We start from the raw sequence: 112,497 nt of genomic DNA, 5'->3' as shown, positions 1-112,497 counted from the left end.
TCGCTCGCCGCGACCTCGTCCTCGACGTACATGGTGTACGAGAGCCCCGAGCAGCCACCGGGCTTCACCCCGATGCGCAGCGCCTTGTCCCGGGCGTCGGCTCCGAGGGACGCGGCGATCCTGCCGACGGCGGCGTCCGTCACCCGCAGTGCGTCCGCGCCGGTCCGCGAGGGGATGCGGACCGGGACCCGGTGTGTCGTCTCCGTCATGACTGCCTCCTTGAGTTCAGTTCAGATAGGTGCGGGGGTCGGTGATCCGGCCTTCGATCGCCGATGCCACGACGGTCGCGGGCGAGCCGAGGTAGATCTCGGCCTGCGAACTGCCCATCCGGCCGATGAAGTTGCGGTTGTTGCTGCTGATGATCCGTTCGCCGGCGTCCATCAGGCCGCCGCTGCGGCCGCAGCACAGGCTGCACCCCGGCTGGTTCACCACGGCCCCGGCGGCGATCAGCGTCTCGACGTAGCCGGCCGCCACCGCCGCCCGGAAGATCTCGCGGCTGGCGGGGACGACGTAGAAGCGCAGGCCCGGAGCGACCTTGCGGCCGGCGAGCATCCGGGCCGCGATCTCGAAGTCCTCCAGCCGCCCGTTGGTGCAGGAGCCGAGGAAGGCCTGCTGCACCTCCGTGCCCGCGGCCTCGCCGACCGGTTTGACGTTCTCGACCGTGCTGGGGCAGGCCACCACGGGGCCGAGGTCGGCGGCGCGGTAGTCGAGGACCCGTTCGTACACTGCGCCGGCGTCCGGTGCGAGACATTCCTTCCCGGTGATGTCGCCGTGCCGGGAGACGTACGCGAGGGTGGTGTCGTCCGCCGCGATCAGCCCCGTCTTCGCGCCGGCCTCGACGCTCATGTTGGACAGCGTCAGCCGGCTGTCCATGGTCATGGCGTCGATCGTGCCGCCGCCGAACTCCAGCGCCTTGTAGGTCGCCCCGTCGCCGCCGATGTCGGCGATGACCCGCAGGATGATGTCCTTGGAGTACACCCCGGGGCCCAGGTCGCCCTCGACGTTCACCCGGATCGTGGGGACCACCTTCAGCCAGGTGCGCCCCGTGCCGAGCACCGCGGCCATCTCGGTGTAGCCGACGCCCGTGGCCACGGCTCCGAGGCCGCCGTACATCACCGTATGCGAGTCGGTGCCCACCGACACGTCGCCCGGGGTGATGTACCCCTGCTCGCACATGATCTGGTGGCTGATGCCGTCGGACCGGTGCACGTTGGCGATGCCCTGTTCCTTGATGAACTCCTCGGTCACCCGGTGATAGGCGGAGTCCTCGGGAAAGCTGGTGGGGACGAGGTGGTCGTAGATGATGACCACCGAGTCGGGGTTCTTGAGCCGGGTGAACCCCATCTCCCGGAATTTGCGGATCACGAATGGCGTGAAGAAATCGTGGATCATCGCACGGTCGACATCGATCTCGACGATCTCGCCCACCGTTACGGGGCGCCCGACCTTCTGTGCAAGGATCTTCTCGTAAAGGGTTGCGGGCACTGTTTCTCTCTCACTTTCCGCGCGCACGATCGCGCGTCTGCCTACACCAGTCCGGCGAGCCGGCCGATTCCTTCTTCGATCTCCGTGGGTTCCAGGCGCGCGCAGCTCAGCCGCAGCTCGGCCCGTTTCCCGCCGTCCGGTTTCCCGCCCTCCGGCTGCACGCCTTCCGGCTCCCCGCCCCGGCGGAAGCGGGAGCCCGGCAGGAAGACGACGCCCGAGCGGGCCGCGGCCTTCAGCAGCTCCTCCGCGTCGGTCGCCGTGTCGAGGGTGACCCAGGTGAAGAAGCCGCCCCGGGCCGTCGTCCAGTGCGCCCGGCCGGCCAGATGGCGCTCCAGCGAGGCGAGCAGGGCGTCCCGGCGGGTGCGGTACCGGGCGCAGAGCCGGGGCAGCAGCCGGTGGTACGCGCCGCTGCGCAGCAGCTCACCCGCCACGGCGTGGGCCAGCGTGTTGGGGCATACGTCCGTGTTCTCCCGCAGCGCCAGCGCCTTGCCGATCACGTCGGCGGGCGCGGCGAGCACGCCGGTGCGCAGGCCGGGGGAGAGCCCCTTGGAGAAGCTGGTCACGTACGAGACCCGGTCGGGCGCCCACCGCTGGATCGGGGGCGCGGGCGGTTCGAAGGCGATGTCCCCGAAGACGTCGTCCTCGATGAGATGGCACGCGTGGCGCCGCATCAGGTCGGCGATGAGCGGGCGCTGCTCGGCCGGCAGGCTGATGCCGGTCGGGTTCTGGTGGTCGGTGATGAGGTAGCAGACCTTGGCCCGGGGGTCGCCGAGCGCGGCGTCCAGCCGGTCGAGGTCCAGGCCCCGTTCGTCGAGCGGGACCGTCACGATCTCGGCGCCCGCCGCCTCGAAGAGTTCGAGGGCCGCGAAGTAGGTGGGCGACGTGGTGACGACGACGTCGCCCGGGTCCACGTACAGCCGGGTCACGAGGTCGATCGCCTGCTGGGCGCCGCTGGTCAGCAGCATGGTCCGCGGCGAGGTGAGCACGCCGCGCCGCTCCAGGTGGCCGGCTACGGCCTCGCGCACCCACTCGGCCCCCTGCGCGGAGCCGTACTGGAGGGCCTGCGAGCCGTGCCGCGCCAGGACGTCGTCCAGCGCGTCCTGTACGTGCCACATCGGGAACAGCCGTTCGTCCGGGAACCCGCCGGCGAAGTTGACGGAACCGCCCGCGCCCCAGCGCAGGACGTCGCCCATGGTCGACTCGCCGAGCCGGCCGGCCACCGTGGACCAGGCGGCCGTCGGGCGGTCGTGCGGTGATAACAGTCCCTGTGCTGAATTCATAAGCCCTTGGAAACTCTCTGTGCGGCGGACGGTCCCGGCGGACGGACCCGGCAGGCGGTTCCGGCACGGACCCGGGAACGGACCCGGCGGACGGACCTGGTGAACGGGCCCGGGGGAGGGCGGGCCCGGGGGAGTGCGGGCGCCGGAGCACGCCCCGGCGCCCGCACGTCCGGTCAGCCGGTGCAGATCACTTCCTCCGCCTTCTGCTGCTCCTGCATCTTCTGCGTCAGCTGCACATACAGGCGGTCCTTGATCGGGCACGGGTTGTCCCAGTCCGTGCCCTTGACCTTCTCCTTCAGGAGCTGGGAGAGGGACTTCTCACGCACGTTGCCGAACGTGGCCTCGGTCGAGGTGTAGCACTCGACGTAGTAGCCCTCCTCCGTGATCACCGGACCGAGGTGCCAGGCCAGGCAGGTCATGCACTTGTCCCCGTCGAGCACGATGGGGGTGAGCGTCTCCCGCTTGTCGGTGTAGCTGTCGATCAGGGTGCGGACCGACTCGACCTCGGCCGGCGGGAACAGCTTGGTGGCCGCCTGATCGAGGGCGCCGCCGATCGGCGACGGCACCTTGCAGATGAACTGGGCGTTGTGGTCCCGAGCCCACTGCTTCATCGCCGGAACGCTGTCGACGTTCTCCTTGGTGGCGATGCCGGTGAAGGACATCCGGGTGTAGGTGCCGTCCGGCTGCTCCCAGGTGTCGCCGAAGCCGGCCTCCATCATCCGGTCGACGCCCGCCTCGAACTTCTCCCACGCGCCCCGTACGTTCACGATGCTCTCGTACAGCTTGGGGTCCAGGGTTTCCAGCTTGACGAGCAGGGAGGCGCCGGAGTCGCTGAGGAACTGGGTCAGCTCCCGGCCGTCGAGCCCGTGCAGGTGCTTGGAGACCCGGTCGTTGCCCATGATCGTGCCGTTGGTGACGATGACCGGCATGAGCTCGCGGGAGACGGCGTGCTTGACGATGTCGGTGAGCGCCGGGTCGTACGTGGGCTCACCGTCACCGCAGACGATCATGGTGCGGGCGCCGAGGTCGACTGCCTGGTCGATGAGGTCGCGGTACTCGTCGACGGTCAACTGACCCGGGTTGCGCTTCTTGTTGCCGAGTGCGTAGCAGTACCAACAGCGAATGTTGCACGCCGAGGTGGTGCTGACGCATATGGACAGGATGGCGTCGGGATTTCCGCTCTCGCGCACCTCCTTGAGGAGGTCGAGATCGTCGCGGTTGTAGTTGTCGATCCCGTGCAGAAGAAGGACGTCCTTCTTCGAGAACGTGTGGTCGTTGAAGAGATTGGCCGTTTGCACTGCTAGTTCCTCCATGGTTCCGGTCGGTTCCAATGGGGTTTCTCCGGCAACGCCGCACCGTTGCAGTCAGCACTGCGCGCGGTGGGGTCAGGAGGCGGTGCCGGAAGCCTCGGCGTTGACACGGCTCCAGTAGGCGACGAGGCCGCCCTCGGCCACCATGTTCATGAGCTCGTGCGGGATGCTCCCGAAGGGAACCTCGCGCCGAGGAGATCCCTCCTGCTCGTCGGCGACCTCGAACACGCACCGCTCCAGGTCGACGCCGACCCTCGATCCGGTGTCGACCAGCGGTGGCAGGTCCGACGACTCGATGACCAGCAGGCCGTTGTTGAGGGCGTTGCGGTAGAAGAGCCGGGAGAAGCTGACCGCGATCACGCAGCGGATTCCCAGCTCCTTGATGATCTCCGGCGCCTGCTCCCGCGACGAGCCGCTGCCGAAGTTGCGGCCCGCGACGATGACGTCCCCCGGCCGTACGAAATCGGCGAAGTCCGGCCAGATCGGGGAGAAGGCGTACCGGGCCATGTCCCGGACGCTCGGCAGGGTCATGTACTGGGTGGGGATGACGATGTCGGTGTCGATGTTGTCGCCGAGGCGGATGACCCGCGAGGCGTCCGCGCCGCTCATCAGACGAACTCCCGGGGGTCGGTGATGTAGCCCCCGACGCAGGTGGCGGCGACCGTGGCGGGCGAGGCCAGGAAGATCTCGCCCTTCTGGCTGCCGGACCGGCCGGGGAAGTTGCGGGTGCCGGTGGAGATCAGCACATCGCCTTCGCCGATGGCGCCCTGGTTGCCGAAGCAGACGGAGCAGTTCGAGTTGACGACCATCGCGCCGCTTTCGAGGAAGACGTCCATGAGGCCCTCCTTGAGAGCCTGCATGTAGACGCTCTTCGACGCCGGCGCGACGATGAGCTTGACCTCGGGCAGCACCTTGCGCCCGCGCAGCACCCCCGCCGCGATCCGCAGGTCCTCGATCCGGCCGCTGTTGCACGAGCCGAGGAACCCGGTGGTGACCGCCGTGCCTTCGTAGGCGGTGACGGGGGCGATGTTGTCGACGTTGTGCGGATAGGCGACGACCGGTTCCAGCGTGGACAGGTCGTAGGTGAGCCGGCGCTCGTAGACGCAGTCGGGGTCGGAGGCGAACAGCTCCCCGGTGTCCGCGTCGCTGCCGCGCTTCTCCCGCAGGTAGCGGAGGGTCTCCTCGTCGGGCTCCACGACGGAGGACTTGGCGCCGGCCTCGACGCCCATATTGACGAGGGTGGCCCGCTGCTCGGTGTTGAGCGCCTGGACGCCGGGTCCGCCCCACTCGATGGCCTTGTAGGTCGCGCCGTCCGCCCCGAGGTCGCCGATCATGTGCAGCACGACGTCCTTGGCGAACACGCCTTCGGGCAGGGCGCCTTCGACGTCGATGCGGATGGTGGGCGGCACCATGACCCAGGTCTGCCCGGTGACCATCGCGGCGACGAAGTCGGTGGAGCCGACCCCGGCGGCGAACGCTCCGACGGCCCCGGCGGTCAGGGTGTGCGAGTCCGCGCCGAAGACCACGTCGCCGGGTTTGGCGTACTCCTCCAGGATCAGCTGGTGGCAGACGCCCTCGCCGTCGTGGAGCGGGATGCCGTGCTCGCGGGCGAACGCCCGCATCTTGTTCTGGGTGGCCGTGGTGGTCGGGCTCTCCGACGGCACGTTGTGGTCGATCACGAACACGGTCCGCTCGGGCGCGTGGATACCGCGCTCCTTGAGGCGGGCGTTGAACATGTCGATGCTGATGTGCGTGGTGGCGTCGTTCGTCATGCACCACGACACATCGACCGTGAGGATCTCTCCTGGCCGCGCCTGCGGAACTCCCGCGGCGCGGGCGAGGAGCTTCTCGGTGATGGTCATGCCCAAGGCGATTCGGACCTTTCGCATAGTGCTCATGTGGGGAAGTCGGGGGAGGACGGAGGCGCTGTGCTGCGCGCTACGTCGTGGCGAGCAGGTGCTCGATGAGCCCGCCCGCGCGCACGATGTCGAGCACGTGGTCCGGGTAGCGGGGGAACGCGAATTCGGCCCCGGCGGTGGTGATCGTGCCCTTCTCCAGGTCCACCTCGATCGCCTCGCCCTCGACCGCGGCGGCGGACGCCTCGGCGGACATCACCACCGGCAGGCCGATGTTGATCGAGTTCCGGTAGAAGATCCGCGCGAAGGTGGGGGCGATGACCGCCGCCGCGCCCAGCGCCTTGATGACCCGGGGGGCCTGCTCGCGGGAGGAACCGCAGCCGAAGTTCTTGCCGGCCACGATGATGTCGCCGGGCGTGAATCCCCCCGCGAACTCGGGGCGCAGCCCCTCGAAGGTGTGGTCCTTCATGTCGTCGACGCCCGGCAGCAGCAGATACCGCGTCGCGATGATCTGATCGGTGTCCACATCGTCGCCGAACTTCCAGATTTTGCCCATGCTCTCACTTGCTCTCTTGTGATGCCGCGACCGTTACGTCGCGGAAGATCTGCAGCAGTTCCTCTTCCGGCACACCGAGGCCGGCCAGATGCGCGTAATACGCCTCCCGATAGGCCGCGAAGTCGGCTTCCGACGCACGGCGCTCGCGCCGGGACTTCACCTCGTCGAGCACCGCGTCGGCCACCTTGTCCAGGACGTCGGCGGGCATATCCGCCGAGAGCCCGTGTTCGTCCAGGGCGTGCAGGACGCCCGCCTTTCCGCTGTGCTTTCCGAGGACGAAGCGGTGCTCGCCGCCGACCACGTCCTGATCGATGGTCTGGTAGATCGCGGGGTGAATGGCGATGCCCGCGGTGTGCATTCCCGATTCGTGCGCGAAGACGTTGTGGCCGATGATCGGCTCGTGTGGCTGGATGGGAATTCCGGAGAACCGCTCGACCGCCCGCCGCAGATCCCACAGCCGGTCGTAGGCGAAGCCCGGCAGCTCGACGCCGTAGAGGTCCCGCAGCACCATGACGACCTGGTGGATGGAGGTGTTGCCGGCGCGTTCCCCGATGCCGCAGGCGGAAATGCTGGCGTGGGTCGCGCCGTGCCCCAGCGCCCGTACGGTGTTGATCGCGCCCAGCCCGAAGTCGTTGTGGAAGTGCGCGGTGACGGGGAAGCCGGGGAGCGCCCGCACCAGCGGCGGGATGTACGCGTCCACGGCCTCTGGGGTGAACACGCCGCAGGTGTCGGAGAAACACAGCCGGGTGCCGCCGGCGTCGCGGCAGGCCCTGGCCCATTCGAGGAGGTAGTCCGTGCTGGCGCGGCTGGCGTCCTCGCTGGCGAACTCCACGGTGCCGAAGCCGAGTTGGGCGGCGTAGGCCAGGTGGTCGGCGATGAGGTCGAGGTTCGCCCGCCGGTACCATTCGACGGGCCGGCTGAGCCAGTCGTCCTCGGGTGCGCCCTTGTACTTCAGCAGGGTGCGCCCCAGCTTGTACTTCAGGTGCAGGTCGGAGGCGGTGGAGAGGACCAGCACGCCCACCGAGCCGAGGTCCGCGCCCGCCTGGCGGGCCGTCTCCGCCGCGACGGAGATGTCGTGCCGGGAGGCCCGCGCGATCGTCATGATCTCCAGGTCGGCGCGGAGCCGCCCGCTGTGCCGGGCCGCCAGGATGCGGCGCAGGGCCTCGCGGTCGGACTCGCTCGACGCGGGGAAGGCGGCCATGAGGACGTCCACGCCCATGTCGCTGAGCAGTCCGGCGAGTTCGAGCTTCTGGTCGGGGCTGAAGGCGACGCCCGGCATCTGCTCGCCGTCACGGAGTGTCTCGTCGTAGATGTGGATGCGCTGCGGGAAGTTCTTGCCCTGAGTGAACTCGACGGGCTGCCGTACCAGGTGGTGGAGGGGTTCCCTCAACTCGATCATGCTGTGTCCTCCGCTCGTCGCTGTCGAGGCTGTTCACGCACTTCGGCCGGGTCCGCGGGACCGGCCGAGAAGCCAGACCGTCCGCGGGAACGAGTCGTTGTTGTCGATGACCCCCGGCGGGTAGTCCAGCCTTTTGAGCACGGTCAGGCCCGCGTGGCCGTACCAGCGCTCCCACAGCCCGGCCGGGACGATGCTGTTCTTGTACGGGGTCGAGTCCAGCTCGCGCAGGGCGCTGAGCCCCGGCCGGTCCGCCGCCTCGACGGTGGGTTCCATGACGAGGGCGACCCCGCCCGTGCGCAGCGCGCGGACGGCCGACCACAGCAGCCACTGCGGCTGCCGCATGTGGTGCAGTGCGTCCTTGAGTATCAGCAGGTCGAGGTCGTCGCCCAGCGGCCGGTAGGCCTCCAGCGGGGTGATCCGCCGCTGGCGCAGTCCGTGCGGGCGGCGGCTCGGCGCGGTGTCGATGTCGATGTCGATGTCGACGCACAGCGCCCGCGCGGCGGTCTCCCGCACCAGGGTGCCCTCGAACTCGCCGAGGCCCGCGCCGATGCTGACGACGCCGGGGCGCTTGGGCAGCAGCGACCGGAGGAGCTCGCCGAACCGTAACCAGCAGGCCAGTGCGGTCTGCCGGGCGCGCAGCAGGGCCAGTTCCGCGAGGACGAGCCGCACGCCGCCGGCCGGCGGTCCCGCCAGGCGGGCCATGGCGTCGAGCTCCTGGGTGAGCACTTCCTCCTGGACCGCCCGGTACCCGGCGTCGACGGAGCCGTGCAAGTACGCGCCGACGCACGGGGCTTGGTTCGCCGCGCGGAGTTCCTCCAGCAGCGGCCGCAGGCGGATGGCCGACGGCGCGGTGCCGGGGACCAGTGCGGCCAGCCGGGGGCTTCCGGTGTGCCGTACGACGTCCAGCAGGAGGCCGGACATCCGGCGGGCGACGGCGTTACCGCTCCCGGCTCGGACGCCGAATTCCCAGGGACGCACTCCGCCGGCTTTCAGAACGGATCGGATTTGCGCTATGTCGCACAAAATTCGCCAGCGAGCGGCAGAATCGTTCAGAGTGGATGCGAGTCGCGTCGTGAGAGTGGAGTACTGCTCCTGCAATGCGCTCGCGGGAAGCGGTCCTGCGGTCCGTCCTCCCGGTGGGCGCGGCAGGGGCGCCGGACGCCAACCGGAGCTGCGACAGTCGCCGACGTCCGCCTCCGCCATCGTGGCACTGGCCGACAAGATCCCTCCCCGTTCGGTCACTTGGCACTTGAAGGGCACCACTCGGCGGCCGGTGAAGACTGCTCGCGTCGCCCGGAACGAGCACATGCCCGTAGTCCTGCGGGCACGTGCGGAAGATGGCCTTCCCCCAAGCCGTCGGGGTCCGCCGGAACGAGAGATTAAGCGTTAGGTGTTACGTAGGTCTACATCGTGGATGAATACATCTCAATTATTGAGACATGTGGGAGGGATTCCCGAAATCCCGAAGGTCCGTTCGGGAGATGTTCGCCCGCTCCGACGTTCCGTTTGCCGCACGGTGCCGCACGGTGCCGCACGGTGCCGCACGGTGCCGCACGGTGCCGCACGGTGCGGCATCGCGGACGGCGGACGACCGGATCGCGGACAAAGGCCCCACGCACGACGCGCGGTCGACTAAGATCGCGCCCTGTCCCCAAGCCGCAACGGTCCGCCTCGCCCTGACACTTCACTCACGCGAGGCAGCCCTTCATGCAGACTCCAGCCGCACCCCCGTCGGTCGAGGCGACCGGCCATCCCCGCCGCGGACTCGTACTCACCACCATGTGCGCCGCGGTGATCCTCGTGGTGGCGATGGTCTCGGCGGTCAACCTGGCCGTACCGAAGCTCGCCGACAGCGACCTTCACCCCTCGCCCACCCAACTGCTGTGGTTCGTCGACGCGTACGTCATCGTCTTCGCCTGCCTGCTCATCCCCGCCGGCGTCGTCGGCGACCGCTGGGGCCGCAAGCGCGCGCTGCTGTGGGGACTCGGCGTCTTCGCCGTCGGCTGCCTGATCTGCGCCCTGGCGAACGGCATCCCGGTGCTGCTCGCCGGACGCATCATCACCGGAGCGGGCGCGGCCCTCGTCATGCCCGCCACGCTGTCGCTGGCCCTGATCGCCTTCCCGCCCGCGGAGCGCCCCCAGGCCATCGCCACCTGGACCGGGGCGTCCGGCATCGGCGGCGTCGTCGGCTATCTCGTCGGCGGCGGACTGCTCCAATTCCTGCCCTGGCAGGGCCTGTTCGCCGCCATGGTCCCGGTGACGGCGGCCGTCATGTACGCCGTCCGGTTCGCCCCCGCCGCCCCGCGCAACGACACCCCGCTGGACCCGGCCGGCACCGGACTCCTGGTCCTCGGCTTCGTGGCCCTGCTGTACGGCATCATCGAGGGCCCGGCCACCGGCTGGTCGTCGGCCCCCATCGTGAGCGCGTTCGTCCTGGGGCTGCTCGTCCTCACCGGCTTCGCCCTCCAGCAGGCGCGCAGCCGACAGCCCATGCTCGAACCCCAGTTGTTCCGCACACCGCGGCTGCGGGCCGGCGCGCTCGGCGTGACGGCCGCGTTCTTCGCGATGTTCGCGCTCTTCTTCACCAACGCCCAGTACCTGCAGTACGTCAAGGGCATGAGCCCGCTCACCGCCGGCGTGGCGTTCCTGCCGCTGGCGGTGTGCATGATGCTGGTCTCCCGGCGCGCCTCGCGGCTGACCGCCCGGTTCGGCGCGCGCCCGGTGATGGCCGTCGGGATGCTGCTCATCGCGGCGTCCCTGCTGTGCGTCTCATGGTCCGACGCCGGGACCCCGTACGCGCTGTACGCGGTCTACCTGGTGGCCGCGGGGGGCGGCATGGGCCTCACGCTACCGCCGCTGACCATGGGGATCATGGGCGCCGTGCCGTCGCATCGCGCGGGCCTCGGGTCGGGGCTGAACAGCGCCGCGCGCGAGATCGGCAGCGCCCTGGGAGTGGCCGTCATCGGCACCGTCACCACCAGCCGGTTCGCCGCCGCCGCGGACCCCGCGACGGGCGCCGGGCACCACTCGGCCTCCGGCATCCTGGCCGCGGCCGCCCGGCTCGGGGCCGGGGAGCACGCGCGGGCGGTCACCGCCTTCAGCGACGCGGCGGGCACCGGGTACCGGGTCGTCGCCGCGACCCTGGTGATCGCGGCGCTCTTCGTCCTGCGGTGGCACCGAGCCCCGGAGTCCGGCTGACGTGCCGTCACCCCGGCCAGGTGCCCCGCACTTCGTCCTCCAGTGACTTGGCGGCCTTCCGCAGCTCCGTCCGCAGCCGGGCCGCATCCTTGCGCAGCCTCGCCGGCCCCGACAGGCTCAGCGCGGCGACCACCCTGTGCGAGGTCGCGCGGACCGGTACCGACAGTACGGTGCGCGAGTCCGCCGCCTCGGTCAGGGCCCAGCCCCGGCTCCGTACCTGCCGCAACGTCTCTCCCAGCCCGCTCGCCGAATCCAGCCGGTCGTCCCAGGCCGTCAGGATCTGACTGGTCGCGTCCCCGCAGAGCGGGGCGACCGCCCCGGTCTCCACCACGTCCCGCAGCCCGTCCAGCGGGCTGGCCGCGGCCAGGCACTCGACGCTGTCGCCGCGGCGCTGATAGATCTGAACGCTCAACCTGGTGCTCTCGCAGAGCAGTTCGACGACTCCGGGCGCGACCCGCGCGAGGGCCCCGCCGTGCGCGATGGCCCCGAGCTGGTGCACCCGCGAGCCGACGACGAGCCCCAGCTCCTCGACCTCGTCGACCAGTCTGTGCGCTCTCAGCGAGCGCAGTAAGCGGTGCGCTGTCGAACGCGGCACCCCAGTGGCCGCGGCGATACCGGACGCATGGCGCTCCCCCTCGGCTACGGCTGCCAGCACAGCGACGGCCCGGTCCAAGGCCTTCATGTCCACTCCTCCAACGCCTTTGTTCGATGAGTCGGCGAGGTGCCGGCGTGACACGGGTTCCGGTACGGCGCCGAGGCACAGTACATACATCCAATGACCAATCTGCAAGATGAAAAATCCCAGGATTTGGACATTCGGTACCGGGGGCCGCGCCCCGCGCCCCCTGCCGCCCACCGCGAAGGAGCGCGCCATGGCTCAGGAATCCGCCCCTCCGGGCCTGTCCGCCGATGTGGCGGCCCGCCTGGACCGACTCCCCGTCACCCGGCGGCACCGCTCGCTGGTGATCACCATCGGGATGGGTCTCTTCTTCGACATGTACGAGATCTTCATGTCGGGCGTGCTGGGCCCGGTCCTGTCCGACCGGTTCGAGCTGGGCGCCACCGCTACCTCGGCCGTGCTCGCCTCCGCCTTCGTCGGCATGTTCCTCGGCGTCGTGACCATGGGACGACTGGCCGACCGGTACGGACGACGGCGGTTCCTCATCGCCTCGGTGGCGCTCTACACACTCTTCTCCGCCGTGGGCGCACTGAGCGCCAACGCCCCGATGCTCATCGCCGCACGCTTCCTCGCCGGTATCGGAATCGGCCCGCAACTGCCGCTTGCCGACGCCTATTTGAGCGACCTGCTGCCCGCGCGCGTACGGGGCCGCTACACCGCCTGGGCGTACACCATCGCGTTCTTCGGCGTACCGACGGTCGGTTTGCTCGCGCACTGGCTGGTGCGCCTGAGCCCCCTGGGCGTGGCCGGGTGGCGCTGGCTGTTCCTCATCGGCACGCTCGGCGGCGTCGCCGCGCTGCTGCGCTACCGCCGCCTGGTGGAGTCGCCCCGGTGGCTCGACTCGGTGGGCCGTACCGCCGAGGCCGAACGGATCGTGGCGGATCTGGAGGCGGGCACCCCGTATGCCTCCGCCAAGCCGGTCTCGGTAGCTGTTGGCCCATCAGCTCGCCTGTCTGTAAAGGCTGTTCGCGCGAGAACCTCACGCCGGATGCCTCTCGTCTACCGGCGCCGGGCGGCGATGATGGCCGTCTTCCACCTCCTGCAGAGCGTGGGCTTCTACGGGTTCGGCACCATGGCCCCGCTGGTCCTCGACGCCAAAGGGTTCTCCATCGTCCACTCGCTGCTGTTCAGCGCGCTGACCTACTTCGGATACCCGCTTGGCTCGCTGATCTCCCTGCCCGTGATCGAGCGCTTCGAGCGGAAGCACCTGATCGTCGCTGCCGCCTTGGCCATGGCCGCGTTCGGCGTCGCCTTCGGGCAGGCCACGGACGAGATCGCCATCGTCGTCGCGGGGGTGGGATACACGGCGGTCAGCAACGTCTTCTCCAACGCCTACCACGTCTATCAGGCCGAGATCTTCCCCACCGAGCTGCGCGCCACCGCGACCAGCTGGACGTACGCGATGTCGCGCGTCTCGACCGCCGCCATGCCCTTCGCCCTGGTGCCGGTCCTGCACGCGTTCGGCGCGGCGAGACTCTTCGCCGCGGTGGCGGCCGTGATGACGGTCATCGCCCTGGAGATCGGCCTGCTGGGACCGACGGCGAACGGGCGCTCAGCGTATGAACGCTCGGTGGAGGGGCGTCGGGAGGAGGGCCGTCGGGCGGAGGGGCACCTGATGAGGAGGCGCCTGGCTACGAGGCATCGGGCGAAGGGGCGTCTGGCGAAGGGGAACCCGGAGAAGGGGCGTCCGGCGGAGGGGGCGGACGCGACCTGACGCCAGGCCCTGCCGCCGCTCAGCAGTAGCTCAGCAGTAGCTCAGCAGTAGCTCAGCAGCAGGTCAGTAGTAGTTCCGCATGAGCTCCGTCGCCCACTGCGGCTGCTGAGCGGCGCCACGCGGCCCGTACTCCGCCATGTACGGCTTGATGTCCAGTACGGGGGTTCCGTCGACGGCGTCGAGCCCCTCCACGCGCAGCTCGTACCCGTCCACCCCGACCAGCCGGCAGCGCGAGACGCCGATCCGGTTGGGGCGGTTCTTGCCGCGCTGCGCGAAGATGCCCACCAGCGGCCACTCTTTGTTCCCGCGCGGATGGCGGGCGCTCTTCTCGATCTTCTCGACCGGCACCCGGTCGAAGTGGAAGACGACCTCCAGATGGGAGAAGGCCGCGATCCCGGCCAGCGCCTCCGCCGGGAACTGTCCGGCGTCCAGGCGGATCACCGAGGAAACCTTCGCCCAGTCGTCGTCGCGTACCTCGTCCCGGCCCCCGACGACCGTGGCGATGGGGCGCGAGACGACGAGTGAAGGTTCCAACACCTGTGGTTCTAGGGCCAGTTGAATATCGATCCCCTCCACTCCGAGCGCTCGCCCCAACTCCTCGCCCAGCAGCTTGGGGAGACGTGCCTGGCGGTCGGCATCCGGGAAGTCCGCCTCGTCGACCGTCAGCAGGCAGGCGACGTTCACGGCGGGGCCGGGCCCGCCCTCGGCATCGGTGACCCACTGCCGCCAGGTCACGCCGCAGCTCCCCTCGGGCAGCCCCAAGGCACGTTCGACCACCGGTCCGACGCCGGTGAGGCGCTCCGTCCCAGGGGCCGCGGCCTTCGACAACAGCGTGAGCACCGCCATATTCCGACTCCTTCAGCGTCGATGGAACTGACTGGCCATCATCCAGTTGATCATTATCACGAACGCCGGTGCCGGGAAGGCCGCTTCGAGTGATTCACTCCGTGGCCGGGCCGGGCCGGGCCGGGCCGGGCCCGGCAGATCTCCCGCGAGCGGGTGTGCGCGCACCAGCGCGCGGAGCCTGCGATCCCGTTCGCCCGCCCGCCCGCCTGCCCGCCTGCCCGCCTGCCCGCCCGCCCCGGCGGGCAGGCGACGGTCCGGTCCGGGCCGCGCTATGCGGCGGCCCGGTCCCACACCTCGGTGCTCCGCGCCTCGACGACTGCGCCGAGCCGGGCGAGAACGTCCCCGCTCGGCAGCGGCTCCAGCCGTCGTCCGTCTCGCAGCCGCAGCGCGATCCGGTCGTCGGCGGCCTCCTTGGCGCCGATGACGGCCTGATAGGGGACGAGGCGCGCCTCCCGGATACGGGCGCCGAGGGTGCCGCCCTCCGGGCCGCGAACTTCGGCGCGCAGCCCCAGTTCGGCGCAGCGCCGGGCGACGGCATCGGCGTTCGGCAGCTCCGCGTCGGAGACCGGGAGGATCGCCACCTGGGTGGGGGCGAGCCAGGCGGGGAAGGCGCCGCCGTGCTCCTCGATGAGGTGGGCGACGGCCCGCTCCACGCTGCCGATGATGCTGCGGTGGATCATGACCGGCCGGTGTTTCGCGCCGTCCGCCCCGATGTAGTGCAGGCCGAACCGTTCGGGCTGGTGGAAGTCGACCTGGACGGTGGACAGGGTGGACTCCCGGCCCGCGCCGTCGGCGACCTGGACGTCGATCTTGGGCCCGTAGAACGCGGCTTCCCCCTCGGCCGCCTCGTAGGGGAGCCCCGAGCGGTCGAGCACCTCGGTCAGCAGGGCGGTGGACCGTTCCCAATTCTCGGGCGCGGATGCGTACTTGCCGCCGGGGCCGGGGAGGGAGAGGCGGTAGCGGGCCGGGGCGATGCCGAGCGCCTCGTACGCGCGGCGGATCATCTCCAGCGCGCTCCGCGCCTCCTCGGCGACCTGGTCCAGGGTGCAGAAGATATGGGCGTCGTTGAGCTGGATGGCGCGGACCCGGGTGAGCCCGCCGAGGACGCCGGAGAGTTCCGAGCGGTACATGCCGCCGAGTTCGGCCATGCGCAGCGGAAGTTCGCGGTAACTGTGCGCCCGTGAGCGGTAGATGACCGCGTGGTGCGGGCACAGGCTCGGCCGCAGGACGACCTGCTCACCGCCCAGCTCCATGGGCGGGAACATGTCGTTGCTGTAGTGTTCCCAGTGCCCGGAGATCTCGTACAGCTCCCGCTTGCCGAGCACCGGCGAGTAGACGTGTCGGTACCCAGCGCGCCGCTCGGCGGAACGGATGTACTCCTCCAAGGCGTGCCGGACGGTCGCGCCATCGGGCAGCCAGTACGGAAGTCCCGCGCCGATGAGCGGGTCGGTGTCGAACAGGCCGAGTTCGCGGCCGAGCCGGCGGTGGTCGTGCATGGGGGTCTCCTCGCGTTGGCCGGGCGAGTGACCGCAAGACGAAGCCCCGGGGTACTCGCCCCGGGGCTTCGGACTCAGAACATCTGTCAGCGCGCCAGGACACTCTCCGTCGTCGTCATGCTTATCGCAGCGCGCTTCATGCCGGGCACGCTAACAGGCCGCGGCAGCGTGCGCACCGGATATTCCGGCGCGGCGATCAGCCCGTCCCGCACCGCCGCCCCCTCGCTCGCCGACGAAGGGGCGTGATTCCACGGCCTGTTACGGCACGCGCGCCGTCCACTCCTCGGTGCCGAACTTCGTGCGCGCCAGCTCCTGAGCCCGCGTCAGTTCGGCGTCGCTCACCTTCCCCTCCGCCAGCCCGTAGCGGTTGCGGAAGGAGTCGATCATCCTGTCGATGACGGTCTCACGGGGGAGCCCGGTCTGCCGGCGCAGCGGGTCGACGCGCTTCTTGGCGCTCTTGGTGCCCTTGTCGGAGAGCTTCTCCTTGCCGATGCGCAGCACCTCCAGCATCTTGTCGGCGTCGATGTCGTAGGACATCGTCACGTGGTGCAGGACCGCGCCCGCGCCGCCGTTCGGACCGACCATCCGCTTCTGCGCGGCCCCCGCCACCTTGCCGGCCTCCGTCGCGATGTCGTTGAGGGGCTGATACCACGCCTTGATGCCCATGTCGCCCAGGGCGGCGAGCACCCAGTCGTCGAGGTAGGCGTAGCTGTCGGCGAAGGAGAGGCCGGACACGAGCGAATCCGGTACGGAGAGGGAGTACGTGATGGTGCTCCGGGGCTCCACGAACATCGCTCCGCCGCCGGAGATCCGCCGCACCACGCCGACGCCGTGCCGTGCCGCCCCGTCGAGGTCGACCTCGTTGCGCAGCGACTGGAAGCTGCCGATGATCACGGACGGCGAGGCCCACTCCCAGACCCGCAGCGTCGGCGGCCGCCGCCCGGCCGCCACCTCCTCCGTGATCACCTGGTCCAGCGCCATGTGCAGGGCGGGCGACTGCGGCGCCTCGTGGATGAGCTGCCAGTCGTAGTCGCTCCACTCCGTGGCATGCGCGAGAGCCCGGCGCACGGCGATGGCCACGCCCTCCGCCGTCAGACCGAACATCACGGTCGACTCGGGCAGGGCGGCGGTGATCCGGGCGGCGAGCCCCGCCGTCTCCATGGAGGCCGGCGCGCCCTCCAGCGCGGAGTCGATGGCGGCCAGCGCCTCGTCGGGTTCGAGGAAGAAGTCCCCGGCCACCCGCACCTGGCGCAGCAGCCCGTCCTCGACCTCCAGATCCACGACGACGAGCTTTCCACCGGGGACCTTGTACTCACCGTGCACCGCGTATTCCTCCGCCTCTTCCGGGACCGGCTCTCGAACATCTGCCGATTCGCCGCCCACGTTACTGGGGTTTCCGGTTCGCGGTGATGTCACGGAAAGAGGGCGGTAGGGGAGGTATGCCCGATGCGTGCTGTAGGTCGGGTGGGCCGGCTGGGGCTGGTCGGCTGTGGATGGTGGCGGCCGGTGCCGCACGCCGTACGGGCTCCCGGTCCCGTACGGCGTGCGAGATTTCCGTATGCCCGTATGCCCGTATGCCCGTATGCCCATATGCCCGTACGTACGGGGCCGGGCCCCCGTCCTTCGGGCCCCGGCCCACGGCCCGGTCAGGCGCCGGTGCGCTCCACGGGAATCCACAGCTCCGCGTCGGCCCGCGCCGCGTCGGGGGAGAGGCGGGTGCGCAGGATCTCCGGCCCCGGGCGGCTCCGGTACGGGTTGGAGGGGAACCACTGAGTGAAGACGTCCCGCCATATGAGCTGGAGCGTCAGCGGGAACTCACCGGAGCTCTCGAAGACCGCCCACGTCCCCGCCGGCACGGTCAGCGCCGCGAAGTCCGCCGGGGCGTCCGCGCCGGTCACGACCCCGTGGTAGTAGTCGAGTTCCGTGCCCTCCGCTCGGTTTTCGGCGAGGTCGTCGCTCACCGAGACGATCCCGCGCGGCTCCTGGTCGCTCAGCTCCTCCAGACGCCGGAGTGTCTCGGGGGCGATGCCCCGGACGAACTCCACGATCGCCGGATTCATCCCCGCGTGCACCAAGGGGACGCGGGCCTTCGCCCCCACCACCTGGAATTCGTCCTTCTCCACGATCCGGTATTCCATGCTGCTGTTCCCTTCGATGATGAGGCGGAAGGACATCCGGGGCTGGGAACGCAGTGCCGCACCCGTGCGGCGGGCCTCGCCCGGGCCGATGCCGTGCACGGCCCGGAACGCTCGCGCGAACGCCTCGCCCGAGCTGTAGCCGTAGCGCACCGCGATATCGAGCAGCGTGTGCCGGCCCGCGAGTACATCGGCGCCCGCGACGGTGAGCCGGCGGCGGCGGATGTACTCCGACAGCGGCAGGCCGGCCAGCGCGGAGAACATCCGGCGGAAGTGGTACTCCGACGTGACGGCGATCCGCGCGAGTTCGGTCATCTCGATCTGCTGATCCAGATGACCCTCGATGTGCTCCAGGGCCTCGTTCAGCCGCTCCAGCATTTTCCTGGTCCTTCTTTCTCGGCCTTCTCGGCTTTCTCGGTCCTTTGACCGAGACTCACGCTAGGGATCACCCAAGACGCCCGACCCGACATTCCATGCCCGGCTCGGTCTGCTCCTGCGCGGAGGAACGGGGCGGGCCGGTGATCAGGCGGCCCCGCGGGCGGCCCGGTCCGATCTCGTCGTACACTCTGCGCACCCCACGAATTTTCCCCCCACGCCCCCCACACCGCTCTCCCGGCCGGCCGGGCGTCGGTTCGCGACCGGGCGGCGGAGCCATGCGCGGACGCTCCGCGCAACAGAGCGTCAGGGGGGACCTGATCGTGAGCAACATATTCACCGCCTTCACCGCGCGCAGACCGGGGCGGGCGTGGGTGTCCGCAGCGGCCGTGCTGGCCTTCGGGCTCGGCGTCGCCGGCTGCGACGGTTCGGCGGACGGCGGTACGGACAAGAGCGCGTCTCCCGAGGTCACGGCGACGGCATCGGTCACGCCCAGCGAGTCGCCGACACCCACGCCGACCCCGACCCCGACTCCGACGCCCACTCCCACTCCCACGCCGACGCCTTCGCCGACCCAGGAGCCCACGCCCGACCCCGAGCCGCCGACGAGCGCACCCGCGCCGAAGCCTCCGGTCCACCACGGGGGCGGGGGCGGCGGTTCCGCTTCCGGCGGCTCGTCTTCCGGTGACTCGTCGTCCGGCGGCAGCGACTCCGCCTCCGGCGGTTCGAGCACCGGAGGTTCGAGCACCGGAGGTTCGAGCACTGGCGGTTCCCACAGCGGTGCCACCGCCATCTGCAATGACGGCAGCTACTCCTACTCCGCGCACCGCCGCGGCACCTGCTCCCACCACGGGGGAGTGGCCACCTGGCTGTAGGACCTCCCGGCGTAGAGTGCGCGGCACTTGGCGGGTACAGCCAGTACGTCCCGTACCGCACGGGCAGTACGTCCTGTACCCGCCGAAAGTGCCGTCCGTACCACCGCCGCCCACCGTCATCCGCCGTCACCCGGCGACACAGCCCGAGGAGTCCGACGATGTTCACGACCCGGCCGACCCTCCAAGGAACCTTCGGAATGGTGTCCTCCACGCACTGGCTCGCCTCGCAGTCCGCGATGGCGGTCCTGGAGGACGGCGGCAACGCCTTTGACGCGGCCGTCGCGGCCGGCTTCGTCCTGCACGTCGTCGAGCCGCACCTGTGCGGGCCGGCGGGCGAGGTGCCGATGATCCTCGCGCCCGCCGGCGGCCCGGTACGCGTGCTGTGCGGGCAGGGGCCCGCCCCCGCCGGGGCGAGCATCGAGCACTACACGGGGCTCGGCCTCGAACTCGTCCCCGGCACCGGCCCCCTGGCGGCGGCCGTGCCGGGCGCGTTCGACGCGTGGATGACGCTGCTGCGCGACCACGGCACCAAGCGCCTCGCCGACGTGCTGAAGTACGCCATCGGGTACGCCGAGGACGGCCACGCCCCCGTCGAACGGGTCGGCGAGACCGTGGAGAGCGTGCGCGAACTCTTCGAGACGGAGTGGACGGACTCGGCCGCCCTCTATCTGCCCGGCGGCGAGCCCCCGGCCCCGGGGCGGCTCTTCAAGAACCCGGCGCTCGCGGCGACCTGGCGGCGGCTGATATCCGAGGCGGAAGCGGCCGCCGGCGCGGACCGGGCCGCGCAGATCGACGCGGCCCGGAAGGCGTGGCGGGAGGGGTTCGTCGCCGAGGCGCTCGTGGCCGCCGCCGCCCGGCCCACCATGGACACCTCGGGGAAGCGCCACACCGGCACGCTCACCGCCGCCGACCTCGCCGCCTACGAGGCGACGTACGAGGACCCGGTCACGTACGACTGGAACGGCTGGACGCTCTGCAAGGCCGGCCCGTGGTCGCAGGGGCCCGTCTTCCTCCAGCAGCTCGCGCTGCTGCCCGACGACCTCGCCTACGGCACCCCCGAGTACGTGCACACGCTCATCGAAGGCAGCAAGCTCGCGATGGCCGACCGCGAGGCCTGGTACGGCGACGCGGCGGACGTACCGCTCGACACCCTCCTGTCGGACGGCTACAACGCCGGCCGCCGTGCCCTGATCGGCGAGGGGGCCTCGTACGAACTGCGCCCCGGCAGCCCCGACGGCCGCACGCCGCGGCTCAGCGAGCACACCACCACCGTCGCGGCGGGCGGCGCGGGGTTCGACGCGCTCGGGCTCGCCGGTACGGGCGCGGGGGAGCCGACCGTGGCCAAGGACGGCACGACCCGCGGCGACACCTGCCACCTCGACATCGTCGACCGCTGGGGCAACATGGCGGCCGCGACCCCGAGCGGCGGCTGGCTCCAGTCCAACCCCGTCATCCCGGAGCTGGGCTTCCCGCTCGGCACCCGCCTCCAGATGGCCTGGCTCGACGAGGGGCTGCCGAACTCGCTCACGCCCGGCCGCCGCCCCCGTACGACCCTCACCCCCTCGCTCGCGCTGCGCGACGGCGTACCGGTGCTGGCCTTCGGCACCCCCGGCGGGGACCAGCAGGACCAGTGGTCGGTGCACTTCTTCCTCGCGGTGGCGCTGCGCGAGCGGGTACGGGGCGGGCTCGACCTGCAAGGGGCGATCGACGCGCCGAACTGGCACCAGGACAGCTTCCCCGGCTCCTTCTACCCGCGCGCGATGCTGCCCGGCAGCGTGACCGTCGAGGCCCGGATCGGCGCGGAGGTGATCGAGGAGCTGCGCCGCAGGGGGCACGAGGTGAGCGTGGGGGAGCCCTGGTCGGAGGGGCGGCTGTGCGCGGTGGCGCGCGACCCGCAGACGGGCGTGCTGTCGGCGGCGGCCAACCCACGCGGAATGCAGGGGTACGCGGTCGGGCGTTAACCCCATGTACGACTGACGTCACCCTGCTGTACATCGCCACTGTCAGTGACGCGTGGTTCGATGGACACATGATCGAAGATCTGCTGAAAAAGTTCGAGGTGTCCGATGTCGAAGAGGCGATCCGCAAGGCAGCCGCGGCCGAGATCATGCCGAGATTCCGGCAGCTCGCCGCCCACGAGATCGTCGAGAAGAACGGGCCGCACGACCTGGTGACGGTCGCCGACCGGCTCGCCGAGGAACACCTCACCGCCTCGCTCACGGAGCTGCTCCCCGGCTCCGTCGTGGTCGGCGAGGAGGCCGTGCACGCCGACCCGTCCGTGCTGGCCGCCCTGCGCGGCGACGCCCCGGTCTGGATCGTCGACCCGGTCGACGGCACCCGGCTGTTCGTCCACGGCGACCCCGGCTTCTCGACGCTCGTCACCCTCGCCCAGGGCGGCGAGCCGCTGGCCTCCTTCACCTACGGGCCCGCGCTGGACCTGATGGCCGTCGCGGTGCGCGGGCAGGGGGCCGTGCTCAACGGCGAGCCGATCCGGTCCGGCTCGCCCGAGTCCGGCAAGACCCTCGAAGTGGCCACCTCCCACCACGACTTCACCGACGACGACCAGAAGCGGGTGCTCGCCGCGCTCGCCGTCCACGGGGTCGCGCCACGGCCCTGCGGCTCCGCGGGCCTCGAATACCTGCACGTGGCGCAGGGCTCCCTCGACGGCCTCGCCTTCTCCTGGGAGAACGCGTGGGACCACGCGGCCGGGCTGCTGCTGGTCGCCGAGGCGGGCGGCACGAGCGCCACGGTCGCGGGCGAACCCTTCCGGATCACCGGGGGCAACGCCCTGCCGTTCGCCGCGGCGCGGGACGCCGAGACGGCTCGGCTTATCCTGGGGCTGCTGGCGTCCGCCGCCTGACGCCGACGCCGGTGCCGGCGCTTCAGGCTGTCTGGCCTCAGAGCGGCCGCAACGACGAGGGGAGCCCATCCGGTGCCATCCATGCTCGACGCGGTCGTGGTAGGTGCCGGGCCCAACGGACTGACCGCAGCCGTCGAACTCGCCCGGCGCGGCCTGGCCGTCGCGGTGTTCGAGGCCGCGGAGACCATCGGCGGCGGAGCGCGCACCGAGGAACTCACCCTCCCCGGCTTCCGCCACGACCCCTGTTCCGCCGTGCACCCGCTCGGCGCGGGGTCGCCCGCCTTCAACGCCATGCCGCTCGCCCGCCACGGCCTGACCTGGCTCCACCCCGACCTGCCGATGGCGCACCCCTTCCCCGACGGGACCGCCGCGGTGCTCTCCCACTCGGTGGGCGAGACCGCGATGTCGCTGGGACCGCGCGACGCGGGCGCGTACCGCCGGCTGCTCACCCCCTTCCTCGGCAAGTGGGACGCCATCGCCGTCGACTTCCTGCGCACCCAGTGGGACGGCCCGCCGCGCGATCCGCTCACCTACGCGCGCTTCGGCCCGGTCGCGGCACAGCCCGCGGCCCTGCTGGCACGCCGGTTCCGCGACCAGAAGGCGCGCGGCCTGCTCGCCGGGCTCGCCGCGCACGGCATCGCGCCGCTCGGCGCGATCGGGACCGGCGGAATGGCGCTGGTCTTCGCGCTCGCCGCGCACTCGGCGGGCTGGCCGGTCCCGCGCGGCGGCTCACAGGCCATCTCCGACGCGCTCGGCTCGTACCTGCGCGAACAAGGAGGCCAGATCCACACCGGCTTCCAGGTCAAACGCCTCGACGACCTGCCGCCCGCCCGCGCCTACGTCTTCGACACCTCGCCGACCGCCCTCGCCCGCATCGCCGGGCTCGGCAACGCCTACCGCGACTACCGCTACGGCGCGAGCGTGTTCAAGGTCGACTACGCGCTGGACGGCCCCATGCCCTGGACCGCCGAGGCGGCGCGCCGCGCGGGCACGGTGCACATCGGCCCCACCTACGGCGAGATCTCCGCGGCCCTGCACGCCGCCGTCGACGGCCGCGACCCGTCCGTACCGTTCCTCATCACCGCCCAGCCCAGCGTCGTCGACCCGACCCGCGCCCCGGAGGGCAAGCACACGTTCTGGGCGTACGGGCACGTGCCCAACGGCTGGGAGGGCGACGCGCTGGAGGCCGTCGAGCGCCAACTCGACCGCTTCGCACCGGGCTTCCGCGACCTGGTACTGGCCCGGGCCACAGCGGGCCCCCCGCAACTGGCCGCCCGCAACGCCAATTACGTCGGCGGCGACATCGCCACCGGCTCCGTGGAAGGCCTGCGACTCCTCCTGCGCCCCAAGCTGACGCGCGTCCCGTACGAGACCGCGCACCCCTCCGTCTTCATCTGCTCGTCCGCGACACCGCCGGGACCGGGCGTGCACGGCATGTCGGGCCATCACGCGGCGCGGGCGGTGTGGCGGCGGCTGCGGGGGAGGGAGAGCGGGGGAGTGCCGCTGACCGGCTGAGGGAGCGTCAGCCCGGCTCGCCGCCCGCCGCCCGCTCGGGCATCTTCCACGTAGCGGAAATGGTGAGACTCGCCTGCCCGTTGGCCCCGACGATGCCCAGCTTGAGGTCCTGCCCGAGCTGTACCCCGAACTCCACACTCAACTCCTGCGGCGGATCGTCCGCGGCCCCCACCGCGTCGTGCACCTCCTGAAGCAGCAGCCCGACCGGCCGCAGGACGGTGCGCAGCGTGCCGACGGCGAGCGCGGCAGCCGCCTGCGCGCCGCGCCCTACGGGCGTCACCCCGCCGAGCCGGGCGTCCCCGCCGCTGCCGCTGCCGCTGCCCGGTGGAGCCCCGACGGGCGCGAGCGCCAGGCGCACGGTGGTGTCATCGGCCAGGAGGATCTCGGCGTAGTCCGTCACCTGGCCCATGATGCAGTCCGAGGCCCATCGGGTCGCCGGATTCCGGGGAATCCCCCCGCACGTGAGGTGCGTGGCCGCGCGGTGCGCCGTGTGAGGGGTTCGCTATTCGGTTTCCTGTTCCCTCGACTGTGGTCCCTTGACCCCCTTGTCACCGGACCGGAAGGATCGGATGGGACACCAACTGACAGGGGGTCAGCCATTGAAGCTCAGGCAGGTTGCGAGCGACTGGGACGACGGTCCATGCCCGACCGTAAGGACCGTCGAGGGCGCCGAGCACATTCTGGTCCAGGACTTCAAGGTGGAAGACGCGGAAACGCTGGCCACCATGGAACTGCCGGACAACGAGACGGCCGTGAGTATCCCCCACAGCGCTTCTGAGGAAGGTCGCCCGTGAATATCTCGCCTGAAGAATTCGGGAAACTCTTCGATGATTTCCAGCGGGAAGCATTCCGGCTGGAAACACGCGACGACTACAGTAGATCCGGCGGCGTAGCGGCCTATAAGGCGTTCCTGGCTGGCGAGCCCCAGCCGGAAGAATATAAAACGGCGGGGTGGGTGGCGACCGTACAAGACGCCGTTCAGGCCGGGAAGCGTATGTACCGCGTGCACATTCTCAGCCGCCCGCTGAGCGACTACCTGCGGTTCGAACTCGCCTGGGGGTATCAGCGGAATCAAGCCGCCGGCGAGGAGTTCTTCATCCTGGACACCACCGAGCAGGAGAACCCGCTGGAAGGTGTGCCGGACTTCTGGGCATTCGACGAGCGCTCCATCGTACCCATGCGGTACAGCGATGATGGGGAGTTTCTAGGAGCTGAGGTGATGACGGGCGACCAGGCCGCCAAGTGGCTGGAATACCGGGATACGGCCATGAGCCACGCGATGCCGTTCCCCGAGTGGTGGGACCGGTACGCGCCGGAGTGAACGGGCTCAACGTCGGACGGGACTACCTCGGACGGGAATACCACTGCGGGCGCGCTTCTTGTGCTGTACGACGAGGGCGACGGAATGGCGGGAGTTGGAATTGTGCGCATTCCTGAACGGTGAGGAGTGGCGGCTGAGGTTCCAGACCTTTCAAGCGGAAGCCTGGCGACTTGAGACGCTCCCGCGGTACCTCATGCCACAGGAAGAGAAAGAGATCCAGGAATTCAAGGACGGTAAGCGAATCGACCCCCGGTCCTACTCGTCCAGCTACACCGACCGGATCAAGCGGCAGTGTGCCGAGGGCAAGGTGAATGGGCGTGTGCGCATCCTCACCCGGCCGCTCTCCGAATACTTGCGGTTCGAGTTCTCGCGGTACTACGAGCCGCATGCTCTGGCCGGCGAGGATATTCGCATCCTTGATGTGACCGGCCGGGAAAACCCATTGGCGGGCATCCAGGATTTCTGGATGTTCGACAGCTCTGCGGTCGTGCTCATGCACTATGAGCCGGACGGCAAGCAGATCGGCCGTGAAGTCTACGAAGGCGACCCCGCGCCGTTCATCGAATATCAGCGGATCGCGGTGGCCGAGTCCGTGCCTCTCGGGGAGTACGTGCGCGGGTGACGTTCGAGCCCGAGCCCCGGCATCCGCTCACATCCGCTCATGCCCGACCCCCATGTCGGATTTCCGCGAGCCCGCGGCCCCGGCGGGCGGCATGCTGGTGCGTATGCACACCGACTTCGACCGCTGCGTGCGGGCCGTGCAGTCCAAGGACGCCCGCTTCGACGGCTGGTTCTTCACCGCTGTCCTGACCACTCGGATCTACTGCCGGCCCAGCTGCCCGGTGGTGCCGCCGAAGGTCGCGAACATGTCCTTCTATCCCAGTGCGGCAGCCGCTCAGCAGGCCGGGTTCCGGGCGTGCAAGCGGTGTCGGCCGGATGCCAGTCCGGGGTCGCCGGAGTGGAATGAGCGGGCGGACCTGGTGGCGCGGGCCATGCGGCTCATCGGGGACGGCGTCGTGGACCGGGAAGGGGTGCCGGGGCTCGCGGCGAGGCTCGGGTACTCCACGCGGCAGATCGAGCGGCAGCTGCTCGCCGAGCTCGGCGCGGGGCCGCAGGCGCTGGCCCGGGCGCAGCGGGCGCAGACGGGGCGGCTGCTCATCGAGACCACCGAACTGCCGATGAGCGACGTGGCCTTCGCCGCCGGTTTCGCCTCCATCCGCACCTTCAACGAGACCGTACGAGAGGTCTTCGCCCTCTCCCCGAGCGAACTGCGCGGCCGGGCCGCCCGCGGCCGGCGGCCGTCCCCGTCCGGGGTGCTCGCGCTGCGGCTGCCCTTCCGGGCGCCGCTGTGCCCCGACAACCTCTTCGGGCACCTCGCCGCCACGGCCGTGCCCGGTGTGGAGGAGTGGCGCGACGGCGCGTACCGGCGCACGCTGCGCCTCCCGTACGGGCACGGCACCGTCGAACTGCGCCCGCAGCCCGGCCACATCGGCTGCCGGCTCGCCCTCACCGACCAGCGCGACCTGACCGGGGCGATCAGCCGCTGCCGGCGGCTGCTGGACCTCGACGCCGACCCCGAAGCCGTCGACGACCTGCTGCGCTCCGACGAACGCCTCGCGCCCCTCGTCGACAAGGCGCCCGGGCGGCGGGTGCCGCGCACCGTGGACGCGGACGAGTTCGCCGTACGGGCCGTGCTCGGCCAGCAGGTGTCGACCGCCGCCGCCCGTACGCTCGCGGGCCGCCTCGTCACCGCGCACGGCGAGGCCGTCGAGGACCCGGCGGGCGGCCTCACCCACCTCTTCCCCTCGGCCGACGCGCTGGCCGCCCTCGACCCCGCCGCCCTCGCCATGCCGGCCGGCCGCCGTGCCACCGTCGTCGCCATGGTCTCCGCCCTCGCCTCCGGCGAACTCGCCCTCGGCGTCGGCAGCGACTGGCCGAAAGCCCGTGAATTCCTCGATGCCATGCCCGGCATCGGGCCGTGGACCACCGAGATCATCGCCATGCGCGCGCTCGGCGACCCCGACGCCTTCGTACCGACGGACCTCGGCATCCGCCGCGCGGCGGGGGAGTTGGGCCTCCCGGCGACCCCCGCCGCCCTCACCCGGCACGCGGCCTCCTGGCGGCCTTGGCGCGCGTACGCCGTCCAGTACCTCTGGTCCGCGGACGATCACGCCATCAACCGCATCCCAGCTGGTTGATCCTGTCAACTCGATTGTTTAATTGGTCAGTTGGACGCATCGGTCGGGTCTTCTTCTCGGCCGGTGCGCCGCCGCCCCCCATCGCCCTCCATCCGCCCCGACCGGAAGACCGCACCAATGCGCGTACACACCCAGCTCGACAGCCCCTACGGCACACTCACCCTCGTCGCCGCCGACGGCGTCCTCTGCGGCCTCTACATGACCGAGCAGCGCCACCGCCCGTCCGAGGAGACCTTCGGCGAACCCGACGACACGCCTTTCACCGAGGCCGCACGCCAGTTGGCCGCCTATTTCGCGGGTGAGATCACCGAGTTCGACCTGCCGCTGCATCTGGACGGCACGCCGTTCCAGCGGCGCGTCTGGAGCGAACTCCAGCGCATCCCGTACGGCGAGACGGTCTCGTACGGGCAGCTCGCCGACCGTATGGACGCGCCCGGCGCCTCCCGCGCGGTCGGTCTCGCCAACGGCAAGAACCCCATCGGCATCATCGTCCCCTGTCACCGCGTCGTCGGCTCCACCGGCAGCCTCACCGGCTACGGCGGCGGCCTCGACCGCAAGCGGCGGCTGCTCGACTTCGAACGCGGCGTCAGCGGGACGACGGAGCAGAACGCGCTGTTCTGAGCGCCCCCGACTGGCAGGCGTCCTTGCAGGTCGCCCTCGCCACGTTCGTCAGCCGCTGGGACGTCCGCTGCGAACCCGGCGCCGACTCGCGGCCCGTACCGCTCGCCGCCTTCCACCGGCCGCGCCGCCTGTCACTGCGGCTGGCCCGGCGCACGGGGCCCGGCGGTTCCGGCACGCCGAGGTGAACGCAGCGGCACCAGCAACCGCAGCCGCACCAATAACCACCCCCGACCGCCGGAGCCGATGAGCCCCTACGTGCTCGGCCCGCCCCCACCCCCGCCCGTACCGTCCTCCCGGTCCCGGGTGCTCTCCACCACCCGGCGCAGCCGCGCGTGCCGTACCGGCCCCTGCTCGGAGACGACATCGCCGACCATGGCCCGTACCGCGTCGCGCATTCCGTGCAGCGCGTGGTGGCGGGCCGGGCCCGCGCCCGGGTCGTCGCGGAGCTCCTTGATGAGCGACCAGCACAGCGCGAGCATCACCAGCACGAAGGGGAGGGCGACCAGGATCGTCGCCGACTGGAGCGAGTTCAGGCCGCCCGCCACCAGCAGTACGGCCGCCACCGCGGCCATCAGCACGCCCCAGCCGACCACCAGCCAGGTGCGCGGGTGCAGCGCGCCGCGGCTGGTGAGCGAGCCCATCACCAGCGAGGCGGAGTCGGCGCTGGTGATGAAGTACGTCATGACCAGCGCCATCGCGATCCACGAGGTGACCGTGCCGATGGGCAGCGCCTCCAGCAGCCCGAACATCGACGCCTCCGCGCCCTCCTTGACGGTCCCGGTCAGATCGGCCGCGCCCGTCATGTCCAGGCGCACCGCGCTGCCGCCCATCACGCAGAACCAGATCACCGTCGCCCCGCTGGGCACCAGAAGCACGCCGACCAGGAACTCGCGGATCGTACGGCCGTGGGAGATCCGGGCGATGAAGGTGCCCACGAACGGGGCCCAGGACAGCCACCACGCCCAGTAGAAGATCGTCCAGGTGCCGAGCCACTTCGGGTCCGTGAACGCGCCGGTGCGGGTCGCCATCGTCAGCAGGTCGTGCAGATAGCCGCCGGCGCTCGCCGGGATGGTGTTCAGGATGAAGACGGTGGGGCCGAGCACGAAGACGAACAGCATCAGGCACGCGGCGAGCACGATGTTGATCGTGGAGAGCCACTTGACGCCCTTGTGCAGCCCGGAGAAGGCGGAGAGGACGAAGGCCGCCGACAGCGAGCCGATGATGATGAGTTCGAGGGTCTTGGAGTCCTCGACGCCGGTGGTGATGTTCAGGCCCTTGGACACCTGGAGGGCGCCCAGGCCCAGGCTGGTCGCCGTGCCGAAGACGGTGGCGAAGACGGCGAGGAGGTCGATGACGCGGCCCGGCCAGCCGGCCGCGCGCCGCTCGCCGAGCAGCGGTACGAACGCGGCGCTGACCCGGTTGCCCCGGCCCTTGCGGAAGCCCGCGTAGGCGAGGGCGAGCCCGGCCATGCCGTAGATCGCCCAGGGGTGCAGGGTCCAGTGGAAGAACGAGTACTCCAGTGCCGTACGGGCCGACGCGCCCGTGCCCGCGGAGACGCCGCTGCCGGGCGGCGGGGCGGCGAAGTGCTGGAGCGGCTCGCCGACTCCGTAGAACATCAGGCCGATGCCCATGCCCGCGCTGAACATCATCGCGATCCAGGCGAGGTTGCCGAACTCCGGCCGGTCCTCGTCCTGGCCCAGCCGAATCCGGCCGAACCGGCTCAGCGAGATCAGCACGGCCAGTACGAGGAACACATCGGCCGCGATCACGAACAGCCACGCGAAGTTCGACAGCACCCAGCCCAGGGCGGACGACGACGCGCGGTCGAAGGAGTCCTTGCCGAACGCCGCCCAGGCGACCACCCCCAGCACCGCGGCGCCGCCGATGACGACGACCAACAGGTCCGGACGCTGATCGTGCGGCGGTCCGGGCGGGGACCCGGAGGAGGCTCCGGGCGGCGGACCGGGCGGGGTGGCCGGATCGGTCGACTGAGGAGTGTCGGTGCTCATGACGCCCCACTATGGCCGGATTGAGCGGTTTTTTCGGGGCTGGCACGCCGCCGGGGGGCCATGGGCAACGCCGGACCATGGCGGGTAGGGTCGCTGCGGCGCGAGCGCCTGTGCGAGAGCCGGGCCGAAAAGCAAGGGGAGCAAGGTGGCCGACGTTTCCACTACAGAGCCGACGCGCGTGCTGATCGCCGCGGACAAGTTCAAAGGCTCGCTGACGGCCGTTCAGGTCGCCGAGCATGTCGCGGCGGGGCTGCGCCGGGCCGCGCCCGGCGTCGGCGTCGAGGCCCTGCCGGTCGCCGACGGCGGCGACGGCACCGTGGACGCCGCGCTGGCGGCCGGGTTCGAGGCCCATGAGGCGGAGGTGACCGGCCCGCTGGGGGCGCCCGTCACGGCCACGTTCGCGCTGGGGCCCGACGGCACCGCCGTGGTGGAGATGGCCGAGGCGTCGGGGCTGCGGCACCTGCCGGCCGGCGTCTTCACGCCGCTCACCGCCACCACGTACGGGACCGGCGAGCTGCTGCGCGCGGCCCTCGACGCGGGCGCGCGCACCATCGTCTTCGGTGTCGGCGGCAGCGCGACCACGGACGGCGGGGCCGGGATGCTGGCAGCCCTCGGCGCGAGCTTCCTCGACGATGACGGCGACCCCGTCCCGCACGGCGGCGGGCCGCTGACCGAGCTGACCTCGGCGGACCTCTCCGGGCTCGACCCGCGCCTCGCGGACGTCCCGATCGTCCTCGCGAGCGACGTCGACAACCCGCTGACCGGCCCGAAGGGCGCCGCCGCGGTGTACGGCCCGCAGAAGGGCGCCAGCGACGAGGACGTCACGACGCTGGACAACGCGCTTACGCACTACGTCGGCGTGCTGGAGCAGGCGATCGGCCCGCGGGCCGCCGAGTACGCGCAGTCGCCGGGGGCCGGGGCCGCGGGCGGGATCGGCTACGGCGCGCTCATCGGCCTCGACGCCACGTTCCGGCCGGGCATCGAGGTGATGCTCGACGTGCTGGGCTTCGACGCGGCGCTGGCGCGGGCCGGGCTCGTCATCACGGGGGAGGGGTCGCTGGACCAGCAGACCCTGCACGGCAAGGCCCCCGCCGGGGTCGCCGCGGCGGCCCGCGCGGCCGGGGTCGAGACCGTGGCCGTCTGCGGCCGCCTGGAGCTCCCGCGGGAGGCGCTCGCCGCGGCGGGCATCAGCCGTGCGTACCCCCTCACCGAGCTGGAGCCGGACCTGTACCGCTGCATGACGGAAGCGGGCCCCCTGCTGGAGCGCGCGGCCGAGGCGATCGCCCGCGACTGCCTGGGCTGAGGCCGGCCGGGCCGGGGGCGAGCGGAGCCTCGCCCCCGCTGAGCTGCGGCGGAGTACGGCTGGGGCGGGAGTTTCCGCTATACACCACAGTTATAGGTGTTCTGTATAGTCCCTCGTATGATCTCCAGCCACCCCCACTTCGGCATGCCCGAAAACGGCTCGTCCTTCACATCCGCCCCCCGGTCCGGCCGCGATGAAACGTTTCTCCTGGACCGCGGTCGCGCGGCGCACCAGGAGGCCGCGCTCTGATGGCGGAGACGATCCGGAAGCGGCCGTCGGGCATCGGCGCCGCGCCCGACCCGTCGCGCCCCGGCCGGCGGTGGGACTGGCCGCTGCTGCTGCTGAGCGCGGTCGTGGCGCTCGCGGTGGGGCTCTCGTCGCCCCCGCACACCTCGCAGCGGGTATGGGGCATCGCCGCCGCGGCCGGGTACGGCTGCGCTGCCGTGGTCGCGGCGCTGTCGGCCAAGCGCTGGGGGCGCAACGCCGCCATCGTGGCGCTGATCGGCGCGGCCGTCGTGCCGCTCGTGTACCTGACGGCGATCGGCCGGGCGCAGATGGAGGTCGGGGTGGTCGAGCGCGGCGCCGACCTGCTGCTCTCCTCCGGAACCCCGTACAACTCGGACCCGCACTCCGTACCGGACTTCAACCCCTACCTGCCGGGCATGGCGATCTTCGGCATACCGCGCGTGCTGTTCGGCGACACCTTCCTGGGCAGCGCCCGGCTGTGGTTCCTCGTCGGCTTCCTCGCGGCCGTGATCGGCGCCCTGCGCGTATCGCTGAAGGGCACCGGCGGTACGGGCAGCACCCCGGCCGGCACCTCCGGCCCCACCGGGCTCCTGTGGCTGATCGCCTGCCCCGTCGTCGCGCTGCCCCTGACCATCGGCGGCGTGGACCCGCCGGTCATCGCCCTGGTCTGCCTGGCCCTGGCCTTCACCCACCGGGGCCGGCCGGGACTCGCGGGCCTGGCACTCGGCGTGGCGGCTGCCCTGAAGTGGACCGCCTGGCCGGCCGTACCCGTGGTGGTCGCCCTGCTGTGGGTCTGCCGCGGCAAGCGCGACGCGATCCGGTGCGCCGTAGGAGCCGCGGGCATCGCCGTGCTCACCGTCGTACCGGTGGCGCTGGTGGACACCGGGGCGTTCTACAAGAACGTCGTCCTCTACCCGCTGGGCCTCGGCCCCACCCAGTCGTCCGCCGAGAGCCCGCTGCTCGGCCACCTGATCGTCTCGGCGGTGCCGCAGGGCAAGGCCGTCGCCGTGGCACTCATCCTGATCAGCGCCCTGGCCGTGGGGGCGTCGCTCCTGCTCCGGCCGGTGCGCGACGTCGTGGCCGCCGCCGATCGCTTGGCGCTCGGCCTGATCCTGGCCATCGTGCTGTCGCCCGCCACGCGCATCGGCTACGCCATCTACCCCGTCGTCCTCCTGCTGTGGCCCCGCTTCGCGGTCAGCATCTCGCGCGGACGCGACGGGACGGCCGCCGATCACGAAGCGCCGGCGGCCGCCGAGCGCACTCCGGTCACCACCGCCGCAGCGGCCGACTGACCGCTCCGCGGGCATCTTGCCCCGGCCCCTGATCCGGTGCCGCCCTGCCCCACCAGGGCGGTACCGGATACCGGCCTCCAACGCCGGAGCGGCGGGCCAGGCCCGTAGAGGCACAGCGCGTACACCGGCTCCGCAGCGCGGGGCGCCGGGCTCACGATGCCGGAGTACGGGCACCAGCCCCACAACGCCGGCCGGGCCGAAGGCCCCAGCACCGCGCGAGTGCCAGGCTCGCAGTGCCGAGTAACCGGGCACGAGTCCCGCGCGTCGAGTAACGGACACCCATCCCGCAGCGCTGGGGCGCAGGTCCCAGACCTGTAGCACCGCAGCGCGGATACGGGGCCCAATCATGCCCAGCCGGGGCCACCGGGCCGCAGGCCCCGGCTCACCGCGCCGCAGCGCGGATACGAGCCCCCACAATGCCAAGGCGCGGACACCGGGCCACTGCGCCGGAGCACGGGCCCTCGGCCCCACGGCACCGGCGCGGCCACCGGCCCGCAGTTCCGGAGTACGGGCCACCGGCCCACTGCACCGGCATGGGTCCCCGGCCCGCAGTACCGAAGTACGGGCACCCACCCCCACAGCACTGGCGCGGTCACCGGCCCGCAGTTCCGAGTACGGGCCCCCGGCCTCACTGCACCGGCACGGGCCCCCGGCCCGCAGCACCGAAGTACAGGCACCCGCCCCCACAGCACACCCAGCCCGGACACTGAGCCCAAAGCACCAGGGCACAAGCACCCGCCCCCGGGCACCGGGGCACAAGCACTCGCCCCCGCACACCGGGGCGCAAGCATCCACCCCCGCGCACAAGCACAGCCCCCGCGCACCAGGGCACAAGCACCCCCCGCCCCACCAAGCCGCAGGCCCCCGCCCGGCCCGTCACGCCCCCGCGCATACGTACACACCCCACCCCACCCCACCCCACAAACGCCGAGGGGCCCCGAGCGCAATGCTCGGGGCCCCTCGGCAGCAGCGGGCGAGCGGCCTACGGCAGCTGCGTGGCGCGGGCCTCGCGGCGGTTGTCGCGGAAGGTGTTGACGCGGCGGGCCGTCGCGAAGAGCGGGATCACCGCGCCGAGGACGACCTGGAGGGCGCAGCCGGTCTGCAGGAGCAGTTCGCCGCCGGGGGCGTCGAAGGCCCAGGCGGCCAGCAGGCCCATGCTCAGCACGATCCAGCCGAGCATCGCCACGGCCAGGCGGCCGCGCGGCTTCGGGTACTCGACCCGGCTCACCATCAGCCACGCCACCCCGACGATCGCGAGGAGCGTCGGCATGAACGGCAGCTCAAGGAGGACGATGGAGACGACGGTGAGCGCCCCGAAGGGGGACGGCATGCCCTGGAAGATGCCGTCGCGCAGCTGTACGCACGAGAAGCGCGCGAGCCGGAGCACGACGGCCAGCAGGACCACGATCGCGGCGACCGCCGAGACCCGCTGGTGGGCGTCGTCGGCGACCATCCCCCAGACGACCACGAAGTACGCGGGGGCGAGCCCGAAGCTGATCAGGTCGGAGAGGTTGTCCAGCTCGGCGCCCATCGCCGAGCTGCGGAGCTTGCGCGCCACGAGCCCGTCGAAGAGGTCGAAGACCGAGGCGAGCAGTATCAGTATCACCGCGGTGGCCGCGCTGTGCCGGGCCATGCCGCCGTCCTCGTTGCCCGTCAGGTGCGGGATGAGGACGCCGGTGGTGGTGAAGTACACGGCCATGAAGCCGCAGATGGCGTTGCCGAGGGTGAGGGTGTCCGCTATCGACAGCCGGGTGGACAGGGGGATGTCCGCGACGTCGGCGTCCGCTTCGTCGTGGTCGGCCTCCGGCACCCAGGCGGCCTGTGTGTCGGGATCAATCACGGTCAAGACGAGTCACCCCCGCCGTGGTCGCCTGGCCGACCTCGACCGCGGCCTCGATGCCCTCGGGGAGGTAGACGTCGACGCGCGAACCGAAGCGGATCAGACCGATCCGGTCGCCCTGCTCGACCTTGGCGCTCTGCGGCACGTACGGCACGATGCGGCGGGCCACGGCGCCGGCGATCTGGACCATCTCGATGTCGCCGAGCTCGGTGTCGAAGTGCCAGACGACGCGCTCGTTGTTCTCGCTCTCCTTGTTGAACGCCGGTACGTAGCCGCCGGGGATGTGCTTGACGGAGCGGACCGTGCCGGCCATGGGGGCGCGGTTGACGTGCACGTTCAGAGGGCTCATGAAGATCGCCACGCGGGTGCGCCCGTCCTTCCACGGCATGATGCTCTGCACCACACCGTCGGCGGGGGACAGGACGCGGCCCTCGGGGATCTCTCGCTCGGGGTCACGGAAGAACCACAGCATTCCCGCCGCGAGCGCGGTGGTGGGTACGGCGAGCGCCGCCCAGCGTCCGGAGCGGCGGGCACGGGTGAGGCTGACCGCGGCCGTGGCAACGGTCGGGACGAGCCACGGCGACGCCCCGCGCGCGAGGCGGACGCGGCCGCGAGGTGCAGAGGATTGGCTGTGGGGCATGGATGACCTTCGTAGCGGAGGATGCCGCGTAACAGAAAGGGGGACGGCGGCTTTCCGGGGATGCTATCGGTTGCGAGCGGCAACTGGGCAAGCGCCAGGGCCAGTCGGTGGCCGAACTCCGATGACGGGGTGTGATCTACTTCTCGTAGAAAACATCTCATAGCGGACATTTATCCCTGGAATCGGTACTCTTCAAGTAGCCGACGACCAATGATCATTTTCTGGATCTCGGCGGTGCCTTCACCGATGAGCAGCATCGGCGCCTCGCGGTAGAGGCGCTCGATCTCGTACTCCTTGGAGAAGCCGTAGCCGCCATGGATGCGGAAGGCGTCCTCGACCACCTCCTTGCAGTACTCGGAGGCCAGATATTTGGCCATGCCGGCTTCGAGGTCGTTGCGCTGTCCCGAGTCCTTCTTACGTGCCGCGTTCACCATCATCGCATGCGCCGCTTCGACCTTTGTCCCCATTTCAGCCAATTTGAACTGAATGGCCTGATGTTCGGCGATCGGTTTTCCGAAGGTGTGCCGCTGCTGCGCGTAGGCGGCGCCCAACTCGAAGGCACGCTGCGCTACTCCGCACCCACGCGCCGCTACGTTCACCCGGCCGACCTCGACGCCGTCCATCATCTGGTAGAAACCGCGGCCGGTGGCGCCGCCGAGCACGCGATCGGCGGGCACCTTCAGCCCGTCCATGATCAGCTCGGTGGTGTCGACGCCCTTGTAGCCCATCTTGTCGATCTTGCCCGGAATGGTGAGACCGGGCTTGACCTTGCCGAATCCCGGCTCCTTCTCGACCAGGAAGGTGGTCATCGACTTGTGCCGGGCGGTGCCTTCCGGGTGCCCCTCGTCCGTACGGCACAGGATCGCCACGAGCGAGGAGGTGCCGCCGTTGGTGAGCCACATCTTCTGCCCGGTGAGGGCGTAGCCGTCGCCGTCCCGCACGCCCTTGGACGTGATCGCCGACACATCCGAACCCAGCCCCGGCTCGGACATCGAGAACGCGCCGCGGATTTCCCCCGCCGCCATCTTTGGCAGGAAATAGTCCTTCTGCTCCTCGGTGCCGTGCTGTTTCAGCAGGTAGGCGACGATGAAATGGGTGTTCACGATGCCCGAGATGCTCATCCAGCCGCGGGCGATCTCCTCCACGCAGAGCGCGTACGTGAGAAGGGACTCACCGAGCCCGCCGTACTCCTCCGGAATCATCAGGCCGAACAGCCCCAGTTCGGTGAGGCCCTCGACGATTCGCGTCGGATATTCGTCGCGGTGCTCCAGTCCGGTCGCGACCGGCAGGATCTCTTTGTCGACGAAGTCACGGACGGTGGCGAGGATTTCCCGCTGGACATCGGTGAGGGAATCGGTCTGCGCGAGGCGTCCCATGGCTACTTCTCCACCTTCTTCGCCGGCGGCGTCTGGGGCCGGGGGCGGCCCGGCTGCTCGCCGCCGCGCTCCTTGACGTACGTCTCCGTGGGCACCATCACCTTGCGCCGGAACACACAGACCACGGTGCCGTCCTGCTTGTAGCCCGTCGTCTCCACGTACACGATCCCGCGGTCGGACTTGGATTTTGACGGAATCTTGTCGAGCACCGCCGTCTCGCCGTAGACGGTGTCCCCGTGGAACGTCGGCGCCACATGCCGCAGCGACTCGACCTCCAGATTGGCGATCGCCTTGCCCGAGACATCCGGCACGGACATGCCCAGCAGCAGTGAATAGACATAGTTGCCGACGACCACGTTCTTGCCGAAGTCCGTCGTCCGCTCCGCATAATTGGCGTCCATATGGAGCGGGTGGTGGTTCATCGTGAGCAGACAGAAGAGGTGGTCGTCGTACTCGGTGACGGTCTTTCCCGGCCAGTGCCGGTAGACGTCGCCGATGGTGAACTCCTCGTAAATACGGCCGAACTGCATCGCGCTCACGCCTCCGGTGCTTCGAACTCGGTGGTGCGCCGCATCCCCGCGGCGCGGCCCTTGCCCGCGACGACCAGCGCCATCTTGCGGCTGGCCTCGTCGATCATCTCGTCGCCGAGCATCGCCGAACCCTTCTTGCCGCCCGCCTCCGAGGTGTGCCACTCGTAGGCGTCGAGGATCAGCTCCGCGCGGTCGTAGTCCTCCTGCGAGGGCGAGAAGACCTCGTTCGCGGCCTCGACCTGGCCGGGGTGCAGCACCCACTTGCCGTCGAAGCCCAGCGCCGCCGCGCGCCCCGCGACCTCGCGGAACGCGTCCACGTCGCGGACCTGGAGGTACGGGCCGTCGATGGCCTGGAGGTCGTGCGTACGGGCCGCCATCAGGATGCGCATCAGGATGTAGTGGTACGCGTCGGCCCCGTACCCGGGCGGCTGCTGCCCGACGACCAGCGTCTTCATGTTGATGGAGGCCATGAAGTCGGCCGGGCCGAAGACGATGGTCTCCAGCCGGGGCGAGGACGCCGCGATGTCGTCGACGTTCACGAGCCCCTTGGCGTTCTCGATCTGCGCCTCGATGCCGATCCGGCCGACCTCGAACCCCATGGTCTTCTCGATCTGGGTGAGCAGCAGGTCGAGCGCGTGGACCTGGGCGGCGTCCTGCACCTTCGGCAGCATCACGCAGTCGAGGTTGTGGCCCGCGCCCTCGACGACCGTCACCACGTCGCGGTAAGTCCACTCGGTGGTCCAGTCGTTGACCCGTACGACCCTGGTCTTGCCCGTCCAGTCGCCCTTGTTGAGCGCGTCCACGATCGTGTGCCGGGCGCCTTCCTTGGCGAGCGGCGCGCACGCGTCCTCCAGGTCCAGGAAGACCTGGTCGGCGGCGAGGCCCTGGGCCTTCTCCAGGAAGCGCGGGTTGCTGCCCGGCACGGCCAGGCAGGAGCGGCGCGGACGCAGGCGGTTGACAGTCATGCGGGGACCTCCAGGGGGTCGAGCCTGTTCGCTTTCCGGATCTCGTCGACGATACGGCCGATGATCTCCGTGATTCCGAAGTCCTTCGGGGTGAAGACGGCCGCGACGCCGGCCGCGCGCAGGGCGTCGGCGTCGGCGGCCGGGATGATGCCGCCGACGACCACGGGCATGTCGTCGACGCCGGTGCGGCGCAGCCGCGCCAGCACGTCCGGGACCAGCTCGGCGTGCGAGCCGGAGAGGATGGACAGGCCGACGCAGTGCACGTCCTCGGCGACCGCCGCCGAGACGATCTGCTCCGGGGTGAGCCGGATGCCCTGGTAGACCACCTCGAACCCGGCGTCGCGGGCCCGTACGGCGATCTGCTCGGCGCCGTTGGAGTGCCCGTCCAGGCCGGGCTTGCCGACCAGCAGCCGCAGTTTGCCGCAGCCCAGTTCCTCGGCGGTACGGGCGGCCTTCGCGCGTACGGCCGCGAGCGGGGTGCCCGGCTCGGCGGTGACCGCCAGCGGCGCGCCGCCGACGCCCGTAGGCGCCCGGAACTCGCCGAAGACGTCCCTCAGCGCCCAGGACCACTCGCCGGTCGTGACGCCCGCGCGGGCGCATTCGAGGGTGGCGGCGAAGAGGTTGTCGCTGCCCGCGGCGGTCTTCTTGAGCACGGCCAGCGCGTCCTGCGCGCGGCTCTCGTCGCGCTCGTCGCGCCAGGCGCCCAGCGCGGCCACCACGCGCGCCTCGTTGGCCGGGTCGACGGTCATGATGGCGGTGTCGAGGTCGGCGGTGAGCGGGTTGGGCTCGGTGGACTCGTAGCTGTTGACGCCGACGATCAGCTCCTCGCCGGCCTCGATCCGGGCCCGCCGCTCGGCGTGCGAGGAGACGAGCCGCGACTTGAGGTAGCCGGACTCCACGGCGGCCATCGCGCCGCCCATCTCCTGGATGCGGCCGATCTCGGCCCGGCACTCGGCGACGAGCGCCGCCACCTTGGCCTCGATCACATGGGAGCCGGCGAAGATGTCCTCGTACTCCAGGAGGTCGCTCTCGTGGGCCAGGACCTGCTGGATGCGGAGCGACCACTGCTGGTCCCAGGGGCGGGGCAGGCCCAGCGCCTCGTTCCAGGCGGGGAGCTGCACGGCGCGGGCGCGGGCGTCCTTGGAGAGGGTGACGGCCAGCATCTCCAGCACGATGCGCTGGACGTTGTTCTCCGGCTGCGCCTCGGTCAGGCCGAGGGAGTTGACCTGGACGCCGTAGCGGAAGCGGCGCTGCTTGGGGTTCTCGATGCCGTACCGCTCGCGGGTGATCTCGTCCCAGAGGCGGCCGAAGGCGCGCATCTTGCACATCTCCTCGATGAAGCGGACGCCCGCGTTCACGAAGAAGGAGATCCGGGCGACGACGTCGCCGAACCGCTCCGCGGCCACCTGCCCGGAGTCGCGTACGGCGTCGAGCACCGCGATGGCGGTGGACATCGCGTACGCGATCTCCTGTACGGGCGTGGCCCCGGCCTCCTGGAGGTGGTAGCTGCAGATGTTGATCGGGTTCCACTTGGGGATGCGGGCCACCGTGTACGCGATCATGTCGGTGGTCAGCCGGAGCGAGGGGCCGGGCGGGAAGACGTGCGTCCCGCGCGAGAGGTACTCCTTGACGATGTCGTTCTGGGTGGTGCCCGACAGCTCGGTGATGTCGGCGCCCTGCTCCTCGGCCACCACCTGATACATCGCCAGCAGCCACATCGCGGTCGCGTTGATGGTCATCGAGGTGTTCATCCGGTCCAGCGGGATGTCCTGGAACAGCCGCCGCATGTCGCCGAGATGGGAGACGGGGACCCCGACCCGGCCGACCTCGCCGCGGGCGAGGACGTGGTCGGGGTCGTAACCGGTCTGCGTCGGGAGGTCGAACGCGACCGACAGGCCGGTCTGCCCCTTGGCGAGGTTGCGCCGGTAGAGCTCGTTGGACGCCTCGGCGGTGGAGTGCCCGGCGTACGTCCGCATCAGCCACGGACGATCCTTCTGACGCTCAGTCATGTACGTCTCTCAGCCGTCTCGTTCAGAGGTCGCGTTCAAGTGTCGCGTCCAGAAGCTGTGTTCGCGCGTCTCGTTCAGACGTCGCGGAAGCGGTTGATGGCGTCGAGGTGGCGCTCGCGCAGCTCGGGATCGGAGACGCCCATGCCTTCCTCGGGGGCGAGCGCGAGCACGCCGACCTTGCCCTGGTGGAGGTTGCGGTGCACGTCGTACGCCGCCTGCCCGGTCTCCTCCAGGGCGTACGTCCGGGAGAGCGTCGGGTGGATCTTCCCCTTCGCGATCAGCCGGTTGGCCTCCCACGCCTCGCGGTAGTTGGCGAAGTGGGAGCCGACGATCCGCTTGAGCGACATCCACAGATAGCGGTTGTCGTACTCGTGGGTGTAGCCCGAGGTGGAGGCGCACGTGACGATGGTGCCGCCCTTGCGGGTGACGTACACGGAGGCGCCGAAGGTCTCCCGGCCCGGGTGCTCGAAGACGATGTCCACGTCCTCGCCGCCCGTCAGCTCCCGGATGCGCTTGCCGAACCGCTTCCACTCGCGGGGGTCCTGGTGGTGCTCGTCCTGCCAGAACCTGTACCCCTCGGCGGTGCGGTCGATGATCGCCTCCGCGCCCATCTTCCGGCAGATCTCCGCCTTGCGCGGGCTGGAGACGACGCAGATCGGATTGGCGCCGCCGGCCAGCGCGAACTGCGTGGCGTAGCTGCCGAGTCCGCCGCTCGCGCCCCAGATCAGGACGTTGTCGCCCTGCTTCATGCCCGCGCCGTTGCGCGAGACGAGCTGCCGGTAGGCGGTGGAGTTGACCAGCCCGGGGGAGGCGGCCTCCTCCCAGCTGAGGTGCCGCGGCTTGGGCATCAGCTGGTTGGACTTGACGAGCGCGATCTCCGCCAGGCCGCCGAAGTTGGTCTCGAAGCCCCAGATGCGCTGCTCGGGGTCGAGCATCGTGTCGTTGTGGCCGTCGGAGGACTCCAGCTCGACGGAGAGGCAGTGCGCGACGACCTCGTCGCCGGGGCGCCAGGTGTTGACGCCGGGGCCGGTGCGCAGCACGACGCCGGCGAGGTCGGAGCCGATGACGTGGTACGGCAGGTCGTGCCGCTTGGCGAGCGGCGAGAGCCGCCCGTACCGCTCCAGGAACCCGAAGGTCGACAGGGGTTCGAAGATCGAGGTCCAGACGGAGTTGTAGTTCACCGAGCTGGCCATGACGGCGACCAGGGCCTCGCCGGGGCCGAGCTCGGGCGTGGGCACGTCCTCGACGTGCAGGGACTTGCGGGGATCCTTGTCCCGGGCGGCGAGGCCGGCGAACATCTCGGTCTCGTCCTTGTGCACGGTCACCGCGCGGTACGACTCGGGGATGGACAGGGCGGCGAAGTCTTCGCTCGTGCTGTCCGACGCGACGATGGCGTCCAGTAGTTGATTCACGGTTTGCCTCCGGCGAAGCGCGCTGAGGGAACGGCTTGAGGGGACGTCGGGGGTGGTGCAGAGGCGGTGCCGTCGGTTCGGCGGTGTGCTGGGTGCTCGGCGGTGCGCCCGGTGGGGCGCGAGGTGCCTGTGACGCAGGCGTCCGGGCGCACAGAGTGCTTGTGGGGACAGCCGGCACACGACGGTTGTGTCTGCGTGCCGGCCGCCCGGACACTCTCAAGGTATGACACCGGGTGCCAGCCGACAAGACACTCAGTGCCAAAAATTTCTCTCAGATGTCACCGGGGTGGCACGTATGAGCAAAGTGCGGAGGTGAGGGAGGCCGGACACAGCAGCGCCCGCCGCGGTGGGCGGCGGGCGTGGGAGCGCTTACAGGGGCCGGGGGACCGGCCGGGTCACTTCCGCTTGAGGGCCTTCTCGATGGTGCGCATGACCTCGTCCAGCGGCGCGTCCGTGCGCGCCACCGTCACCAGCACCTCGCCGTTCGTACGGGCCGTGGCCGCCGGCGGCCGCTCCGTGCCGGGCCGGGCCCCGATGCCCGTGCCGAACGTCTCGCGGACGATCCCGAAGGCGTGGTCGAGCTGCGTCTCCACATCGCCGATCCCGCCCGCGCGCAGCCACCGGCGCAGCACATGGTTGTGGGCGGTGACCACGGCGGAGGCGGCGACCTCGGCCAGCAGCGGGTCGTCGTCGCCGACGTGGTGCGCGCCCTCGTCGAAATGGCCCAGCAGATAGCGGGTGAAGAGCCGTTCGTAGCGGGCCACCGAGGCGATCTCGCGCTCCCGCAGGGCGGGCACCTCGCGGGTCAGCCGGTAGCGCTCGACGGACACGGCCGGGGAGGCCGCGTACATCCGCATGACCTCCTTGATGCCCCGGCACACGGTGTCCAGCGGGTTCTCGTGCGCGGGGGCGGCGTCCAGCACCGCCGCCGCCCGCACCAGGGTGTCGTCGTGGTCGGGGAAGATCGCCTCTTCCTTGGAGCGGAAGTGGCGGAAGAACGTCCGGCGGGCGACCCCCGCGGCGGCCGCGATCTCGTCGACGGTCGTCGCCTCGTAGCCCTTCGTGGCGAACAACTCCATGGCGGCCGCGGCCAGTTTGCGGCGCATGGCGAGGCGCTGGGCCGCGGCGCGGCGGCTGCTCGCGCTCTCCGAGCCGTCAGCGGTCTCATTGTTCGTCGAACGCAGCGTACGAGCGGACTTAACGGGCTGGGACATGTGGGGAACGTAACACGCGGCCGTATGCGTGTGCCGGGGCGGACTGCCGACCGGTTCGAGCAGCCCGCCCCACCCACCTTTCCCGTCGGGGGACCCGCCGTGCGCCCCGCCGTCAGCGGCGGGCATACTCGCGGAAGCCGCGCCCCGTCTTGCGCCCCAGGCACCCCGCGGCCACCAGGTGTTCCAGCAGCGGCGCGGGCGCCAGTCCCGGGTCGCGGAACTCGCGGTGCAGGACCTTCTCGATGGCCAGCGAGACATCGAGGCCCACCACGTCGAGGAGTTCGAAGGGCCCCATCGGATAGCCCCCGCCGAGCTTCATCGCGGCGTCGATGTCGTCCAGCGTCGCGTAGTGCTCCTGCACCATCTTGATCGCGTTGTTGAGGTACGGGAAGAGCAGCGCGTTGACGATGAACCCCGCCCGGTCGCCGCAGTCCACCGGGTGTTTGCGCACCCGCGCGCACGCCTCGCGGACGGTGGCGTGGGCGTCGTCGGCGGTCAGCACCGTACGGACCACCTCGACGAGCTTCATGGCCGGGGCCGGGTTGAAGAAGTGCATGCCGACCACGTCCCGCGGGCGCGACGTGGCGCGGGCGCAGGCGATGACGGGCAGCGAGGAGGTGGTCGTCGCGAGCACCGCGCCGGTCTTGCAGACCTTGTCGAGCGCCCCGAACACCTCCTGCTTGACCGTCAGGTCCTCGGCGACCGCCTCGATGGCGAGGTCCGCGTCCGCGAGAGCGTCCAGGGTCGCCGAGGGCGCGACGGCGGCCAGCGCCGCGTCCCGCGCCCCGGCGGTCAGCCGCCCCTTGTCGACCGAGCGGCCGAGCGACTTCGCGATCCGGGCCTTCGCCGCCTCCGCCTTCTCGGGGGAGCGGGCCACGAGCACGACGGGGAAGCCGGCCTTGGCGAAGACCTCGGCGATGCCGGAGGCCATGGTGCCCGAGCCGACGACGCCCACGGAGCGCACCTCGCGGCCGGCCGCTTCCCCGGTCGCGGCGGCGGCCGGGGAAGCGGAGTCCGGGACGGTGCGGGCGCTGCCCGGCGCCTCGTAGGTGTAGAAGCCGCGGCCGGACTTGCGGCCGGTCAGCCCGGCCTCGGCGAGGTGGCCCAGGATCGGCGCGGGCGCGTGCAGCCGGTCGTGCGAGGCGCTGTACATCGCCTCCAGGACCGTACGGGCCGTGTCCACGCCGATCAGGTCGAGCAGCGCGAGCGGGCCCATCGGCAGGCCGCAGCCCAGCCTCATGGCCGCGTCGATGTCCTCGCGGGACGCGTACCGGGACTCGTACATGGCGGCGGCCTGGTTGAGGTAGCCGAACAGCAGCCCGTCCGCGACGAACCCGGGCCGGTCGCCGACGGCCACCGGTTCCTTGCCCAGCTCGCGCGCGAGGCCGGTGACGGCGGTGACGGCGGCGGGCGCGGTCAGCACGCTGGAGACCACCTCGACGAGCTTCATGGCCGGGGCGGGGTTGAAGAAGTGCAGGCCCAGGACGCGTTCGGGGCGGGCCGAGTCCGCCGCGAGCCGGGTCACCGAGAGCGCGTTGGTGCCGGTGGCCAGGATGGTGTCCGGCCGGACCAGGGCGTCGAGGGCGGTGAAGACCTCGTGCTTGAGCGCGTACTCCTCCGGTACGACCTCGATGACCAGGTCGGCGTCGGCGGCGCTACGCAGATCGGCGCAGGTGCGGAAGCGGGACAGCAGGTCCCGGCGTGCGGGTTCGGTGAAACGCTCGCGCTCGACGGCACGGGCGGTGGAGGCTTCGAGGGACGCCACGGCTCGCGCGGCCGCCGCGTCGCTGACGTCGATCCCGACGACCTCGCGGCCGGCCCGGGCGAGGACTTCGGCGATGCCGCAGCCCATGGTGCCGAGGCCGACGACGGCGATCTTGCGCAGCGGGCGCACGGCGGGTGCGGAGGAGATGGGAGAGGAGGGATCAGGGGTGGACAGACGGTCCATCGCGAGACTCCAGGGAGAGTTCCCCGACAGCAGGGGGGAAGTGACGACTGAGGAGTTTCCGGGTACGCGCAAAGTGCGCCCGGGAAAAGGGAGTTGAGCGATCGGCGGGCCCTGTCCCGGGGCCGTGCCGTACTGGGGCGCCGAACCGACCGCACGCCATGGCGGCTGCGTCACCAGGCCGCCCGAGCAGGAGTGCCGCTCTCCTTCGGAGGTTAACTCACGGGTAACCGAGGCCGCCAGTAGTCGGCACGCGAATTACGCTGTGGCACGGGCCACTCGGGGAGGAGCGGGAAATGGAAGAGGAATTCCGTGCGCTGCTGGAACGGGTATGGGGACAGCTGGGCTCCCCGGCGGAGGTGAGGGCCTACCAGGGCGTGCTCGACCTGCTGCGCGACCACCGTCCCGCCGAACACCGGGAAGACCTGGCGCGCATACTCGTCGAGCCCGGACGCCCCCTGTGGGCCCGGGAGATCGCCGCCTACGCACTGGGCGTACGCGGCGACCGGCGGGCCTTCGAGCCGCTGGTCATGCTTCTCAACTACCGCGACCCGGTCAGCTGCGCCTGCGCCGCCCGCGCCCTCGCCCGCCTCCGCGACCCCCGCACGGCCCGCGCCGCCGCCGCCCTCGCCACCAACGAACTGCGCACCGCCTACGCCCTGTACCCCATCCGGCTGCTCACCGAGCTCCGCGCGCCCGAGTCCGTACCCGCCCTGCTGGCCACCTTGAACCGGCTGCTCGCCGCCCCCGACCACTACTGGCCGATCGCGCGCGCCTGCGTCGAGGGGCTGGGCGCGCTCGGCGACCGGAGCGCCGTGGAGTCCCTGACGGCGGCCCGCGTCCACGAACGGCTGCGGCCCGCGGCCGACGAGGCCCTCGCGCAGCTCTCGGGCCCGGCGACTCAGAACGTGCGCCCCACCTCCAGTGCGTAACGCACCTCCGGCACCGGCGCCCCGGCCACCTCGCACTCCTCCTCGCCGCCGTCCGGCGCGAACCCGGCGCGCTCGTAGAAGCGGCGGGCGCGGGCGTTGCCCTTCACCACCCACAGCACCAGCCGTGCGAACTCCCGCTCGGCGGCGCCCGCGAGCACGGCGGCGGTCAGGGCGCGCCCGACGCCGGCGCCGATCAGCTCGGGCCGCACATAGAGCGCGTACAACTCCCCGTCGCCGGGGGCCGCGCCCTGGTCCCGCGACGCCCCGAAGCACGCCCAGCCCACGACGGCCCCGGCGTCCTCCGCCACGAGATTCGTCATGGCGCCGTCCGCGCGCGCGAAGAACTCCCGCCGCCGCTCGGCGTCCTCGCGCACGCTCAGCCCGTCGAGATACCCCTGCGGCATGAGCCCGGCGTACGCGAACCGCCACCCCCGCACCCGTATCCGCGCCACCGCGTCGATGTCCCCGGCCGTCATCTCCCGTACCCGCACCATGCGCGGCACGCTAACGGCGGGCCGCGCTTGGTGCCACGGAGTTACTCGCCTATGAGCGCGAACGCCTCGATCTCCAGCAGGAGGTCGGGCCGGGCCAGGGCCGCCACCTGGACCGCGGAGCAGGCTGGCGGGCGGGCCATGTCCAGGACCTCGTCGCGGGCGATCCGGATGGCCGGGAGGATGGCGATGTCCGTGACGAAGAAGGTCATCTTCATCACGTCGGCGAAGGTCGCGCCCGCCTCGGCGAGGCAGCGGCCGAGGTTGGCGAAGACCTGCCGGGCCTGCGCCTCGGCGTCGCCCTCGCCGACCAGCGCGCCGTCGGCGTCGAGCGCGATCTGCCCGGACACGGCGACGAACCGGCCGGTGCCCCAGACGACGTGGCTGTAGCCGTTGCCGGGCGCGAGCCCGTCGGGTACCGGGGAATGGTGGAGCCGGGTCATGCGGAGTGCCCCCTTCGGAGCTTCTTCGGAGCTTCAGAGCAAGGTCAACTGGGTGTGTTCGGGTGCGAGCGTAGGCGACGCGGCCGGCTCCGGGACGCGGCGGTGCGCGCCGGGGGCGTACGGGCCGATGCCCGCCTCGGCCGCGTACTCGTGCACCTGGCGGGTGATCCGGCGCTGGTACCACTTGGGGGCGTACGAGCCGCCCGCGTACATCGACTCGTACCGGCGGACCAGGTGCGGGTGGTGCTCCGCCAGCCAGGCCATGAACCACTCGCGGGCCCCGGGCCGCAGATGCAGCGCGAGCGGGGTGACCGACGTCGCGCCGGCCGCCGCCACGGCCTCCACGGTGGCCCGCAGCTGCCGCGGCGAGTCGCCGAGGAAGGGGATGACCGGCGCCATCAGCACCCCGCACGAGATGCCGTGGTCGGTCAGCGTCCGGACGGCCGCGAGCCGGCGCTCGGGGGCGGGCGTGCCGGGCTCGACGGTGCGCCACAGCGCGCTGTCGAGGAAGCCGACGGAGACGGAGACGCCGACCTCGGTGACGCGGGCCGCCCGCCGCAGCAGCTCCAGGTCGCGGAGGATCAGGGTCCCCTTGGTGAGGATCGAGAACGGGTTGGCGCGCTCGGTGAGCGCGTCGATGATCCCCGGCATCAGCCGGTAGCGGCCCTCCGCGCGCTGGTAGCAGTCGACGTTGGTGCCCATGGCGATGTGCTCGCCGCGCCACCGGGCGGCGGCCAGCTCGCGCCGGAGCAGTTCGGGCGCGTTGACCTTGACGACGATCTGGGAGTCGAAGCCGGTGCCCGTGTCGAGGTCGAGATAGCTGTGGGTCTTGCGCGCGAAGCAGTAGACGCAGGCGTGCGAGCAACCCCGGTAGGGGTTCACCGTCCATTCGAACGGCATGCGGGACGCGCCCGGCACCCGGTTCACGATCGAGCGGGCCCGTATCTCGTGGAAGGTGATGCCGCGGAATTCGGGGGTGTCGAACGTTCGGGTCACCGAGTCCGTACCGAAGAGCGCCGGAGCGGCGCCCCCGCCGTCCCCGCTCAGGTTGGTCCAGCGCATGGCACCTCCTCGTATCGTCCTCCTTCGAATTAGAACATACGTTCCCTTCGGTGGCGGGGACCCTGGATTTGGGCGGGTGTGGCGATGGTGGTTGGCTGTGGCGCACAGGCCGGGTACGGCAAGCACACGACGTCGGAGGAAGACTCATGGGCCAGGTCGAGGCCACCACGGAGCGGATCATCGCGGCGGACCCGGAGGATGTGTTCGACGCGCTCGCCGACTACACCGGCACCCGCGCCAAGCTGCTGCCCGAGCACTTCAGCGAGTACGAGGTGCGCGAGGGCGGCGACGGCAAGGGCACGCTCGTCCACTGGAAGCTCCAGGCCACCAGCAAGCGGGTCCGCGACTGCCTGCTGGAGGTGGACGAGCCCACCGACGGGCAGCTCGTCGAGAAGGACCGCAACTCCTCCATGGTCACCACCTGGACCGTGACCCCTTCCGGGGAGGGCAAGGCCCGCGTGGTCGCCACCACCACCTGGAACGGCGCGGGCGGCATCGGCGGCTTCTTCGAGCGCACCTTCGCGCCCAAGGGGCTCGGCCGGATCTACGACGCCATCCTCGTCCGGCTCGCCGACGAGGTGGAGAAGTAGCCACGGCTCCGGCCACGGCCCCAGCTCCGGCTCCGGAATGGGCCCGGCGGGCGACCGCCGGAAGGCGGCCGTGACCGCGCCCGCGCGGGCTCACCGATTCGAGTGGTTTTCATAGCGGCGCGCCAACGCGCCGCAGCCGCTCCTACCGGCCCGAAGACCCGCCGGGCGCCCCTCCCCGGCGAATCGTCGCGCTTGCTCGCGCTTGCTCAGAGTTGTTGTGAAATGCGACAACAGGGCGGCGGTGCAGGCGCGATGAGGGGAGCAGCACGTGGGCGGGACCATCTGGGCGGCGAAGGACGAACACCTCCTCCCGCCCGACCCCGGGCCCGCGCGCCCGGCCGCGGAGCCCCGCCCCCCGGCGCGGGGAGCGCGCGGCGCCCGGGTCCGGGCCCGGCTCGTCCGCGCCGCCCTCCTCGGCGCGCTGCTGCTGACCGCACTGCTCGCAGCCCTCGACCAGAGCCTCGTGGCCGCCGCGCTGCCGCGCCTCGCCCGCGACCTGCCCGGCGGCCCCGCCGTTTCCTGGGCCGTCACCGCCCACCTCCTCGCCTGCGTCGCCGTGCTGCCCGTATGCGGCCGACTCGGCGACCTGCTCGGCCGCAAGCGCGTCCTCGTCCTCGCGCTCGTCGTCTTCACCGCCGCCGGGGCACTCGCCGGCTGGTCCCGGTCCCCGCAAGAGCTGATCGGCTTCCGCGTCCTCCAGGGCATCGGCGCCGGCGGACTGCTCGCCGCTGTCCCCGCGGTCCTGGCCGACCTGGTGCCGCCGCGCCGCCGCGGCCGCTGGTACGGGCTGCTCGGCGCGGTCACGGGAGCGGCCCTCGTCGCGGGCCCCACGCTCGGCGAGCACCTCGTCGAACACGCCTCCTGGCGCTGGTGCTTCTACCTCGACGCCCCCGTCGGCCTCTGCGCCCTCGGCGTCGTCGCCCTCGCCCTCAAGCTGCCCAGGCCCGACCGGCGGCCGAAGCCCAACCTCCTCGGCGCGCTGCTGCTCGCCGCCGCCTCCGCCTGCCTGATCCTCCTGGCCGCCTGGGGCGGTACGGAGTACGCCTGGACCTCCCGCGTCCCCCTCGGGCTCGGCGCGGGCGCCCTCGGCACCCTGCTGCTGTTCGCCGTCACCGAGCACTACGCCGCAGAACCGATGCTTCCCCCGCGCCTCCTGCGCGACCCCGCCTTCGCCGCCGCCGGGCTCCTCAGCGCGCTCCTCGGCGCCGCGCTCGTCGCCGCCGCCGCGCTCCCGGCGTTCCTCCAGAGCACGCACGGCATCGGCGCCGCCGAGTCCGGGAAGCTGCTGCTGCCCCTGCTGGGCGGCATCGCCCTCGCGGCCCTCGCCGCGGGCCCGCTCGCCGACCGCACCGGCCGCCACCGGCCCCTCGCCGCCCTCGGCGCGGTGCTCCTGGCGACGGGCGCCTATCTCCTCTCCGGCCTCTCCGGTCTCGACGCGACCGCCTCCCACACCGCGATCGGCCTCTGGACGGCCGTGCTCGGCCTCGGCATCGGGCTGCTGCTGCCCGTCCTGACCCTCGCCGCGCAGCACGCCGCGCGCCCCGCCGACCTCGGCGCCGCCACCAGCACCGTGCACCTCCTCCGGCTGTTCGGCGGCTGCCTCGGCGCGGCCCTGGCCGCCTCGGTGTTCACCGACCGGCTCACCGGCCCCCCGCACCGCACCGGCCTGCCGCCCCTCGACTCCCTCACCCCGCGGCTGCTGCACGCCCTGCCCGCCGAACTCCGCGACGGGTTCCTCCGCGCGTACACCGAGACCGTGCCGCGGACCTTCCTCCACCTCGCGCCGGTGCTCGCCCTCGGCTTCCTGCTCGCCTTCCTGCTCAAGGAGAGGCCCCCGGCGTCCTCGGAGGCGTTCGCCGCGCCCGGCGACATCCCCGCGCCCAGGACCGCCGTCGCGCCGCCGCAACCCGCCCCCCTGCTCACCGGCGTGGCCATCACCGGCATCATCCGCCGCGACGACGGGACGCCCGTGCCGCGCGCCGCGCTGACCCTGATCGACGCGACGGGGCGGCAGATCGGGCGTGCCACGGGCGAGGCGGACGGACGGTACGCGCTCGCCGCGCCCGGCCCCGGCTCGTACGTCCTGGTCGCGGTCGCCGGGCGGCATCAGCCGCGGGCGCTCACCGTCACCGTCGCCGGGCGTCCGGTCGCGCTGGACGTCGTGCTGGGCGGCGCCGGGCGGCTGGCGGGGACGGTGCTGACCGTCGACGGCTCGCCCGCCCCGGCGGCGCTGGTCACCCTCACCGACGCGTACGGCGAGATCGTCGCCACGACCCGCAGCGACCGCGACGGCGGCTACGTCCTCCCCGAACTGGCAGCCGGGGAGTACACGTTGGCCGCCGGAGCACCCGGCTTCCGCCCCGCCGCGCTCCCCGTCACCCTCCAGCCGTCCCGCGAGACGCGCCAGGACATCGAGCTGGCGGGCGGCGCCATGCTCCGCGGGACCGTACGGGCGGGCGGCGGACGGCTGGTGGAGGAGGCCCGGGTCACGCTGCTCGACGCGGCCGGCAATGTCGTCGGCGCCGCCACGACAGGCGGCGACGGCGTCTTCAGGTTCATCGGCCTGCCGGCCGGCGACTACACCGTCATCGCGGCCGGATACCCGCCCGTCGCCACGGTTTTGCAGGTCACGGGAGGCGGGAGTACGGAGCGCGATCTCCAACTCGGTTACGAGGACTGACGCCCGCGCCCACGGGGACGGAGCACGCGGGGCCACGGGCGCGCCGGGCGCACCACCTATTCGTCCATTGCCCCACGCGGCGGCCCGGCTGGGCCTACCGTGGTAATGGTGGCGCAGATCGTGCGTACGTGTACGAAGGAGCAACCGCCCATGGACCGTACCGCGTCAGGCTCCGCCCGTGAGGCGGCGGCAGACGTCCCCGGCCGGATTCCGCTCGCGGTGATCGTCGTGGACTCGGCACGTCTGGTGACCCACTGGAGCACGGGCGCGCGCAGGCTCTTCGGGCACACCCGCGAGGAGGCGGTGGGCCGGGCCGCCGTCGATCTGCTGCCCGTGGCGGGCGCGTTCGCCCACGCCGACTGGCAGGACCCCGACGTGTACGACGGCCCGGGCCAGGACCTCGACGCCTCGCTGGGCGGCGAGACGGCCTACCCCACCTCCGGCCGCGCCCGTATGACCGACACCGGTCGCGGGCCCGCCGACGTCGTGTGGTGGGCCTACCCGCTGGTCGGGCCGGGGGTCGAGCGGCTGCTCGTACTGGCCGCGGACGCCGCGCAGTTGCCCAGCGCCGAGCACGAGCGCGTAGCCCCCGGCTTCGGCCTGCACACGGACTTCGCGGACGCGCGGCAGCTCGCCGAGCGGCTGCCCGACATCCTGCCCAACATGGGCCCCGCCGCCAGCAGCCGCATCGTCTCCCAGGTCCTCGAACTCGGCTACCCCGTACTGGAGATCAGCCAGCAGGAGCGGGTGCCGGTCACCCCGGACTGGGGCATGCCCAAGTACGTCGAGCGCCGCCGCCGACTCGCCCGCGCGTACGTGCAGGACGACGGCGCGGCCGGCTCGCCGGCGGCAGCGGCCGCCGCGGCCTTCGCCGACGAACCCGACCTCGAATACGCGGCCGTACGCGAACACCTCGAATTCCTCAACGACGTCAGCGGCCGCATCGGCAGCTCCCTGGACCTCGCCCGTACGATCCGCGAGGTCACCAGCGCCGCCGTGCCCCGCTTCACCGACTTCGCCGGCACCCACCTGCGGGCGGCGGTCCTCGCGGGCGAGGGGTTCCCCGACGGACCGCCCGACGTCAGCACCGTCTGGCACCGCGTCTGGGTCGAGCACAACGACGAGCCGGGCCGCTGGGACGACACCGTGCCGGTCGGCGAGGCCATCGCCTTCCCCGCCGACACTCCGTTCTTCCAGTGCATGGTCACCGGCGACCCGGTGCTGATCCCGCGCATCAGCGAGGAGGCGGGCAACCGGATCTCCGAACGGTTCGAGAAGCGGGACCTGCGTCCGCTGATCACCGGCCGGTCGATGCTGGTCGTACCGCTCAAGGCGCGCAACGTGGTGCTCGGCTTCATGGTGCTGATGCGCCGCGACGGCCGCGAGCCCTTCAACGACATGGACCGCACGACCGGCGCCGAACTCGCCGCCCGGGCCGGGCTGGTGCTCGACAACGCCCGTATGTACACCTACCAGGAGAACGTCGCGGAGACGCTCCAGGACTCCATGCTGCCGCAGGTCGCCCCGCGCATGGCGGGCTGCGACGCCGCCACCCGCTATCTGCCGGGCACCCTGCTCGGCCGGGTGGGCGGCGACTGGTTCGACAGCATCAAGCTGTCCGGCTCGCGCACCGCCTTCGTCGTCGGCGACGTGATGGGCCACGGCCTCAACTCGGCAGCGATGATGGGCCAGTTGCGCACCGCCGTGCAGACCATGGCGGCGCTCGACCTGCCGCCCGCCCAGCTGATGCGCAACCTCGACGACCTCGCGCAGCGGCTCGGCGAGCACTACCTCGCCACCTGCCTCTACGCCGTCTACGACCCCATCCGCTCCGAACTCCTCATCTCCAACGCGGGCCACATCCCGCCCGTGCTCGTACGGGCCGCGGACGGCCGCAGCGAACTCCTGGAACTGCCGACCGGCGCACCCGTCGGCGTCGGCGGAGTGCCCTTCGAGACCGCGAAGGTACGCGTCGACCCCGGCGACCGGCTCGTACTGTGCACGGACGGCCTGGTCGAGGTGCGCGGCGCGGACATAGGGGACGGCCTCGCCGCCCTCTGCGAGTCGGCCGCCCACCCGGCGGCCTCCATGGACGACGCCTGCGACACCATCATCCGCGCCCTGAACACGCGCGGCGGGCGCAAGGACGACGTGGCGCTGCTGATGGCCCGGCTCAACGGCATCCCGGCCGACGACGTCGCCGAATGGGAGCTGGAAACCGACCCGCGGGAGGCGGGCCGCGCCCGTCGGCTGGTCGGCGGGCAACTGCGCGCGTGGGGGCTCGGCGAGGCCGTCGAGACCGCCGAACTGCTCGTCAGCGAGATCGTCACCAACGCCCTGCGGTACGCGCACGCCCCGCGGATCGGCCTCCGCCTGGTCCGCAGCGACGCGCTGCTCTGCGAGGTCACCGACGATGACCAGAGCCTCCCGGCGCTGCTGACCGCGGGCCGCGACGACGAGTTCGGGCGCGGGCTGCACGTGGTGAGCGGCCTGGCGCGGGAGTGGGGCGCGAGCCGGCTGGCGCGCGGGAAGACGGTGTGGTTCGAGCAGGCGCTGGCACACGGCCCGGCGTCCCGCCGCCGGTGAGAGTTCGAACGCCGGGAGACGACTCGAACGCGGAAGGCTCGAATACGGATGGTTCGAACGCGGATGGTTCGAACGTGAGGTGAGAGTCGGAACGCCAGGTGAAAGAAGCCCCCAGCCCCTTGCCCAGGTGCGCACCACGGCGGTACCCAAGATCCTGACGGCTCGCCGCGCCTGCCCGGCCCGGCGGCCCATCGGACCAAACGGACCTGGGGAGTGCGGCCATGAGCGTGTCGGACCGGTACAGAGACGCCTGGGAAAGCTACTGGAGCGATGTCTCAGACGCGCCCGGCGAGGCGATGTGGGACGCGGAGCCGGAGTTCAGCGCGGTGCCGCACCTGGCGCTGCTGGAGCCCCACACGGACCGTTCGCGCCCCATCGTCGACCTCGGCTGCGGCAGCGGCACTCAGACCCGCCACCTGGCCACCCGCTACGCCCGCGCCGTCGGCGTGGACCTCTCGCACGCCGCCGTCGAGCACGCCCGGCGCGCGGACCCGTCCCGGACGGCCGAGTTCGAGCAGCTCAACCTGGTCGACGCGGCGGCGGTACGGGCCCTGCACGAACGGCTGGGCGACGCGGACGTCTATATGCGCGCGGTGATCCACCAGAGCGACCCCCAGGACCGCGCGCCGGTCGCCGCGGCCGTCGCCGCCCTGATCGGACGGGACGGGCGCGCCTTCGTCACCGAACTGACCAAGGCCTCCCGGACGGTGATCAGCGAGGTGGCCCAGGCCCCGGGCGGCCCGCCGCCGAAGCTGGAAGCGGTCCTCTCGCACGGCCTGCGCCCGGCCGAGGCCGAGGACCGCGAGGTGGCGGACCTGCTGGAGGGCGCGGGGCTGGAGATCCTCGCCCAGGGCGGCACGACGCTGCCGCAGACGGAGTTCCGCCGGGACGGCACGCGCATCGAGCTGCCGGCGGAGTGGTTCGTGGTGCGCGGGAGGGAGTGAGGCGGAGGGCTTGTACGGGCGTACGCGCGTATGGGCCTACGGGCCTACGGGCGTATGGCTTATAGGCGCGGGCTGCCGGGTGTGCGTGGCGGCCCGCGCCTTGTACGTCCGGGGCTCAGCCCGTGAAGCGCTGGCGCAGCTCGCCGATGCCCTCGATGGTGGTGACGAGCTCGTCGCCGGGCGCCAGCCACCGCTGGGGGGTGCGGCCGAGGCCGACCCCGGCGGGGGTGCCGGTGAAGATGGCGTCGCCGGGCAGCAGCGGGAGCACGGCGGAGAGCCGGGAGACGAGGGCGGGGACGGAGAAGATGAGGTCGCGGGTGTGGCCCTTCTGGACCTCTTCGCCGTTGATGGCGCAGCGCAGTTCGAGGTCGTCGGGGTTGTCGAACTCGTCGACGGTCACCAGTGAGGGGCCGAGCGGGGCGAAGCCGGGGAAGGACTTGCCGAGACTGAACTGCGGCGCGGGACCGGCGAGTTGGCTGACGCGCTCGGAGAGGTCCTGACCGGCCGTCAGCCCCGCGACGTAATCCCAGGCGTCGGCTTCGGCGACGTTGCGGGCCTCGCGGCCGATGACGGCGACCAGTTCGACCTCCCAGTCCGTGTGCCCGCCTGGCGGCAGTGCCACCTCGGTGACGGGCCCCGTGATGCTGGTGGCGAATTTGGTGAAGACCGGCGGCAGCCCGTCGGGCGCCTCGAACCCCGACTCGGCTGCGTGGTCACGGTAGTTGAGGCCGACGGCCAGCACCTGGCGGGGGGCCGGCACGGGAGAGTCGAGATCCTGCGGTGAGAAGGGGGCGCCGCCGGTGAGGTCGGCGGTCGCGGCCCACTCGCGGAACTCCGCCCAGCGCCCGTACACGGCCTGGGGCTCGGCGGCGAACAGGCCGCCGCCGGCCCGCTCCACGTCGACGGCCTTCCCCTCGTGCAGCAGGACGAGACGGCCGGAGAGGTTGGCGATACGCACGGGACGGCTCCTTGGGGCTGGGCACGACGGGCTGACCGCCGACCGGATCGTCAATCATCATGATGATTAGGGCGATACTCGCTCCGGGGCGCCCTCGGCGTCAAGGGGCGGATGAGCGGCGGCCGGGGCAGGGTCGCAGGTCGTAGAGGTAGGAACGGCCCTCCTTGGAACTGCGCCAGACGGTGGCGGGCGGCTCGGGCCCGTCGCCGGGAGCGTCGAGCGGGCGGGCGACGACGAGGCCGTCGGGGAGGACGCAGTGCCAGCCCTCATCGACCCCCGGCCCCCAGACGCACCGCACGCTCCCGTCCGTCCGGCGGTAGGCGGGCCGGCCGTGGCGCGAGCCGTCGCGCTCGAAGAGGTAGCGGAGGCCGTCGGTGCGGCGCACGAAGGAGAAGGATTCAGGAGCCGTCATACCTCAGGGACTGCAGGGGGAGGGGCCGGTCCCGGCGACGGGATATCGGCTTGTTGTCGGACGCTCTGTACGGTGAACCCGCAGGCGAGAGGCGAGGAGAGGCGGGTACAGGGGTGGATGGGACAAGCGGGAACGGGCCGGGCTGGCAGGTGGTGCTGCTGGGCGGGGCGTCGGGGAGCGGGAAGACGCGGCTCGGCTATCCGCTCGCCCAGCGGCACGGGGTGCCGCTCGTGGAGGTCGATGACATCGTCGAGGCCGTACAGGCCATGAGCACCCCCGAGCAGCAGCCCGCCCTGCACCACTGGAACACCCGCCCCCAGGACGCCGACCTGCCCGTCGAGCGCGTAGTCGAACTCCAACTGGCGATCTGCGCCGCCGTGCGCCCGGCCGTGGAGGCGGTCATCGCCAACCACCTGCGCACCCGCGTCCCCGTCGTCATCGAAGGCGACTACCTGCTGCCCGCGCTCGCCGCGCAGCGCTCGTTCGCGGGCGTCGAGGCGCGTACGGGCGAGGTGCGCGCGGCGTTCGTACGCGAAGGGGACGTCGACCAGCTCGTACGCAACTACCAGGAGCGCGAGCCCGAGGAGGGACCGCAGCCGCACCGGGCGCGGGTCAGCGCCCGTTACGGCGACGTACTCGCGGAACAGGCGACGGCGCTCGGCCTGCCGGTGATCGAGGCCCGCCCATGGGCCACAGCGGGGGAGCGGCTGACCGCCGGGCTGGCCTGAGAGGCCGGGCCCGCCAACGGGGCTGCCACATCGCGGAGACCCGCTGTCGGGAACGGGCTCAATCGGACGGCGTGGCCGGGGGTCGCATCCCGAGCCACTGCTCGGCGTCCCAGGCCTCGAACCGCTCCACCTCGGCGAACCCCAGCTTCGCCGCGAGGCGCATCGAGCCGACGTTGGCGCTCTGGGTGGTGAGCACCACCGGCTCGCCGGGAAGGACGCCGTCGAACCAGTCGAGCGCCGCCGCGCACGCCTCGGCGGCGTACCCGGACCCCCACGCCCGCGGCAGGAACAGGTAGCCGAGATCGGCCTTCCCCGCGGCGGCCGGGCGGCGGTGCTCCGTCGCCCTCCTGAGCAGGATCTGGCCGATCATCGCCCCGTCGAGATCGACGACGAAACTCCCGGGCCACTGTTCGGGCACCTCGGGCATCTCGCGTTCCAGCACGTCACGCGGCCGGGGCCCGCCGAGGTAGGCGTGCACCTCCGGTGAGGCCAGCAACTCGATGAACGCCGCACGGTCCCGGGCCTCGGGCTCACGGAGCACGAGCCGCTCGGTCTTGATGGGGGCGGGCGGCCAGGCTATGGGTCCAAGATCAGTCATGCCGGTCAGCCAACCACAGGTTCGGCAGCGATCAAGACTCGCGGACCGATCGGCTCCCCGGCTCGGAAACTATGCGCACTGGGGCGGAGCTGGGTTGCCGTAGCCCATCGGATCAGCGGTGGCGGCTCGTCTCGATGTCGGCAGGACGGGCTGACACCCCGCCAGGCTCGCCCCGTGCGTTGTTCACCGTGGGCGCGGGGGGTGTTGTCCACCCCGTGGAGCGCAACTGGTGTTCCCCAGCTGGTCCGTTCCGTCCGGGACATGCGGCGGGAGCCGCAAGGACTCGTACGACTCAGTCCGTTCCGTGCCGCAGTCCGGGCAGCGGCTCACGCCCTCGCGTTCGCCCCACCCTGTCGCGTGATCACAGAGTTGGGGCGCGTACCCAAATGCTGTGCTGGTGCGGCGAGTTGATGTCACGGCCTTGCCTGTAGCGACACCGGGTGCCCTTGGGCCCGGTGTCGAGCCAGGAGTACGCGGCAGTCCAGGGCCGCGCTCGGGTCGCGATTCCGCTCCGCCTCGGCGAGCTTCTCGGTCAGGGACTTGCAGTACGCGCAGGTGGGGGAGTTCTTCGCCGTCATACCTGGGCCCTTCTGGCTGCCGAGGTTCTGCCTCGGCCTGTACCGGGGGGAGTTGTGCGGAGCGTGTACGTGGCGGCGGCTACGGGGCCGTCGGGTCGGCTGGGTCCGCCGGGCCGTGCGACGCCGACCGCGTCACCACGTCGCCTTCGACCAGCCGCCCATCGAATTCCTCCGGCGGCTCCAGCGTCACGTAGTCGCCGAAATTCCGGCGATACCGCTTGTGCCCGGTCGTTTGGGCGTGCTTGCGCATCCACTCGGCCGCCGCTTCCGGGGCGATATCCATGGCGGATTCCTCGCCGCATTCGATGTCGTCCCCGGACACGCAGGTGACGGAGAACTCCGAGTGCGCGAACGGGTCCAACTGGACGGTGTGGGGCACGTATCGGAAAACGCGACTGCCCATCAAGTCCCCCTGTCTTTCGGTGCCGCCGGGGTTCAGGCGAACGGCGGTGTCCGGCTTCCCTCGCCCCGCGCGGCACTCCGCGCACCGGCACGGCGGAAACGCGGGCGAACCGAAAGGAATGGCCGGTGTTCCGCGCAGCCCGTACGAGTCGCCGAAGACCCCCGAAAGCGTGCCGTTGACCTCACGCTCGACCATCCGACGAGACAGCGCACCGCGCGTCTCGCGCGCCTCGCCCCTCATGGGCGCTGCCATCGCATTCGCGCCGGGCGGCTCCGTACGCGTGCCTGTATCGCGCGTGCCCGATCGAATTCCGACGACAGCGGCCAATGCGGGTTGGCGTTGTCGGGGGAGAAGGGGGAGGGGAATGTCGACGCAACGGCGTCTGTGGGCATCGCGAGGGCCTCTCCAATGAGCGTGATCTGTCACGCTGGCAGGGAGAGGCCCTGATGTCTGTGGCATTTTCACAATGCGTGAGCGGCAAATACCCTGCGTAATCACATGGCCAGGCCGACCACCCCGGCCAGTTCCCGCATCTCGGGGGTGAGCGTGCGGCGGCCCCGCACCACGTTGTCGAGGATGTCCCGCGCGTAGCGCTGCTGTGGCAGCCACTGGGGGGAGTCGTGCCGGATGCGCTGCAACAGCTCGACCGCGGCAGGGTAGTTGCGGGTTCGGGCGTGTGCGTCGGCCACGTCCAGCAGGTGGCGATTGCGGTTGTTCCACCTCGGCGGGAGGCCGCCGAGCGGCACCCGCTCGGCCAGGCGCAGCACCCGGTCCGGCTGGTCGAGGACGGAGGCGATTTCGGCTGTCTTCATCGCGACCGTGGTGGGGCCGAACGAGCGGATGGCGTCGCGCCTGCTGCGCTGCTCCTTGCCCACCGCCACCGCCGCGGCGCGCGCCAGTTTCATGGCGTCGGCCGCGGCCGAGGGGTTGTTGTTCCGCACCGCCGCGGCGGCCACCATCAGGAGGAGGCTCCCCCACGCGTTCAGCTCCTCGGGCGTGGCGCGGGACAGGCGCGGTTCCGTCTCGTCGGCCCAGTGCACCGCCAGTTCGTACGCTTCGCCCAGCCGCCCTTGCCGCAGCTTGAGCCAGCACAGGGTGTCCACGCCGGCCGCCGTCTCCAAGCGGTCCGACGCGTCCGACATCGCGCGCCTCAGCGCCAGTTCGGCGGCGTCGAACTGGCGGTTGTGGACCATCACCATGCCGACCAGTTGCAGCGCGCGTACGCGCACCGCGCGCCCTTCCGAGCCGAGGGCGTCGGCATCGCGGATGAGGGCCGGGGTGACCTGGGCCAGTGTCGCGAACTCGTCCGCCGTCACGAGTCCTTGCGCGGCCTTCACGGCGTCGCTCACGCCCTCGACGCTGGGCGCGTCGGTCACGGTCACGTCGCCCTCGACCGGCGGCGGGGCCGCCAGAGCGGCGCGTACGGGCGTCCACTGGCTCTCTGCAGTCGTGTCCGCCTCTTCAGGCCGGGGGTCTCCCGCCAGATGCATCGTCGGGACGCGTAGCGCGTGGGCCAGTTTTCGCCACGTTTCCAGGCGGGCGCCGTCCCGTTCTCCTTGTTCGAGTTTGGTGATCACGGATTTTGAGACTCCCGACGCGCGGGCCAGGTCGCTCTGCGTCAGATCCCGCAATTTGCGGGTGGTCTTGAGGCGTTCTCCAGCAGATGCCATACCGTCAGGCTAGCGCCGCCCAATATACGGACGTCGCGTTCGCGGCCCGCGACGGCAATTCGCATCATGCCGGGGGCTTGGAAGGGTTGGTTCGACCGGCTCGCCGGCATGGTTCGCGGACTGTTTACGCTTGATGTGTTTCTCGTGCGATCACAACACCAGTCCCACTGCCCCGGCCAGTTCGCGCATCTCGGGGGTGGGTGTGCGACGGCCCTTCACTACTCGTTCCATGATGTCGCGGGCGAACCGTTGCTGTGGCAGCCACTCGGGTGAGCCGTCACGGATGACCATCAGTCGCTCAACTGCCGCACTGTAGTTGCGAGTTTTGGCGTAGGCGTCGGCTACGTCGAGGTAATGACGGTTGCGATTGTTGCTGGTCGGTCGCAGGCCCCCGGTCGGCACCCGTTCGGCGAGGCGTAGCACTACGTCCGGGCGGTCGACCACGGCGGCGTTCTCGGCCCGTTTCAATGCGACGGTCACGGGGCCGAAGGTGCGTAGGGGGTCGTTCTCCGGGGCGTACTCCCGACCGACGGCTACCGCTGCCGACCGTGCGAACCGCAGTGCGTCCTCGGCCTCGCTCGGCGCGTTGTCGCGTACCGCTGCGGCCGACACGCGCAGCAGCATCCAGCCCCACGTGCTGAGTTCGGCAGGCGTCGCGCGGGAGATCCGGGGTTCGGTCTCGTCGGCCCAGTGTGTCGCCAGCTCGCGGGCCTCGCCCAGCCTTCCCTGCCTCAGCCGCAGCCAGCACAGCGTGTTGACGGTTGCCGCCGCCTGGAGGCGGTCTCCCGCGTCGTCCAGGGCGCGGGTCAGGGCCGTCTCCGCCGCCGCGAACTGGCGGGTCTGCGTCAGCAGCCACCCGACGAGTTGCAGTGCCCGTACGCGCACGGCCCGACCCTCCGGGCCGAGGGCGTCGGCGTCGCGCACCAGGGCCGGGGCGACCACCGCCAGCGCGGCGAACGCGTCGCTCTTGAACAGTGGCTGGGCCGCCTTCAACGCGTCCGTCACCCCGCCGACGGTGGGCAGATCCTCCCCGTCGGAGGCGACCGGCGGGGCCGCGACGGCGGCGCGTACGGCAGCCCAGCGGTCCTCTGTCTCCGGGTCCGCACCGTCGCCGTTCTGGTCACCCGCGAGGTACATCGTCGGGACGCGCAGCGCGTGGGCCAGTTTTCGCCACGTTTCCAGGCGGGCGCCGTCCCGTTCTCCTTGTTCGAGTTTGGTGATCACGGATTTTGAGACTCCCGACGCGCGGGCCAGGTCGCTCTGCGTCAGATCCCGCAATTTGCGGGTGGTCTTGAGGCGTTCTCCAGCGGATCCCATACCGTCAGGCTAGCGCCGCCGCCCCGCCCGGCACCGTACCGGCGCGACCTCACGGGACCGCCCGGACACGTACCGAAAGCGGCTGTCGGAGTTGGCTGATCGCCGATCAATTCGTGTAGTGGCCACTACTGTTGAGCGGGCACTTCTCGTGACCGGCCGATGAGCGGAGGGCGTCTCCATGATGGCAGCGAGCGGCGATCCCGGCGGCGTGGCGGGGGCGGATCCCGACCGGATGGACCGGCGGACCGGCCTGGCGTGCGGACTGCTGATCCTCGGTGCGTTCCTCGCGCTGCTGGACACGACGATCGTCAGCGTCGGCATGGACCGGATCGGGGAGCACCTCCACTCGCCGCTGTCGACCATTCAGTGGATCGGCGCCGGGTACATGCTGGCGATGGCCGTGGCCATTCCGCTGTCCGGGTGGGCCGTGGACCGGTTCGGCGGGCGGCGGATGTGGATGGGGACGCTCGCGCTGTTCCTCGTCGCCTCCGCGCTGTCCGGGCTCGCGTGGGACGCGTCGAGTCTCATCGTCTTCCGCGTCGTGCAGGGGTTCGCGGGCGGTCTGATCGAGCCGGTCGCGCAGACGATGATCGCCCGGACCGCCGGGCCGCGACGTGTGGGCCGGGTGATGAGCCTGGTGCAGATCCCGATGATGCTGGCCCCGGTCTTCGGGCCGGTGATCGGCGGTTCGGTCATGGAGCTGGCGGGGTGGCGCTGGCTGTTCTTCCTCAACCTGCCGATCGGGGCCGCCGCCCTGCTGCTGGCCCGGCGCGTTCTGCCCAAGGACGAGCCCGCCGCCCGGCCCGCCGACGGGGGTTTTGACACGTTGGGCTTCGCCCTGCTCTCTCCGGGGCTCGGGCTCCTCGTCTACGGGCTCTCCCAGGCCGGCACCGGGGCCCGGCCCGGTTCGGCGACGGTGGTGGTGCCGGTCGTCCTCGGGGCCCTGCTGCTGCTCGGGTACGCCGTCCATGCCCTGCGCACCAAGGGCGTACCGCTGATCGATCTGCGACTTTTCGCCAACGGCAAGTTCGCCCGGTGCACGGTCATGCTGTTCATGCTCGGCTTCACCGTCAACAGCGGGCTGTTCATGATCCCGCTGTACGACCAGATCGTGCGCGGCGAGGGCCCCGTGCACGCCGGGCTCATGGTGGCTCCACAGGGGCTGGGCGCCGCCCTCGTCCTGCCGTTCGTCAGCCGCCTCACCGACCGTTTCGGCGCGCGCGGCGTCGTCCCCTTCGGCATGGCGCTGGCTTGCGTCGGCACGTTCGCCTACACCCAGATCGACGCCGGTACGGGCCAAGGCTGGCTCGCCTTCTGGCTGTTCGTACGCGGTGTCGGCACCGGGGCCACCTTCGGGCCGGCCCTCGGCGCGGCCTACCAGGCCATCGGTGAGGCGGTGGCGGCGCGGGCGACCAGTGCGCTGTACGTGCTGCTGCAACTCGGCGGCGCGATCGGCACCGGCGGCCTCGCCCTGCTGTTCCAGAACCGCATCGCCGCCGCGATCCCCGGCGCCACCGGCACGCCCAGCGCCGCCGACGATCCGAGCCTGGCCGCGCCCCTCGCCCACGCCTTCGGCGAGGCGTTCTGGGCGGGTGTGGCCGTCTGCGCCGCCGCCGTCGTCGTGGGGCTGTTCCTGCCCGGTCGGTACAAGGGAGGGGAGGAGTCCGCCCCGCGGGCCGGGGCCGGGCAGGACGCCGCGGCGGAGGCGTCGGGGGAGGCGTCGGCGGCGGACGCCCCCGCGCCTCCTGCACACTGAGGCCCCGGCCCCCGGCCCCGGCCCCCGGTTCAAGCCCGGCGGCCGCCGTCGACCGACATGGCGGTGCCGGTGACGTAGGAGGCGTCCGGCGAGCACAGCCACACGGCCGCGGCGGCGACCTCCTCGGGCTCCGCCAGCCTGCGCAGCGGGGTCACGGCCTCCTGCTGCTCGACCAACTGGGCGCCGGCGGAAGCGACGACACCGTCGAACATGGCGGTCTTCGTCAGCGCCGGGCACAGCGCGTTGACCCGGATGCCGTCCGGCCCGTAGTCAACGGCCGCCACCTTGGACAGGCCGACGACGCCGTGCTTGCTCGCCACGTACGCGGGTGCGCTGGGGATCGCGTACAGGCCGCCGTTGGAGGCGACGTTGACGATCGAACCTCCGCCGCGCTGCCGCATCGCGGGCAGTTCGTACTTCATGCACAGCCAGGTGCCGATCACGTTGACCCGCAGCACGCGCTCCCACTCCTGTACGGACATCTCCGTCAGGACCTGGCCGTGCGAGGGGATCCCGGCGTTGTTGACGGCGAAGTCGAGCCCGCCGAACGCCGCCACGACCTGGTCCACGGCCCGCCGTACGGACTGCTCGTCGCCGATGTCGACGGCCACGGCCTCGGCCCGCCCGCCCTCCGCCGCGATCAGCTCCACGGTCCGGCGGGCGCTGTCCTCGTCCAGGTCGAGCACGGCGACCGCGGCCCCGCGCCGGGCGAACTCAAGCGCGCCGGCCCGCCCGATGCCGCTGCCCGCGCCGGTGACCAGACCGGCCTTGCCCGCGTAGCCGCTCATGCCAGCGGCTCGTGGTTGACCCAGATCGCCTTGTAGGGGTGGCGGCCCTGCCAGCGCCTGATGAGGTCCACCGCCCCGGGCATGGTGAAGGTCGCGTTGAGGGCGTCGAGGTCGGCCAGGCGCAGTTGCAGAACGGCGCTGGCGACGGCCACCGGGGCGTGGTCGTCGCCCGGGACGCGGATGTGGTGCCGGGCCGCGAACGACTCGACCAGCCCGGAGCCCATCACGAGCTCCTCGAACTCCTTGAGGTACTGGTCGAGCTCGTTCGCGGGAATCGGATTGTCGAAGGCTACGATCATCGTGTGGTGCATCATGCCTACAGCGAACAGGCATTTTCCGCACACGTCCAAGATCTATTCATTCTCGTTCGATGCCTGGAAGGAATGGATCGGACGGTAGTGCCGCCGAAGCTCCGGCGATCAGGCCGGGGTGTCGTACGAGTAGAAGCCCCTGCCGGACTTCACGCCCAGGCGGCCCGCGTCGACGTACTTCTTCAGCAGCTCCCTGGGGCCCGCGGGCAGGTGGGGGCGCTCCTGCGCGTAGTGGTTCTCGATGTCCAGGACGACGTCCAGGCCGACCTGGTCCATCATCCGGAAGGGCCCGGTGCCGAGCCCCATGTTGATCTTCCACATCTCGTCCACGTCCTCGGGCGTGGAGACCCCCTCGGCCACGACCTCCAGCGCCTCGCGCTTGATCGCGGCCCAGACCCGGTTGAAGATGAAGCCCGTGGACTCCTGGTGCGCCACGAAGGGGAAGATGCCGTAGCGCGGCAGCTCGCGCATGAGCAGGTCGAGAATGGCCGGGTCGGTGTGTCCGTCGGACATGAGGTCGATCGCGTTCTGCTGCGGCGGCATGTAGAAGTGCATGTTCAGTACGCGCTCGGGGTGCTCGACCCGGTCGATGAACTCACTGGTGGCGTACGAGGAGGAGTTGCTGGCCAGGATGGTGTCCGGCCGGGCCGCCCGGTCCAGTTCCCCGAAGATCTCCTTCTTGAGGTCCAGTCGTTCCGGGATCGCCTCCACCACCAGCCAGGCGTCGCGCAGCGCCTCGGCCAAGTCGTGGGTGACCGTGACCCGGCCCGGCTCTCCGCCCTCGATCTTCGCCGCGACCTCGGCCACGTGCTGCTCGACGTAGGACAGCGCCGCCTCGTCGGCCTGGTGCGACGTGTCGTAGATCCGTACGAGCCCTCCCCGCGTGGCGAACATCAGGGCGATGCGCCGGCCGAGGGTGCCGGCGCCGATGACGGCGACCGGCCGGTTCTCAATGTCTGTGGGGATGGTGAAGGCCATGTCGGGTCCTCTGCTTTCTGGGGTGCTGAGGCTGGTGGCTGCGGGAGACCGACGCCGGTCCGGGGGACGGGTCGGGTCCGGTCCCGTGCTGGGTCCGGCCTGGTGCCCGGTCCGGGCTCGCGGGGTTCTGCCGTCAGGTCCGCTCGGGCTCGGGGCGGGGTTCTGCCGTCAGGTCTGCTCGGGCTCGGGCAGGAGGCACAGCCCGGTCAAGGGGGACTCCAGCGCGGCTATCTCGCGCGGTTCCTGTCCGGCCGCGGGGCCGTCGGGCAGGGGTATGGCGCGGATGTGACCGCCGAGGTCGGAGACGTAGGCGATGCCCTCCCGGCTGTCGACGGCGAGGCCGATCGCCTCGGTGAAGCCGTCCGCGAGGATCTCGGGCGCCTGCCCCGTCGCGCCGGGCCCGGGAACGGGCGCACGGTTGAGCGTGTTGCCGTGGGGCGGTGCGCCGCGGTCCGTCCAGTACAGCCGGCCGCTGTCGAGATGGAGGTCGATCGGTTCGGGCAGGTCCTGCCAGAGCACCTCGATGTCGGAGCGGTTCTCGGCGCTCTCGCCGGCGGGGAGGTCCAGGCCGGCGCGGAGGATGCGGCCCTTGCCGCCCTTGGCCGGTCCCTTCTGCGTCCAGTACAGGTGCCCGCGCACGGGATCGACCGTCACGCCGACGCACTCGGCCAGGATGCCGTCCTCGGCGCGGTTCACCACGAGATCGGTCAGACCGCTGCCGTCCACCCGGACCCGGCTGATGCGATGGCCCTCGCGGTCGCCCCAGTACAGCGTGCCCGCGCCGTCGCTGGTCAACTGCTTGCCGGTGGTCAGCGCTCCGGTCGGCACCACGTCGCCGCGGGAGCCGTCGTCCAGGCTCATGGAGTGGATGCCGCCGTCGCGGGGGGAGAAGTCCTGACCGGCCTCGCCGGGTGTTCCGGGGTCGACCAGGGGAGTGCCCATGGTGGTCCAGTAGGCGATACCGGAGTCCACGACGATGCCGTCCGGGGCGGCGCCCGCGTCGTGGAGGAGCGTGTGCACCCGGCCGTCCGGAAGGCCGACCTTCAGCACCTTCCCGGGTACCACCTGCAATGCCAGTAGTTCTCGTGACACGTTGATCGTCCTTGTTCCTGCTCGTCCTGGCTCATCCATGGTGTTTCGACCTGTCAGGCCATCGGTCGCGGGGCGGCGTCACTCCGGCCGCCTGTCCCCGGCGGCGGGCTCCGTCCAGCCCAGCGGTTCGAGGACGGCGCGGGTACGGCCGTCCCGCACGCCGGCGAGGCGCTCGTACGCGGGCTCTCCGGTGCCGTACGTCTGCTCGACGGCGTCGAGCACCTCGCCCATCCGCGCCGGGTCCGGGGCGCCGATGTCGAAGGACATCTGGGAGCCGACGTGCTCCGCCAAATGGCGCATGCCGCCGGGCCCGCCGCCCAGGACGCCGCTCTCGAACGGACCGATGGTGGCCCAGCGCAGGCCGAGCGAGGCCCGGACCAGGTCGTCGAGGTCCCGGACGTCGATCACGCCTTGCTGCACCAGGTAGGCGGCCTGGTCGTTGAACACCTTCTGGAGGCGGTTCCCCACGAACCCGGGGATCTCCTTCTTCAGCCGGATCGGCAGCTTGCCGAGCCCGCGGTAGACCTCGACGGCGCTGTCGGCCGTACGGGCGGAGGTCCGCGGCCCCGGCACCACCTCGACGAGCGGCATCAGCTCCGGCGGATTGAAGGGGTGGCCGATCACGATCCGGTCCGCCGCCGGGTTGCCCCGGGCGATCACCGAGGGGAGGAGGGAGGACGAGGACGAGGCCAGCACCACGTCGTCGCGCGTGGACGCGGCCAGCGTGGCGAACATCCGCTCCTTGACCTCGACGCGCTCCGGACCCGCTTCCTGTACGAAGTCGGCGCCGGTCGCCGCCTCGGCCAGGTCGGCGGTCGCCGTCACCGGCAGGTCCGCCAGCTCGCGCGCCACCAGCTCGGGCAGGTCGGGCCGCGGGTCGCTGACCCGGACCTCCCAGCCCGCCGCGCCGAACAGCCGCGCCCAGGAGACGCCGATGACACCGGCGCCGACGATCGTCACGACGGCCACGAAAATCACCCCACAGGAAGGAGAGCGGAACCAGCTCGGGAGGCACGGGGGCGGCCCCGCCACCAGCGAACGGGACGGGGGAGGGAACGGCCACTTGAGGCTCGTACGACAGGCCCGTGCGACAGGTCCGTATGGCTGGCCCGTACGACAGGTCCGTATGGCTGGGCCGTACGTCAGGGCCGTACGACAGGTCCGTACGACAGGCTCGTGCGGCGAGCTCCGGCCGCCGTGCTCCGGCGGGTTTGATCGATTCCAGTGGACACCCGAGGATTCCAGTCTGTCCAATATATGATCCAGTAGTGACTGATATGGCAAGTGATATCAACCTGTCGCGGCGGCTGCTGGAACAGTTCCTGGTGGTGGCGCGGGAGAAGCACTTCGGCCGGGCCGCCGAACTCCTCGGCATGAGCCAGCCGCCGCTCAGCCAGTCGATCCAGCGTCTGGAACGGGCGGTGGGCGCGCGCCTGCTGGAGCGCGGCTCCGGCGGGGTGCGGCTGACCGCGGCCGGAGAGGTGTTCGCGGCCGACGCGCGACGGCTGCTCGATCTCCAGACCGCGATGGTCGAGCGGGCCCGGCGGGTCGCGAGCGGCCTCGAAGGGGAGGTCCGGGTCGGCTATGTCAGCCTGCTCAGCCACCTCTACCTGCCCACGATGCTGCGGACCGCGGCCGAGCGCCTGCCCGGGCTCCGGGTGCATCTGCACCACGGCTCCTCGCAGGAAGTGGCCGACCGGGTGCGTACCGGGGCGCTCGACCTCGGATTCCTGCGGGACCCAGCGCGGCTCTCCGACGACCTCGTCAGCAGGGTGATCGCCACCGAGCGGATCGGCGCCGCGGTGCCGAGCGAGCACCGGCTGGCCGACACCGGCGGCATCGCCCTCTCCCAGCTGCGGGAGGAGGACTTCGTCCTGCCCGACCCGACCGCCCTGCCCGTCCTCGCCGAACAGCTCCAGAACGTCTGCCACCAGGCGGGGTTCACCCCTCGCGGGGCCGTGGTCGCCGACGACCTCAGCGGCCTGTTCAGCTACGTCGCCGCGGGGCTGTACGTGAGCCTGCTCCCCGAGGACCTGCGGCACCTCGCGGTGCCGGGCGTGAGCTTCGTCCCGCTGCACGGGCCGACCGGCCGCCTGGACACCACCGTGTACGCCGTCTACCGCCCCGACGCCGACCGGGCCGTGATCCGCCTGCTGGAAATGATCACGAGCCTGCCGCCTGGGAATCTGCCGGGCCTGTGACGGCCTGACGGCCTGACCGACCGGCTGCCCGGCCGCCCGGCCGGCGGCGCCTCTCCGGGCGGACCGGGCCCTGGTGGGCGGCCGGTGGGACGGCGAAGGCCGCGGACGGTACGCACCGCGTACCGCGCCCGGTTCGCCCGCCGGCTCGGCCGCCCGCCGGCTCGGCCGCCCGGCGGCTCGGCTGACTGGCGGCCGCTCGCCGGTCAGTTCAGATGGCTCACATCGTTGTGGCACAGCAGCGTCCACCCCAGCCGGTCACCCGGCGGCGGCCACGGCAGCGGCCGCCGCGCCCAGTGCGTCAGACAGGCCGGGCCCGATGTGAACGAGGTGTGCGCCCGTACGCCCGCCGGAAGGTCGAGCAGGAGCTGGTTGACCGCCGTGATCGTCTCGCCGTGCGCCACGACCAGTACCCGCTGCCCCGCGTGCCGCTCCAGGAGCCGGTCCACCGCGGTCCGTACCCGTGCCAGGTACGCGCCCCAGCTCTCGCCGTCCGGTGCCAGCGGACGGTCGGGGCTGAGTACGGGCGTGCCGCCGAAGGCGTCGACGACCTCCCGCCAGGGGCGTCCGTCGCCCGTGCCGCAGTCCGCCTCGCGCAGGCCGGGCTCGGTGACCGCGGGCAGGCCGAGGGCCGCCGAGACGATACGGGCGCTCTCCCGCGCGCGGCGTAGCGGCGAGGTGTACAGGGCGTCGACGGGGCGCCGGGCGTGGTCTTCACGCAGCCGCCGGGCCAGCCGCCGCACCTGTTCCCGGCCGGTCTCCGTGAGACCTCCGCAGCCCATCGGGCCGCCGACCGTGCCCGTACGGCTGCTCACCGATTCGCCGTGACGCACCAGCAGGAGTTCGGTGGGTCCCTGTCTCAATTGCCGTTCCCCGCAACGGGGATGACCGGAACCTCGGGGACCGCCCGCAGTGCGGCCGGCAGGCCCGGGCCTCGTCGCTCGCCCTTCGTGAACGTCGCGGGCAGCGACACGAAACCGTTGACCTGACCCACTGACGGATAGTCGACGGCCTCCGACCCGATCACCTCGTAGTCCGGCAGCCGCTCCAGGACGGCGCTGAGCATGGTCTGGAACATCAGCCGGGCGAAATGGGCCCCCAGGCAGCGGTGGATGCCCGCCCCGAACGCGAGGTGCCGGGCCGACGCACGGTCCACGCGCAGCAGTTCGGGGGAGTCCACGGCCGCCGGGTCGTGGTTGGCGGCCGCCCAGGAGATCAGCACCCGGTCGCCCGCCCGCAACGGGCAGCCGCCCAGCTCGTGATCGCGGGTCACCGTACGGGCGTTGAAGTGGATGGGGGAGAAGTAGCGCAGGAATTCATCCGTCGCGCTGTCCAGCAGCGCCGGATCACCGGCGATCCGGCGGCGCTCGTCCGGGTGGCGGGCCAGCCACTCCAGGCTCCGGCCGAGCAGCGCGGTGGTGCTGTCCGCGCCGCCGAAGAACAGCAACTGGCAGACGCTGACGGCCTCTTCGTCGGTGAGGTGCGCCGCCTCGGCCGTCAGATAGCTGATCAGATCGGCGCGCGGCGACCGGCGGCGGTCCGCGACCACGCCCCGGAGCAGGGCGAGCACCTCGTCCAGCAGCCGCCCGGCCTCGGTGTGCTCCGCGCTGCCGGGTGTGCTGGAGACCAGCGTGTGGAAGGGGTGGGTCAGCTCCCGCCAGTCCTCGGCGGGCAGCCCGAGCCAGGCGACCACGAAGCAGGCGGGCAGCGGGAACCCGAGGTCGCCGACGAGGTCGATCCGCCCGGACTCGATCCGCTCGTCCAGCAGCGCGGCGGTGAGGCCGGACAGCCACGGCCGCCACACCTCGCACGCGGTGTGCGAGAACCGCGGGCCGAGCAGCCGCCGGTAGCGGAAGAACTCGGGCGGGTCCACCTCCTGCGGGATGCTGCGGGTCCCGGACGAGAAGGGCACGCCGACGCCGCGGAAGCCGCCGCGCTCCCCCGTGGGGTCGTGGTCGGAGGAGTACGTGGCGTCGTCGCCGGCCACGGCGGCGACGGTCTCCTCGCTGGAGACCACCCAGAACCCGCCGTGCCGCTCGGAGCGGGCCACGGGGCGGCGTTCCCGCAGCTCGCGGTAGATCTCCGGCCACCGCTGCCCGTACTCGGCCGAACCGAAGTCGAAATCGGTCCCGTACCCCGACTGTCCGTTTCCGTGCATCGTGACCACCTCGGTTCGGCCTGGAGGGCGTGCCCGCCCGGTTCGGTCGGGGACGGGAGTGGTGCTCAGTAGCAGTAGTGCTCCGGCTTGTACGGACCCCGGACGGGGATGCCGATGTACTTGGACTGATCGTCCGTCAATTCCGTCAACTCGCCCCCCAGTGCCCGCACATGGGTGCGCGCGACCTTCTCGTCCAGCTCCTTCGGCCACCGGTGGACCTGGCGCTCGTACCGCCCGCGCGCGGAGAACAGCTCCACCTGCGTGATGACCTGGTTGGCGAACGAGCAGGACATCACGAACGGCGCAGCTCAGCGGTGTGCGGGGAGCCGGTGGCCGTTCGGGGCGGCGGCTCCGGCCAGTCCAAGCTTTCGAACCAGACCCCCGCGCGGTAGTTGGCGACGGCGGTGCGCATATACGGAATGACGTCGGCGGGCAGCTCGCGCACCGGGCTCCACAGCAGCTCGGAACACTTGGCGGGCTCGGCGTTGACCGGGGCGCCCGTCCAGCTCCGGCACGCGGTGAAGAAGTCGACCCGGCTCCCGTCGGCCCGGCGGTGCACGACCGACACGACGTCGACGGCCTCGGGCGCCGCCACCACGCCGACCTCCTCACGGGCCTCCCGGACGGCGCCCTGCCGCACGCTCTCGTCGTCCTCCAGATGCCCGCCGACCAGGCTGAGCCAGCCGTCCCGGTAGCCGGTGCCGCGCCGCCGGGACAGCAGGACGCAGCCGTCGCGCAGCAGCAGCATCCAGACGGCGGCGATCAACGGGCGTCAGCGCCCATACGGGCTCCGGGGGCCGTGCCCGTACGGATCGCGGGGCTCGCGCCCGTACGGACCCTGGAGCCCGTGCCCGTACGGGCCTCCGCGCCCGCGCCCGTACGGGCCGCCCGGCCGTCACCCGCCGAGTGACGCATGATCCACCTCGGCCTCTGCCGTCTCCGCCGCCCCTACCGTCCCTGTCGCTCCCGCCGCCCCGGCCGCCCCGGTGACGGCGGCGGCCGGTCCGCCCGGCAGCAGCGCCGGGTCCTTCGCGGCCAGCCACGGCCCGAGCACCAGCAGGTCGAGTTCGCTGCCGAGGAAGGTGCGGACCGCGTCGGCGGGGGTGTTCACGATGGGTTCGCCCGCCAGGTTGAACGAGGTGTTGAGCACGACCGGCACCCCGGTCAGCTCCTCGAAGCGGTGGATCAGCGACCAGTACCGGGGGCTGTGCTCGCGGTCCACCGACTGCGGGCGGGCCGTGCCGTCGACGTGTACGACGGCCGGTACGCGGGAGCGCACCTCGGGCCGTACGGTCGCCGACACGTTCATGAACGGGGAGCGGTGCGGGGCGTCGAAGTACGTGTCGAACCGCTCGGCCAGGACGCTCGGCGCGAGCGGGCGCCAGATCTCGCGCCCCTTGATCCGGTTGAGCCGGGAGACGATCTCCCGGCTCCTGGGGTCGGCGAGCACGCTGCGCGCGCCGAGCGCACGCGGCCCGATCTCCGCGCGCCCCGAGCACCAGCCGACGATCCGGCCCTCGGTCATGGCGGTCGCGACGTGGCCGATCAGCTCGGTCTCCGGCACCCGTACGACGTGCAGCCCGTCCGCCCGCAGTGCCTGGGCGAGCTGCGCGTCGTCTGGGCCGGGCCCCCAGTAGGCGTGGTCGATGCGGGTGGGGGTGAACGCCCCGCCCGTCGCGCGGGCGTGCGCGTGGGCGACCTGGAGCGCGGCGCCGAGGCTGACGCCGGGGTCGTGGGCGACGGGCAGGAAATAGTACTCGTCGAAGAGGCCGCTGGCGGCGATGCGGGAGTTGGCGGAGCAGTTCTGCGCGACGCCTCCGGCCACCACCAGCCGCCTGCTGCGCGTCGCGTCGCGGGCGTGCCGGGCGAGGTCGAGCAGCGCCTGCTCCAGGGCGGCCTGCGCGGAGGCCGCGAAGTTGGCGTACACCATCTGCTCCGCGTGCTGCCCGTCCAGGTACGGGAACGCGGTCCGCCGCCAGAAGGACAGCAGCGCGTCGCGCATCTCGGTACGGGTGTCCGCGGTGTGCCCGACCCGCAGCTCCTCCGCGATGGCGGGGCCGCCGTCCTCGGTGACCAGCGGCATCGGCTCCCGTGCCCGGCCGTACGCGGCCAGCCCCATCAGCTTGCCCTCGCCGCGGGAGTTGGCGGTCTCCAGGCCCGCGTACTGGGTGGCCGCCCGGTAGAAGTGGCCGAGGGAGGCGTTGACCGGGTAGCTCGCCAGCGTCCGGATGCCGTCCCCGTCGCCGTACGCGATCGAACTGGACTCCCGCTCGCCCTGCCCGTCCACCACCACGATGGCCGCCTCGTCGAAGCCGCTGGACCACAGGGCGCTGGCCGCGTGCGACAGATGGTGGGCGACCGGCACCGCCTTCGGCCGCAGCGGGCGGTCGAACTCGGCGGGCAGGGCGTTGTCCAGCTCCAGGTGGGGCGCGGCGGGCAGCGCCGGTTCGAAGCGGTCGATGTCCCAGCCGGTGGCGATGGCCGCGACGTCGGCGGCGCGTGCGCCGGCCTGCCGCAGACAGGACCGTACGGCCTCGATGGGCATCTCCAGCCGGGCCCGCTTGCGGCGGCTGAACCGCTCCTGCTCGGCCATGGCCAGCAGCCTGCCGTCCTCCAGCAGCGCGGCGGAGGGGTCGTGGAAGCCGAAGTTGATTCCCAGGACGAGCATCAGTGAGCACCCCGCGCCATGGGCTCGATGAGGTCCCGCAACGGTTGCCCTTCCTCCAGACGGACGATGTTGGCGCAGGCGGAGCGGAAGTACATCTCGGCTACCTCCCGGGTGCGACCGGCGATATGGGGTGTCAGAAGCAGATTCGGGGCCCCGTCGAGCGGCGAGCCGGGGCCGAGCGGCTCGGCGGCGAACACGTCGAGCGCGGCCCCGGCGAGGCGGCCGGAGCGCAGCGCGGCCGCCAGGGCGGCCTCGTCCACCAGGCCGCCGCGCGAGGTGTTGACGAAGTAGCCGCCCGGGCGCATGAGCGCGAACTCCTCCGCGCCGAAGCGGTAGTCGGCGGCGTCGGCCCGTACGTGCAGGCTCACCACGTCGGCGGCGGGCAGCAGTTCGGCCAACGGGCGGTAGCGGACGCCGAGTTCGCGCTCCCGGGGCGGGGTGAGCCGGGTGCGGGAGAAGTAGCCGACGTCGGCGCCGAAGGCCGACAGCAGCCGGGCCGCGGCCGTGCCGACCCGGCCCATGCCCACCAGCGCCACCGAGGCGCCGGCCAGCTGCCGGGTCGCCGCGTCGAACCGGTTCGAGGCGCGCCACTCGCCGGAGCGTACGAACGCGTCGGCGTCGGGCAGCCGGCGCAGCAGCGCCAGCGCTGCCATGACGGTGTGTTCGGCGGTGGCCGCCGCCGCGAAGCCGGACTTGTTGTGCGCCACCGGCACGCCGTGCGCCCGGGCGGCGGCCAGCTCCCCAGTGATGTCGTACTGTCCGCGGCCCAGGCGCTGCACCAGGCGGACGCGGCGCAGGAGCGCGAAGTCCGCTTCGCCGAGCGGCTCCTGATCCACCATGATGACGTCGCACCGGCCGAACTTTGCCTCCCGGTCCGGGTCGTCCGCGCCTGAGTACTCCAAGTGGAAGCGGGGCAGGGCCAGTTCGGCGGCGAGGACGCACTGCCCGAGCGCGCTGATGACGCCGCGGACGAGGACGTTCACGAAGCCTCCCGGTCCGGGTCCGGCAGCCAGTCGTGGCCGAGCGCGGCGAGCTTGCGCCGGGCCACCTCCGCCTCCACCTCGGCGGGCACCGGCAGCAGCCGCGGCGGCAGGCCGTCGGGCGGAGCCGGCCGCGCGGCGAGGTGGGTCAGGCACAGGGCGTGCAGCGCCAGGGAGATGTCCATCATCTCCGGCGGGTTGATCCCCGCGTAGACGTGGTTGCCGCCGGGCCCCTCCAGGAGGGTCAGCCGCTTGCCGTCCAGGACGTAGTCGACCCGTCCGGGCGCGGCCGTCCGGCCGGTGGCGGCCATGGCGAGCGCCGCCCGGTCGATCTCCTCGGCGCAGTGCCCGATGCCGCCGAGCACCGCGCCGTCCTTGAGAGTGCGCAACCGCTCCAGGGAGAGGACCCGCCGCGCGTCGGTGACGGTGATGACGACATCGGCGGCGGGCAGCGCCTCGTCGAGCGGCACCAGCCGGTGCCCCTCGTAGACCGCCCGCAGCGCGGCCACCGGGGAGACCTCGGCGACCTCGACGCGGCAGTGGCACCCCCGCGCGTAGTCGGCGACCGCGCGCCCAGTGACGCCGTAGCCGACCACCAGCACGCTCTTCCCCGCGAGTTGAACACCGGCGTCGAGCACGCCGAGGAGCGCGGCCTGCCCCGTGCCGTGCGCCGTCTCGACCGCCGACTTGAGGGAGGAGGCGGCCACGGAGAACAGCGGGAACGGCAGCGCGCCGCCCGCCTCGGTCACCTTCTTCACCGCGTTCCGCGAGTGGGCCGTGCCGCCGAGCACCGGCGTCGCCCCGTCCGTACGGCTCCACAGCAGGGCCAGTTCGCCGTTGTCGACGACCAGGTCCGGCGCGAAGCCGAGCACCTCCCGGACGCCGGAGTCCGACTCCTGGAGCGGTGTGTCCAGCACCCGCGCGCCGAGCGCGGCCATCTCCCGGCCCGCCTCCGGGTCGAAGGTGGTGGATTTGGACGACACCACGACGACGCGGGCGCCGCCCGCGCGGAGCACCCGCACGAGCTGCGCCGCCTCGCCGGTGACATTGAGGGCGGCGGCCACCTTGCTGCCGGCGAGCGGACGCCGCTGCCCGAAGTCCCGCGCCAGGGAACGCAGTACGGGCATCGGCGCGGTGCCGGTCATCCGACGTATCCCAACGCCCTGAGCTTGGCGCGGGCCACGTCCTCCGTCAGCTCCCCGGGGGCCGCCGACAGGCCCGGCGGCAGGGCGCCGCGCCGCTCCCACAGCCGTACGGCGCACAGGGCGTGCAGCGAGAGCGAGAGGTCCATCATCTCGCTGGAGTTGCCGCCCCCGCAGACGTGGTTGAACTGCACCCCGCCACCGAGCAAGTACACCGACTTGTCCGGGAGTTGGTATTCGTCGAGACCGGTGGAGACCGACAGGACCTTCTTCGACGCGGCGGCCAGCGCGGGCACGTCGATGGCGTCCGCGTAGTGCCCGATGTTGCCGAGCACCGCGCCGTCCCGCAGCAGGTCCAGGTCGTGGCCGCCGATGACGCCGTGCGTGCCGGTGGCCACGATGACGACGTCGGCGTTGCTCAGCGCGTTGGTCAGCGAGTCGATCCCGTGTCCGTCGGCGGCCGCCCGCAGGCAGGCCACGGCCGAGACGTCCACCACCGTCACCCGGGCCCGCAGCGCCGACACGTAGGAGGCGATGCCGCGGCCCGCGGTCCCGTACCCGACGACCGCCACGTTCTTGCCGCTGAGCTGCATGCCGGTGGCCCCGATGACCGCGGCGGCGGTGGACTGACCGGTGCCCATGGGCGTCTCGATCGCGTTCTTGAGCGGGTTGTCCACCAGCGACAGGACGGGGACCGTGAGCGGCGAGCCCGCCGCGGCCAGCGCCTCGACGGTCTGCGTGCCACTGCGCGAGTGCACGGTCGCTCCGATCAACTCCCGTGCTGCTTCCGGACGTTCGCCGCAGGCGACGAGGAGCGCGGAGTTGTCGATGAGCAACTGTGGCCGGAAGTCGGCGAGATGTTCGGCGAGCCGGTCGGGTCCGGCCGCCGGGTCCGGGGCGAGGACCCGGATCGTACGGTGCCGCTCCAGCTCGGCCACCGCGCCCGCGTCCACGGTCCTGGGGTTCGACGGATGCAGCAGGACGTGCGCCCCGGCGTCCTTGAGGGCGACCAGCAGATGGGCGCTCTCGGGGCTGACGTGCAGGGCCGCTGCGATACGGACGTCGCGCAGCGGCCTCTCGGGCCGGAACCTCCGGCGGAGTCCGGCGAGCACCGGCATCTGCCGCCAGGCCAGCTTGATCCGCGCGCGCTCGGCGGCCTGGGTCCGTACCGCGGCGGCCGGGCGGCCGGCGACTGCCTCCTCGGGTGGGGCTACGGCCATGTCTGTGCTCTCTCCTCTTCCCGGGCGCCGGGGCGCACCCCGGCGCCCGAAGGCCCCTCCGGCCAACTCGGTGTCACGCCTGGGACTTCCACAGCCGGCACATCGACACGAGCCCCTCGGGCTTCTGGGGCTTGCCGTTCTTGGCGAGCACCTCCTCGGCGGGGCAGCCGCTCAGCCACGGCTCGTCCTTGGCCTGGAAGGCGGCCTGGGTGAACAGCTCGAACTCGTTGTGCTGGCGGTTCAGCCGCAGCCCGCGGTCGGTCATCGTGGCGAAGTGCATCGGCTCGTCGAACAGCACCGAGCAGACGTAGCAGCGGCCGTCCGGGAAGATCGACAGCCGGTCGAGCGAGCAGCCGACGCAGCCGCGGTACCCCTCGTCGATGTACCGCTCCAGCTTCTGGGGGCCCGCGTAGGTCGGCGGGTACCAGATCGACGTCCGGTAGTCGTCCTTGATCGACTCCAGGTACTCGTAGAAGTCGATCCAGCGCTGCGGGGAGAGCGACCACTCGTCGGCGTTGGCGATCCCGCGCCCCTCCTCGGAGAAGACGTGGAAGTTGACCATCTTGACGCCGAGTTCGTCGGCGAGCGCGAGGAGCGGCGCCGCGTCGTCGATGTTGAGCTGGGAGATCGTGCAGATCAGGCGCACGTCGTAGCCCGCGGCGATGGTCTCGCGGATGCACGGGACCGTCCTGTCGAACATGCCCTCGCCGCGGATCGCGTCGTGCGTGGCGGGGCTCGCGCCGTCCAGGCTGAAGGAGATGTAGTGCAGCTTCGCCGGGTCGATCTTGTCGATGGTGCGCTCCAGCAGACCATTGGAGTTGATCATGATCTGCTTGTAGCCCAGCTCCTCGGCGTAGTCGACCATGCGGGGCAGGTCGGGGTGGAGCGTGGGCTCGCCGCCGAGGAAGGTGATGTACTCGCCGCCCAGGGTGCGGCAGTAGTCCATGATGTTGCTCGCGCGGTCGAACGTCAGCGACAGCCCGCGCTCCAGCCGGTCGCCCATGTAGCAGTGCCCGCACCGCAGTTGGCACTTCTCGGTGACGTACAGATAGATGTTGTGGAACCGCTTGTAGTGGACGCGCGAGCGGTCACGGGAGCTGGTCACGCTCTCCACGGGAACAAAGGTAGCCATTGCGCACTCCCCGTTCGGCAGGGTTTCCGGGCAGGCTCGGCGGAGCGGCGACGGATCGGAGGGGACCCGGCCGGCGACGCGTGAACCTTGGCACGTGCGTGGTGCTCCGCGCGGCGGACGTCAGCGAATCCTCGATCGGATCGGGTGCTCGACACGGCAATTGGGCCGGTGTTCACCGCCGCACGCCATTGAACGTAAGGCGGGTGTTCCGGGGGATGTGAGTGTTATTCCAGCCGCTCCCCGAGGCCCCAGGGGGGCTCGTGACGCATGTATTCGCCACCGAAGCGGCGCGCGGGCCGGCGCCTCCGGGGGCGGGTCAGGGGCGAGTGCGGGACACGCTCCTGACGCCGTGAACAGCGGCAGCGCCGACCGCACCGGCCCGGAGACGCCGCCGCGGCCGGGGGAATGGAGATCCCGGCCGCGGCGGTGTCCGAAAGGTGACGCTCGGCGCTAGTAAGGTAACGCTAAGTTTCCGCTCCTCAACGCCGTTGCCGCGGGCGTCAGTTCACACACGGCACGCCGCCCGCCTTCACCGCCGGACCCGAGGTGTCGTTGTCGTCATCGGAGGATTTCGACGAGGAGTCGCCCGAGTCGCCGCCCGACTTGCCGTCATCGGACGTGGCGTCCGACTCGGCCGGGAGCTTGTAGTCGTGACCGAGCGTGATGCTGACGTGTCCCGCGGGTACCGACGCGCTCGCGGTGGGCGCGGCCGTCTTGAGCCGGTCCGCGATCTGCTGCGCGGCCTTCTGCGCGCCGCTCCCGTAGGTGATCGTGGTCTGCGGCTGCCCCGGGGCGTCGCCCGCCATGCCACCGGTGTAGCCGAGCTTGACCAGGGCCTTGAGCTCGGCGTCGGCGGCTCCGGTGCTCCCGTTGCCGTTGCGGACGTCGACGGTGCCGGAAGCGGCCTTCTCTGGCTTCTCGGACTTCTTGCCGCCGGAGTCCTTCGACCCCTTCGAACCCTTCGAGGCGTCGGCGGTGGCGAACGCCTTCTGGACGATCTTCCTGACCTGGTCCGGGTCGACCAGGTTGACCGACTCCTTGTTGCGGGTGCCGAAGCCGGTGATCGGCAGGGTGTGGAAGACCACATTGCCGCCGGTGAGGTTGGGTGCCTGCTGGGCGAAGTCCAGCACGTCCCACGACTTGTCGAGGACGAGGTCCTTCTTCACGACGTCGAAGAGCCCCTGCAGCTTGCCCAGATCGCTCCACGCGCCCTGGTTCTTCAGCTCGTGCGTGACCGACGAGATGAACGCCTGCTGGCGGCGGGTGCGGTCCAGGTCGCCGTTGAGCAGCCCGTGGCGCTGGCGGACGAAGGCCAGCGACTGCTTGGCGTCGAGCTTCGAGACCCCGGCGGGGAAGTCCGCGCCCGAGTAGTGGTCCTTCACCGGATGCTTGAGGCAGACCGTGATCGGCTGGAGCACCTTGGCTATGTCGTAGAAGCCCAGCAGATTGACCTCGGCGAAGTGGTCGATCGGCACGTCCAGGAACTTCTGCACCGTGGCCAGCGTCGCCTCCCGCCCGGCCTCCCGGCTCCGGCCCTCCAGGTCCGCGCCCTTCACGCCCTTCGCGGTGAGCTTGTCGTGGGCCCCGGCGTAGGCGTTGGAGTACGCCTCCTTGATCTTGAAGTGGCCCTGCACGGAACCGTCGCCGTTGTAGGTCTGCACATAGTCGTCGCGGGGCACCGAGAACGCCTGGACCTTGCCGCCGCCCTTCGGTATGTGCATCAGGATCAGCGTGTTGGTGTTGTAGTAGCCGATCTCGCTGGACCCCGCGTGCAGCTGGTCCTGGACGAACTGCTTGGACAGGTCCTTGCCGTCCATGTCCTTCCGCGAGTCGAGGCCGATCAGCAGCAGGTTCACCGAGCTGTCGAGGTGCTTGGGCGCGTTCTTCTTGATGGAGTCCAGCGCGTTCGACGTGGTCATGCCGTCGGTCAGCGAGTGGTACGCGTACCAGGCGGCGCCGCTGGAGATCAGCACCACGGCGGAGGCGGCCCAGACCATGGCGCGCAGCGCCAGCACCATCCGCGGCGGCCGGCCCGTACCGGCCTTCGTGCCGCCCGCGCCCCGGGGACGGGCGCGGCGGCCACGGGCCCCGTGCCTGTTCGGCCCCGGCTGCCGGGACCCCTGCTCCTCAGCCATTTCCACGCCTCCCGCGCCCCAGGCCGAACACGCCGCGTACGGCCAGTACCGCGAGCGCCGCGCACTCCGCGGCCGCCATCGCCGGGAAAGCGGCGACGGCCCAGCGCACCAGGTCCGTGGTGAGCGTCTTGCCGTCGGAGGCCCCGGCGCCGAGCAGCCCCGCGCCCGCCGTCACCACGAACACCACCAGCGGGGGCAGCGGCACCACCCACCACAGGGCGTGCCGCCGGGCCGCCAGGACCGTCGCCCAGGCCGCGCCGAGCGCGCCCCCGGCCGCCAGCGCCCACCCCGGGCCGGAGCCGATCACGCTGTCCACGGCGACGCCCAGCAGCGGCGGCACCACCAGCGCCACGGCCACCGCGCCGCGCCGGGCGGCGGGGGCGCCGCTCGCGCGCGCGGACCCGCGCGCGCCGACCGCTCCGGGAGCGGCGGGCTCCCCGGGGGCGGGCCGCTCCAGCGGGGGATACGGGGCGCCGCGAGCGCTCCGGCGGGCCCGTCCGCCGCCTGCTGCCCGTGTCTGCTGTTCTTGCATACGTCCGCTCTCACCAGTTCGTTCGGCGGTCTGCCGGCTTCCCCCGGCCAGCCCGTTCCGGCCGTGCCTGTGCTCTTCGGTCAGTGAGATGGCTCGCTCGCCGAGTGAGTTGCCTGGTCACGCAAGCTCGCAAGCGTCTATGACGAGAACCACACAGGTGAGCCGGGGGCGGGGTCGCTAATATAGTTGCAAGCTTGCGCAATTGAGCAACTCGCGGGTCCGATGGATCAAGGGGAAGGGGCAGTGGAGTTGTCGCAGGAGCAGCAACCGCCGACCGGCAGCGCGAACCTCCGGATCGGGGCGGCCGTGGCCCAGGTCGAGGGCCTGTATACCGCCCTGCGCACCACCGCCCCCGGGGCGCGCAGAGATCAGCTCATGGCCGACCTCGCGCGGGCGGGGCGGCGCCTCGCCGCCGTCACCGAGGCGACCGCGGCCGCGTCCGCCGCCGCGTCCACGGGCGGCGGCGGGATCGTGCCGCCCCGGTCGCGGTGGCAGCGCCGCCGCGCGCTGGCGGCCCGCGGAGCCGGCTGGCTCGCGGCCCGCACGGAGCCGTGAAGACGGGCACGGGGCGACGCTGATCGAAAGGCCGGCCCCGGGCGCTCCCCCGTCTACTTGGGCGGGGCGTCCGGCGTCCAGCGCATGGTCATGTCAGGCAGGTTCTCCATGTTCCGGCTGCCGTCGTTCGTGTCGAGCACGGTGAAGCCATGGTGCTCGTAGAAGCGTCGGGCGTCCGTGTTGAGTTGGAACACGCGCAGCGACATCCCGTCCGGGCTGTGCCGCCTGGCCTCGTCGAGGAGCAGCGTGCCGATGCCCCGGCGGCGGACGTCCGGGCGCAGATAGAGATGTTCCAGCATGTCTCCCTCAAGGGCGGCGTAGCCCAGCACCTCCTCGCCCAGGACCGCGGCCCACACCCGGCACTCCTTGAACACGACGTGCTCGATCCACCACGTGACCTCGTCCTCACCGCGCCGCTGCGCCGGGAGGTACGGCATCGTCGCCGCGCGGGACGCCAGATGGATACGCGCGATCACCGCCGCGTCCGCCGTGTCCGCGTCCCGTATCCGCACCCCGTCGCCATGATTCACGGGGGCGACCCTACAACGGCCCCCCATCGGCCCCGCCTCCGAGCAGGAGGTCGGCGGCCTTCTCGCCGATCATGATGGTCGGGGCGTTGGTGTTCCCGGAGGGGACCGACGGCATGACCGACGCGTCCGCGACCCGCAGCCCCGCGACGCCGTGCACCCGCAGCTCGGGGCCGACGACCGCCAGCGAGTCCTGCCCCATCCGGCACGTACCGACCTGATGGTGGTACGTGCCGACCGCGCGGCGCACATAGGCGCGCAGGTCGGCGCGGGTACGGGCGTCCGGACCCGGGGCGGCCTCCGCCTTCCGCCAGCCGTCGAACCGCGCGCTGCGGCCGATCTCCCGCGCCAGCTCCACCGCGTCCACCAGCGACTCCAGATCGTGCGGCTCCGCCAGCACGTTGGGGTCCACAAGCGGGGCGGCCTCCGGGTCCGCCGAGGCCAGCCGCAGGGCGCCGCGGGAGAGGGGGCGCACGATGCCGGGGGCGATGGTGTAGCCGTGCTCGGGCACCGGATAGGACTCGGCCGGGTAGACCAGGTGCATGAACAGCGGCTGAAGATCGGGGCCCGGCCGCCGCGCGTCGGTCGACGCGAACAGTTGGCTCTCCAGGAGGTTCGCCCGCCCCTCCGGCAGCGGCCGCGACGCCTCGTAGACATTGCTGACCAGCAGGTGGTCGTGGAGGTTCGCACCGACCCCGGGCAGGTCCGCGGCGACCTCGACCCCGACCCGCCGGAGCTGGTCCGCGGGCCCGATGCCGGACAGCAGCAGCAACTGGGCCGACCCGATCACGCCGCCGCACAGCACCACCTCCGCCGTCCCGTACGCCTGGTGGAGCGCGCCGCCGGCCGCGTACTCGACGCCGACGGCCCGGCCGCCCTCCAGCAGCACCCGGTGCGCCCGCGCGGCGGCGCTCACCTTCAGCGCCGGATGCGCGGCCACCGGCGCCATGAAGCTCTGCCACGCGCTCATCCGCCGGCCGTCGCGGATCGTGACGTGGTTGAGGCCCACGCCCGTCATCCGCTCGCCGTTGAAGTCGTCCGTCGGCGCGTGCCCCAGATCGACCGCCGCCGCCACGAACGCCTCGGCGGTGGGGTGGGGTTCGGCGATCCGGGCGACGGGGAGCGGGCCGCCCCGGCCGTGCCAGGCGCTCGGGCCGTCGGCGTGGTCCTCGGAGCGCAGGAAGTACGGCAGCACGCTGTCCCAGTCCCAGCCGGGGCAGCCGCCGTACGCCCAGGAGTCGTAGTCGCTCCGGTGGCCGCGAATGTAGATCATGCCGTTCAACGAGCTGCTGCCGCCCAGTACTTTGCCGCGTGGCCAGAACAACGACCTGTTGTTCGCGTGACGCTGAGGGACGGTCATGACCGACCAGTCCACCTTCGAGCCCAGCAGTGCGGGCCACCCCTGCGGGCTGTGCACCGCCGGGTCGTCGTCGGCCGGCCCGGCCTCCAGCACGTGCACCGAACGCCCCTGGTCGAGCAGGCGCCGTGCGATCACGCTGCCCGCCGACCCCGCGCCCACGATCACATAATCGTGCTCGATCCGCCCCGGTTGCGACATGGCTTCGGCTCCCGACCCCTCGACGCTGGGGGCACATGGTAGAGGAAGCGGCGCGCGAAAGGAGGGTGCCGGCGGGGCGGAGGGCAGCTTATGAGCCGCCGTGGAATCCACCTCAACTCAGTACCTGCTGCCGGGAATTCCGGCGTCGCGCGGGCCGTACGGAGTCGAGTCCAGCCAGCGGCCCGCGCGGCGGGAGTGCGGGGCCGAGGCGGCGGCCAGGCGCTGCGCGCCGCGGCTCCACGGCGAGGTGAGGTGCGCCAGAACGCGGCCCGCGGCACGGCAGTTGAGGGTCGCGGCCTCGCGGCGGGCGCTCGCGTAACCGGCGACGTCGCCGTCGGTCAGCGCCGTCGCGGCCGCCGCGGCGTCGGCGATGCCGGAGTTCAGGCCGCGCGCGCCGAACGGCGCGAAGAGGTGCCCGGCCTCCCCGGCGAGCAACACCCGGCCGTGCGCGTCGGCGAAGACGTCCGCGACGGCCTGCTGGAAGCGGTACCGCGAGGACCAGGTGACGGCGTCGGGGTGCCCCTCGGGCAGCAGGGCGGGCAGCCAGTCGGCCGCCGACGAGGCCACGGCGTCGGCGTCGTCCCCGCGTCCGCACTGCACATCCACGCGCAGGCCGCCGCGGAAGGGAGCGGTCAGCACGTTCCGGCCGCCCAGCCGCGGATCGCGGTAGTGGAAGGCCCGCTCCGCGGGCAGCGGATGACCGGGGTCGTCCGCGACGTCGAGGACGACGAACGTATGCGGGGAGCGCGGCCCGCGCAGCCCCGCGCCGATGGCCTCGCGGACCGCCGACCGGGCCCCGTCGCAGCCGATCGCGTACGCGGCGCGGTGCACACCCGCAGGGGTCCGCACCAGCACCCCGTCCGGCGCCGAGGACAGCGAGCCGACCGGCTCCTCCCAGCGGACGTCCACCCCGGCCCGGCCGCAGGCGGCCCGCAGCTCCTCCTCGATGACGGGCTGCGGGAGGCAGGAGAACGGCGCCCGGTGCGCCGGGGGCGGGTGGTACGTACGGCGGTGCACCTCGCGGCCCGCGTAGTGCGTGCTGTGCCCGCTCCATACCAGCCCCCGGCCGACGAGCGCCGCGCCGAGCGCCGGATCGGCGCCGGCCAGCGTGGCCAGGGACTGCCGGTGCAGGAAGATAGCCCGGCTGCCCGGCCGGGGCGCGCCCCGCGCCGCGGCCTCCAGCACGGTGACGCCCAGCCCGCGGGCGCGCAGCAGCAGCGCGGCGGCCAGGCCGACGGGGCCCGCGCCGACGATCAGTACGGAGGGTGAAGTGGATGAATGACGGCTGGTCATGATGGTCACCTAGTCTGTGAGTTGGGCGCGCGCGATCTTTCCACCCGCGGTGGTGGGGAGTTGGGGAAGAAACGTCGTACGGCGCGGAATCTTGTACGGAGCCAGCTGTTCCCGGCAGTGGGCGACGATGGCCTTGCCGTCCGGGCGCCGACCGGGGACGGCGGCGATCCAGGCGCGGGGGACCTCGCCGCGCACCGCGTCCGGCATCGCCGTGACGGCGACGGCGGCCACGTCCGGGTGAGCGGCGATCACCCGCTCCACCTCCGCCGGATAGACGGAGTAACCACCGCACAGAATCACGTCCTTGAGCCGGTCCACGACCGTGATCTCGCCGTCCCGGCCCACCCTCCCGATATCCCCGGTGCGCAGCGCGCCGTCAGGCCCCAGGGCCCGCGCGGTGGCCTCGGGGGCGTTGAGATAGCCGGGCGTGACCAGCGGGCCGCTCACCAGCAACTCGCCGTCCTCGCCGGTGCGTACGGCAGTGCCCGGCACGGCCGGCCCGGAGGTGCCCGGATGGTCCGGGTCGTCGGCGGGGGTGAGCGAGGCGAGGCCCGCCAGTTCGGTCATGCCCCAGCCCTCGGCGAAGACGGCGCCGGAGCGCTCCTGCCACCGGACGGCGAGCCGCCGCCCGGCCGGCTGGCCCGCCGAGAGGGAGCAGCGCACCGACTCCAGCGGCAGCCCGGGGCAGGCCAGCAGCCTGCGGTACATGGTGGGCACGCCGGCCAGCACGGTGGGCCGGTGGCGGCGCAGCGCCCCGGCGACGGCCTCCTCGGAGAACCGGGCCAGGAGTACGAGCGTGGCTCCGGAGCAGAGCGCGGCGTTCAGTACGTTGGCGCCGAAGGTGTGGGCGAGCGGAAGCGGGCTGAGCACGGTGTCGCAGGGCCCCAACTCCAGCCGATCCGCGATGTGTTCACCGCCGAGGCGGACCGCGCGGTGCGTCTGGAGCGTGCCTTTCGGGCGGCCGGTGGTGCCGGATGTGTAGGCGATGGCGGCGATCTCGGAGAGGTCCGCCGCGACCGCTCGGGGCGGGGCGCCGGGCCCGTCGCGGGCCACCGGAAGGGCGGTGAGGGTGCGGGCGGCCGAACTGTCGCTCAGCGCGTGGCGGATCTCGTCCGGTGCGGAGGCCGCGTTGAGCGGGACGCTCACGGCGTTCAGCTCCGCCAGTGCCAGATAGTCGATGACCCATTGCCGCCCGTTGGGGCGGCAGAGGAGGGCGCGATCGCCGGACCGCAGGCCAGCGGCGGCGAGTTCGGCGGCCCTGGCCGCCACCGCCGATAGCAACTCGCCGTGGGACAAGGGCCCTTGTTCGTCGATAAGGGCGGTGCCGGAGTGGTGGTTCGGGTACATGCGTACTCCTTGCGGAGGGGAGAAGGCGAAGAGCCGGGTCTCATGGCGCGGGCTGCCAGGCCGTCGCGGCGGCGTGCACCGTCCGCAGGGCCTCGGCGTGGCCGCACCCGGGATCGTCGAGCAGCAGCCCGCCCGGTCGGCTGCCCATCGAATAGTGGGTGTCGAAGAACGTGGCGACCTCGGCGGCGGCCGTAGCCCCACCGGGCCGGGGAGCACACACCCACGTCACCGGGGTGTCGGTGGCCGCGACCGCCTCGATGAGAGCGGGCAGTTCGGCGAGAATGCGCTCCGGCGCGAGCCGCACGGACAGGACGAGCCGTCCCGGCTCGCGACCGGGGTTCAGGGCCGCGCACCGCGCGGCGACCTCGCGGGGCCGGCAGCCGGGCCGCACCGGCAGCCCGACAGCCGTGCCCGGGGAGGGCGTACGGCCGTCGGCCGCCCATTGGACGCGGTCGGCGACCGCGGGCGGGCAGTCGTCCAGGAACGCCATCATCTGCGGGAAATCGCCGAGCCAGGGCGCGGCCGAACCGTTCGCCGCTCCGTACTCCTTGGCGATCCACCGGGCCTCGCGGGGGAAGCGGCCCGGCGCCGGGTGGTCGCCGGTGACGACGGTCACCGGCGCCCCCGTCGCGTACCGGACCAGCCCCGCGGCCGCCGCCAGCAGCGCCCCCGTGGCCTGCCCGCCGAACTGAAGCCAGAACGCCTCATTGGTCGTTCCTGGGGCCGCGGCCGAGGCTGGTGTACTGCTCGTTCCTGGGGCCGCGGCCGGTGTCGATATCGGTGTCGGTGCCGAGGCTGACACCGGCGCCGGTTCCGGAGTCCGTACCGTGAGCGGCCGCGTCCCCCCGCCGACCTGCTCGCGCGGCGCCCGCCCCGAAGACGCCCCGGTGTCCGGGACCGCCTCCAGCGGGTGAGCCCGCCCGCCGACCGGCGACCCCCGCCCGCCGCTGTCCCGCCCAGCGGGAATCAGCAGAGGGTTGAAGAGCTCCCGGATGAACAGCCAGGGCAGTTCCCCGTCCAGCACCACATAGGACTTGAACACGGCCGGCAGTACGCGCCCGTCGCGCTCCCAGCCGGCCACGCCCACCTCCACCAGCCGCCGGACGCGCATGGCGCCCGCCGCCCGGAGCCCGTAGCCGATCGGGGTACGGGCGCTGCGCACGCACGCGGCCAGCGCGGGGTCGTCGGGCACCAGCGCGACGACGCTGTTCAGCGATACGGGCGTCAGCTCGGCGTCGGCCGTCGCCGACCGGCGCAGCAGGACCGGCTCGTCCCCGCCGACGCCGAGGCACCGGCGGACCAGGGCGTCCTGCGCGGCGGCGGGCCCCACGCCCTGGTGCAGGACGCGCAGCCGCAGCGGAGTGCGGAGCGCGGACTCCAGCAGCGTGGTGGTCAGGCCGTCGCTGGCGAGCAGCATCCGCGTCAGCGGGCTGGTGAACCGGGCGACGTCGCCGAGATCGAAGGGGCGCGGGGCCGACCGGTCCGGGGACCGGTCCTCCGAAGCCCGGCGGTCCGTGCTGGGGTAGCGGAGCGAGGTGGTCACGGGGGCTCATCGCCTTTCCATGAGTTGAGCGGACCCCAGGGCGGCCGAGGCCCATTCCGCCGCGCCGTCCCGGGCGCGGGGGAGGGAGCCGGCGCGGCGGGCGCGGGCGGCGCCGGCGAGCTCGCGCAGGAGGTCGGCGGTCTCGTCCCAGCCGATGCAGGCGTCGGTGATGCTCTGTCCGTAGACGAGCGGTTTCGCGGGGGAGCGGTCCTGGCGGCCGGGCGTCAGGAAGCTCTCCAGCAGCACCCCGCGGAGCGTGGCGTCGCCGTCGGCGATCCGTACGGCCAGGTCCTCGGCCACCGCGTGCTGCCGCTCGTGCTGTTTGCCGCTGTTGCCGTGGCTGACGTCCACGACGACCCGGGACGGCAGCCCGGCGTCGGCCAGCGACCGGCCGGCCCGGCGGACGTGCGCCGCACCGTAGTTGGGGCCGTCCACGCCGCCGCGCAGTACGAGGTGGCAGTGCGGGTTGCCGCTGGTGCGCAGCACCGAAACGGGCCCGTCGGCGGACGCGCCGAGGAAGGCGTGCGGGGCGGCGGCCGCCCGTATCGCGTCGATCGCGATCCCCGTCGAGCCGTCGACGGTGTTCTTGACGCCGATCGGCATCGGCAGGCCGCTGGCCAGGTCCCGGTGCACCTGGCTGGCCGCCGTACGGGCCCCGATGGAGCCCCAGCCGACGACGTCGCCGAGGTACGCGGGGGTGAGCGGGTTGACCCACTCGCAGCCGACGGGCAGCCCGGACTCGGCGATGTCGAGCATCAGGGACCGGGTCTCGGCCAGGCCCCGGCCGACGTCGGCCCCGCCGTCCAGGCCGGGGTCGCCGACCAGGCCCGGCCAGCCCAGGCAGGTGCGCGGCTTCTCGCCGTAGACCCGCATCACGACGAGCAGGTCGTCGGAGAGTTCGGCGGCGGCGGCCCGCAGCCGGGCGGCGTAGTCGAGGGCGGCCGCCCGGTCGTGCACGGAGCACGGTCCGGCGATCACGAGCAGCCGGTCGTCCTGGCCGTCGAGGACCCGGACGATCTCGTGCCGGGACGCCGTGACGGTGTGGGCGGCGTGGTAGGTCAGCGGCAGCCGTTCGGACAGTTCGGCCGGGCTCTCCAGGGGGAGGGCGCGGGTCTGGCCGCCGGTGGGCCGTACGCGGTGTCCTTCGCCGCGGTGCGGTCCGGGGCAGTCGGCCATGGCAGTCATGGCGGTTCGCTCCTTCGGTGTCTCGGGGTGGGCGGCGGCGGGCGGGCGGTCCAGGGAGGTCATGACGACCGACCGCCTTCCATTCCGCCTTCCATTCCGTGTTCCATGCCGTGGCCGCCGCCCGAGTCATGGCCGCCCCCGCCCCCGTGTTCCGTGCCGTGGCCCATGCCGGGGTGCATGTCCATGACCTGGCCGGGCATCACCGTGAACGGGCGCATCATGGCCTCGTCCTCGTGTTCGAGGATGTGGCAGTGGTACATGTAGCGGCCGCTCGCGCCGTCGAACCGGCCCAGTACGGAGACCAGTTGGCCGGACCCGGCCGGCGGGGGAGTGACGTCGCCGACCCGCACGGTGTCCTTCCAGCCGCGGCCGGCGCCCTCGGTCGGCACCTCCTCGGTGAAGGTGACGGGCGTGACCGTGCCGTAGCCGCGTACGGTGCCGTCGGCGCGCAGCAGCCGCTGGAACCCGCGGGCGTCGAAGTTCTGCCGCCGCGTCTCCTGGAACCGGACCAGGTGGATGTGGAAGGGGTGCACCGGCCCGCCCAGATTGAGGACGTTCCACTGCTCCCAGCCGTCCTGGCGCACCATGAACGTCGTCGCGTCGTCGAACAGCGTCGCCACCCGGCGCAGCGTCAGCAGCGGCCGGCCCGGCAGGCGAACCTGGACCACGCCGTCGCTGGGAATCGGCACCGACGAGGCGTCCTCGACGGTCTCCATCTCCCACATCATCGGCATCCCGGTCACGTCCGGCGGGGTCAGCACGACCCACCGGTGCTCGTGGTCGGGAGCGGTGGCGTGGCTCAGCCGCTCGTACGACGGGCTGAGGCGGGGCGGCAGCGCGAACGGATCGTCGCTCTCCCGGTCCTCGACCCGGAACTGCATCACCTGGGGCGACGGCGCCGGGCCCGGCGGGTTGGTCGAGACGTTGGCCCAGTGCACGCGCGCCCCCCGCAGCACGGAGAAGTCGGCCAGCACGTCGGCGCGTTCGCCCGGCGCGAGGGTCAGCCCCTCGGCGGGCAGCGGCTCGGGTTCGGGCAGCAGCCCGCTGTCCGTGCCGATCTGGTGGAAGGCCCGGTCCACGAGCTCCCGCTCCACCGGCGTCCCGTCCTCGTAGCAGAGCCGCAGGGTGAAGAAGCGGGCGTTCGAGCCGTTGACCATCCGGAAGCGGTACCAGCGCGCGGCCACCTCCAGATGCGGCTGGACGACGCCGTTGACCAGGGTGTACGGCCCGTAGAAGGGCAGCGGCACATCCTGCTCGTTGCGGAAGACCTTGTGCATCAGCCGGCCGGTGAGGCGGCCCTCCCAGTCGGTGTCCAGGTTCCGGTCGCACAGCATGAGCGGGATCTCCTGGGCGCCTTCCGGCAGGCCGAGGGCTTCCTCCTCCTCATCGCGTATCCAGTACATGCCGGCCAGGCCCGTCATCACGTTCAGCGAGGTGATGTTCATGGCGTGGTCGTGGTACCAGAGCGTGGCCGCCGCCTGGTCGTTGGCGTACTCGGAGAGCTGCGTCTCACCCGGCGCCACCGCGTTGTCCGTCCAGCCGTCGTTGCCGCCGCCGGTGCGCGCACCGTGCAGATGCACCACCGTCCAGGCCGGCAGCTTCGGCGCCCGGCGGTCGAACGTGTCCGCGTCCGGGTCGTAGCCGGGGCGCATGGTGTTCGCCTGGACCTTGGTCTCCACCTTGATCAGGGGGTACGGGCCGCTCAGCCCGTTGGTCCACGCCACCCGCAGCCGGGTGCCGCGCCGTACCTCGACGGTCGGGCCGGGGAGCTGCCCGTCGTACGCCCACATGAGCGACGGCGGGAGCTGCGAGTGCAGGGGCAGCAGGACCGGGCGGGTCGTGACGGTCAGCTCGGCCAGGCCGGTCTCCGGGTCGGGCTCCGGCCGCAGGACCGGGGGAATCCGCAGCGGGTCGACGAACGGCTCCAGGGCCGGTTCCGGTTCCGGTGCCTGCTCGGGTGCCTGTTCCGGTGCCTGTGCAGGCGTCTGCGTCTGCTCGGGCGCCGTGACGGCCGGGGCGGCGACGGGGGCGGGAGCGGGAGCCGGTTCGGTGAGGGTCTCGATGAGCTCGGGCATTTCGGGGCTCTTTTCGTGGGGTCGGACGCTTACGGTCTTCACCGTGCGCCTCGGCCCGCCCCGCCCACATCGGGGGAAACACCGGCCCGCCTACTGACCTACTGATGCGATACGGACCCCTGGCCGCTCGCTACGGAGGCATCGGTGCGCCGCGGCGGCGCGGTGCTGTGCTGTCGCCGGTGAGGCGTCGAGAGGCGCCCCCGCCCTACGTGCGTACGTGTCCCCACGTGCGTATGTGCCCCATTCACCCCGTACGCGCCTACGGGCCCGTGCCGCGTGCGCCTGTACCGCTGCCGCCCGCAACCCCTTCTCCGGAGCCGCCGGAACCCCCGGAACCGCTGCTCCCCTCCGCCAGCCGTCCCGCCACCGCGGCCCGCGACGACACCCCGAGCTTCGCGAAGACGTGCGCCACATGGGTCTCCACCGTCCGCGGGCTCAGGAAGAGCCGCTCCGCGATCCGCTGGTTGGTGAACCCCTGCCGGACCAGCTCCGCGACCTCCGCCTCCCGCCGCGACAGCCGCCCGGCCGCCCCCGCCCCCGCCGCCGCCCGCGCCGTCCGGACGCCGACGCGCCGCTGCTCCCGTACGGTCCGCGCGGACAGCCCCTGCGCCCGGCACGCGCCGAACAGCTCCGCCGCCCGTGCCAGCTCCGCGCGCGCCGCCTGCTTCTGCCCGCACCGCGCGTGCGCGGCGCCGGCCCGCAGCCACGCCCGGCCCGCGAACAGCGGCTCGCCCGTCTCCCCGAACAGCTCCGCCGCCCGGGCCGCGCCCGTCGCGGCCCCGGCCGGGTCGTCCGCCAGCGTCGCGTGTGCCCGTGCCAGCACCGCGAAGGGCGACGCCGCGCCGCCGCCCGGCGCCCCCTCGGCCCGCTCCGCCCACCGGGCCGCCGCCGCGGGCCGGCCGCGCTCGGCCTCCGCGTCGGCCATGGCCTCGCAGCAGATCAGCAGGCAGGACTGCTCCAGCAGCGGCGCGTCGAAGTCGTCGCACGCGGCCAGGATCTGCGCCTCGCCCTCGTCCACCTCGTGCAGCGCCGCCAGCGCCAGCCCCCGGCCCACGCCGCCGAGCCGGGCCCACCACTCGCGGCGGCCCCCGCCGTGCCGCATCGCCTCGTCGGCGGCGGCGAGCGCCGCCGTGTGCTCGCCCGTCCAGCCGAGGAGGAGGCATTTGACGGCGAGCGCCAGCGCGACGCACTCGTCCGAGCCGAGCAGCCGGGCCGCGTCCACCGCGTCCTCGGCCCGGTCCACGCCCTCGGCCAGCCGGCCCATCCGCCCGAAGGTGAACGCCTGCGCGGCGAGGGCCCAGGGGGACAGATAGCTCTGCCCGGTGGCGTCGGCGACGGCCAGGGCACGCTCGATCTTCCGCGCGGCCTGCGGCAGCCGGCCCATCATCGCGTCGACCCAGCACAGGAAGGCCAGCGACTCCAGCCACAGCGCCAGCTCGGCGTCCGTGGCCTCGTCGGTCAGCCGGTCGGCCCGTTCCGCGTACGCGGTCGCGGCGGCACGCTCGCCCACGCCGTACGTGTAGGCGAACCGCAGCGCGATCAGCGGCACCCAGTCCTCGGCGACCCAGTCCTCCGGCATCCAGTCCTCGCGCGCCCGGCCGGGCGGCGGGCCGCCGTCGGGCGGTGGACCGCCGTCGGCCGACGGACCGGCCTGCGCCAGGACGGCGCTGAGCCGGTCCAGCTCCTCGCCGGCGGCCGGGAAGTCCGCGCGGATGAGGCTGTCGCCGATCAGCTGGAGCCGGAGCGGCACCGCCTCGGCCGCGTGCTCCGGCGGCACCCGGCCCAGCTCCGCGCGGAGCAGGGCCCGGCCCTCGTCCTGCCGGTTGAGCAGCCGTTCCAGGATCGCGCAGAACCGGGCGGCGCGGGCGCGGTGCGCCCAGGCGTCGGCGGGCAGCAGCCGCAGCACTTCCAGGGCGGTGTCCCGGCCCTCGACCAGCCGGCCGCCGACGCCCTGGAGGCGGGCCAGTTCGACGAGGAGGGAGAGCCGGTCGGCGACGGGTCCGGCCCCAGGGGCCCCGGCCCCGGCAGCCGCGGGGGCATTCGGGTCGTCGGACCGCTCGGACCGCTCGGGCTGCGCGGGTCGCTCAGGCCGCTCGGGGAGCAGGCTCAGGGCGGTCTGGAGCCATCCGGCCGCGGTGGCGGGGGACTGGTAGGCGGTCGCGCGGGCGGCCTCGACCAGCACGCCGACGGCGAGCAGATCGCCGTACCGCGCGGAGCGGGCGATATGCCGGGCGCGGGTGACGGTCGGCGCGTCCCGCTCGTCCAGGGCCGCCGCCACCCGCGCGTGCGCCGCGACCCGCCAGCCCACGCCCGAGGACACGTACGCGAGGTGCCGTACGACGGGGTGGCGGAAGCGGAACCGGCCGGGCGCCGGCGCACAGCGGACCACATCGCGCGCGGCCAGCTCGTCGAGGGCCGACAGCGCCTCGGTCTCGGTGGTACGGGCCGCGACGGCGACCATCGCCGGATCGAACTCGTCGCCGAGCGTCGCCGCCGCCTGCGCGGCGAGCCGGGCGGGCGCGGGCAGCGCGGCCAGCTCGGCGGCCAGGGCCTCGCGCACCGCCCCCGGCACCTGGTCGTCGTCGCCGTCGAGCACCGGGGCCGCGCCGCGCGCCGCGCGGCCGGCCGGGGCCAGCGTGGCGAGCGCCGTCTGCCGGGCCCCGGACCGGGCCAGCGCCTCCAGATAGAGCGGGTTGCCGCCGCTCGCCTCGTACAGCGCGCGGCACCGCCGGGCCCCGACGGCCGGGCCGAGGAACTCCCCGGCCTCCCGGAGCGAGAGCGGCGCCACCCGGACGCGGGCGCCGAGCCCCGGCGCGGCGTCCGCGAGGGCGGCGGTGAGCCGGGGCCCGGCCTGGCGGGTGCGGTAGGTGACGGCGAGCAGGATGGGGCCGCGCGGGACGTGCCGGGCAAGGTGGGCGAGGAGTTCGACGGACCCCTCGTCCGCCCAGTGCACGTCGTCCAGCAGGACCGCGAGGCCGCCGGGGTCGGCGAGGACCTCCAGCAGGAGGCGCACGGCCCGGTGCAGCCGGTAGCGATGCAGGCCGGGGCCGGGGGCGGCGGCCCCGGGGCCGGGATCGGCGCGGTCCGGCGACAGCGCGGGGAAGACCTCGGAGAGCAGCCGCGTGCTCTCCGCGTCCAGGGCGTCCCGGACCTGCCGCGCCCGGGTCTCCACCTGGTCGTCCAGGGCGTCGACGGCGAGGGCGAGCGGCACGTCGTGCTCGAACTCGGTGCCACGGCCGCGCAGCACGGTCATGCCGTGCCGGCACGCGGCGGCGCCCGCCTCACCGAGCAGCCTGGTCTTGCCCGCCCCGGGCTCGCCCGTCAGCTCCACGAGCCGGAACGCGCCCCCGGCCGCCCGCGCGGCCTCCGCGTCCAGGAGTCGCACCACGTCCGCACGGCCGACGAGCGGGCTGCCGCCGCAGTGGGGTGCGGGGCTGTCGGACATCGGGCTGTCGGACATCGGACCGCTCGGTTCCCGTCGTCAGGCGGCCGTGGTGTCGGCGAGGAGCGGCACGGAACGGCACGCAGCGACATAAGAGACAGATTGGAATATTTTTGAAGTCTAGCGACAAATCACCCGAGAGGCGGGGCGGCGGAGGTCAGGTGCCGTATGGAGCGGCTCATCCCCATGTTCACCAGCGAAGGCGTGCACGACGCCGAGGTCAGCGTGTACCCGTTCGCCGCCGGGGACGGGCTGGGCCTGACCCTGACGCGCTTCCGGCGCGGCCCGCCCCAGGGCCCCGGGAGCCCCGCGCGCCCACGGGACGCGGTGCTGCTCATACACGGGCTGACGACGTCGAGCGACATGTTCATCATGCCCGAGCACGCCAACCTGGCCGGCTTCCTGCTCGACCAGGGCTTCCCAGACGTATGGGCCCTGGACCACCGGATGAGCAACCGGTTCCCGTACGACCTCGCCTGCCACCGCTTCACCCTCGACGACGTCGCCCTCCACGACTTCCCCGCCGCCCTCGCCGAACTCCGCGCGCACGTCGGACCCGAGTGCCGGATCCACGTGATCGCCCACTGCCTCGGCGCGGTGGCCTTCGCGATGAGCCTGGCCGCCGGGGCGGTCACCGGCATCGCCAGCGCGGTCGTCAACAGCTCGGCCCTGGTGCTGCGGCTGCCCGTCTGGTCCCGGTGCAAGCTGCGCGTCGTGCCCGGCCTGACCGAGTACGTCCTGGGGCTGCCCTACCTCAATCCGGCCTGGCCGCAGGACGCGCCCTTCACCCGGGGCCGCATGATCGCCCGAGGCGTGTCCCTCTTCCACCGCGAATGCGACGTCCCCGCCTGCCACATGGTGAGCGCCATGTGGGGCGCCGGGCGGCCCGCGCTCTTCGGCCACGAGCGGATGTCGCCCGTGACGCACGAGCGCATCGCCGACCTCTTCGGGGCGACCGGCGTGCACTACTACCGGCACATCCGGGCGATCGTCAGGGCCGGCCGCGTGGTGAAGTACCGGCCCGGCGACCCCGCCTACCGCGACCTGCCGGACGACTACCTGGAGGCCGCGTCGGGCCTCACCACCCCGCTGCTGCTGACCAGCGGGGACCGCAACCACGTCATGTCCGACTCCAACGTCGCCTGCCAGCGCGAACTGGCCCTGCGCGCCCCCGGCGTCTCCCGGCTGCGGCTCTTCCCCGGCTACGGGCACCAGGACGTCTTCATGGGCAAGGACAGCGCGCGGGACGTCTTCCCGCAACTGGTCGAGTTCCTGCGCGAACACGTGGGCTGACGGGGCGGGACCAGTCCCCCCACGCCCCCGTTTCTACGCCCGCCCCGGCCCGTACACGTCCCACAGTTCCCCGGCGAAGAACCGGCCGAACCGGGTCAGCCCGGCGAGCGGCGCCGCGCCCGCTGCCCGCATCGACGCGAGCTGGCGGACGAAGTCCAGGCGGCCCACGCGCACCGCGCCGTGGCACAGCCGCGCCGCCGCGGGCTCCTCGTCCGGGCCGAGCAGCCCCGGCCACACCCCGACGGCCAGCGTCGTCGTGTCCGGCCACAGGTCGATCCCCGGATCGTCGCCCACCTCCTTGCGGCCGGTCAGGGTCAGATCCCGGCCGTCGGGCCCGTACAGGTGCAGCCGGTAGAGCATCCGCCGCCGCCCCGGCGACCCGGCCGGCACGAAGAGGTTGAACCAGCCCTCCCGTACGGTCAGCCGCCCGCCCAGCGGGTCGCACGTCACCTCGCCGCGCGCCGCGGCCTGGTGGTCCGGCGAGTCGCAGAAGGCGTCGACGTCGTCGACGGCGATGGTCAGCCGCAGGGTCAGCGCCGGGCCGTCGGCGAGCGCGCCGCGCATCTTCTCGGTGAAGGTGAGAGTGGTGGCGGCGGCTCTGCCGGCTGCCGGGTCCGGACGGTACGCGGGCCGGGGCGGGCGCATCTCCAGCAGCCGCGTGGACATGCGGTCGGAGAGCGCGGCGATCGTCAGCGACGGGTTGACGCCGACGGGTCCTGGCAGCGCCGCCGCGTCCGCCACGTACAGGCGCGGATGCCCGAACACCTCCCCGTACGCGTCGCACACCGCGTCCTGCGGCCGGTCGCCCATGGGCGCGCCGCCCACCGGGTGGACGGTCACGACGCGCCGCCACAGCCAGAGCGGATTGTCCAGATACCGCGTCCCCATGGCGTCGGAGACCGCCCGCATCGAGGCGCGCACCCCTTCGTAGTACGCGCGGCTGGTCCGCGTGGTCCACTCCACGTCCAGCCTGCCGTCGCGCAGCGTCATCACCCCGTCCGGGACGTCCCGGCCCACGCCCAGCAGCGGCAGCACGCCGGGGAAGCCGCCGCCCGCGCCGAGCAGCGCGGCGAACTCGCCGGAGACGTTGCTGTCCGGCGAACCGGAGACGGAGGACAGCGCCAGGTCGGCGGCGAAGGAGGCCATCCGGCGCACACCGCCCGCCAGCCGGGCGCCTTCCACGAGCCAGTTGAGGAACCCCGGATAGCCGCCGTCCTGAATGATGTGCCCCCGGCCCGCGCCGCCGGCCGCCTCGCCGGGCACGTCGACCACGCCGGTGATCACCGGCCCCCGGTCCGGCCGGGGCGCGGGGGCGCCCGGCCGCCCGTACAGGAAGGTCAGCAGGTCGCCGTTGCCGCAGAACCTGGTGCCCAGGGCCGGGCCGAGGCCGGGCAGCCGGGCCCGGTTGGCGAGCAGGAGGCGGACGGTGCCGTAGGCGCCGGCTGCCAGGATCAGGCGGTCGCAGTCGATGTGGCGGCGGGGGAGGTCGGCGGTCCGGGCGGGGCGGCGCCGTTCGTCGCGTGCGCTTCCCGGGAAGACGGAACTGCCTGAGCCGCCCTGGCTGTCCGCCCCCTCCGATCCATCTCTTTCATGCATGGGATGCACGACATAGCCGACGCGGTAGCCGCCGTCCCCGAGCGGTTCCACCGTCGTGACCTGGTGGCCGGTGCGCAGATCGGCGCCGTCCCGCCGGGCGGCGGAGAGGTAGGTGTGATCGAGGGTGTTCTTGGCGCCGTTGTTGCAGCCCAGGTCGCACTCGCCGGTCAGCGCGCAGGTCCGGCGCGGCACCCCGTGCAGATTCCCGTACGGCGGGTCGACGACGGGCAGTTCCGGGCCGGGCGGCGCGCCGGGAGCGGGGGAGAAGGACACCGCGAGCGGCGCCGGGGACCACGGCAGCCCGGCCCGTTCCGCCGCGTCCCGCAGCGCGGCCGTCTTGGGCGTACGGGCGTACGGCCGCTCCTCCACCGGGTACGGCACCGGGCGCAGCATCGCCTCCACCGCGTCGTAGTGCGGATCGAGGTCGGCGCGGGTGAGCGGCCACGACTCGTAGCCGCCGCCGGGCAGCGCCTCGTTCCGCACGAAGCAGTGCTCGTCCTTGCGGAGCAGCACATTGGCGTAGATCAGCGAGCCGCCGCCCAGACCGCTGGAGACGAGCGAGTCGCAGCCCCGGAACCGCCACACGTCGTACAGCCCGTACAGCCCCTCGCTCGGGTCCCACAGCGCCCGCCCCAGCTCCGCGGGCGTCCGGGCGAAGCTCCCGGGCGGGTAGGCCCGGCCGCGCTCCATGACGACGACGGACAGCCCGGCCGCCGCCAGCCGGTGCGCGGACACCGACCCGCCGAACCCGGACCCGACGACGACCGCGTCCACGCGCTCGGGCCTGCCGCCGCCGCTCGATGGATCGGGCACGGGGACCGTCCTTCCTCCCTCCCGGTTCCCAGTAGAGCAACGGTTCGCCCCGCGCACATCCGCAGCGATGCCGCGCGGCGGACGGCGGGAACGCGCCTTCCCAGAGGCGGGAATTCCTGGGAAACTCCTGGGTCACGGTGGCGGGGCGGAAATACGGACGTACCAGCTCCGCGGAAAACCGGCGCACCGGAGCACTGGGATGGACGGAGGAGGGCGCCATGCCCGAGGTCACAGTGAACGGCCGGACCTTCACCTACTACGAGAGCAGGACCGGCAGCAGAGCCGTCGGAATCAGCGCCAACGGAGTCGCGAATTCGCAGCACGAATACCGGTTCCGGCCGGACCCGCACCAGCAGCGCGAATACAACAGCCGCCAGGCGGAGTTCTATCTCGCGGCGGCGGAGGCCGCCGCCGGCCTCTTCACCTTGCGGGGCGGTGCGCCGGCCTGGCCGTCCGCCGGCGCGTTCAGCTGGCGCGGCCAGGACTACGGCCTGGAGACCCGGTAGCCCGTCAGGGCTCGCCGCGCGGGGCCGGCGACTGGGCGGCGGGTGCGGCGTGGGCGGCGGCCGGCGCGGCATGGGCACCGTCCGGGCCAAGCGTGCCGTCCGCCGCCTGCGCCTGCGCCTGTGCCTGCGTCTGTGCCTGGTCCGTAGCCTGCCCCTCGTGGGCGGCGTGTGCGTCGTAGCGCCAGAACGGGCGTACGGCGAGGCTGCCGACGAGGACCAGGACGATGCAGAGCATGGCGCTGCCCGACCAGGCGATGCTGAACGTCATGGCCGCCGCCATGGCTCCCGCGCGCAGGTCGCCGAGCCGGGGGCCGCCGGCCACGACGACGGTGAAGACGCCCTGCATGCGTCCGCGCATCTCGTCCGGGGCGTAGGTCTGGAGGATCGTCTGGCGGTAGACGGAGCTGACCAGGTCGGCGGCGCCGGCGAGCATGAGGAGGGCGACGGTGAGCCAGAGCGCGCGGGTGAAACCGGCCAGCGAGATGAAGACCGCCCAGCCGACCACGGCGAGGGCCAGCGCCACTCCCTGACGCCGCACCCGGGAGATCCATCCACTGCACAGGCCCGCCAGCAGGGACCCGATGGCGACCGCCGAATACAGCAATCCGATTCCGCCGTGGAATTGGGTGGCGGCCGCCTGGGGGAAGAGTGCTTTCGGCATCGCCAGCACCATGGCGGCGATGTCCACCGCGAACGACATCAGCAGCACCGGATTTCCGCCGATGAAGCGGAGGCCCTCGAATACGGCGCGCGCTCCCGCCTTGACCGCTTTGCCCGCCGGTTTGATCGAGGGCAATCGGAATGTCGCGTAGAGGGACGCGGTGAAGAGCAGTACGTCGGCGCCGTACGCGTAGGCGAAGCCGTGGGGCAGCGCGACGAGAATGCCCGCGATGAGCGGCCCGAGAATCTGTCCGAAATTGCTGACCGTGAATTGGAGCGTATTGGCGGCGGGGACCAGTTCGCGCGGCACGATGCGCGGGATGATGGCGCCGCGCGCCGAGGACGACGTGGCGAAGGCGGCGCCCTGGACGGCGACGAGGACGAGGAGCAGCACCTCCGACCCGATGCCCAGGAGGGTCTGGACGAGGAGGAGGAACGTCACGGCCCAGGTCACCAGCGACGAACACAGGGAGAGCAGGCGGCGGTCGACCGCGTCGGCGATGGCACCGCCGTACAGCCCGAACACGACGATGGGCACGAACCCGGCGAGCCCCGCCAGCCCCACGTACATCGACGAGTGCGTCATCGAGTAGATCTGCACCGGGACGGCGACCTCGGTGAGCATCGTCCCGATGAGCGAGGCGCCCTGGCCGATCAGGACGCGCCGGTAGGCCGGAATGGCCAGCGGGCGCGTATCGACGGCCGCGCTGCGGATGCGGGCCGCTATGCCGGTGGGGGATTTCGGCTTGTTGATCACGGTCACCGGAGCACGGCCTTCGGCTCGGCGGCGTGCGGCCGGGTCGTACGAGTCCGGGGCGCGGAGCCCGGCCGGGTCGTACGAGTCCGGGGCGCGGAGCCCGGCCGGGTCGTACGAGTCCGAGGTGCGGTGCCCGGCTGGGCTGTATGAGGGGTGCGCGGGCCGGGGCCGGCCCATGGTCGATGGCGTCGCCGAGGCGACGCACCCGCTGTTGTCGTAGGCATGGCGGTCACTCTGCCACTGGGCACTGCTGGCGCACTTCCATTATTCTGCCTACTTGTGTCGCAGAACAGCCGTCAGCCGATTCCCCCGCCCACGATCCCGCCCGCGACCGCCCATATGCACGCCGCCGGGGAGACCATCCACCGGCACCGGCACGACTACCACCAACTCCTCTACGTCAGCACGGGAGTGGTGTCCGTCCGGACCGAGCGGGGCACCTGGGTGGTCTCCAGTCAGCGCGCCGTCTGGACCCCGGCCACGACGTGGCACGAACACCGGGTCTACGGGGAGAGCTGGGTCCACACCATCGGCTTCCCGCCGGACGAAGCTCCGCTGCCCGACGGCTCGCCCACGGTGCTGGCCGTGGACGGCCTGCTGCGCGAACTCTTCATCGCCTGCACCGAACCCGACCTCCCGGCGCCCGAACTGCGGCGGCTGCGGGCCGTGGTCAACGACCGGCTGCGCCGCGCGGACGTCCAGCCCCTGACGCTGCCCACCGCCCAGGACCCGCGCCTGGCCCACGCCTGCCGAGCGGTCGAGGCGGACCTGAGCCGCCCCCGGCCCCTGGCCTGGCTCGCCCGCCGCGTAGGCGTCGGCGAGCGCACCCTCACCCGGCTGTTCCGCACGGAGTTCGGCATGACGTACCCCCAGTGGCGGACCAGCACCCGCGTCTTCCACGCCATGCTCCAACTGGCCGAGGGCGCCACCGTCACCGGCACGGCCCGCCGCTGCGGCTGGGCCACCACCAGCGCGTTCATCGACACCTTCGCCCGGACCATGGGCCAGACCCCGGGCGCGTACCGCAACGCGGCCGTCCGCACCGACGCGCTGGAGCCCGCACAGGACTCCTGAGCGCCGGACCCGCGACGCGTCAGGAGCCACGGCGGGGGGCGTCAGGCGAGAGCGCGGACGACTCGGGCGCCCATGGCTCCAGTGCCGCCGACCACGAGTGCGGTCGTGTCCGTCACCGGGCCACCTCGAACACGAGCTTGCCGCGGGTGCGGTTGGTCTCGCCCAGGCGGTGCGCTTCGGCGGCCTGCTCCAGGGCGAAGGTGCGCTCCACCTCGACCCGGACCGCGCCGGAGTCGACCAGCCCGGCGATGGCCGTGAGGGCGGCGGCGTCCGGCTCGACCAGGAGCGGGCTGGTGCGTACGCCCGCCTGCCCGGCGGCGTCGGACAGGCGCTCCGAGACGCCGCTCGGGATGGAGACGACCAGGCCGCCGGAGCGGGTCGCCGACACGGACCGCACGTCGGTGTCGTCCTGGGAGCCGACCAGGTCGATGACGACATCGACCCCGCCGGTGGCGTCCTCGAAGCGCTGCCGCGTGTAGTCCACGGTCTCGTCCGCGCCCAGCTCCTTGAGCCAGGCGTGCCGGGGTTCGCGGGCGGTCGCGATCACCTCGGCGCCGAGGTTCTTGGCGAGCTGCACCGCCAGGTGTCCGACGCCGCCGGCCGCCGCGTGCACCAGTACCCGCTGCCCGGCGGTGACGCCCGCCGTGTCGACCAGGGCCTGCCACGCGGTGAGCGCCGCGAGCGGCAGGGCTGCGGCCTCGACGTGCCCGACGGAGGCGGGCTTACGGGCGAACTGGCGGGACGGCGCCGTGACGAACTCGGCGTAACCGCCCGCGGGGCGCGGGAACCAGGGCATGGCGTAGACCTCGTCGCCGGGCGCGAGCGTGGTGACGCCGAAGCCGACCTCCTCGACGACGCCGGAGACGTCCCAGCCGAGGATCAGCGGCATCGTCTGCAGCCCCGCCATGCCGTGCCCCGCGCGGGTCTTCCAGTCCACCGGGTTGATCCCGGCGGCGTGCACCCGCACCAGCACTTCGGTCGGCAGCGGTTCGGGCCGCGCGACGCGGCCCGGGGTCAGCACCTCCGGTCCGCCGAACTCCCCGATCGTGACGGCCCGCATCGTGTGCTCGCTCATGCTTTCCTCGCTCGTTTCCGCTTCGCGTGTTCTCTGTCCGGGACAGGTTCCCGATGTCCGGTTCCCGATACCCGGTTCCGCTGTCCCGTTCCCGATATTCGGGCGATTCACCTGATACCCGCGGCCGGCGCTCCGATATCCGGAGCCGCTGCCTCAATGTTGTCCAGCCTCTCCGGTGTCCGCGAACGCGACGAGTGGCTGTACAGCCATCTGTCGTACCATTACGGCCATGCCCCCTCATCGCGTTGTCGTACTCGCCCTCGACGGCGTCGTACCGCTGGACCTGGGCATCGCGGCCCGCGTGTTCAACGAGGCCCGCGACCCGGACGGGGCGCGGCTCTACTCCGTGTCGACCTGCTCGATCGGCGGCCGGCCGGTCCGTACGAGCCAGGACTTCCGGATCGTCGTCGACCACGACGAGTCGCTTCTGGAGACCGCGGACACCGTGGTGATCGCCACCCAGGAGCCCGAGGAGCACCTCGTCGCCACCGGGAAGCTGCCCGACGGCGTCGCCGCCGCGCTCGACCGGATTCCGTCGCGGGCCCGCGTCGTCAGCCTGTGCACGTCGGCGTTCCTGCTCGCGGCGGCCGGGCTGCTGGACGGCCGGCGGGCCACCACGCACTGGGCGCTGTGCGATCTGTTCGCGCGGCTGTTCCCCGGCGTCGAGGTCGACCCGGACGTGCTGTTCGTCGACAACGGACGCATCCTCACCTCCGCCGGCGGGGCCGCCGGCATCGACCTCTGCCTCCACCTGGTCCGCCTGGACCACGGAGCGACGGTGGCCGGCGCGGCCGCGCGACGCTGCGTGGTGGCTCCTTGGCGCGAGGGCGGGCAGGCGCAGTTCATCGAGCACCCGGTGCCGGAGGACGCCGACCGTTCCACCTCGGCCACCCGGCAATGGGCGCTGGACCGGCTGGCCGAACCGATCACGCTGGAGGAGATGGCCCGGCACGCGCACATGAGCGAGCGCACTTTCACCCGGCGGTTCCGCAACGAGGTCGGCACGAGCCCGCTCCGATGGCTGCTGCAACGCCGACTGGTCCAAGCGCGCGGCCTGCTGGAGTCCACCGACCTCACCGTCGCGCGCATCGCCACCGCCTGCGGCTTCGGCGACCCGGTCGCCCTGCGCAAGCACTTCCACACCCACCTCGGCCTGTCCCCCCTGGCCTACCGCCGCGCGCACTGCGCCCCGGAGCCGGCCCGCGCGGCGGCCGTCCCGGAGCGGTGACCGGCGCCGACTCGCTTGTGCCTCCGCCCACCACGACTTCCGCGGTGCGGCCGACGGTGCTCCGACGGTGACGTTCAGTGATTCCCGTGCGGTCCACCATGGCAGCGGGGTACGACGATCCACGGCCCTCGGCCGCCTCCGCTGCTCTCAGGGCCGTACCGCGCAGCGGAAATGGCATGCTGCCCGCTATGCGTGAAGATCTGCGGAGCAGGACAGAGCCGGGGGCACGGGGGAGTGCCGCAGGGGTGTGGGGGCGTATCGCGTGCGTGTGGGCGGTCGCCTTCGCCGGGCTTCATCTCTTCTGGGCGCTGGGCGGCAGCTGGGGCCTGAGCGTCTCGGCGGGGCCCCTGGCGGAGGAGCGCCCCGGCTGGTTCGTGGTGGTGGGCCTGTGGGGCGTGGGGCTGCTGTGCCTCGTCGGCGGCGCGCTGGGATGGCTGCTCGCCGGGCCCCGGCCCGCCGGTCTGACGGGGCGGGCGCTCAAGCTTCTGGGGTGGTGCGTCTGCGCCGTGCTGCTGCTGCGCGGTCTCGCCATCGAGATCCTGCTGCTGACCGGCGACGCGGGGCCGCAGATGAACATCAGCTCGGATCAACGGCTGTGGACGCTGCTGTTGTGGAACCCCTGGTTCCTGCTCGGCGGCCTCGCCTTCGGGCTGGCCGCGTGGGGGTTCGGAAGAGCGAGGGGGCTGGGCGGCAGCACCGCCTGAACCACCTGACGGGGCGTCGGGCGCTCTCTCCCGGTCAGCCGGTCAGCCGGTCATCGTCTCCCGGCCAAGGGCGAGGGCGCCGATATCGTGGGCACGTGGCTGACCTTGATGAGCCGATCCACCTGGCGGCGCATGACCCGGCCTGGGCGGCGCGGGGTCAGGAATTCGTCGGTGACATCTCGGCGGCGCTCCACGGGCTGCCAGTGGATCTGACCCATATCGGTTCCACGGCCGTCCCGGGCCGCGCCGCCAAGCCGGTCATCGACATCCAGATCGGGTGCCCGAACGGTGACGTCGCGGCCGTCGTCAGCCGCCTTGAAAACCTCGCCTACGAACACCTCGGGCAGGCGGGCGTCCCCGGCCGCGAGTATCTGCGTCGGCGCTCCGGGCAACCCGTCAACGCCCATGTCGTCGAACGGCGCGGCCGGCTGTGGGCCGACAACCTCCTCTTCCGCGACTACCTGAGGTCGCACCCGGACGCCGTCTCCCAGTACGCGGCGGAAAGCGCGCGGCCGCCGACCGGGCTCCGAACCTCTTGGCGTACTCGGAGCTGAAGGCGGGGACCGTGGCGCGGATCATGGCCGCGGCGCGTGCCGAGGCCCGTTCGGAAAGGTCCTAGCTGTTCTGTCCACGGAGGTCCCGGCGGCCCTGGCGGGCCCCGGCGGTTACAGCGAAGACAGCCCCGCGCGGCCTCGGCGGGCTCAAGGCGCCGTCGGCGCCCCTGCCGTCCCTCCCGGCCGCGCCGTCGACTCGCGCGGGTGCACGCGCGTCGGCAGCAGCGTGCGGACCGTGCGGCGGGCGCCGTCGCGGACTTCCAGGAGGCGGGTCACGGCGAGTGCCCCGGCCTCCTCGACCGGGACGTCGAGCGCCGTCACGGACGGTACGGTCGCGCCGAGCGCGGTGAGGTCGTCGGCGGCCGCGAGGCTCACGTCCTGCGGCACTCGCAGGCCCGCCGCCTTCAGCCCGTGCAGCAGGCCGAGCGCGAGATAGCTGTTGTACGCGACGACGGCGCTCGCCCCGGCCGGCAGCTCGGCGGCGGCGCCGATGCCCGCGTCGAAGGTCGGCGGCAGCGGACCGAGTACGCGCATCCGGGCGCCCGCCTCCTCCGTCCGCTCCGCCATGGCCGCGCGCCGCCGCCCGTCGGCCCAGGAGCCGGGCGGCCCCGATACGTACACGATGTCCCGATGGCCCAGCTCCAGGAGGTGGCGGACCAGTGCGGCGGTGCCCGACGCGGTGTCGAGCACCACGGCCGGCAGCCGGCCCACCTTGCGGTCGACCAGGACCAGCGGGCGGCGGGCGGCCAGTTCCCGCAGGGCCGCGTCGGAGCCCACGGGCGCGACCAGCACCACGCCGTCGGCCTGCTCGGACAGCCGTCCCACCAGCGCGGCCTCGCGCTCGGCGCTGTACTCGGAGACCGTGAGCAGCAGGTGGTTGTCGGTCTCCTCGGCGGCCCGCTGGGCGCCCAGGACCAGCGGGGCGAAGAACGGGTTGGCGAGGGTCGGCACCACCAGGCCCACCATGCCCGTACGGCCGGTGGTCAGGGCGCGCGCCGCCCGGTTGGGGTGGAAGCCGAGGCGCTCGGCGGCGGCCCGTACGTTCTCCAGGGTGGGCCGCGCCACGAGCTCGGGGCGCATCAGCGCACGCGACGCCGTGGCCTTGGACACGCCCGCCTCGCGAGCCACGTCCGCCAGTGTCGACACCGTTCGCCCTCCCCTCCCCGCCGGACCCGGGCGCACCCCGCGGCCGACCCGTGTCATCCTATCTGCAACCGATCTCTGCAACCGGTTTCATCGGAGGTGCGCAGCGACCGGACAGCGACCGAAGATCCATTCCTCCCACCGAGGTAGCCATGCCCCACTCTGACGGGACGCCCGGAGAAACGTCGGCCGAGGCGCCGGTACGGCCGCCCGCCGAGCCGCACCCCGAGCCGCCCGCCGACGGTCAGCCGACCGGTGAGCAGGGCGGTCGGCAGGCCGGTCAAGCGGCTGACGGGCAGGGCGGTCAGCCGGCCGGCGAGCAGGCAGGTCAGGCGGCCGGTGAGCGGATCGGTCAGGCGGCCGGTGAGCAGCCGGGCCCGCCTGCCGGTGAGCGGCCCGGTCGCCGTCAGCCCGCCGAGCCGCCCGCCGGGGCGTCCGCGGCGACGGCGGCCGGGCCGCCCGCCCCCGGCCTCCTGGAGCGCCGCTTCCGCGTCCGCGCCCGCGGCAGCAGCCCCCGCACCGAGGCCGTCGCCGGTCTGTCGATGTTCATCGCCGCGGCCTACGCGGTCGTCGTCGTCCCCGGCCAGCTCGCCAAGGCCGGAGTGCCGCACGGACCGGTCACCACCGCCGTGATCATCGCGATCGTCCTGGCGACCCTGGCCATGGGCCTGTTCGCGAACCTCCCGTTCGTCCTCGCGCCCGGCCTCGGCGGCGTCGCCCTGCTCGCCGTGACCATCGTCGGCCAGGACCACGTCCCCTGGGACGCGGCGCTCGGCATGGTCCTGTGGTCCGGCGTCGCCTTCCTGGTGCTGACCGCGCTCGGCATCCGCGATCTGATCACGCGGCTGATGCCGCAGAACCTCAAATACGCCATCAGCGGCGGCCTCGGCCTCTTCATCGCCCTCCTCGGCTTCAAGGACAGCGGCCTGGTCGTCGCGAAGCCCGCGAGCAACGCGCTCGCGCTCGGCGACCTCTCCCGGCCCGCCGCGCTGCTGGCGCTCGCCGGGCTGGTCCTGCTCACCGCCCTGGCCGCGCGCAAGGTGCCCGGCGCGTTCCTGATCACCATCGCCGCGGTGACCGTCGCGGGCATCCCGTTCGGCGTGACCGAACTGCCCGGCCACTTCTTCGGCGCCCCGGACAGCCCCGCTTCCGTGGCCTTCCACATCGACGTGCTCGGCGCGCTGAAACCGGAGTACTTCCCGTACATCTTCGCGTTCTTCGTCTCGGAGTTCTTCTCCATGACCGGCACGCTGCTCGCCGTCGCGGACCGGGCGGGCCTCACCGACAAGGACGGCAACCTCCCCGGCGTCCGGCGGCCGTTCTACGTCGACTCCGCCGCGGTGATCGGCGGCGCCGGGCTCGGCGCGCCCAGCATGACCGCGTACCTGGAGTCCTCGGCCGGCGCGGACAGCGGCGGCCGTACGGGCCTGTCGTCGGTGGTCGCCGCGGGCGGCTTCGCCGCGCTGCTGCTCGTCACCCCGTTCGCGACGCTCATCCCGTCCGCCGCGACCGCGCCCGTGCTGATGTACATCGGGCTCACGATGCTCGGCGCCCTGCGCAACGTCGACTTCAAGGACCCGACGAACGCGGTCCCGGCCGCGCTCACCGTCACCACCACCGTCTTCTGGGGCAATTTCGGCACCGGCATCGCCGCCGGGCTCGTCGCCCACGTCCTGGTCAAGGCCGTGTCCGGCCGCTTCAAGGAGATCCCCTGGGGCCTGTGGGTCGTGATGGTCCCCCTCGGCTACTACTTCTACACGCTGCTGCCGTGACGGCCGCCGACCGGTTCCCCGCCCCCCTCCCGAACCCTCCAAGGAGTGTGCATCCCATGACCGAGCAGCCGCAGCAGTCCAGGCAGCCGCAGCAGTCGCCGGGGCTTCAGCAGTCGCGGCAGTCGCAGGGACTCCAGCAGTCGCGGCAGCCGCAGAGCTTTCAGCAGCCGCAGCAGCCGCATGACGTCCGGATCAGCGGCGGACGGGTGGTGTCGACCTTCACGGGCGAGGAGTTCGCCGCCGACGTCCTGCTGCGCGGCGACACCATCAGCGGCGTGCTGCCGCCCGGGGCGCCCGGCGCGGCCCGCGAGCACGTGGACGCCACGGGGCTGCTGATCGTGCCCGGTTTCGTGGACGCGCACATGCACATCGAGAGCTCGTTCCTGACACCGCAGACCTTCGCGGCCCTCACCCTGGCCCGCGGCACGACGACGGTGCTCGCCGACCCGCACGAGATCGTCAACGTGGCGGGCGCGCGGGCCATGCGCTGGATGATCGAGGCGGGCCGCGGCACCCCGCAGACCCAGCTGTGGGGCGTGCCCTCGTGCGTACCCGCCCTGGAGGGGCTGGAGCACGCGGGCGCGAGCCTGTCCGCCGACGACATCGCGGAGATGCTGCGCTGGCCCGGCGTCGTCGCCCTCGGCGAGGTCATGGACTACCGCGCCGTGGTCGCCGACGACCCCCGGATGCGCGGCATCGTCGCCGCCGCCCGCGAACAAGGAGTGATCCTCGACGGGCACTGCCCCAACCTCAGCGGCGCGGAACTCAGCGCATACATGGCCACCGGCGTCGACTCCGACCACACCAAGAACCGCACCGAAGTGGTCCTGGAGAAGGCCCGAATGGGCATGCTGATGATGCTTCAGGAGAAGTGCCTGCTGCCCGAGACGGTCGAGGCGCTGCTCGCGCTGGAGCAGCTGCCGCCGCTGTGCCTGGTGACGGACGACCTGGCGGCCGACCACATCCTCGGCGCCGGCCACCTCGACCACATCGCCCGGGTCGCGGTACGCGCCGGACTGCCCGCCACCGCGGCGCTACGGGCGCTGACCTGGACCCCGGCGCAGCGGCTGCGGCTGTACGACCGGGGCGTGGTCGCCCCGGGCAAGCGGGCCGACCTCGTGCTGCTCCGCGGCGAACTGGCCGACTTCGACCCGGCCGCGGTCTTCGCGGGCGGCAGGGAGGTGGCTCGGGACGGGGCCGCGACGTACGAAGCCGAGCCGCGCGCGGGCAGCGGTGCGGAGGTGCGTACGGGCAGTGGTACGGAGGTGCGTACGGGCGGTGCGGAGGCGCGTACGGGCAGCGGTGCCGAGGTGCGTACGGGCTCGGCCGCCGGCGCCGGTTCCTCGCCGGACGTCCTCGACGCCGGCCCCCTCGCCGACACCCTGACCGTCGAGCCGCAGACCCCCGACGGCTTCCGGTGGCGGGTCGACCTCCCCGACGGCACGCACCGCTTCCGGGCCATGCGCGTCAACTCCCGCGACACCTACACCGAGGCGGCGGAGGTCGAACTCCCCGTCCGGGCGGGAGAGGTGGAGTGGGAGGGCCGGGCCACGCTGGTCCGGGTACGGAACCGCTACGGCCGCTCGGGCGCGGTCTTCGCGCCGCTGCTGGGCCGTACGCTCGCGCCGGGCGCGGTGGCGACCACGTACGCCCACGACAGCCACAACCTCCTCACCATCGGCACCTCCCGTGCCGCGATGGCGGCCGCCGCGGCGGCGGTCGTCGAGGACGGCGGCGGCGTCGCCGTCGTACGCGGGGAGGAGGTCGCGGCCCGGCTGCCGCTGCCGGTCGGCGGGGTGATGTCGCCGGATTCGGCGGCCGAGGTCGCGCGGCGGTCGCGGGTGGTGCGCGACGCGCTCACCGGATGGGGCTGGGACCACCTCAACCCGTTCATGAGCGTCTCGACGCTGACGCTGGCGGTGTCCCCGAGCCTCAAGATCACGGACCTGTCCCTGGTGGACGTGGTCCGTCGCGAGCCGAGCGGCGCCATCGCCACGGAATGACGACCCGGGTGTGAGGCAGGGCTTCCGGTTCTGCCTCTCGCCAACCTCTAGAGAAGGTAACCCCATTGGGGTTACCTTCGGGTCATTGCCGAATCCTGGGGGTCCGCGAGATGCCGAAGGTCAACGTCTATCTGCCCGACGACCTGGCCGAGGCGGTCAAAGAGGCCGGCGTGCCGGTGTCGGCCGTGTGCCAGCGGGCGCTGGAACAGGCCGTACGACGGCTGACCGCCATCCGCGAGACGCCGCTGGCCGACCTGGACGGCGAACCGGCGGGCGCGCTGGCGCACTTCACCGACAAATCGCGCACCGTGCTCGAACTGGCGGTGGAACGGGCGCGGGCGGCCGGTGCGCCGCGGCTGAGCACCGAGCATCTGCTGGGCGCCATGCTCGACGAGGGCACCAACCTGGCCCTCCAGGTGCTGCGCGCCATGGAGATCGAGCCGGAGCGGGTCGGGCGCGAGCTGACCCGCCGAATGCCCGAAGCCGGGACGCCTGAAGCCCGGACGTACGAAGCCGGGATGCCCGAAGCCCGGACGCCCGAAGCCCGGACGCCCGAAGTCCGGGCGGCCGACGTGTCCGACGGTGATCCGCGCCGTTTCGACGGGCCCGCGGCCAACGCCCTGGAGCTGACGGTCACCGAGGCGACCTCGCTCGGCCACAACTACGTCGGCTGCGAGCACCTGCTGCTCGGCCTGGTCGGGGAGCCCGACGGGGTCGCCGGTCAGGTGCTGCGGTCCACGGGAGCCGACCCGAAGCTCGTCCGACGTGCCGTCACCGCCGCGCTGGCGGGGTACGTACACCTGCGGGCCCAGAGCGGCCAGGGCGGTCAGGGCGGGCAAGACGAGCCGGCGGCAGCGGTCGCCGGCGTGCGGCAGGCCCTCGCCGCCGCTGTCCGCCAGGAACTCGAACCGCTGGGCGTACGCATCGCACGGCTGGAGGCGCATCTCGGGCTGGCCTCCGCTCCGGAGCGCTGATCGCGTCTACGGACCGACCCGGTACGCACCGTGAGCGCGTGAAGCCGAGGAGTACGCAAGGTGTAAAGGGGGTGAGGGCGACCGACGGCCCCTGGCCGCGGTCCCCACGAGGCGCGGCCGGCCACCCTCCCCGAGGCCCTACCCGCCCTGTCCGCGCAGCTCACGGCCGTACAGCTGTGGCTACTGGCGGGCAGGGCGCGGGAGTTCCCCGACGCGGGGCCCGAGCCCGCCGGCCCCTGCGCGGGGGCCTCCGGTCAACTCCGGGGAGGGGCAGCCTTACACTCCGGGGTGACGCAGAGCGATGTTTGAGGAGCGAGATGGCGCATCAGGGCTTTTCAGTGGATCGGATCAACACGGGCGAAGCACACTCGGCGCGGGTGTACGACTACATACTCGGCGGCAAGGACCACTACGACGTGGACCGCGACGCGGGTGACCTGATGTGCCAGGAGTGGCCCGCGCTCCCCGTCCATATGCGTGCCAACCGGCAGTTCATGCACCGCGCCGCGCGGTACCTCGCCCGCGAGCAGGGCATCCGGCAGTTCCTGGACATCGGCACCGGCCTGCCCACCGCGCCCAACCTGCACGAGGTCGCCCAGGAGGTCGCCCCCGACGCGCGGATCGTCTACGTCGACAACGACCCGATCGTCCTGAACCACGCGGACACCCTGCTGACCAGCTCCGCCCAGGGGCGGACCGCCTACGTCGACGCCGATATGCGCGACCCCGACGCGATCATCAACTCGCCGGAGTTCCAGCGCCTTCTGGACCTGCGGGAACCCGTCGGTCTCATGATCATCGGCATCCTGCACTTCATCCTCCCGCCGGACGACCACCGCCTGGTCCAGCGCCTCCTGGAACCGCTCCCCGTGGGCAGCTTCCTGGCCATGACCATCGGCACCGCCGACTTCGCGCCCGAAGAGGTCGGCCGGGTCGCCGCCGAGTACGGACGGCGCGGCATGCAGATGCAACTGCGCACCCGCGCCGAGGCGGAGGAGTTCTTCGCCGGCCTGGACGTCGTCGAGCCCGGACTGACGCAGGTCCACCACTGGCAGCCCGAGGAGGGCCAGGAGGTCGTGGACGACCGCGACATCGCCATGTACGGGGCTGTCGCGCGTAAGTCCCGCGCGTAAGTCCCATCCGCGAGTCCCATCCGTAAGTCCCGTCCGTAAGTCCCACCCGTTTCAAGTCCCGGGCGTAAGACCCCCGCCCGTAAGACCCACACCTGCCGCTGTCCGGGGCGCGCCCCGGACAGCGGCAGGGCTCAGTACTCGGTCATCGCGTGCACTTCGTCCGTCAAGGCGATGAACTCGGGCGACTGGAGCGACGGGATCATCGAGCGCAGCCGCGCCACGTCGCCTCCCGGCCGGATCTTGCCCGTGACCAGGCCCACGAGCGCCTTCATCTCCCGCGTGGAGAGCTTGACGCTGGTCTTGTACGCCATCCGCAACGAGCACATGGGCCGCTCCAGGGTGCCGCGCCTGGCCGCCACGAGCCGGCCGTCGCGGATCCGGAAGTAGTACGCGATCTCGCCGCCCTCCGGCGCCTCCCTGATGACGTGCTGGATCTCCAGGTTCAGGCCCGGCTTCTCGGGCATTCGATCGCCGCGCTTTTCCAACTCCGCCAGATACTCCGGGGAAAGGTATTTGATCTTCGGCATCGCACACTCCGGCATGACGTGCTCCAGAAACATCGGTTCCCGCACCGTATCGGCCCGGACCGCGTGAAATCCTCATCACTGCTGGGGAATCAGAGGCACGGTCCCCCGCACGCCCCCTCCGAAAGAATGAGGACGTGCGGCCGTATTCACCCGCTTCCGGCGCGTGAATTCTGGAGAGCCGGAAGTGGACGAGGGCCGTAACGGCCGGGGGAGCCGAGCCATGCTGCTGGAGCACAAGCGCCTTCTCGTCACCGGGGTGCTGACCGAGTCCTCGATCGCGTGGCGGGTGGCGCGGCTCGCCCAGGAGCAGGGCGCCGCGCTCGTGCTCACCGGCTACGGGCGCGGGCTGCGGCTCACCGAGCGGGTGGCCCGGCGGCTGCCGCGCCCGCCGGACGTGCTGGAGCTCGACGTGACCCGCGAGGACCACATCGCCGCCGTGGCCGAGGAGCTCGACGCGCGGTGGGGGCGACTGGACGGCGTGCTGCACGCGGCGGCCTTCGCCCCGCCGCACATCCTCGGCGGCGGTTTCCTGACCGCACCCTGGCCGGCCGTCGCGACGGCCCTGCACGTCTCGGCGTACTCGTTCGTCGCCCTCGGCCGCGGTCTCGGCCCCCTGCTGGCCAGGGCGGACGGCGGCGGCTCGGTGGTCGGCCTGGACTTCGACGGCCGCGTCGCCTGGCCCGCGTACGACTGGATGGGCGTCGCCAAGTCCGCGCTGGAGAGCTGCTGCCGCTATCTGGCCCGCGACCTCGGCGGCCAGGGGACGCGCGTGAACCTGGTCGCGGCCGGCCCGCTGGACACCGCCGCCGCACGGGCCATCCCCGGCGCGGAGGCGGTGAGCGGGCCGTGGCCCGGCCGCGCGCCGCTGGGCTGGGACCCCGCCGACGCCGAACCGGTCGCCCGCGTCGTGTGCGCCCTGCTCTCCGACTGGCTGCCCGCGGTCACCGGGGAGATCGTGCACGCCGACGGCGGGGCGCACGCGATGGGCGCCGCCCCGCTTCCGCCGAGCGCGGCCCCGCTTCCGCCGGCCGCCGTTCCGGTCCCGTTGGCCGCCGCCCCGGTCCCGCCGAGCGCCGCTCCGCTCCCGCCGAGCGCCGTCCCGCCCCCGCCGGCCGGGGGTTCGTACCCGTCGGCCGCGGCCCCGCTCCCACCAAAGGATGAACGCTCATCCTTTGGTG

The 112,497-nt window shown here is 72.4% G+C and carries 100 protein-coding genes and 1 pseudogene (1 of these 101 running past the window's edge); 35 read left to right on the top strand and 66 right to left on the bottom strand.

Translation table 11 applies throughout. From position 1 onward, the window contains the following. The 9 genes from AB0I22_RS06100 to AB0I22_RS06060 all read right to left on the bottom strand — a co-directional run. Positions 1–209, bottom strand: partial view of an iron-sulfur cluster assembly accessory protein gene (locus AB0I22_RS06100; RefSeq protein WP_363129441.1) — the 5' portion only. Its footprint begins 166 nt before the window's first position; only the first 209 of its 375 coding nucleotides appear in the window; its start codon is at positions 207–209; the stop codon falls past the left edge of the window. 16 nt (positions 210–225) lie between these two features. Continuing rightward, the gene (locus AB0I22_RS06095; RefSeq protein ID WP_363129440.1) at positions 226–1,485 is read right to left on the bottom strand and encodes a 3-isopropylmalate dehydratase large subunit; all 1,260 of its coding nucleotides are present in this window, start codon (positions 1,483–1,485) and stop codon (positions 226–228) included. 41 nt (positions 1,486–1,526) lie between these two features. Further along, positions 1,527–2,765 (bottom strand): PLP-dependent aminotransferase family protein, encoded by a 1,239-nt coding sequence (locus AB0I22_RS06090; protein WP_363129439.1) that lies wholly within the window; start codon positions 2,763–2,765, stop codon positions 1,527–1,529. Between the two features lie 173 nt (positions 2,766–2,938). Further along, the gene (locus tag AB0I22_RS06085) at positions 2,939–4,063 is read right to left on the bottom strand and encodes a radical SAM protein (RefSeq protein ID WP_363129438.1); all 1,125 of its coding nucleotides are present in this window, start codon (positions 4,061–4,063) and stop codon (positions 2,939–2,941) included. Positions 4,064–4,150: 87 nt separating this feature from the next. Then, the gene (locus tag AB0I22_RS06080; protein WP_363129437.1) at positions 4,151–4,684 is read right to left on the bottom strand and encodes a 3-isopropylmalate dehydratase; all 534 of its coding nucleotides are present in this window, start codon (positions 4,682–4,684) and stop codon (positions 4,151–4,153) included. Beyond that, positions 4,684–5,973, bottom strand: coding sequence for an aconitase/3-isopropylmalate dehydratase large subunit family protein (locus tag AB0I22_RS06075; protein WP_363129436.1), 1,290 nt, complete (start codon positions 5,971–5,973; stop codon positions 4,684–4,686). Before AB0I22_RS06075 ends, AB0I22_RS06080 begins: the two co-directional genes overlap by 1 nt. 40 nt (positions 5,974–6,013) lie before the next feature. After that, positions 6,014–6,487: a 3-isopropylmalate dehydratase small subunit gene (gene leuD, locus AB0I22_RS06070; protein ID WP_363129435.1), complete on the bottom strand. Its 474-nt coding sequence runs from the start codon at positions 6,485–6,487 to the stop codon at positions 6,014–6,016. Positions 6,488–6,491: 4 nt separating this feature from the next. After that, the gene (locus AB0I22_RS06065) at positions 6,492–7,886 is read right to left on the bottom strand and encodes a hypothetical protein (RefSeq protein ID WP_363129434.1); all 1,395 of its coding nucleotides are present in this window, start codon (positions 7,884–7,886) and stop codon (positions 6,492–6,494) included. Between the two features lie 33 nt (positions 7,887–7,919). Then, positions 7,920–8,864 carry a hypothetical protein gene (locus AB0I22_RS06060; RefSeq protein ID WP_363129433.1) on the bottom strand — a complete coding sequence of 315 codons (945 nt, stop codon included), beginning with the start codon at positions 8,862–8,864 and terminating at the stop codon, positions 7,920–7,922. A 729-nt stretch (positions 8,865–9,593) separates the two neighbouring features. Here AB0I22_RS06060 and AB0I22_RS06055 point away from each other — a divergent pair. Further along, entirely contained in the window at positions 9,594–11,084 is a 1,491-nt protein-coding gene (locus AB0I22_RS06055; RefSeq protein ID WP_363129432.1) for an MFS transporter, read from the top strand. Between the two features lie 7 nt (positions 11,085–11,091). Here the strand turns inward: AB0I22_RS06055 and AB0I22_RS06050 are convergent, their stop codons facing one another. Continuing rightward, positions 11,092–11,766: a helix-turn-helix domain-containing protein gene (locus AB0I22_RS06050; protein WP_363129431.1), complete on the bottom strand. Its 675-nt coding sequence runs from the start codon at positions 11,764–11,766 to the stop codon at positions 11,092–11,094. A gap of 190 nt (positions 11,767–11,956) precedes the next feature. Here AB0I22_RS06050 and AB0I22_RS06045 point away from each other — a divergent pair, with 190 nt between their 5' ends. Then, positions 11,957–13,477: an MFS transporter gene (locus AB0I22_RS06045; RefSeq protein WP_363129430.1), complete on the top strand. Its 1,521-nt coding sequence runs from the start codon at positions 11,957–11,959 to the stop codon at positions 13,475–13,477. 63 nt (positions 13,478–13,540) lie between these two features. Here AB0I22_RS06045 and AB0I22_RS06040 read toward each other — a convergent pair whose 3' ends face one another. Both AB0I22_RS06040 and thrS read right to left on the bottom strand, forming a co-directional pair. Further along, a complete protein-coding gene (locus AB0I22_RS06040; protein WP_363129429.1) occupies positions 13,541–14,323 on the bottom strand; it encodes an SAM-dependent methyltransferase in 783 nt (260 codons plus the stop codon). A gap of 269 nt (positions 14,324–14,592) precedes the next feature. Continuing rightward, the gene (gene thrS / locus AB0I22_RS06035; protein ID WP_363129455.1) at positions 14,593–15,897 is read right to left on the bottom strand and encodes a threonine--tRNA ligase; all 1,305 of its coding nucleotides are present in this window, start codon (positions 15,895–15,897) and stop codon (positions 14,593–14,595) included. A gap of 39 nt (positions 15,898–15,936) precedes the next feature. Here thrS and AB0I22_RS06030 point away from each other — a divergent pair, with 39 nt between their 5' ends. Next, positions 15,937–16,065, top strand: a complete 129-nt coding sequence (locus AB0I22_RS06030; RefSeq protein ID WP_363129428.1) for a hypothetical protein — start codon at positions 15,937–15,939, stop codon at positions 16,063–16,065. Positions 16,066–16,077: 12 nt separating this feature from the next. On the opposite strand, the gene AB0I22_RS06025 is transcribed toward AB0I22_RS06030, so the two are convergent. Together AB0I22_RS06025 and AB0I22_RS06020 are read right to left on the bottom strand one after the other, a co-directional pair. Beyond that, positions 16,078–17,142, bottom strand: coding sequence for a biotin/lipoate A/B protein ligase family protein (locus AB0I22_RS06025; protein ID WP_363129427.1), 1,065 nt, complete (start codon positions 17,140–17,142; stop codon positions 16,078–16,080). A 323-nt stretch (positions 17,143–17,465) separates the two neighbouring features. Continuing rightward, positions 17,466–18,332, bottom strand: coding sequence for an AraC family transcriptional regulator (locus AB0I22_RS06020; RefSeq protein ID WP_363129426.1), 867 nt, complete (start codon positions 18,330–18,332; stop codon positions 17,466–17,468). 320 nt (positions 18,333–18,652) lie between these two features. Between AB0I22_RS06020 and AB0I22_RS06015 the strand changes: the two genes are divergently transcribed. The 4 genes from AB0I22_RS06015 to AB0I22_RS06000 all read left to right on the top strand — a co-directional run bounded on the left by AB0I22_RS06015 (position 18,653) and on the right by AB0I22_RS06000 (position 23,579). Beyond that, entirely contained in the window at positions 18,653–19,204 is a 552-nt protein-coding gene (locus AB0I22_RS06015; RefSeq protein WP_363129425.1) for a DUF3761 domain-containing protein, read from the top strand. 158 nt (positions 19,205–19,362) lie between these two features. Continuing rightward, positions 19,363–21,165 (top strand): gamma-glutamyltransferase, encoded by a 1,803-nt coding sequence (locus tag AB0I22_RS06010; RefSeq protein WP_363129424.1) that lies wholly within the window; start codon positions 19,363–19,365, stop codon positions 21,163–21,165. 68 nt (positions 21,166–21,233) lie between these two features. Continuing rightward, the gene (locus AB0I22_RS06005; RefSeq protein ID WP_363129423.1) at positions 21,234–22,064 is read left to right on the top strand and encodes an inositol monophosphatase; all 831 of its coding nucleotides are present in this window, start codon (positions 21,234–21,236) and stop codon (positions 22,062–22,064) included. 72 nt (positions 22,065–22,136) lie between these two features. Then, positions 22,137–23,579 (top strand): NAD(P)/FAD-dependent oxidoreductase, encoded by a 1,443-nt coding sequence (locus AB0I22_RS06000; RefSeq protein ID WP_363129422.1) that lies wholly within the window; start codon positions 22,137–22,139, stop codon positions 23,577–23,579. Between the two features lie 7 nt (positions 23,580–23,586). On the opposite strand, the gene AB0I22_RS05995 is transcribed toward AB0I22_RS06000, so the two are convergent. Beyond that, positions 23,587–23,988 (bottom strand): CU044_2847 family protein, encoded by a 402-nt coding sequence (locus AB0I22_RS05995; protein ID WP_363129421.1) that lies wholly within the window; start codon positions 23,986–23,988, stop codon positions 23,587–23,589. Positions 23,989–24,178: 190 nt separating this feature from the next. Between AB0I22_RS05995 and AB0I22_RS05990 the strand changes: the two genes are divergently transcribed. The 6 genes from AB0I22_RS05990 (at position 24,179) to AB0I22_RS05965 (ending at position 27,904) form a co-directional block, all read left to right on the top strand. Further along, positions 24,179–24,373 (top strand): hypothetical protein, encoded by a 195-nt coding sequence (locus tag AB0I22_RS05990; RefSeq protein ID WP_363129420.1) that lies wholly within the window; start codon positions 24,179–24,181, stop codon positions 24,371–24,373. Beyond that, the gene (locus tag AB0I22_RS05985) at positions 24,370–24,900 is read left to right on the top strand and encodes a DUF6879 family protein (RefSeq protein WP_363129419.1); all 531 of its coding nucleotides are present in this window, start codon (positions 24,370–24,372) and stop codon (positions 24,898–24,900) included. Before AB0I22_RS05990 ends, AB0I22_RS05985 begins: the two co-directional genes overlap by 4 nt. 100 nt (positions 24,901–25,000) lie before the next feature. Continuing rightward, entirely contained in the window at positions 25,001–25,522 is a 522-nt protein-coding gene (locus tag AB0I22_RS05980) for a DUF6879 family protein (protein WP_363129418.1), read from the top strand. Between the two features lie 103 nt (positions 25,523–25,625). Beyond that, entirely contained in the window at positions 25,626–27,098 is a 1,473-nt protein-coding gene (locus AB0I22_RS05975; RefSeq protein ID WP_363129454.1) for an AlkA N-terminal domain-containing protein, read from the top strand. 117 nt (positions 27,099–27,215) lie between these two features. Next, positions 27,216–27,719: a methylated-DNA--[protein]-cysteine S-methyltransferase gene (locus AB0I22_RS05970; protein ID WP_363129417.1), complete on the top strand. Its 504-nt coding sequence runs from the start codon at positions 27,216–27,218 to the stop codon at positions 27,717–27,719. Positions 27,720–27,742: 23 nt separating this feature from the next. Then, the gene (locus AB0I22_RS05965) at positions 27,743–27,904 is read left to right on the top strand and encodes a hypothetical protein (protein ID WP_363129416.1); all 162 of its coding nucleotides are present in this window, start codon (positions 27,743–27,745) and stop codon (positions 27,902–27,904) included. A gap of 66 nt (positions 27,905–27,970) precedes the next feature. Here the strand turns inward: AB0I22_RS05965 and AB0I22_RS05960 are convergent, their stop codons facing one another. Continuing rightward, entirely contained in the window at positions 27,971–29,728 is a 1,758-nt protein-coding gene (locus tag AB0I22_RS05960; RefSeq protein ID WP_363129415.1) for a BCCT family transporter, read from the bottom strand. 178 nt (positions 29,729–29,906) lie between these two features. Between AB0I22_RS05960 and AB0I22_RS05955 the strand changes: the two genes are divergently transcribed. Then, on the top strand, positions 29,907–31,031 hold the full coding sequence (locus AB0I22_RS05955) for a glycerate kinase (protein WP_363129453.1): 1,125 nt from the start codon (positions 29,907–29,909) through the stop codon (positions 31,029–31,031). A gap of 248 nt (positions 31,032–31,279) precedes the next feature. Continuing rightward, positions 31,280–32,569, top strand: coding sequence for a glycosyltransferase family 87 protein (locus AB0I22_RS05950; protein WP_363129414.1), 1,290 nt, complete (start codon positions 31,280–31,282; stop codon positions 32,567–32,569). 982 nt (positions 32,570–33,551) lie between these two features. Here AB0I22_RS05950 and pssA read toward each other — a convergent pair. The 9 genes from pssA to AB0I22_RS05905 all read right to left on the bottom strand — a co-directional run bounded on the left by pssA (position 33,552) and on the right by AB0I22_RS05905 (position 44,503). Continuing rightward, a complete protein-coding gene (gene pssA / locus AB0I22_RS05945) occupies positions 33,552–34,415 on the bottom strand; it encodes a CDP-diacylglycerol--serine O-phosphatidyltransferase (RefSeq protein ID WP_363129413.1) in 864 nt (287 codons plus the stop codon). Next, positions 34,402–35,049, bottom strand: coding sequence for a phosphatidylserine decarboxylase (locus tag AB0I22_RS05940; protein WP_363129412.1), 648 nt, complete (start codon positions 35,047–35,049; stop codon positions 34,402–34,404). The genes pssA and AB0I22_RS05940 overlap by 14 nt, the downstream gene beginning before the upstream one ends. A gap of 170 nt (positions 35,050–35,219) precedes the next feature. Then, entirely contained in the window at positions 35,220–36,425 is a 1,206-nt protein-coding gene (locus tag AB0I22_RS05935; RefSeq protein WP_363129411.1) for an acyl-CoA dehydrogenase family protein, read from the bottom strand. A 2-nt stretch (positions 36,426–36,427) separates the two neighbouring features. Then, positions 36,428–36,955 carry a MaoC family dehydratase gene (locus tag AB0I22_RS05930; protein ID WP_363129452.1) on the bottom strand — a complete coding sequence of 176 codons (528 nt, stop codon included), beginning with the start codon at positions 36,953–36,955 and terminating at the stop codon, positions 36,428–36,430. 5 nt (positions 36,956–36,960) lie between these two features. Beyond that, entirely contained in the window at positions 36,961–37,920 is a 960-nt protein-coding gene (locus AB0I22_RS05925) for a CoA ester lyase (protein ID WP_363129410.1), read from the bottom strand. Then, positions 37,917–39,929 (bottom strand): protein meaA, encoded by a 2,013-nt coding sequence (locus AB0I22_RS05920; protein WP_363129409.1) that lies wholly within the window; start codon positions 39,927–39,929, stop codon positions 37,917–37,919. Before AB0I22_RS05920 ends, AB0I22_RS05925 begins: the two co-directional genes overlap by 4 nt. Before the next feature lie 74 nt (positions 39,930–40,003). Further along, positions 40,004–41,341 carry a crotonyl-CoA carboxylase/reductase gene (gene ccrA / locus AB0I22_RS05915; RefSeq protein WP_363129408.1) on the bottom strand — a complete coding sequence of 446 codons (1,338 nt, stop codon included), beginning with the start codon at positions 41,339–41,341 and terminating at the stop codon, positions 40,004–40,006. A 395-nt stretch (positions 41,342–41,736) separates the two neighbouring features. Continuing rightward, positions 41,737–42,555 carry a TetR family transcriptional regulator gene (locus AB0I22_RS05910; protein WP_363129407.1) on the bottom strand — a complete coding sequence of 273 codons (819 nt, stop codon included), beginning with the start codon at positions 42,553–42,555 and terminating at the stop codon, positions 41,737–41,739. A 112-nt stretch (positions 42,556–42,667) separates the two neighbouring features. Continuing rightward, complete coding sequence (locus tag AB0I22_RS05905; RefSeq protein WP_363129406.1) at positions 42,668–44,503, bottom strand: 3-hydroxybutyryl-CoA dehydrogenase; 1,836 nt, start codon at positions 44,501–44,503, stop codon at positions 42,668–42,670. Between the two features lie 293 nt (positions 44,504–44,796). On the opposite strand from AB0I22_RS05905, the gene AB0I22_RS05900 reads away from it, so the two are divergent. Next, complete coding sequence (locus AB0I22_RS05900) at positions 44,797–45,432, top strand: HEAT repeat domain-containing protein (protein WP_363129405.1); 636 nt, start codon at positions 44,797–44,799, stop codon at positions 45,430–45,432. Here the strand turns inward: AB0I22_RS05900 and AB0I22_RS05895 are convergent. Genes AB0I22_RS05895 through AB0I22_RS05885 form a run of 3 tightly spaced genes read right to left on the bottom strand, consistent with a single transcriptional unit; the run spans position 45,402 to position 47,428 of the window. Further along, positions 45,402–45,926, bottom strand: coding sequence for a GNAT family N-acetyltransferase (locus AB0I22_RS05895; protein ID WP_363129404.1), 525 nt, complete (start codon positions 45,924–45,926; stop codon positions 45,402–45,404). The genes AB0I22_RS05900 and AB0I22_RS05895 overlap by 31 nt on opposite strands. A gap of 41 nt (positions 45,927–45,967) precedes the next feature. Beyond that, the gene (locus AB0I22_RS05890) at positions 45,968–46,366 is read right to left on the bottom strand and encodes a RidA family protein (RefSeq protein ID WP_363129403.1); all 399 of its coding nucleotides are present in this window, start codon (positions 46,364–46,366) and stop codon (positions 45,968–45,970) included. Positions 46,367–46,399: 33 nt separating this feature from the next. Further along, positions 46,400–47,428: an Rv2578c family radical SAM protein gene (locus AB0I22_RS05885; RefSeq protein WP_363129402.1), complete on the bottom strand. Its 1,029-nt coding sequence runs from the start codon at positions 47,426–47,428 to the stop codon at positions 46,400–46,402. Between the two features lie 146 nt (positions 47,429–47,574). Here AB0I22_RS05885 and AB0I22_RS05880 point away from each other — a divergent pair, with 146 nt between their 5' ends. The 4 genes from AB0I22_RS05880 to AB0I22_RS05865 all read left to right on the top strand — a co-directional run bounded on the left by AB0I22_RS05880 (position 47,575) and on the right by AB0I22_RS05865 (position 54,228). Next, positions 47,575–48,018 (top strand): SRPBCC family protein, encoded by a 444-nt coding sequence (locus tag AB0I22_RS05880; RefSeq protein ID WP_363129401.1) that lies wholly within the window; start codon positions 47,575–47,577, stop codon positions 48,016–48,018. Positions 48,019–48,286: 268 nt separating this feature from the next. Beyond that, entirely contained in the window at positions 48,287–50,698 is a 2,412-nt protein-coding gene (locus AB0I22_RS05875) for an MFS transporter (RefSeq protein ID WP_363129400.1), read from the top strand. A 150-nt stretch (positions 50,699–50,848) separates the two neighbouring features. Then, on the top strand, positions 50,849–53,284 hold the full coding sequence (locus tag AB0I22_RS05870; RefSeq protein WP_363129398.1) for a SpoIIE family protein phosphatase: 2,436 nt from the start codon (positions 50,849–50,851) through the stop codon (positions 53,282–53,284). 221 nt (positions 53,285–53,505) lie between these two features. Further along, complete coding sequence (locus AB0I22_RS05865; RefSeq protein WP_363129397.1) at positions 53,506–54,228, top strand: class I SAM-dependent methyltransferase; 723 nt, start codon at positions 53,506–53,508, stop codon at positions 54,226–54,228. 115 nt (positions 54,229–54,343) lie between these two features. Here the strand turns inward: AB0I22_RS05865 and AB0I22_RS05860 are convergent, their stop codons facing one another. Beyond that, on the bottom strand, positions 54,344–55,186 hold the full coding sequence (locus AB0I22_RS05860; RefSeq protein ID WP_363129395.1) for a fumarylacetoacetate hydrolase family protein: 843 nt from the start codon (positions 55,184–55,186) through the stop codon (positions 54,344–54,346). A 100-nt stretch (positions 55,187–55,286) separates the two neighbouring features. Beyond that, positions 55,287–55,598: a hypothetical protein gene (locus AB0I22_RS05855; RefSeq protein ID WP_363129394.1), complete on the bottom strand. Its 312-nt coding sequence runs from the start codon at positions 55,596–55,598 to the stop codon at positions 55,287–55,289. A gap of 113 nt (positions 55,599–55,711) precedes the next feature. Here AB0I22_RS05855 and AB0I22_RS05850 point away from each other — a divergent pair, with 113 nt between their 5' ends. Next, on the top strand, positions 55,712–56,326 hold the full coding sequence (locus tag AB0I22_RS05850) for an AAA family ATPase (protein ID WP_363129393.1): 615 nt from the start codon (positions 55,712–55,714) through the stop codon (positions 56,324–56,326). Positions 56,327–56,384: 58 nt separating this feature from the next. On the opposite strand, the gene AB0I22_RS05845 is transcribed toward AB0I22_RS05850, so the two are convergent. The 6 genes from AB0I22_RS05845 to AB0I22_RS05820 all read right to left on the bottom strand — a co-directional run bounded on the left by AB0I22_RS05845 (position 56,385) and on the right by AB0I22_RS05820 (position 60,892). Then, complete coding sequence (locus AB0I22_RS05845; protein ID WP_363129392.1) at positions 56,385–56,924, bottom strand: GNAT family N-acetyltransferase; 540 nt, start codon at positions 56,922–56,924, stop codon at positions 56,385–56,387. Between the two features lie 183 nt (positions 56,925–57,107). Further along, positions 57,108–57,341 (bottom strand): DUF6255 family natural product biosynthesis protein, encoded by a 234-nt coding sequence (locus AB0I22_RS05840; RefSeq protein WP_363129391.1) that lies wholly within the window; start codon positions 57,339–57,341, stop codon positions 57,108–57,110. Then, positions 57,338–57,502: a hypothetical protein gene (locus tag AB0I22_RS05835; protein ID WP_363129390.1), complete on the bottom strand. Its 165-nt coding sequence runs from the start codon at positions 57,500–57,502 to the stop codon at positions 57,338–57,340. The genes AB0I22_RS05840 and AB0I22_RS05835 overlap by 4 nt, the downstream gene beginning before the upstream one ends. Before the next feature lie 79 nt (positions 57,503–57,581). Next, the gene (locus tag AB0I22_RS05830) at positions 57,582–58,145 is read right to left on the bottom strand and encodes a hypothetical protein (protein ID WP_363129389.1); all 564 of its coding nucleotides are present in this window, start codon (positions 58,143–58,145) and stop codon (positions 57,582–57,584) included. A gap of 254 nt (positions 58,146–58,399) precedes the next feature. Then, positions 58,400–59,575: a helix-turn-helix transcriptional regulator gene (locus AB0I22_RS05825; protein ID WP_363129388.1), complete on the bottom strand. Its 1,176-nt coding sequence runs from the start codon at positions 59,573–59,575 to the stop codon at positions 58,400–58,402. Positions 59,576–59,725: 150 nt separating this feature from the next. Continuing rightward, the gene (locus tag AB0I22_RS05820; RefSeq protein ID WP_363129387.1) at positions 59,726–60,892 is read right to left on the bottom strand and encodes a helix-turn-helix domain-containing protein; all 1,167 of its coding nucleotides are present in this window, start codon (positions 60,890–60,892) and stop codon (positions 59,726–59,728) included. A 178-nt stretch (positions 60,893–61,070) separates the two neighbouring features. Here AB0I22_RS05820 and AB0I22_RS05815 point away from each other — a divergent pair, with 178 nt between their 5' ends. Then, positions 61,071–62,648, top strand: a complete 1,578-nt coding sequence (locus AB0I22_RS05815; RefSeq protein WP_363129386.1) for an MDR family MFS transporter — start codon at positions 61,071–61,073, stop codon at positions 62,646–62,648. Positions 62,649–62,677: 29 nt separating this feature from the next. Here the strand turns inward: AB0I22_RS05815 and AB0I22_RS05810 are convergent, their stop codons facing one another. The 5 genes from AB0I22_RS05810 to AB0I22_RS05790 form a co-directional block, all read right to left on the bottom strand. Continuing rightward, positions 62,678–63,436, bottom strand: a complete 759-nt coding sequence (locus tag AB0I22_RS05810; RefSeq protein ID WP_363129385.1) for a glucose 1-dehydrogenase — start codon at positions 63,434–63,436, stop codon at positions 62,678–62,680. Beyond that, a complete protein-coding gene (locus AB0I22_RS05805; protein WP_363129384.1) occupies positions 63,433–63,750 on the bottom strand; it encodes a hypothetical protein in 318 nt (105 codons plus the stop codon). Before AB0I22_RS05805 ends, AB0I22_RS05810 begins: the two co-directional genes overlap by 4 nt. A gap of 105 nt (positions 63,751–63,855) precedes the next feature. Beyond that, entirely contained in the window at positions 63,856–64,725 is an 870-nt protein-coding gene (locus AB0I22_RS05800) for a 3-hydroxyacyl-CoA dehydrogenase family protein (RefSeq protein WP_363129383.1), read from the bottom strand. A gap of 168 nt (positions 64,726–64,893) precedes the next feature. Next, positions 64,894–65,817 (bottom strand): hypothetical protein, encoded by a 924-nt coding sequence (locus tag AB0I22_RS05795; RefSeq protein WP_363129382.1) that lies wholly within the window; start codon positions 65,815–65,817, stop codon positions 64,894–64,896. A 78-nt stretch (positions 65,818–65,895) separates the two neighbouring features. Beyond that, positions 65,896–66,786 (bottom strand): 3-hydroxyacyl-CoA dehydrogenase NAD-binding domain-containing protein, encoded by an 891-nt coding sequence (locus AB0I22_RS05790; protein WP_363129381.1) that lies wholly within the window; start codon positions 66,784–66,786, stop codon positions 65,896–65,898. A gap of 308 nt (positions 66,787–67,094) precedes the next feature. Here AB0I22_RS05790 and AB0I22_RS05785 point away from each other — a divergent pair, with 308 nt between their 5' ends. Further along, positions 67,095–68,018, top strand: coding sequence for a LysR family transcriptional regulator (locus AB0I22_RS05785; RefSeq protein ID WP_363129451.1), 924 nt, complete (start codon positions 67,095–67,097; stop codon positions 68,016–68,018). Positions 68,019–68,221: 203 nt separating this feature from the next. Here the strand turns inward: AB0I22_RS05785 and AB0I22_RS05780 are convergent, their stop codons facing one another. From AB0I22_RS05780 to AB0I22_RS05725, 12 genes are all read right to left on the bottom strand, one after another. Then, complete coding sequence (locus AB0I22_RS05780) at positions 68,222–68,878, bottom strand: histidine phosphatase family protein (RefSeq protein WP_363129380.1); 657 nt, start codon at positions 68,876–68,878, stop codon at positions 68,222–68,224. After that, positions 68,875–70,173, bottom strand: coding sequence for a cytochrome P450 (locus tag AB0I22_RS05775; protein ID WP_363129379.1), 1,299 nt, complete (start codon positions 70,171–70,173; stop codon positions 68,875–68,877). Before AB0I22_RS05775 ends, AB0I22_RS05780 begins: the two co-directional genes overlap by 4 nt. 65 nt (positions 70,174–70,238) lie before the next feature. Continuing rightward, the gene (locus tag AB0I22_RS05770) at positions 70,239–70,466 is read right to left on the bottom strand and encodes an adenosylhomocysteinase (RefSeq protein ID WP_363129378.1); all 228 of its coding nucleotides are present in this window, start codon (positions 70,464–70,466) and stop codon (positions 70,239–70,241) included. After that, complete coding sequence (locus tag AB0I22_RS05765; RefSeq protein ID WP_363129377.1) at positions 70,466–70,939, bottom strand: NUDIX domain-containing protein; 474 nt, start codon at positions 70,937–70,939, stop codon at positions 70,466–70,468. The genes AB0I22_RS05770 and AB0I22_RS05765 overlap by 1 nt, the downstream gene beginning before the upstream one ends. Continuing rightward, complete coding sequence (locus AB0I22_RS05760; protein ID WP_363129376.1) at positions 70,936–71,088, bottom strand: hypothetical protein; 153 nt, start codon at positions 71,086–71,088, stop codon at positions 70,936–70,938. The genes AB0I22_RS05765 and AB0I22_RS05760 overlap by 4 nt, the downstream gene beginning before the upstream one ends. After that, positions 71,069–72,841: a carbamoyltransferase C-terminal domain-containing protein gene (locus AB0I22_RS05755; protein ID WP_363129375.1), complete on the bottom strand. Its 1,773-nt coding sequence runs from the start codon at positions 72,839–72,841 to the stop codon at positions 71,069–71,071. The genes AB0I22_RS05760 and AB0I22_RS05755 overlap by 20 nt, the downstream gene beginning before the upstream one ends. Beyond that, positions 72,841–73,824 (bottom strand): NAD(P)-dependent oxidoreductase, encoded by a 984-nt coding sequence (locus AB0I22_RS05750; RefSeq protein WP_363129374.1) that lies wholly within the window; start codon positions 73,822–73,824, stop codon positions 72,841–72,843. The genes AB0I22_RS05755 and AB0I22_RS05750 overlap by 1 nt, the downstream gene beginning before the upstream one ends. Continuing rightward, positions 73,821–74,966: an NAD(P)-dependent oxidoreductase gene (locus AB0I22_RS05745; RefSeq protein WP_363129373.1), complete on the bottom strand. Its 1,146-nt coding sequence runs from the start codon at positions 74,964–74,966 to the stop codon at positions 73,821–73,823. The genes AB0I22_RS05750 and AB0I22_RS05745 overlap by 4 nt, the downstream gene beginning before the upstream one ends. Continuing rightward, positions 74,963–76,183, bottom strand: coding sequence for an adenosylhomocysteinase (locus tag AB0I22_RS05740; RefSeq protein WP_363129372.1), 1,221 nt, complete (start codon positions 76,181–76,183; stop codon positions 74,963–74,965). The genes AB0I22_RS05745 and AB0I22_RS05740 overlap by 4 nt, the downstream gene beginning before the upstream one ends. Positions 76,184–76,256: 73 nt before the next feature. Further along, positions 76,257–77,315: a radical SAM protein gene (locus AB0I22_RS05735; RefSeq protein WP_363129371.1), complete on the bottom strand. Its 1,059-nt coding sequence runs from the start codon at positions 77,313–77,315 to the stop codon at positions 76,257–76,259. A gap of 500 nt (positions 77,316–77,815) precedes the next feature. Continuing rightward, entirely contained in the window at positions 77,816–79,450 is a 1,635-nt protein-coding gene (locus AB0I22_RS05730) for an LCP family protein (RefSeq protein WP_363129370.1), read from the bottom strand. Beyond that, positions 79,443–79,982: a DUF6542 domain-containing protein gene (locus AB0I22_RS05725; RefSeq protein ID WP_363129369.1), complete on the bottom strand. Its 540-nt coding sequence runs from the start codon at positions 79,980–79,982 to the stop codon at positions 79,443–79,445. Before AB0I22_RS05725 ends, AB0I22_RS05730 begins: the two co-directional genes overlap by 8 nt. A 243-nt stretch (positions 79,983–80,225) precedes the next feature. On the opposite strand from AB0I22_RS05725, the gene AB0I22_RS05720 reads away from it, so the two are divergent. Next, entirely contained in the window at positions 80,226–80,537 is a 312-nt protein-coding gene (locus tag AB0I22_RS05720) for a hypothetical protein (protein ID WP_363129368.1), read from the top strand. A 53-nt stretch (positions 80,538–80,590) separates the two neighbouring features. On the opposite strand, the gene AB0I22_RS05715 is transcribed toward AB0I22_RS05720, so the two are convergent. The 8 genes from AB0I22_RS05715 to AB0I22_RS05680 all read right to left on the bottom strand — a co-directional run bounded on the left by AB0I22_RS05715 (position 80,591) and on the right by AB0I22_RS05680 (position 93,525). Further along, entirely contained in the window at positions 80,591–81,067 is a 477-nt protein-coding gene (locus AB0I22_RS05715; protein ID WP_363129367.1) for a GNAT family N-acetyltransferase, read from the bottom strand. Between the two features lie 10 nt (positions 81,068–81,077). After that, on the bottom strand, positions 81,078–82,622 hold the full coding sequence (locus AB0I22_RS05710; RefSeq protein ID WP_363129366.1) for a GMC family oxidoreductase N-terminal domain-containing protein: 1,545 nt from the start codon (positions 82,620–82,622) through the stop codon (positions 81,078–81,080). Positions 82,623–82,739: 117 nt separating this feature from the next. Next, positions 82,740–83,915, bottom strand: a complete 1,176-nt coding sequence (locus AB0I22_RS05705) for an FAD-dependent monooxygenase (protein ID WP_363129365.1) — start codon at positions 83,913–83,915, stop codon at positions 82,740–82,742. Positions 83,916–83,924: 9 nt separating this feature from the next. After that, positions 83,925–85,262, bottom strand: a complete 1,338-nt coding sequence (locus tag AB0I22_RS05700; RefSeq protein ID WP_363129364.1) for an AMP-binding protein — start codon at positions 85,260–85,262, stop codon at positions 83,925–83,927. Positions 85,263–85,302: 40 nt separating this feature from the next. Beyond that, positions 85,303–86,805, bottom strand: coding sequence for a 3-deoxy-7-phosphoheptulonate synthase (locus AB0I22_RS05695; RefSeq protein WP_363129363.1), 1,503 nt, complete (start codon positions 86,803–86,805; stop codon positions 85,303–85,305). A 6-nt stretch (positions 86,806–86,811) separates the two neighbouring features. After that, the gene (locus tag AB0I22_RS05690; protein ID WP_363129362.1) at positions 86,812–87,990 is read right to left on the bottom strand and encodes a 3-deoxy-7-phosphoheptulonate synthase; all 1,179 of its coding nucleotides are present in this window, start codon (positions 87,988–87,990) and stop codon (positions 86,812–86,814) included. Between the two features lie 59 nt (positions 87,991–88,049). Continuing rightward, a complete protein-coding gene (locus AB0I22_RS05685) occupies positions 88,050–90,065 on the bottom strand; it encodes a multicopper oxidase domain-containing protein (protein ID WP_363129361.1) in 2,016 nt (671 codons plus the stop codon). 259 nt (positions 90,066–90,324) lie between these two features. After that, positions 90,325–93,525 (bottom strand): LuxR family transcriptional regulator, encoded by a 3,201-nt coding sequence (locus AB0I22_RS05680; RefSeq protein ID WP_363129360.1) that lies wholly within the window; start codon positions 93,523–93,525, stop codon positions 90,325–90,327. Positions 93,526–93,693: 168 nt separating this feature from the next. Between AB0I22_RS05680 and AB0I22_RS05675 the strand changes: the two genes are divergently transcribed. Then, positions 93,694–94,800 carry a hypothetical protein gene (locus tag AB0I22_RS05675; protein ID WP_363129359.1) on the top strand — a complete coding sequence of 369 codons (1,107 nt, stop codon included), beginning with the start codon at positions 93,694–93,696 and terminating at the stop codon, positions 94,798–94,800. Between the two features lie 33 nt (positions 94,801–94,833). On the opposite strand, the gene AB0I22_RS05670 is transcribed toward AB0I22_RS05675, so the two are convergent. Then, the gene (locus AB0I22_RS05670) at positions 94,834–97,209 is read right to left on the bottom strand and encodes a GMC family oxidoreductase (protein ID WP_363129358.1); all 2,376 of its coding nucleotides are present in this window, start codon (positions 97,207–97,209) and stop codon (positions 94,834–94,836) included. A 218-nt stretch (positions 97,210–97,427) separates the two neighbouring features. Between AB0I22_RS05670 and AB0I22_RS05665 the strand changes: the two genes are divergently transcribed. Continuing rightward, entirely contained in the window at positions 97,428–97,715 is a 288-nt protein-coding gene (locus tag AB0I22_RS05665) for a hypothetical protein (RefSeq protein ID WP_363129357.1), read from the top strand. 4 nt (positions 97,716–97,719) lie between these two features. Here AB0I22_RS05665 and AB0I22_RS05660 read toward each other — a convergent pair whose 3' ends face one another. Then, entirely contained in the window at positions 97,720–99,309 is a 1,590-nt protein-coding gene (locus AB0I22_RS05660) for an MFS transporter (protein ID WP_363129356.1), read from the bottom strand. Between the two features lie 102 nt (positions 99,310–99,411). Here AB0I22_RS05660 and AB0I22_RS05655 point away from each other — a divergent pair, with 102 nt between their 5' ends. After that, positions 99,412–100,206, top strand: coding sequence for a helix-turn-helix transcriptional regulator (locus AB0I22_RS05655; protein ID WP_363129355.1), 795 nt, complete (start codon positions 99,412–99,414; stop codon positions 100,204–100,206). A 112-nt stretch (positions 100,207–100,318) separates the two neighbouring features. Here AB0I22_RS05655 and AB0I22_RS05650 read toward each other — a convergent pair whose 3' ends face one another. Next, positions 100,319–101,281, bottom strand: a complete 963-nt coding sequence (locus tag AB0I22_RS05650; protein WP_363129354.1) for an NADP-dependent oxidoreductase — start codon at positions 101,279–101,281, stop codon at positions 100,319–100,321. Positions 101,282–101,510: 229 nt separating this feature from the next. Here AB0I22_RS05650 and AB0I22_RS05645 point away from each other — a divergent pair, with 229 nt between their 5' ends. From AB0I22_RS05645 to AB0I22_RS05635, 3 genes are all read left to right on the top strand, one after another. Beyond that, positions 101,511–102,509 (top strand): helix-turn-helix domain-containing protein, encoded by a 999-nt coding sequence (locus tag AB0I22_RS05645; protein ID WP_363129353.1) that lies wholly within the window; start codon positions 101,511–101,513, stop codon positions 102,507–102,509. 245 nt (positions 102,510–102,754) lie between these two features. After that, complete coding sequence (locus AB0I22_RS05640; RefSeq protein ID WP_363129352.1) at positions 102,755–103,213, top strand: DUF3995 domain-containing protein; 459 nt, start codon at positions 102,755–102,757, stop codon at positions 103,211–103,213. Positions 103,214–103,308: 95 nt separating this feature from the next. After that, the gene (locus AB0I22_RS05635) at positions 103,309–103,767 is read left to right on the top strand and encodes a GrpB family protein (protein ID WP_363129351.1); all 459 of its coding nucleotides are present in this window, start codon (positions 103,309–103,311) and stop codon (positions 103,765–103,767) included. Positions 103,768–103,914: 147 nt separating this feature from the next. Here the strand turns inward: AB0I22_RS05635 and AB0I22_RS05630 are convergent, their stop codons facing one another. After that, positions 103,915–104,913: a LacI family DNA-binding transcriptional regulator gene (locus AB0I22_RS05630; protein WP_363129350.1), complete on the bottom strand. Its 999-nt coding sequence runs from the start codon at positions 104,911–104,913 to the stop codon at positions 103,915–103,917. Positions 104,914–105,062: 149 nt separating this feature from the next. On the opposite strand from AB0I22_RS05630, the gene AB0I22_RS05625 reads away from it, so the two are divergent. From AB0I22_RS05625 to AB0I22_RS05610, 4 genes are all read left to right on the top strand, one after another. After that, positions 105,063–106,682 (top strand): NCS2 family permease, encoded by a 1,620-nt coding sequence (locus tag AB0I22_RS05625; protein ID WP_363129349.1) that lies wholly within the window; start codon positions 105,063–105,065, stop codon positions 106,680–106,682. 56 nt (positions 106,683–106,738) lie between these two features. Further along, entirely contained in the window at positions 106,739–108,685 is a 1,947-nt protein-coding gene (locus AB0I22_RS05620) for an adenine deaminase C-terminal domain-containing protein (protein WP_363129348.1), read from the top strand. A gap of 110 nt (positions 108,686–108,795) precedes the next feature. Then, on the top strand, positions 108,796–109,659 hold the full coding sequence (locus AB0I22_RS05615) for a Clp protease N-terminal domain-containing protein (protein ID WP_363129347.1): 864 nt from the start codon (positions 108,796–108,798) through the stop codon (positions 109,657–109,659). 317 nt (positions 109,660–109,976) lie between these two features. After that, positions 109,977–110,792: an SAM-dependent methyltransferase gene (locus AB0I22_RS05610; protein ID WP_363129346.1), complete on the top strand. Its 816-nt coding sequence runs from the start codon at positions 109,977–109,979 to the stop codon at positions 110,790–110,792. Between the two features lie 131 nt (positions 110,793–110,923). Here the strand turns inward: AB0I22_RS05610 and AB0I22_RS05605 are convergent, their stop codons facing one another. After that, positions 110,924–111,319 (bottom strand): hypothetical protein, encoded by a 396-nt coding sequence (locus AB0I22_RS05605; protein WP_363129345.1) that lies wholly within the window; start codon positions 111,317–111,319, stop codon positions 110,924–110,926. A 220-nt stretch (positions 111,320–111,539) separates the two neighbouring features. Between AB0I22_RS05605 and fabI the strand changes: the two are divergent. After that, positions 111,540–112,310: pseudogene (gene fabI / locus AB0I22_RS05600) on the top strand (enoyl-ACP reductase FabI); the annotation flags it as partial. Positions 112,311–112,497 lie beyond the last annotated feature (187 nt).

This window comes from Streptomyces sp. NPDC050610 (assembly GCF_040654875.1).
Lineage (GTDB): Bacteria > Actinomycetota > Actinomycetes > Streptomycetales > Streptomycetaceae > Streptomyces.
Note: the sequence above shows the minus strand (reverse complement) of the source record. Positions and strands in the feature narration are given on the sequence as shown.

What these genes read in the sequence shown, in the direction of transcription:
- AB0I22_RS05815 (WP_363129386.1), top strand. Translation starts at nt 61,071, where the DNA reads ATGATGGCAGCGAGCGGCGATCCCGGCGGCGTGGCGGGGGCGGATCCC.
- AB0I22_RS05710 (WP_363129366.1), bottom strand. Translation starts at nt 82,622, where the DNA reads ATGTCGCAACCGGGGCGGATCGAGCACGATTATGTGATCGTGGGCGCG.
- AB0I22_RS05775 (WP_363129379.1), bottom strand. Translation starts at nt 70,173, where the DNA reads ATGCACGGAAACGGACAGTCGGGGTACGGGACCGATTTCGACTTCGGT.
- AB0I22_RS05755 (WP_363129375.1), bottom strand. Translation starts at nt 72,841, where the DNA reads ATGCTCGTCCTGGGAATCAACTTCGGCTTCCACGACCCCTCCGCCGCG.
- AB0I22_RS05735 (WP_363129371.1), bottom strand. Translation starts at nt 77,315, where the DNA reads ATGGCTACCTTTGTTCCCGTGGAGAGCGTGACCAGCTCCCGTGACCGC.
- AB0I22_RS06045 (WP_363129430.1), top strand. Translation starts at nt 11,957, where the DNA reads ATGGCTCAGGAATCCGCCCCTCCGGGCCTGTCCGCCGATGTGGCGGCC.
- AB0I22_RS05805 (WP_363129384.1), bottom strand. Translation starts at nt 63,750, where the DNA reads ATGATGCACCACACGATGATCGTAGCCTTCGACAATCCGATTCCCGCG.
- AB0I22_RS05740 (WP_363129372.1), bottom strand. Translation starts at nt 76,183, where the DNA reads ATGGCCGTAGCCCCACCCGAGGAGGCAGTCGCCGGCCGCCCGGCCGCC.
- AB0I22_RS05645 (WP_363129353.1), top strand. Translation starts at nt 101,511, where the DNA reads ATGCCCCCTCATCGCGTTGTCGTACTCGCCCTCGACGGCGTCGTACCG.
- AB0I22_RS05770 (WP_363129378.1), bottom strand. Translation starts at nt 70,466, where the DNA reads ATGTCCTGCTCGTTCGCCAACCAGGTCATCACGCAGGTGGAGCTGTTC.
- AB0I22_RS05950 (WP_363129414.1), top strand. Translation starts at nt 31,280, where the DNA reads ATGGCGGAGACGATCCGGAAGCGGCCGTCGGGCATCGGCGCCGCGCCC.
- AB0I22_RS05905 (WP_363129406.1), bottom strand. Translation starts at nt 44,503, where the DNA reads ATGGACCGTCTGTCCACCCCTGATCCCTCCTCTCCCATCTCCTCCGCA.
- AB0I22_RS05895 (WP_363129404.1), bottom strand. Translation starts at nt 45,926, where the DNA reads ATGGTGCGGGTACGGGAGATGACGGCCGGGGACATCGACGCGGTGGCG.
- AB0I22_RS06050 (WP_363129431.1), bottom strand. Translation starts at nt 11,766, where the DNA reads ATGAAGGCCTTGGACCGGGCCGTCGCTGTGCTGGCAGCCGTAGCCGAG.
- AB0I22_RS06090 (WP_363129439.1), bottom strand. Translation starts at nt 2,765, where the DNA reads ATGAATTCAGCACAGGGACTGTTATCACCGCACGACCGCCCGACGGCC.
- AB0I22_RS06055 (WP_363129432.1), top strand. Translation starts at nt 9,594, where the DNA reads ATGCAGACTCCAGCCGCACCCCCGTCGGTCGAGGCGACCGGCCATCCC.
- AB0I22_RS06010 (WP_363129424.1), top strand. Translation starts at nt 19,363, where the DNA reads ATGTTCACGACCCGGCCGACCCTCCAAGGAACCTTCGGAATGGTGTCC.
- AB0I22_RS05855 (WP_363129394.1), bottom strand. Translation starts at nt 55,598, where the DNA reads ATGACGGCTCCTGAATCCTTCTCCTTCGTGCGCCGCACCGACGGCCTC.
- AB0I22_RS05960 (WP_363129415.1), bottom strand. Translation starts at nt 29,728, where the DNA reads ATGAGCACCGACACTCCTCAGTCGACCGATCCGGCCACCCCGCCCGGT.
- AB0I22_RS05865 (WP_363129397.1), top strand. Translation starts at nt 53,506, where the DNA reads ATGAGCGTGTCGGACCGGTACAGAGACGCCTGGGAAAGCTACTGGAGC.
- AB0I22_RS05665 (WP_363129357.1), top strand. Translation starts at nt 97,428, where the DNA reads ATGCCCGAGGTCACAGTGAACGGCCGGACCTTCACCTACTACGAGAGC.
- AB0I22_RS05920 (WP_363129409.1), bottom strand. Translation starts at nt 39,929, where the DNA reads ATGACTGAGCGTCAGAAGGATCGTCCGTGGCTGATGCGGACGTACGCC.
- AB0I22_RS05705 (WP_363129365.1), bottom strand. Translation starts at nt 83,915, where the DNA reads ATGACCAGCCGTCATTCATCCACTTCACCCTCCGTACTGATCGTCGGC.
- AB0I22_RS05650 (WP_363129354.1), bottom strand. Translation starts at nt 101,281, where the DNA reads ATGAGCGAGCACACGATGCGGGCCGTCACGATCGGGGAGTTCGGCGGA.
- AB0I22_RS05935 (WP_363129411.1), bottom strand. Translation starts at nt 36,425, where the DNA reads ATGGGACGCCTCGCGCAGACCGATTCCCTCACCGATGTCCAGCGGGAA.
- AB0I22_RS05725 (WP_363129369.1), bottom strand. Translation starts at nt 79,982, where the DNA reads ATGCAAGAACAGCAGACACGGGCAGCAGGCGGCGGACGGGCCCGCCGG.
- AB0I22_RS06030 (WP_363129428.1), top strand. Translation starts at nt 15,937, where the DNA reads ATGCTTATCGCAGCGCGCTTCATGCCGGGCACGCTAACAGGCCGCGGC.
- AB0I22_RS06075 (WP_363129436.1), bottom strand. Translation starts at nt 5,973, where the DNA reads ATGAGCACTATGCGAAAGGTCCGAATCGCCTTGGGCATGACCATCACC.
- AB0I22_RS05820 (WP_363129387.1), bottom strand. Translation starts at nt 60,892, where the DNA reads ATGGGATCCGCTGGAGAACGCCTCAAGACCACCCGCAAATTGCGGGAT.
- AB0I22_RS05700 (WP_363129364.1), bottom strand. Translation starts at nt 85,262, where the DNA reads ATGTACCCGAACCACCACTCCGGCACCGCCCTTATCGACGAACAAGGG.
- AB0I22_RS05845 (WP_363129392.1), bottom strand. Translation starts at nt 56,924, where the DNA reads ATGACTGATCTTGGACCCATAGCCTGGCCGCCCGCCCCCATCAAGACC.
- AB0I22_RS05620 (WP_363129348.1), top strand. Translation starts at nt 106,739, where the DNA reads ATGACCGAGCAGCCGCAGCAGTCCAGGCAGCCGCAGCAGTCGCCGGGG.
- AB0I22_RS05730 (WP_363129370.1), bottom strand. Translation starts at nt 79,450, where the DNA reads ATGGCTGAGGAGCAGGGGTCCCGGCAGCCGGGGCCGAACAGGCACGGG.
- AB0I22_RS05615 (WP_363129347.1), top strand. Translation starts at nt 108,796, where the DNA reads ATGCCGAAGGTCAACGTCTATCTGCCCGACGACCTGGCCGAGGCGGTC.
- AB0I22_RS05745 (WP_363129373.1), bottom strand. Translation starts at nt 74,966, where the DNA reads ATGACCGGCACCGCGCCGATGCCCGTACTGCGTTCCCTGGCGCGGGAC.
- AB0I22_RS05995 (WP_363129421.1), bottom strand. Translation starts at nt 23,988, where the DNA reads ATGGGCCAGGTGACGGACTACGCCGAGATCCTCCTGGCCGATGACACC.
- AB0I22_RS05870 (WP_363129398.1), top strand. Translation starts at nt 50,849, where the DNA reads ATGGACCGTACCGCGTCAGGCTCCGCCCGTGAGGCGGCGGCAGACGTC.
- AB0I22_RS05675 (WP_363129359.1), top strand. Translation starts at nt 93,694, where the DNA reads ATGTTCACCAGCGAAGGCGTGCACGACGCCGAGGTCAGCGTGTACCCG.
- AB0I22_RS05970 (WP_363129417.1), top strand. Translation starts at nt 27,216, where the DNA reads ATGCGCGTACACACCCAGCTCGACAGCCCCTACGGCACACTCACCCTC.
- AB0I22_RS05680 (WP_363129360.1), bottom strand. Translation starts at nt 93,525, where the DNA reads ATGTCCGACAGCCCGATGTCCGACAGCCCCGCACCCCACTGCGGCGGC.
- AB0I22_RS05890 (WP_363129403.1), bottom strand. Translation starts at nt 46,366, where the DNA reads ATGACCCGGCTCCACCATTCCCCGGTACCCGACGGGCTCGCGCCCGGC.
- AB0I22_RS05685 (WP_363129361.1), bottom strand. Translation starts at nt 90,065, where the DNA reads ATGCCCGAGCTCATCGAGACCCTCACCGAACCGGCTCCCGCTCCCGCC.
- AB0I22_RS05885 (WP_363129402.1), bottom strand. Translation starts at nt 47,428, where the DNA reads ATGCGCTGGACCAACCTGAGCGGGGACGGCGGGGGCGCCGCTCCGGCG.
- AB0I22_RS05900 (WP_363129405.1), top strand. Translation starts at nt 44,797, where the DNA reads ATGGAAGAGGAATTCCGTGCGCTGCTGGAACGGGTATGGGGACAGCTG.
- AB0I22_RS05810 (WP_363129385.1), bottom strand. Translation starts at nt 63,436, where the DNA reads ATGAGCGGCTACGCGGGCAAGGCCGGTCTGGTCACCGGCGCGGGCAGC.
- AB0I22_RS05785 (WP_363129451.1), top strand. Translation starts at nt 67,095, where the DNA reads ATGGCAAGTGATATCAACCTGTCGCGGCGGCTGCTGGAACAGTTCCTG.
- AB0I22_RS05660 (WP_363129356.1), bottom strand. Translation starts at nt 99,309, where the DNA reads ATGGGCCGGCCCCGGCCCGCGCACCCCTCATACAGCCCAGCCGGGCAC.
- AB0I22_RS05830 (WP_363129389.1), bottom strand. Translation starts at nt 58,145, where the DNA reads ATGAGGGGCGAGGCGCGCGAGACGCGCGGTGCGCTGTCTCGTCGGATG.
- AB0I22_RS05610 (WP_363129346.1), top strand. Translation starts at nt 109,977, where the DNA reads ATGGCGCATCAGGGCTTTTCAGTGGATCGGATCAACACGGGCGAAGCA.
- AB0I22_RS05930 (WP_363129452.1), bottom strand. Translation starts at nt 36,955, where the DNA reads ATGCAGTTCGGCCGTATTTACGAGGAGTTCACCATCGGCGACGTCTAC.
- AB0I22_RS05975 (WP_363129454.1), top strand. Translation starts at nt 25,626, where the DNA reads ATGCACACCGACTTCGACCGCTGCGTGCGGGCCGTGCAGTCCAAGGAC.
- AB0I22_RS06080 (WP_363129437.1), bottom strand. Translation starts at nt 4,684, where the DNA reads ATGAGCGGCGCGGACGCCTCGCGGGTCATCCGCCTCGGCGACAACATC.
- AB0I22_RS05910 (WP_363129407.1), bottom strand. Translation starts at nt 42,555, where the DNA reads ATGTCCCAGCCCGTTAAGTCCGCTCGTACGCTGCGTTCGACGAACAAT.
- AB0I22_RS05800 (WP_363129383.1), bottom strand. Translation starts at nt 64,725, where the DNA reads ATGGCCTTCACCATCCCCACAGACATTGAGAACCGGCCGGTCGCCGTC.
- AB0I22_RS06040 (WP_363129429.1), bottom strand. Translation starts at nt 14,323, where the DNA reads ATGGCGGTGCTCACGCTGTTGTCGAAGGCCGCGGCCCCTGGGACGGAG.
- AB0I22_RS05690 (WP_363129362.1), bottom strand. Translation starts at nt 87,990, where the DNA reads ATGACTGCCATGGCCGACTGCCCCGGACCGCACCGCGGCGAAGGACAC.
- AB0I22_RS05760 (WP_363129376.1), bottom strand. Translation starts at nt 71,088, where the DNA reads ATGCGTCACTCGGCGGGTGACGGCCGGGCGGCCCGTACGGGCGCGGGC.
- AB0I22_RS05625 (WP_363129349.1), top strand. Translation starts at nt 105,063, where the DNA reads ATGCCCCACTCTGACGGGACGCCCGGAGAAACGTCGGCCGAGGCGCCG.
- leuD (WP_363129435.1), bottom strand. Translation starts at nt 6,487, where the DNA reads ATGGGCAAAATCTGGAAGTTCGGCGACGATGTGGACACCGATCAGATC.
- AB0I22_RS05605 (WP_363129345.1), bottom strand. Translation starts at nt 111,319, where the DNA reads ATGCCGAAGATCAAATACCTTTCCCCGGAGTATCTGGCGGAGTTGGAA.
- AB0I22_RS05940 (WP_363129412.1), bottom strand. Translation starts at nt 35,049, where the DNA reads ATGCCCCACAGCCAATCCTCTGCACCTCGCGGCCGCGTCCGCCTCGCG.
- AB0I22_RS05835 (WP_363129390.1), bottom strand. Translation starts at nt 57,502, where the DNA reads ATGACGGCGAAGAACTCCCCCACCTGCGCGTACTGCAAGTCCCTGACC.
- AB0I22_RS05925 (WP_363129410.1), bottom strand. Translation starts at nt 37,920, where the DNA reads ATGACTGTCAACCGCCTGCGTCCGCGCCGCTCCTGCCTGGCCGTGCCG.
- AB0I22_RS06020 (WP_363129426.1), bottom strand. Translation starts at nt 18,332, where the DNA reads ATGCTGGAGCGGCTGAACGAGGCCCTGGAGCACATCGAGGGTCATCTG.
- AB0I22_RS06005 (WP_363129423.1), top strand. Translation starts at nt 21,234, where the DNA reads ATGATCGAAGATCTGCTGAAAAAGTTCGAGGTGTCCGATGTCGAAGAG.
- AB0I22_RS06065 (WP_363129434.1), bottom strand. Translation starts at nt 7,886, where the DNA reads ATGATCGAGTTGAGGGAACCCCTCCACCACCTGGTACGGCAGCCCGTC.
- AB0I22_RS05880 (WP_363129401.1), top strand. Translation starts at nt 47,575, where the DNA reads ATGGGCCAGGTCGAGGCCACCACGGAGCGGATCATCGCGGCGGACCCG.
- AB0I22_RS05825 (WP_363129388.1), bottom strand. Translation starts at nt 59,575, where the DNA reads ATGGCATCTGCTGGAGAACGCCTCAAGACCACCCGCAAATTGCGGGAT.